The organism is Methylopila capsulata, assembly GCF_016907975.1.
Taxonomy (GTDB): Bacteria; Pseudomonadota; Alphaproteobacteria; order Rhizobiales; family Methylopilaceae; genus Methylopila; species Methylopila capsulata.
Map to the genome: position 1 here is coordinate 395,238 of NZ_JAFBCY010000002.1, position 111,414 is coordinate 506,651.

104 protein-coding genes and 2 tRNA genes (2 of these 106 running past the window's edge) are annotated in these 111,414 nt (G+C 69.0%); 47 read left to right on the plus strand and 59 right to left on the minus strand.

Annotated features, from left to right (window positions below):
- Together JOD31_RS07560 and JOD31_RS07565 are read right to left on the minus strand one after the other, a co-directional pair.
- Positions 1–302, minus strand: partial view of a tyrosine-type recombinase/integrase gene (locus JOD31_RS07560; protein WP_204949686.1) — the 5' portion only. 976 nt of this gene lie to the left of the window's left edge; 302 of the gene's 1,278 nt are visible here — the first part of the coding sequence; it begins with the start codon at positions 300–302; the stop codon falls past the left edge of the window.
- 128 nt (positions 303–430) lie between these two features.
- Positions 431–520: transfer RNA gene (locus tag JOD31_RS07565), tRNA-Ser, on the minus strand.
- Between the two features lie 157 nt (positions 521–677).
- On the opposite strand from JOD31_RS07565, the gene JOD31_RS07570 reads away from it, so the two are divergent.
- Positions 678–995, plus strand: a complete 318-nt coding sequence (locus JOD31_RS07570; RefSeq protein ID WP_204949687.1) for a hypothetical protein — start codon at positions 678–680, stop codon at positions 993–995.
- A gap of 138 nt (positions 996–1,133) precedes the next feature.
- Complete coding sequence (locus JOD31_RS07575) at positions 1,134–1,733, plus strand: TIGR00645 family protein (RefSeq protein ID WP_204949688.1); 600 nt, start codon at positions 1,134–1,136, stop codon at positions 1,731–1,733.
- A gap of 36 nt (positions 1,734–1,769) precedes the next feature.
- Here the strand turns inward: JOD31_RS07575 and JOD31_RS07580 are convergent, their stop codons facing one another.
- Entirely contained in the window at positions 1,770–3,473 is a 1,704-nt protein-coding gene (locus JOD31_RS07580) for an AsmA family protein (RefSeq protein WP_204949689.1), read from the minus strand.
- A gap of 174 nt (positions 3,474–3,647) precedes the next feature.
- On the opposite strand from JOD31_RS07580, the gene JOD31_RS07585 reads away from it, so the two are divergent.
- The 3 genes from JOD31_RS07585 to dapE all read left to right on the plus strand — a co-directional run bounded on the left by JOD31_RS07585 (position 3,648) and on the right by dapE (position 7,980).
- Positions 3,648–5,612, plus strand: a complete 1,965-nt coding sequence (locus tag JOD31_RS07585) for an acetoacetate--CoA ligase (RefSeq protein WP_204949690.1) — start codon at positions 3,648–3,650, stop codon at positions 5,610–5,612.
- A gap of 211 nt (positions 5,613–5,823) precedes the next feature.
- Positions 5,824–6,666: a 2,3,4,5-tetrahydropyridine-2,6-dicarboxylate N-succinyltransferase gene (gene dapD, locus JOD31_RS07590; protein WP_204949691.1), complete on the plus strand. Its 843-nt coding sequence runs from the start codon at positions 5,824–5,826 to the stop codon at positions 6,664–6,666.
- Positions 6,667–6,828: 162 nt separating this feature from the next.
- The gene (dapE, locus tag JOD31_RS07595; protein WP_204950406.1) at positions 6,829–7,980 is read left to right on the plus strand and encodes a succinyl-diaminopimelate desuccinylase; all 1,152 of its coding nucleotides are present in this window, start codon (positions 6,829–6,831) and stop codon (positions 7,978–7,980) included.
- Between the two features lie 12 nt (positions 7,981–7,992).
- Here dapE and JOD31_RS07600 read toward each other — a convergent pair whose 3' ends face one another.
- Together JOD31_RS07600 and mscL are read right to left on the minus strand one after the other, a co-directional pair.
- Complete coding sequence (locus JOD31_RS07600) at positions 7,993–8,610, minus strand: glutathione S-transferase family protein (protein WP_204949692.1); 618 nt, start codon at positions 8,608–8,610, stop codon at positions 7,993–7,995.
- 129 nt (positions 8,611–8,739) lie between these two features.
- Complete coding sequence (gene mscL / locus JOD31_RS07605) at positions 8,740–9,168, minus strand: large conductance mechanosensitive channel protein MscL (protein WP_204950407.1); 429 nt, start codon at positions 9,166–9,168, stop codon at positions 8,740–8,742.
- 171 nt (positions 9,169–9,339) lie between these two features.
- On the opposite strand from mscL, the gene JOD31_RS07610 reads away from it, so the two are divergent.
- The gene (locus JOD31_RS07610) at positions 9,340–12,843 is read left to right on the plus strand and encodes a PAS domain-containing hybrid sensor histidine kinase/response regulator (RefSeq protein WP_204949693.1); all 3,504 of its coding nucleotides are present in this window, start codon (positions 9,340–9,342) and stop codon (positions 12,841–12,843) included.
- A 323-nt stretch (positions 12,844–13,166) separates the two neighbouring features.
- On the opposite strand, the gene JOD31_RS07615 is transcribed toward JOD31_RS07610, so the two are convergent.
- Both JOD31_RS07615 and JOD31_RS07620 read right to left on the minus strand, forming a co-directional pair.
- Positions 13,167–13,841, minus strand: coding sequence for a response regulator (locus tag JOD31_RS07615; RefSeq protein ID WP_428980902.1), 675 nt, complete (start codon positions 13,839–13,841; stop codon positions 13,167–13,169).
- Between the two features lie 137 nt (positions 13,842–13,978).
- A complete protein-coding gene (locus tag JOD31_RS07620; protein ID WP_204949694.1) occupies positions 13,979–14,446 on the minus strand; it encodes a secondary thiamine-phosphate synthase enzyme YjbQ in 468 nt (155 codons plus the stop codon).
- A 95-nt stretch (positions 14,447–14,541) separates the two neighbouring features.
- Between JOD31_RS07620 and JOD31_RS07625 the strand changes: the two genes are divergently transcribed.
- Positions 14,542–15,498: an alpha/beta hydrolase gene (locus JOD31_RS07625; RefSeq protein ID WP_204949695.1), complete on the plus strand. Its 957-nt coding sequence runs from the start codon at positions 14,542–14,544 to the stop codon at positions 15,496–15,498.
- A 72-nt stretch (positions 15,499–15,570) separates the two neighbouring features.
- On the opposite strand, the gene JOD31_RS07630 is transcribed toward JOD31_RS07625, so the two are convergent.
- The 3 genes from JOD31_RS07630 to JOD31_RS07640 all read right to left on the minus strand — a co-directional run bounded on the left by JOD31_RS07630 (position 15,571) and on the right by JOD31_RS07640 (position 17,337).
- Positions 15,571–15,783 (minus strand): hypothetical protein, encoded by a 213-nt coding sequence (locus JOD31_RS07630; RefSeq protein WP_020187760.1) that lies wholly within the window; start codon positions 15,781–15,783, stop codon positions 15,571–15,573.
- Positions 15,784–15,858: 75 nt separating this feature from the next.
- Positions 15,859–16,671 (minus strand): creatininase family protein, encoded by an 813-nt coding sequence (locus tag JOD31_RS07635; RefSeq protein WP_204949696.1) that lies wholly within the window; start codon positions 16,669–16,671, stop codon positions 15,859–15,861.
- Positions 16,672–16,689: 18 nt separating this feature from the next.
- On the minus strand, positions 16,690–17,337 hold the full coding sequence (locus tag JOD31_RS07640; protein ID WP_246482390.1) for a pyroglutamyl-peptidase I: 648 nt from the start codon (positions 17,335–17,337) through the stop codon (positions 16,690–16,692).
- 46 nt (positions 17,338–17,383) lie between these two features.
- On the opposite strand from JOD31_RS07640, the gene JOD31_RS07645 reads away from it, so the two are divergent.
- The 4 genes from JOD31_RS07645 (at position 17,384) to JOD31_RS07660 (ending at position 20,630) form a co-directional block, all read left to right on the plus strand.
- Positions 17,384–18,199, plus strand: a complete 816-nt coding sequence (locus JOD31_RS07645) for an ABC transporter ATP-binding protein (protein ID WP_204949698.1) — start codon at positions 17,384–17,386, stop codon at positions 18,197–18,199.
- Between the two features lie 96 nt (positions 18,200–18,295).
- Complete coding sequence (locus JOD31_RS07650; protein WP_204949699.1) at positions 18,296–18,778, plus strand: MarR family winged helix-turn-helix transcriptional regulator; 483 nt, start codon at positions 18,296–18,298, stop codon at positions 18,776–18,778.
- 149 nt (positions 18,779–18,927) lie between these two features.
- The gene (locus JOD31_RS07655; protein ID WP_204949700.1) at positions 18,928–19,677 is read left to right on the plus strand and encodes an SDR family NAD(P)-dependent oxidoreductase; all 750 of its coding nucleotides are present in this window, start codon (positions 18,928–18,930) and stop codon (positions 19,675–19,677) included.
- Positions 19,677–20,630 (plus strand): DMT family transporter, encoded by a 954-nt coding sequence (locus JOD31_RS07660; protein ID WP_204949701.1) that lies wholly within the window; start codon positions 19,677–19,679, stop codon positions 20,628–20,630. The genes JOD31_RS07655 and JOD31_RS07660 overlap by 1 nt, the downstream gene beginning before the upstream one ends.
- 51 nt (positions 20,631–20,681) lie before the next feature.
- Here the strand turns inward: JOD31_RS07660 and JOD31_RS07665 are convergent, their stop codons facing one another.
- From JOD31_RS07665 to JOD31_RS07685, 5 genes are all read right to left on the minus strand, one after another.
- Positions 20,682–21,569: an NAD(P)-dependent oxidoreductase gene (locus JOD31_RS07665; RefSeq protein WP_204949702.1), complete on the minus strand. Its 888-nt coding sequence runs from the start codon at positions 21,567–21,569 to the stop codon at positions 20,682–20,684.
- A 9-nt stretch (positions 21,570–21,578) separates the two neighbouring features.
- Positions 21,579–22,424, minus strand: a complete 846-nt coding sequence (locus JOD31_RS07670; RefSeq protein WP_204950409.1) for a carbohydrate ABC transporter permease — start codon at positions 22,422–22,424, stop codon at positions 21,579–21,581.
- 211 nt (positions 22,425–22,635) lie between these two features.
- On the minus strand, positions 22,636–23,532 hold the full coding sequence (locus JOD31_RS07675; protein ID WP_204950410.1) for a carbohydrate ABC transporter permease: 897 nt from the start codon (positions 23,530–23,532) through the stop codon (positions 22,636–22,638).
- A 257-nt stretch (positions 23,533–23,789) separates the two neighbouring features.
- A complete protein-coding gene (locus JOD31_RS07680; protein ID WP_204949703.1) occupies positions 23,790–25,097 on the minus strand; it encodes an ABC transporter substrate-binding protein in 1,308 nt (435 codons plus the stop codon).
- Between the two features lie 73 nt (positions 25,098–25,170).
- A complete protein-coding gene (locus JOD31_RS07685) occupies positions 25,171–26,232 on the minus strand; it encodes an ABC transporter ATP-binding protein (RefSeq protein ID WP_204949704.1) in 1,062 nt (353 codons plus the stop codon).
- Between the two features lie 207 nt (positions 26,233–26,439).
- Here JOD31_RS07685 and JOD31_RS07690 point away from each other — a divergent pair, with 207 nt between their 5' ends.
- Positions 26,440–27,411: a 2-hydroxyacid dehydrogenase gene (locus JOD31_RS07690; RefSeq protein ID WP_204949705.1), complete on the plus strand. Its 972-nt coding sequence runs from the start codon at positions 26,440–26,442 to the stop codon at positions 27,409–27,411.
- Here JOD31_RS07690 and JOD31_RS07695 read toward each other — a convergent pair.
- Positions 27,408–28,043, minus strand: a complete 636-nt coding sequence (locus tag JOD31_RS07695) for a queuosine precursor transporter (protein WP_204949706.1) — start codon at positions 28,041–28,043, stop codon at positions 27,408–27,410. The genes JOD31_RS07690 and JOD31_RS07695 overlap by 4 nt on opposite strands.
- Before the next feature lie 28 nt (positions 28,044–28,071).
- Positions 28,072–28,380 (minus strand): 50S ribosomal protein L28, encoded by a 309-nt coding sequence (rpmB, locus tag JOD31_RS07700; protein WP_024816597.1) that lies wholly within the window; start codon positions 28,378–28,380, stop codon positions 28,072–28,074.
- Between the two features lie 325 nt (positions 28,381–28,705).
- On the opposite strand from rpmB, the gene JOD31_RS07705 reads away from it, so the two are divergent.
- The 8 genes from JOD31_RS07705 (at position 28,706) to JOD31_RS07740 (ending at position 38,461) form a co-directional block, all read left to right on the plus strand.
- Complete coding sequence (locus JOD31_RS07705; RefSeq protein ID WP_204949707.1) at positions 28,706–29,560, plus strand: DUF3108 domain-containing protein; 855 nt, start codon at positions 28,706–28,708, stop codon at positions 29,558–29,560.
- 216 nt (positions 29,561–29,776) lie between these two features.
- Positions 29,777–33,250, plus strand: coding sequence for a helicase-related protein (locus JOD31_RS07710; protein WP_204949708.1), 3,474 nt, complete (start codon positions 29,777–29,779; stop codon positions 33,248–33,250).
- A gap of 5 nt (positions 33,251–33,255) precedes the next feature.
- Entirely contained in the window at positions 33,256–33,582 is a 327-nt protein-coding gene (locus JOD31_RS07715; protein ID WP_204949709.1) for an RNA-binding S4 domain-containing protein, read from the plus strand.
- A 202-nt stretch (positions 33,583–33,784) separates the two neighbouring features.
- The gene (locus JOD31_RS07720; RefSeq protein ID WP_204949710.1) at positions 33,785–34,474 is read left to right on the plus strand and encodes a carbonic anhydrase; all 690 of its coding nucleotides are present in this window, start codon (positions 33,785–33,787) and stop codon (positions 34,472–34,474) included.
- Positions 34,475–34,485: 11 nt separating this feature from the next.
- Positions 34,486–36,018, plus strand: a complete 1,533-nt coding sequence (locus JOD31_RS07725) for a SulP family inorganic anion transporter (RefSeq protein WP_204949711.1) — start codon at positions 34,486–34,488, stop codon at positions 36,016–36,018.
- Between the two features lie 86 nt (positions 36,019–36,104).
- A complete protein-coding gene (fdxA, locus tag JOD31_RS07730) occupies positions 36,105–36,443 on the plus strand; it encodes a ferredoxin FdxA (protein ID WP_204949712.1) in 339 nt (112 codons plus the stop codon).
- A 336-nt stretch (positions 36,444–36,779) separates the two neighbouring features.
- The gene (locus JOD31_RS07735; RefSeq protein ID WP_204949713.1) at positions 36,780–37,361 is read left to right on the plus strand and encodes a CarD family transcriptional regulator; all 582 of its coding nucleotides are present in this window, start codon (positions 36,780–36,782) and stop codon (positions 37,359–37,361) included.
- A gap of 230 nt (positions 37,362–37,591) precedes the next feature.
- The gene (locus JOD31_RS07740; RefSeq protein WP_024816596.1) at positions 37,592–38,461 is read left to right on the plus strand and encodes an RNA polymerase factor sigma-32; all 870 of its coding nucleotides are present in this window, start codon (positions 37,592–37,594) and stop codon (positions 38,459–38,461) included.
- A 51-nt stretch (positions 38,462–38,512) separates the two neighbouring features.
- Here the strand turns inward: JOD31_RS07740 and JOD31_RS07745 are convergent, their stop codons facing one another.
- The 4 genes from JOD31_RS07745 to JOD31_RS07760 all read right to left on the minus strand — a co-directional run bounded on the left by JOD31_RS07745 (position 38,513) and on the right by JOD31_RS07760 (position 42,865).
- Positions 38,513–39,295, minus strand: a complete 783-nt coding sequence (locus JOD31_RS07745) for a calcium-binding protein (protein ID WP_204949715.1) — start codon at positions 39,293–39,295, stop codon at positions 38,513–38,515.
- Positions 39,271–39,948 (minus strand): hypothetical protein, encoded by a 678-nt coding sequence (locus tag JOD31_RS07750; protein WP_204949716.1) that lies wholly within the window; start codon positions 39,946–39,948, stop codon positions 39,271–39,273. The genes JOD31_RS07745 and JOD31_RS07750 overlap by 25 nt, the downstream gene beginning before the upstream one ends.
- A gap of 216 nt (positions 39,949–40,164) precedes the next feature.
- Complete coding sequence (locus JOD31_RS07755; RefSeq protein ID WP_204949717.1) at positions 40,165–41,505, minus strand: hypothetical protein; 1,341 nt, start codon at positions 41,503–41,505, stop codon at positions 40,165–40,167.
- 67 nt (positions 41,506–41,572) lie between these two features.
- The gene (locus JOD31_RS07760) at positions 41,573–42,865 is read right to left on the minus strand and encodes an adenylosuccinate synthase (RefSeq protein WP_204949718.1); all 1,293 of its coding nucleotides are present in this window, start codon (positions 42,863–42,865) and stop codon (positions 41,573–41,575) included.
- Positions 42,866–43,132: 267 nt separating this feature from the next.
- Here JOD31_RS07760 and JOD31_RS07765 point away from each other — a divergent pair, with 267 nt between their 5' ends.
- Positions 43,133–44,005 carry a VOC family protein gene (locus JOD31_RS07765; RefSeq protein ID WP_204949719.1) on the plus strand — a complete coding sequence of 291 codons (873 nt, stop codon included), beginning with the start codon at positions 43,133–43,135 and terminating at the stop codon, positions 44,003–44,005.
- Between the two features lie 102 nt (positions 44,006–44,107).
- Here the strand turns inward: JOD31_RS07765 and rpoH are convergent, their stop codons facing one another.
- Together rpoH and JOD31_RS07775 are read right to left on the minus strand one after the other, a co-directional pair.
- Entirely contained in the window at positions 44,108–44,989 is an 882-nt protein-coding gene (gene rpoH / locus JOD31_RS07770) for an RNA polymerase sigma factor RpoH (RefSeq protein WP_020187734.1), read from the minus strand.
- A 165-nt stretch (positions 44,990–45,154) separates the two neighbouring features.
- Positions 45,155–46,171, minus strand: coding sequence for an RluA family pseudouridine synthase (locus tag JOD31_RS07775; RefSeq protein WP_204949720.1), 1,017 nt, complete (start codon positions 46,169–46,171; stop codon positions 45,155–45,157).
- Here JOD31_RS07775 and JOD31_RS07780 point away from each other — a divergent pair.
- The 3 genes from JOD31_RS07780 to JOD31_RS07790 all read left to right on the plus strand — a co-directional run bounded on the left by JOD31_RS07780 (position 46,170) and on the right by JOD31_RS07790 (position 48,247).
- Complete coding sequence (locus JOD31_RS07780; RefSeq protein ID WP_204949721.1) at positions 46,170–46,556, plus strand: DUF6476 family protein; 387 nt, start codon at positions 46,170–46,172, stop codon at positions 46,554–46,556. The two genes, JOD31_RS07775 and JOD31_RS07780, sit on opposite strands and share 2 nt — an antisense overlap.
- Positions 46,557–46,694: 138 nt before the next feature.
- Positions 46,695–46,770: transfer RNA gene (locus JOD31_RS07785), tRNA-Glu, on the plus strand.
- Between the two features lie 256 nt (positions 46,771–47,026).
- Positions 47,027–48,247, plus strand: a complete 1,221-nt coding sequence (locus JOD31_RS07790) for a hypothetical protein (RefSeq protein ID WP_204949722.1) — start codon at positions 47,027–47,029, stop codon at positions 48,245–48,247.
- A 252-nt stretch (positions 48,248–48,499) separates the two neighbouring features.
- Here JOD31_RS07790 and JOD31_RS07795 read toward each other — a convergent pair whose 3' ends face one another.
- From JOD31_RS07795 to JOD31_RS07820, 6 genes are all read right to left on the minus strand, one after another.
- A complete protein-coding gene (locus JOD31_RS07795; RefSeq protein ID WP_204949723.1) occupies positions 48,500–49,594 on the minus strand; it encodes a hypothetical protein in 1,095 nt (364 codons plus the stop codon).
- On the minus strand, positions 49,594–49,854 hold the full coding sequence (locus JOD31_RS07800) for a hypothetical protein (RefSeq protein WP_204949725.1): 261 nt from the start codon (positions 49,852–49,854) through the stop codon (positions 49,594–49,596). Before JOD31_RS07800 ends, JOD31_RS07795 begins: the two co-directional genes overlap by 1 nt.
- A complete protein-coding gene (locus JOD31_RS07805) occupies positions 49,851–51,179 on the minus strand; it encodes a phage portal protein (RefSeq protein WP_246482391.1) in 1,329 nt (442 codons plus the stop codon). Before JOD31_RS07805 ends, JOD31_RS07800 begins: the two co-directional genes overlap by 4 nt.
- A 53-nt stretch (positions 51,180–51,232) precedes the next feature.
- The gene (locus JOD31_RS07810) at positions 51,233–51,862 is read right to left on the minus strand and encodes a hypothetical protein (RefSeq protein ID WP_204949728.1); all 630 of its coding nucleotides are present in this window, start codon (positions 51,860–51,862) and stop codon (positions 51,233–51,235) included.
- 187 nt (positions 51,863–52,049) lie between these two features.
- Positions 52,050–52,724: an Rcat domain-containing protein gene (locus JOD31_RS07815; RefSeq protein WP_204949730.1), complete on the minus strand. Its 675-nt coding sequence runs from the start codon at positions 52,722–52,724 to the stop codon at positions 52,050–52,052.
- Positions 52,725–53,114: 390 nt separating this feature from the next.
- Complete coding sequence (locus tag JOD31_RS07820; protein WP_204949732.1) at positions 53,115–54,887, minus strand: phage terminase large subunit family protein; 1,773 nt, start codon at positions 54,885–54,887, stop codon at positions 53,115–53,117.
- Positions 54,888–54,917: 30 nt separating this feature from the next.
- Here JOD31_RS07820 and JOD31_RS07825 point away from each other — a divergent pair, with 30 nt between their 5' ends.
- A complete protein-coding gene (locus JOD31_RS07825; protein WP_204949734.1) occupies positions 54,918–55,433 on the plus strand; it encodes a hypothetical protein in 516 nt (171 codons plus the stop codon).
- Here JOD31_RS07825 and JOD31_RS07830 read toward each other — a convergent pair.
- The 4 genes from JOD31_RS07830 to JOD31_RS07845 form a co-directional block, all read right to left on the minus strand.
- Positions 55,409–55,915: a DUF1441 family protein gene (locus JOD31_RS07830; RefSeq protein ID WP_204949735.1), complete on the minus strand. Its 507-nt coding sequence runs from the start codon at positions 55,913–55,915 to the stop codon at positions 55,409–55,411. The genes JOD31_RS07825 and JOD31_RS07830 overlap by 25 nt on opposite strands.
- Positions 55,916–56,167: 252 nt before the next feature.
- Positions 56,168–58,462 (minus strand): phage/plasmid primase, P4 family, encoded by a 2,295-nt coding sequence (locus tag JOD31_RS07835; RefSeq protein WP_204949738.1) that lies wholly within the window; start codon positions 58,460–58,462, stop codon positions 56,168–56,170.
- Positions 58,463–58,886: 424 nt separating this feature from the next.
- Entirely contained in the window at positions 58,887–59,441 is a 555-nt protein-coding gene (locus JOD31_RS07840; protein WP_204949740.1) for an SCO family protein, read from the minus strand.
- On the minus strand, positions 59,438–61,360 hold the full coding sequence (locus JOD31_RS07845) for an RICIN domain-containing protein (protein WP_204949741.1): 1,923 nt from the start codon (positions 61,358–61,360) through the stop codon (positions 59,438–59,440). The genes JOD31_RS07840 and JOD31_RS07845 overlap by 4 nt, the downstream gene beginning before the upstream one ends.
- A 282-nt stretch (positions 61,361–61,642) precedes the next feature.
- Between JOD31_RS07845 and JOD31_RS07850 the strand changes: the two genes are divergently transcribed.
- Positions 61,643–61,858, plus strand: coding sequence for a hypothetical protein (locus tag JOD31_RS07850; protein WP_204949743.1), 216 nt, complete (start codon positions 61,643–61,645; stop codon positions 61,856–61,858).
- A 49-nt stretch (positions 61,859–61,907) separates the two neighbouring features.
- Here JOD31_RS07850 and JOD31_RS07855 read toward each other — a convergent pair whose 3' ends face one another.
- Both JOD31_RS07855 and JOD31_RS07860 read right to left on the minus strand, forming a co-directional pair.
- The gene (locus tag JOD31_RS07855; protein ID WP_204949744.1) at positions 61,908–63,365 is read right to left on the minus strand and encodes an NAD-dependent succinate-semialdehyde dehydrogenase; all 1,458 of its coding nucleotides are present in this window, start codon (positions 63,363–63,365) and stop codon (positions 61,908–61,910) included.
- Positions 63,366–63,491: 126 nt separating this feature from the next.
- Entirely contained in the window at positions 63,492–64,763 is a 1,272-nt protein-coding gene (locus JOD31_RS07860) for a D-amino acid dehydrogenase (protein ID WP_204949746.1), read from the minus strand.
- A 187-nt stretch (positions 64,764–64,950) separates the two neighbouring features.
- Between JOD31_RS07860 and JOD31_RS07865 the strand changes: the two genes are divergently transcribed.
- The gene (locus JOD31_RS07865; RefSeq protein ID WP_204949748.1) at positions 64,951–65,466 is read left to right on the plus strand and encodes a methylated-DNA--[protein]-cysteine S-methyltransferase; all 516 of its coding nucleotides are present in this window, start codon (positions 64,951–64,953) and stop codon (positions 65,464–65,466) included.
- A gap of 28 nt (positions 65,467–65,494) precedes the next feature.
- Here JOD31_RS07865 and JOD31_RS07870 read toward each other — a convergent pair whose 3' ends face one another.
- From JOD31_RS07870 to ftsH, 3 genes are all read right to left on the minus strand, one after another.
- On the minus strand, positions 65,495–66,511 hold the full coding sequence (locus tag JOD31_RS07870; protein ID WP_204949749.1) for a DUF808 domain-containing protein: 1,017 nt from the start codon (positions 66,509–66,511) through the stop codon (positions 65,495–65,497).
- Positions 66,512–66,680: 169 nt separating this feature from the next.
- The gene (locus JOD31_RS07875; RefSeq protein WP_204949751.1) at positions 66,681–67,010 is read right to left on the minus strand and encodes a hypothetical protein; all 330 of its coding nucleotides are present in this window, start codon (positions 67,008–67,010) and stop codon (positions 66,681–66,683) included.
- Positions 67,011–67,243: 233 nt separating this feature from the next.
- Positions 67,244–69,157 (minus strand): ATP-dependent zinc metalloprotease FtsH, encoded by a 1,914-nt coding sequence (gene ftsH / locus JOD31_RS07880; RefSeq protein ID WP_020187712.1) that lies wholly within the window; start codon positions 69,155–69,157, stop codon positions 67,244–67,246.
- Positions 69,158–69,409: 252 nt separating this feature from the next.
- Between ftsH and JOD31_RS07885 the strand changes: the two genes are divergently transcribed.
- The 3 genes from JOD31_RS07885 to JOD31_RS07895 all read left to right on the plus strand — a co-directional run bounded on the left by JOD31_RS07885 (position 69,410) and on the right by JOD31_RS07895 (position 71,531).
- Complete coding sequence (locus JOD31_RS07885) at positions 69,410–69,730, plus strand: DUF1476 domain-containing protein (protein WP_204949753.1); 321 nt, start codon at positions 69,410–69,412, stop codon at positions 69,728–69,730.
- Positions 69,731–69,758: 28 nt separating this feature from the next.
- Positions 69,759–70,559, plus strand: coding sequence for an HpcH/HpaI aldolase family protein (locus JOD31_RS07890; RefSeq protein WP_204949755.1), 801 nt, complete (start codon positions 69,759–69,761; stop codon positions 70,557–70,559).
- 168 nt (positions 70,560–70,727) lie between these two features.
- Entirely contained in the window at positions 70,728–71,531 is an 804-nt protein-coding gene (locus JOD31_RS07895) for an SH3 domain-containing protein (RefSeq protein ID WP_204949756.1), read from the plus strand.
- Positions 71,532–71,604: 73 nt separating this feature from the next.
- Here JOD31_RS07895 and JOD31_RS07900 read toward each other — a convergent pair whose 3' ends face one another.
- Positions 71,605–72,816, minus strand: coding sequence for an NADP-dependent isocitrate dehydrogenase (locus JOD31_RS07900; protein WP_204949757.1), 1,212 nt, complete (start codon positions 72,814–72,816; stop codon positions 71,605–71,607).
- A gap of 190 nt (positions 72,817–73,006) precedes the next feature.
- Between JOD31_RS07900 and JOD31_RS07905 the strand changes: the two genes are divergently transcribed.
- From JOD31_RS07905 to purB, 3 genes are all read left to right on the plus strand, one after another.
- Complete coding sequence (locus tag JOD31_RS07905; RefSeq protein ID WP_204949759.1) at positions 73,007–74,200, plus strand: MFS transporter; 1,194 nt, start codon at positions 73,007–73,009, stop codon at positions 74,198–74,200.
- Positions 74,201–74,265: 65 nt separating this feature from the next.
- A complete protein-coding gene (locus tag JOD31_RS07910; RefSeq protein WP_204949761.1) occupies positions 74,266–75,084 on the plus strand; it encodes an RNA methyltransferase in 819 nt (272 codons plus the stop codon).
- 80 nt (positions 75,085–75,164) lie between these two features.
- Complete coding sequence (gene purB / locus JOD31_RS07915) at positions 75,165–76,472, plus strand: adenylosuccinate lyase (protein ID WP_204949762.1); 1,308 nt, start codon at positions 75,165–75,167, stop codon at positions 76,470–76,472.
- A 97-nt stretch (positions 76,473–76,569) separates the two neighbouring features.
- On the opposite strand, the gene JOD31_RS07920 is transcribed toward purB, so the two are convergent.
- The 10 genes from JOD31_RS07920 to JOD31_RS07965 all read right to left on the minus strand — a co-directional run bounded on the left by JOD31_RS07920 (position 76,570) and on the right by JOD31_RS07965 (position 87,061).
- Positions 76,570–77,052, minus strand: a complete 483-nt coding sequence (locus tag JOD31_RS07920) for a GNAT family N-acetyltransferase (protein WP_204949763.1) — start codon at positions 77,050–77,052, stop codon at positions 76,570–76,572.
- Positions 77,049–79,700 (minus strand): alanine--tRNA ligase, encoded by a 2,652-nt coding sequence (gene alaS, locus JOD31_RS07925; protein ID WP_204949765.1) that lies wholly within the window; start codon positions 79,698–79,700, stop codon positions 77,049–77,051. Before alaS ends, JOD31_RS07920 begins: the two co-directional genes overlap by 4 nt.
- 182 nt (positions 79,701–79,882) lie before the next feature.
- Positions 79,883–80,962: a recombinase RecA gene (gene recA / locus JOD31_RS07930; RefSeq protein ID WP_204949767.1), complete on the minus strand. Its 1,080-nt coding sequence runs from the start codon at positions 80,960–80,962 to the stop codon at positions 79,883–79,885.
- A gap of 147 nt (positions 80,963–81,109) precedes the next feature.
- Positions 81,110–83,635: a cell cycle histidine kinase CckA gene (gene cckA, locus JOD31_RS07935; RefSeq protein WP_204949769.1), complete on the minus strand. Its 2,526-nt coding sequence runs from the start codon at positions 83,633–83,635 to the stop codon at positions 81,110–81,112.
- A gap of 124 nt (positions 83,636–83,759) precedes the next feature.
- Complete coding sequence (flhB, locus tag JOD31_RS07940) at positions 83,760–84,821, minus strand: flagellar biosynthesis protein FlhB (RefSeq protein ID WP_204949770.1); 1,062 nt, start codon at positions 84,819–84,821, stop codon at positions 83,760–83,762.
- 10 nt (positions 84,822–84,831) lie between these two features.
- Positions 84,832–85,593: a flagellar biosynthetic protein FliR gene (gene fliR, locus JOD31_RS07945; RefSeq protein WP_204949771.1), complete on the minus strand. Its 762-nt coding sequence runs from the start codon at positions 85,591–85,593 to the stop codon at positions 84,832–84,834.
- Positions 85,594–85,620: 27 nt separating this feature from the next.
- Positions 85,621–85,887: a flagellar biosynthesis protein FliQ gene (gene fliQ / locus JOD31_RS07950; protein WP_204949772.1), complete on the minus strand. Its 267-nt coding sequence runs from the start codon at positions 85,885–85,887 to the stop codon at positions 85,621–85,623.
- A gap of 24 nt (positions 85,888–85,911) precedes the next feature.
- Positions 85,912–86,223 carry a flagellar hook-basal body complex protein FliE gene (gene fliE / locus JOD31_RS07955; RefSeq protein ID WP_204949774.1) on the minus strand — a complete coding sequence of 104 codons (312 nt, stop codon included), beginning with the start codon at positions 86,221–86,223 and terminating at the stop codon, positions 85,912–85,914.
- Positions 86,224–86,243: 20 nt separating this feature from the next.
- Positions 86,244–86,654 carry a flagellar basal body rod protein FlgC gene (gene flgC / locus JOD31_RS07960; protein WP_204949775.1) on the minus strand — a complete coding sequence of 137 codons (411 nt, stop codon included), beginning with the start codon at positions 86,652–86,654 and terminating at the stop codon, positions 86,244–86,246.
- 23 nt (positions 86,655–86,677) lie between these two features.
- Positions 86,678–87,061, minus strand: a complete 384-nt coding sequence (locus tag JOD31_RS07965) for a flagellar basal-body rod protein FlgB (protein WP_309299039.1) — start codon at positions 87,059–87,061, stop codon at positions 86,678–86,680.
- A 249-nt stretch (positions 87,062–87,310) separates the two neighbouring features.
- Between JOD31_RS07965 and JOD31_RS07970 the strand changes: the two genes are divergently transcribed.
- The 6 genes from JOD31_RS07970 to JOD31_RS07995 all read left to right on the plus strand — a co-directional run bounded on the left by JOD31_RS07970 (position 87,311) and on the right by JOD31_RS07995 (position 92,472).
- Complete coding sequence (locus JOD31_RS07970) at positions 87,311–88,669, plus strand: flagellar biosynthetic protein FliO (RefSeq protein WP_204949779.1); 1,359 nt, start codon at positions 87,311–87,313, stop codon at positions 88,667–88,669.
- Between the two features lie 40 nt (positions 88,670–88,709).
- Positions 88,710–89,465: a flagellar type III secretion system pore protein FliP gene (gene fliP / locus JOD31_RS07975; RefSeq protein WP_204949781.1), complete on the plus strand. Its 756-nt coding sequence runs from the start codon at positions 88,710–88,712 to the stop codon at positions 89,463–89,465.
- Between the two features lie 289 nt (positions 89,466–89,754).
- Positions 89,755–90,186 carry a hypothetical protein gene (locus JOD31_RS07980; protein ID WP_204949783.1) on the plus strand — a complete coding sequence of 144 codons (432 nt, stop codon included), beginning with the start codon at positions 89,755–89,757 and terminating at the stop codon, positions 90,184–90,186.
- A gap of 32 nt (positions 90,187–90,218) precedes the next feature.
- On the plus strand, positions 90,219–91,148 hold the full coding sequence (gene exbB, locus JOD31_RS07985) for a tonB-system energizer ExbB (protein ID WP_428980906.1): 930 nt from the start codon (positions 90,219–90,221) through the stop codon (positions 91,146–91,148).
- A 6-nt stretch (positions 91,149–91,154) separates the two neighbouring features.
- The gene (gene exbD / locus JOD31_RS07990) at positions 91,155–91,595 is read left to right on the plus strand and encodes a TonB system transport protein ExbD (RefSeq protein WP_204949787.1); all 441 of its coding nucleotides are present in this window, start codon (positions 91,155–91,157) and stop codon (positions 91,593–91,595) included.
- Positions 91,582–92,472, plus strand: coding sequence for a TonB family protein (locus tag JOD31_RS07995; RefSeq protein WP_204949789.1), 891 nt, complete (start codon positions 91,582–91,584; stop codon positions 92,470–92,472). The genes exbD and JOD31_RS07995 overlap by 14 nt, the downstream gene beginning before the upstream one ends.
- A gap of 4 nt (positions 92,473–92,476) precedes the next feature.
- On the opposite strand, the gene hisE is transcribed toward JOD31_RS07995, so the two are convergent.
- Positions 92,477–92,827: a phosphoribosyl-ATP diphosphatase gene (gene hisE / locus JOD31_RS08000; RefSeq protein ID WP_204949790.1), complete on the minus strand. Its 351-nt coding sequence runs from the start codon at positions 92,825–92,827 to the stop codon at positions 92,477–92,479.
- 166 nt (positions 92,828–92,993) lie between these two features.
- Here hisE and JOD31_RS08005 point away from each other — a divergent pair, with 166 nt between their 5' ends.
- A complete protein-coding gene (locus tag JOD31_RS08005; protein ID WP_204949792.1) occupies positions 92,994–94,325 on the plus strand; it encodes a hemolysin family protein in 1,332 nt (443 codons plus the stop codon).
- 39 nt (positions 94,326–94,364) lie between these two features.
- A complete protein-coding gene (locus JOD31_RS08010) occupies positions 94,365–95,789 on the plus strand; it encodes a pyridoxal phosphate-dependent decarboxylase family protein (RefSeq protein ID WP_204949793.1) in 1,425 nt (474 codons plus the stop codon).
- Between the two features lie 161 nt (positions 95,790–95,950).
- Here the strand turns inward: JOD31_RS08010 and JOD31_RS08015 are convergent, their stop codons facing one another.
- From JOD31_RS08015 to JOD31_RS08045, 7 genes are all read right to left on the minus strand, one after another.
- The gene (locus JOD31_RS08015; RefSeq protein ID WP_204949794.1) at positions 95,951–96,352 is read right to left on the minus strand and encodes a F0F1 ATP synthase subunit epsilon; all 402 of its coding nucleotides are present in this window, start codon (positions 96,350–96,352) and stop codon (positions 95,951–95,953) included.
- A gap of 21 nt (positions 96,353–96,373) precedes the next feature.
- Positions 96,374–96,622, minus strand: a complete 249-nt coding sequence (locus tag JOD31_RS08020; RefSeq protein WP_204949796.1) for a hypothetical protein — start codon at positions 96,620–96,622, stop codon at positions 96,374–96,376.
- A 99-nt stretch (positions 96,623–96,721) separates the two neighbouring features.
- Entirely contained in the window at positions 96,722–98,140 is a 1,419-nt protein-coding gene (atpD, locus tag JOD31_RS08025) for a F0F1 ATP synthase subunit beta (protein WP_204949798.1), read from the minus strand.
- Positions 98,141–98,165: 25 nt separating this feature from the next.
- Positions 98,166–99,050: a F0F1 ATP synthase subunit gamma gene (locus JOD31_RS08030; RefSeq protein ID WP_204949800.1), complete on the minus strand. Its 885-nt coding sequence runs from the start codon at positions 99,048–99,050 to the stop codon at positions 98,166–98,168.
- 30 nt (positions 99,051–99,080) lie between these two features.
- A complete protein-coding gene (gene atpA, locus JOD31_RS08035) occupies positions 99,081–100,610 on the minus strand; it encodes a F0F1 ATP synthase subunit alpha (RefSeq protein ID WP_204949801.1) in 1,530 nt (509 codons plus the stop codon).
- Complete coding sequence (locus JOD31_RS08040) at positions 100,610–101,170, minus strand: F0F1 ATP synthase subunit delta (protein WP_204949802.1); 561 nt, start codon at positions 101,168–101,170, stop codon at positions 100,610–100,612. The genes atpA and JOD31_RS08040 overlap by 1 nt, the downstream gene beginning before the upstream one ends.
- 290 nt (positions 101,171–101,460) lie before the next feature.
- Complete coding sequence (locus tag JOD31_RS08045; protein ID WP_204950411.1) at positions 101,461–103,641, minus strand: primosomal protein N'; 2,181 nt, start codon at positions 103,639–103,641, stop codon at positions 101,461–101,463.
- A 188-nt stretch (positions 103,642–103,829) separates the two neighbouring features.
- Here JOD31_RS08045 and fsa point away from each other — a divergent pair, with 188 nt between their 5' ends.
- The 6 genes from fsa to JOD31_RS08075 all read left to right on the plus strand — a co-directional run bounded on the left by fsa (position 103,830) and on the right by JOD31_RS08075 (position 110,798).
- Entirely contained in the window at positions 103,830–104,486 is a 657-nt protein-coding gene (gene fsa, locus JOD31_RS08050; RefSeq protein WP_204949803.1) for a fructose-6-phosphate aldolase, read from the plus strand.
- 399 nt (positions 104,487–104,885) lie between these two features.
- Entirely contained in the window at positions 104,886–106,376 is a 1,491-nt protein-coding gene (locus tag JOD31_RS08055) for a flagellin N-terminal helical domain-containing protein (protein WP_204949805.1), read from the plus strand.
- A 213-nt stretch (positions 106,377–106,589) separates the two neighbouring features.
- Entirely contained in the window at positions 106,590–108,080 is a 1,491-nt protein-coding gene (locus JOD31_RS08060; RefSeq protein WP_204949807.1) for a flagellin N-terminal helical domain-containing protein, read from the plus strand.
- A 326-nt stretch (positions 108,081–108,406) separates the two neighbouring features.
- Positions 108,407–109,942 carry a flagellin N-terminal helical domain-containing protein gene (locus JOD31_RS08065; RefSeq protein ID WP_204949809.1) on the plus strand — a complete coding sequence of 512 codons (1,536 nt, stop codon included), beginning with the start codon at positions 108,407–108,409 and terminating at the stop codon, positions 109,940–109,942.
- A 120-nt stretch (positions 109,943–110,062) separates the two neighbouring features.
- A complete protein-coding gene (locus tag JOD31_RS08070; RefSeq protein WP_204949810.1) occupies positions 110,063–110,497 on the plus strand; it encodes a flagellar biosynthesis repressor FlbT in 435 nt (144 codons plus the stop codon).
- Entirely contained in the window at positions 110,469–110,798 is a 330-nt protein-coding gene (locus tag JOD31_RS08075; RefSeq protein ID WP_020187673.1) for a flagellar biosynthesis regulator FlaF, read from the plus strand. Before JOD31_RS08070 ends, JOD31_RS08075 begins: the two co-directional genes overlap by 29 nt.
- A gap of 165 nt (positions 110,799–110,963) precedes the next feature.
- Here the strand turns inward: JOD31_RS08075 and JOD31_RS08080 are convergent, their stop codons facing one another.
- The gene (locus tag JOD31_RS08080) at positions 110,964–111,269 is read right to left on the minus strand and encodes a hypothetical protein (protein WP_204949812.1); all 306 of its coding nucleotides are present in this window, start codon (positions 111,267–111,269) and stop codon (positions 110,964–110,966) included.
- A 134-nt stretch (positions 111,270–111,403) separates the two neighbouring features.
- A protein-coding gene (locus JOD31_RS08085; RefSeq protein ID WP_204949813.1) for a hypothetical protein crosses the window boundary here: on the minus strand, positions 111,404–111,414 show its end. Its footprint extends 472 nt past the window's final position; the window shows 11 of its 483 coding nt (coding positions 473–483); the start codon falls outside the window, past its right edge; its stop codon occupies positions 111,404–111,406.

Consider the following 111,414-nt stretch of genomic DNA (forward strand, 5'->3'; position numbering starts at 1 on the left):
TCTTCCAGCGGCAGGGCGGCGACGCGTTCCGCAGGCAGGAAGTTGAAGCCGAGATGCGCCGCGAGGTTATGGGCGGCGGCGAACCGCTTCTCAGCGTCCACGTCCTGTCCCGCAAGTCGGGCCTCCCAGCCCTCCACGAGATTCGCCCAAACAGCCGCCGCCTTACGCTCCGCGACGGATCGGGAATCGGTCTTCAGGCTCTTCAGGACGTGCTTGCGGTCTTCGACGGCAGCGAACCGCGTCGGAACGCGTCGGTAGAGCGACCATCCGCCATTGCGGAAGACGATGATGTCCTGAGCCATTGCGTGCCTCGCGTTTTGTACGACGCAATGTATTGCGAAATGAGCCCTACGGCAAACCCCCAGGCGTTCCCGAGAGCTAATTCGCCAACGATGTCAGCGTTTTATGGGGTTGATGACTTAGGAATATATGGCGGAGGGAGCGGGATTCGAACCCGCGATACGGTTTCCCGTATACACACTTTCCAGGCGTGCGCCTTCAACCACTCGGCCACCCCTCCGGAGCAGCGGGGAGTATCAAGCCGCGGGGGCGGTGACAAGCGGGGATGACCGAAACTTCGGCGATTGCCGCAGACGGCGCGCCGACCCATGTTCACACCGCGGCGGCAGAGGCCGCTTCGCACGCTCGATCCGACAGTCAAAAGGCCGCCGACGCCCATGATCCGCTTTCTGATTCGCCTGCTCGGCTTTCTCGTGCTGGCCGCCGGCTTCGTCGCTTTGGTCGTCGACGGCGCGCGTGCGATCGCGTCCGGCGTGGTGACGCTGACGTCGCTGGAGGCAAGCTGGGCGACGCTCGCTCCGGAGAGCCTCGCCGGCGCCAAGGCGGCCGCCGGCGGGAGCGCCGCGGCCTCGATCGCCGAGCCCGTCGTGACCTTCCTGCTCTCCGCGCCGACCTTCGCGGTGCTGGTCGCGCTGGGCGTGGCGCTGATGCTTCTCGGACGGCGGCCCCGCCGTCTGGTGGGTGTCACCCCGTAACGCCGGATCGACGGTCCGAAATGACGAAAGAGTGGAAGGCCCCGCGCTTGCCCGGTCGTGTCGCGTGTGTCATGCGGGCTCTGGGGCTGCGCGCGCGAACAGGAAGAGCCTGGCGCGCCGACGGGGGCTTGTAGGGTCATGATCGCACGCACGCTGGAGCGCGGGCTGTTCGCCAGCCGTTGGCTGATGGCGCCGTTCTACGTCGGCCTCGTCGTCGGCCTGGCGGTGCTGCTGGTGAAGTTCCTACAGGAGCTCGTGCACTTCGCCGAAGGCGTGTTCGTCGCCACCGAAAGCCAGGTGATCCTGGGCGCGCTGTCGCTGATCGACCTGTCGCTCACCGCGAACCTGATCCTGCTGGTGATCTTCTCCGGCTACGAGAACTTCGTCTCGCGGATGGACCTGCACGACCAGAGCGAGCGGCCCGAGTGGATGGGCAAGGTCGATTTCTCCGGCCTGAAGATGAAGCTGATCGCGTCGATCGTCGCGATCTCCGCGATCCAGCTGCTCAAGTCCTTCATGGATCTCGGGGAGACCAGCGACCGCGACATCTACTGGATGACCATCGTCCACGTGGTGTTCGTGCTGTCGGGCGTGTTCCTCGCGCTGTCGGACTGGCTGACCGACGACGCCCACGGCAAGGCGGGCGACAGCCACGCGCCCAACCCCGAGGGCGAAACCGACAACCAGGCGGCGGCCCGGCACGCGCGCGACGGCGCCGGCGGCGTCAAGCACGGCTGATCAGGCCTGCGGGGCCCCAAAGCGCTACGGGATCGTTCAGCCCGGCGCCAGAGCGCGGCGCTCGGGCGACGGCGGACCGAGCCGGAATCGCGGGTCGGCGATCGGCCCCTCCACCCGGACGGGCGCGCGCAGAGGGGCGCCGCCGAGCGGCGCGAGCTGGCCTGCCAGGGCCAGCCGGCGCGTCTTGAGATCCGCCGCGCCGGCGAGGGCGAGCGAGGCGAGCGGCCCGGACAGTTTCAGATCCTCGCTGCGGGCGACGCCGTTCTCGATCATCGCGGTTCCCTCGGCCGAGGTCACATCCAGCCGGCCGGGCAGACCGAACAGCGCCAGCGCCTTGGCGCGGAATCCGCCGATCGCCTTGTCGCTCGCGAGCCGCGCCGAGGCGCGGCCGTCCAGGCTCGCGACGATCTCCGCGATCGAGCCGCCGGCGCCCTCGAGCGCGAGGTCGCCGTCGACCACGCCCGACAGCCGCGTTCCGCTTGTCGCGGCCTCCAGCGCCCGCTCCGAATCGACGCCGCTCAGCGTGAAACCGATCTTCACCGACACCGCTCGGCCGTCCGGCCGGATCGTGGCGCCGCCGCGGACGACGCCGCCGTAGGCCGCAGCCTCGCCGACGCCGACGTCGAGCACGCCGTCGGCCACGCCCACGGTCGCGGCCGTCGCGCCCAGCCGGAAGCCGCCGACGTTCACCGCGCCGGCCGAGAGCCTGAGATCGAGATCGACGGCGCGAAACGGACGGGCGTCGAGCGGCGCGTCGCTCCACGCGTCCGCGGATCCGAACAGCGGCGCGAAGCCGTCGACGTAGTGCGTGACGTCCAGCGCGCCGGCGTCGAGCGTCGCCTCGATCAGAGGACGGCCGTTCCGGGCGCCGAAACGCGCCGCGCCGACCAGCGTGGCGTCGTCCACCACCAGCTCCGCGCCGGTGACCGAGACGCCGTTGCGGTCCACGGTCGCCCGACCGGAGAGGCTGACCTCGGCGAGCGGGGCGGCCAGCGCCGGCGCGGCGGAGCCGACCCAGGTGATCACGTCGCGCAGGGACGCGAGCCGGACGCCGAGCCCGCCTTCGAGGCGCAGGGATGCGCCGCCCGTCGCGGCGCCCTCGAACGCGAGCCGCGCGCCTGATGCGGTGAGCCGCAGTTTGGCGCCCGATCGGCCCTCGGAGAGAAGCGCGAGCGGATCGCCGATCGAGGCGAGAGCCTCGACCCGCCGGCCGCGGAAGACGGCGGCGCCGGTGACCGACAACGGTCGGCCGGCGCGAGGCCAGACGGCGCCGGCGTCGACGTCGTCGAGCCTCCCGCCCGTCCAGGTGACGACCGCGTCCCGGAGCCGGAGCCGCGGCGGATGGGCGCCGCCGGGGGCCCGCGCCTTCAGGAGGGCGGCGGCGCGCTTGAGGTCGATCGCCTCGGCGTCGATCACGGGCGTCTTCAGTTCGAGCTCGTCCAGCTCGATGCGGCCCATGAGCAGGGCGCCGAGCCGCGGGGTGGCGACCACGGCCCGCACGACGGCGATCGGCGTTCCGCGCGCGTCGGAGATCCGCACGTCCTCGAGCCGCAGCCGGGGCTTGGGAAACAGGACGAAGGAGCTCTCGCCGCGCGCCTCGACCACGAGATCGCCGCCCGCCGCGACGCTCGAGCGCAGCGCCGCCTCGATCGCCCCGGGCGGCGTCCGCACGACGGCCGCGCCGAGGCCGGCGCCGAGCGCGAGCCCCACGGCGGCGAGGCCGAGAACGATGCGACGCATCGGAACGGCTCCCATGATGCGGAGGAGGACCGGAAGGCGGGCGCCGCTTATACCGCCGCCGCGCCGAAGGGCCAACTCGGTCGCGCGCCGCCTCCTCTTCCCCGCAGCGCGGCGGAGCGTGTAGCTTTCGCAGCGATCACGCCCGCCTATCGCCCATCCGGGAGCCGCCCGCCCATGACGACCGACGCTTCCGCCCCGCTCTGGGCGCCCGGCATGCCGCGCATGGCCTCCAGCGCCATGGCGAGCTTCGCCGACAGCGCCGCGGGGCGCGCCCGCCGCAGCCTCAAGACCTTCAAGGAGCTGCACGCCTGGTCGATCGAGGACCGCGCCGGCTTCTGGGACCTCGTCTGGGACTTCTGCCATGTCGTCGGCGACAAGGGCGAACGCGTCCTCGAGAACGGCGACGCCATGCCCGGCGCGCAGTTCTTCCCTGACGCGCGGCTGAATTTCGCCGAGAACCTGCTGCGCCGCGACGGTCCCGGCGACGCCATCGTGTTCCAGGCGGAGGACAAGGCGACCGCGCGCCTGTCGTTCGACGAACTGCGCGCGCTGGTCTCCCGCATCCAGCAGGCGCTGGTCGCCGCTGGTGTCGGTCAAGGCGACCGGGTGGCGGCGATGATGCCGAACCGGCCGGAGACCGTCGCTTTCATGCTGGCGACCGCGTCGATCGGCGCGATCTGGTCGTCCTGCTCGCCCGACTTCGGCGAGCGCGGCGTGCTGGACCGCTTCGGCCAGATCGAGCCCAAGGTCTTCGTGACCGTCGACGGCTACTGGTACGCCGGGAAGCGCATCGAGATCGCAGCAAAGCTGAAGCCCATCGTGGACGGCCTCCCGACCGCCGAGCGCACCGTCGTCGTGCCCTATCTCGGCGTCGCCGACGAGGTGGCTTCGACCTTGCGCGACGCGGTCTCGCTTGACGGCTTCCTCGACGGATTCGAGCCCCGCGAGCTCACCTTCCAGCGCCTGCCCTTTGCGCATCCGCTCTACGTGCTGTTCTCCTCCGGCACCACGGGCGTGCCCAAGTGCATCGTGCATTCGGCCGGCGGCGTGCTGCTGCAACTGGTCAAGGAGCACGTGCTGCACGCCGACGTGCGGCCGGGCGACCGGGTGTTCTACTTCACCACCTGCGGCTGGATGATGTGGAACTGGCTCGTCGCCGGCCTTGCGGCCGAGGCGACGCTGCTGCTCTACGACGGCTCGCCGTTCCACCCGAGCCCCGAGGTGCTGTTCGACTTCGCGGACGCGGAGGAGATGACGTTCTTCGGGACGTCGGCGAAGTGGATCGACGGCGTGAAGAAGCAGGGCCTGCGCCCCCGCGACACCCACGACCTCTCCACCGTGCGCACCATCGCCTCCACCGGTTCCCCACTCGCGGACTCCAGTTTCGACTGGGTCTACGAGGCGGTGAAGACCGACGTCCAGCTCGCCTCGATCTCGGGCGGCACTGACATCGTGTCCTGCTTCGTGCTCGGCAATCCGCTCGATCCGGTGTGGCGGGGCGAGATCCAGGGGCCGGGCCTTGGCCTCGCCATGGCGGTGCTCGACGACGACGGCCGCCCGATGGCGTCCGGCAAGGGCGAGCTCGCCTGCATGAAGGCGTTCCCGGCCATGCCGATCGGCTTCTGGAACGACCCCGACGGCGCGAAGTACCGCGCGGCCTACTTCGAGCGCTTCGACAACGTCTGGGTGCACGGCGACTTCGCCGAGTGGACGTCGCACGGCGGCTTGATCATCCACGGCCGCTCGGACGCGACGCTCAACCCCGGCGGCGTCCGCATCGGCACGGCGGAGATCTACGCCCAGGTCGAGAAGATGCCCGAGATCGTCGAGGCGCTCTGCATCGGGCAGGACTTCGACGACGACGTGCGCGTCGTGCTGTTCGTGCGCCTCGCCGAGGGCGCGACGCTGGACGAGGACCTGACCAAGCGGGTCAAGACGCGCATCCGCGAGGGCGCCTCGCCGCGGCACGTGCCGGCGAAGGTGGTCGCCGTCGCCGACATCCCGCGCACCAAGTCGGGCAAGATCGTCGAGCTCGCCGTGCGCGAGGTGGTGCACGGCCGCCCCGTGAAGAACAAGGACGCGCTGGCGAACCCCGAGGCGCTGGACCTCTACGCCGACCTCGAGGCGCTGAAGAGCTGAGGCCCCTCCCCGTCGTACTCCGGCTTGACCGGAGGACCCATCGTCGGCGTCGAACGCCACGTCGGACATGGATGGTCCGGTCAAGCCGGACCATGACGGCGGGTGGACGCACGTCGCGCGCGCCCTCGGAATCGCCTCCCCGATTGACAGCCCCGGCCGCGCGTCCCAAACGTCCGAACCCGTCTCATTCCCTCTCCGCGGAGCCCGCCCCATGAGCCATGCCGACATCGCCGCCGTGATCGACGACGCCTGGGAGCGCCGGGCGGAGATCGGCGCGACCACCACGGGGCCCGTGCGCGAGGCGGTCGAGCACGCGCTGTCGTCGATGGACAAGGGCCACCTGCGCATCGCGGTGCCGGAAAACGGCCAGTGGACCGTGCACCAGTGGGTCAAGAAGGCCGTCCTGCTGTCGTTTCGCCTGAACGACATGGCGCGCATTCCCGGCGGGCCCGGCCAGTCCGCCTGGTGGGACAAGGTCCCCTCGAAGTTCGAGGGCTGGGGCGACGAGCAGTTCAAGGACGCCGGCTTCCGCGCCGTGCCGGGCGCAATCGTGCGCCGCTCGGCCTATGTGGCGCCGGGCGTGGTGCTGATGCCGTCCTTCGTCAACGTCGGCGCCTATGTGGACAGCGGCACGATGGTCGACACCTGGGTGACGGTCGGCTCCTGCGCCCAGATCGGCAAGAACGTGCATCTCTCCGGCGGCGTCGGCATCGGCGGCGTGCTCGAGCCGCTGCAGGCCGGCCCCGTCATCATCGAGGACGACTGCTTCATCGGCGCCCGCTCCGAGGTCGTGGAAGGCGTGATCGTGCGCAAGGGCGCGGTGCTCTCCATGGGCGTCTTCATCTCGGCGACCACCAAGATCGTCGACCGGACGACCGGCGAGGTCTTCGTGGGCGAGGTGCCGGAGTATTCGGTCGTGGTCCCCGGCGCGCTGCCGGGCAAGCCGCTGCCCGACGGAACGCCAGGCCCCTCGCTCTACTGCGCGGTGATCGTGAAGCGCGTCGACGCCCAGACCCGCTCCAAGACCGCCATCAACGAGCTGCTCAGGGACTGAGGGCGAAAGCCCCCTCACCCGGCCCTGCGGGCCGACCTCTCCCCGCCGGGGAGAGATGAAGAACGGAGCCGCTTCCTTACCTCTCCCCAGCGGGGAGAGGTCGGCATCGCGTCAGCGATGACGGGTGAGGGGGCGCCTCGCGGGAGAACGCGTGCGATGTCCATCGACCCCCGAGATCCCGTCGCGGTCGCGCAGGCGCTGATCGCCTGCCGGAGCGTGACCCCGGACGAGGGCGGGGCCCACGCGCTGCTGGAGCGGCTGCTGGCGCCGCTCGGCTTCGAGATCCACCGCCCGGTGTTCTCCGACGAGGGCACGCCGGACATCGCGAACCTCTACGCCCGGCGCGGCGCGGGCGAGGCCTTCGTGTTCGCAGGCCACACCGACGTGGTGCCGCCCGGCGACGAGGCCCGCTGGAGCCAGGCGCCGTTCTCAGGGACGATCGTCGGCGACGAGCTCTACGGCCGAGGCGCGGTCGACATGAAGGGCGCGGTGGCCTGCATGGTGGCCGCGGTCGCCCGCGCGCTCGACGGCGGCGGGGACCTCGGCGGGCCGGTCGCCTTCCTCATCACCGGCGACGAGGAGGGCCCGGCGATCAACGGCACGGCGAAGCTGCTGGAGTGGGCGCACGCCCGCGGCGAGCGCTTCTCCGGCTGCCTGCTGGGCGAGCCCACCAACCCGCAAGCGCTCGGAGACGTCGCCAAGATCGGCCGCCGCGGCAGCCTGTCCGGCGTGGTGACGCTTCCCGGCCTGCAGGGCCACGTCGCCTACCCCCACCTCGCCCGCAATCCCGTCCGGGAGCTCGGGCCCGCGCTCACCGCGCTGATGGGCGAGCCGCTGGACGAAGGGACGGAGCATTTCGAGCCCTCGAACCTCGAGGTGGTCGGCGTACGCAGCGGGACCGGCGCGTACAACGTCATCCCCGGCGACGCCGCGCTGCAGTTCAACGTGCGCTACAACGACCTCCACACCTCGGCGAGCCTGATGGCGCTGATTGCGGAGCGGCTCGACGACGCCGTCGGCGCGGGCAACTACGCGCTCTTCTTCGAGCGGCCGAACGCCGAGGCCTTCCTGACGCCGCAGGGCCCGCTGGTCGAGACGATCTGCGCCGCCGTGGAGGTCGAGACCGGGCGTCGCCCGGCGCTCACCACCGGCGGCGGCACCTCCGACGCGCGCTTCATCAAGAGCTACTGCCCGGTGGTGGAGTTCGGCCTCGTCGGCCAGACCATGCACCAGATCGACGAGCGGGTGGCGGTGGCCGACCTCGAGACGCTGACGCGGATCTATCAGAGGGCGCTCGCGACCGCGTTCGGCTGAGCGGGCCGAGACTTAGCCGCCGTAGGCCCGCTTGTAGGCCGGCCGCGCGCTGAGCCGCGCGAGGTAGGCGTCGAACCTCTCGGGCTCCGGCAGCCGGCCCCAGCCGCGCGTCCACGCCAGCATCGCGCCCACCATCACGTCGGCGGCGCTGAAGTGGTCGCCCAGAATGTAGGGCGTGTTCGCAAGCTGCGCGGCGAGGCGGGCGACCGTCGCCTCGTAGGGCGGCCAGCCGATGGCGGAGGGCGGCGGCGGCTCGGCGCGCGGGAACGCCGCGTCGGCGAGCGCCGGCTCGAGGGCGGCCGCCATGTAGACGATCCAGTTGAGATAGGCCCCGCGGTCGGGGTGGCTCGGCGCGGGCGCGAGGCCGTCATCGGCCGAAGCGTCCGCCACATGGATCACGATCGCCGCGCTTTCGGTCACGACCGTCTCCCACGCGCCGTCCGGGCCGCGGTCGACGAGGGTCGGAAGCTTGCCGTCGGGGTTTAGCGCCAGGAACTCCGGCGTCTTGTGGGTCCGCGCCGCGAAGTCGTGGGCGACGATCTCGAAGCTCTCGCCGCTCTCCTCGAGCAGCCAGAGGATGCGCTGCGCGCGGGACTGGGGCGTGTGGTGGAGCACGAACCGGGCGGCCATGGCGAACCTTATGGATGACGAGAAAGACCCCGCGCCGCCCGGCGAGGCCGGACGGCGCCAGGCGCTGGCGTATCTGGCGCCGCCGCGGGGGCGATGGGCCTTCCTTGTGGACGCGGCGGCGCGGCCGCCTCAGGCGCGCGTCTGCTGGCCGGCCAGCAGGTCGCGGATTTCGCCGAGCAGCTTCACGTCCTGCGGCGTCTCGGCGACGGCGGCGGGCTTCGCCTCTTCCTTCTTCTTCAGCCGGTTCACCGCCTTGATGATGAGGAACAGGATGAAGGCGATGATCGCGAAGTTGATGGCGATGGTGAGGAAGTTGCCGTAGGCGAGCACAGCGCCCTGCTTCTTGGCCTCGACGAGCGAGGTGGCGGTCACCGCGGAGGACAGGCCAAGGAAGTAGTTCGAGAAATCCAGGCCGCCGACGACCGCGCCGATGATCGGCATGAAGACGTCGCCGACGAGGCTCTCGACGATCTTGCCGAAGGCCGCGCCGATGATGACGCCGACCGCGAGGTCGACGACGTTGCCCTTCATGGCGAATTCTTTGAATTCCTGAAGCATCGACATGTCTGACCCTCAACGCTGCGCCGGCCTTGGCCGAATGATCACTGGACGTTAGCGAAGGTTTGACGGAAGGCAAGGCGACGAAGTTCTTGACCGTCGATCCCGTTCCGGCGACCCCCGCCGGTGTAGGGTCGCCGCGTCGAACGTGAGAAGCCGGGAGACGAACGCGTGCAGGGCTGGATCATCGTCGCGGTCGCCGCCGCCTATCTCGCCCTTCTGCTCGGCGTCGCGGCCTATGGCGAAGCGCGCCGGCCGGCGTGGCTCGCCGGCCGCATACGTCCTCATCTCTACGCGCTCGGCCTCGGCGTCTACTGCACCGCCTGGTCCTTTGCAGGGGCGGTGGGCCTCGCGGCGAGTTCGGGCTGGACCTTCTTCGCCCTGACGCTCGGCGCTGTGGTCGCTATCGGCGCGTTCCGGCCGCTGGTCGCGCGGGTGGTCCGGCTCGCCAAGGCGAACAACATCACCTCGATCGCCGACCTCATCGGCGCCCGCTACGGCAAGAGCCAAAGGGTCGCGGGGCTTGTCGCGGTCGCCGCTGTGATCGGCGCGACGCCCTATCTCGCGCTGCAGCTCAAGGCGATCACCCTCGCGCTCGGAACGGCGCTGGGGCGCGACCTGCCGGTCGATCCCGCGCTCGCCGCCGCGCTCGCGCTCGCGGTCTTCGCCTGCCTGTTCGGCACCCGGCAGGTGGAGGCGACCGAGCGCCACGAGGGTCTGATGCTGGCGATCGCGACCGAATCGGTCGTGAAGCTCGGCGCGTTCCTCGCCGTCGGCGCTTTCGTGGTCTGGAGCCTGTTCGACGGCCCCACGGACCTCTACAGCCGAGCGTCCGCGGCGGGCGTGCTGACGCCCTTCGAACACGCGCCGTCGGCGGCCTCCTTCGCCGCGCTCGCGCTGCTCTCGTTCCTCGGCGCCTTCCTGCTGCCGCGCCAGTTCCATGTGACGGTGGTCGAGGCCCGCAACGCCGACGAGACCGCCACCGCCGCCTGGCTGTTCCCGTTCTACGCCGTGGCCATGAGCCTGTTCGTCGCGCCGATCGCCGCGGCGGGGCTCACGACCTTCGGAGCCGGGCGGGGGGTCGATCCGGACGCCTACGTGCTGGCCCTGCCGCTCGCCGCCGACACGCCCTGGGTCGCGGTGATCGCTCTCACCGGAGTGCTGTCGGCGGCGACCGCGATGGTGCTGGTCGAGAGCGTCGCCCTCGCCATCATGGTGTCGAACGACCTCGTCATTCCCGCCCTGCTGAAGGGCCCCGAGACCTCCCGGCCGGACATGAGCCGCCGGCTGCTGGGCTTCCGGCGGCTCGCGATCGTTGTGATCCTGCTTGGGGCCTACGCGGCGCACCGGCTGGCCGGCGCGGCGCAGCTGGCGAGCCTCGGCCTGCTGTCGCTGGCGGCGATCGCGCAGCTCGCGCCCGCCTTCTTCGGCGGGCTGGCCTGGCGGCGCGCAACCGCGCGCGGCGCGATCGCGGGTCTCTCCGTCGGGCTCGTCACCTGGGCCTGGACGCTGGCCCTTCCCGCTCTCGCCAGCCACTGGCCGGGTTCGACCGCGTTCCTGGACGATGGGCCGTACGGGCTCAGCTGGCTCGCGCCGCGCAGCCTGTTCGGCGCCGGCATGGCCGATCCGCTGGCGCACGGCGTGTTCTGGAGCCTGCTGCTGAACGCGCTCGCCTTCGTGCTCGTTTCCCTGCTCCGCGCGCCGTCCCAGATCGAGAGCCAGCAGGCGGAGGCCTTCTCGGACGGCGGCGCGCCGCCTGCGCCCGCACAGGCCGCCGGCAGCTTCCGCCCCTGGCGCTCGCGCGTGACGACGAGCGACCTCGTCCAGACGGTCGGGCGCTACCTCGGCGCCGACCGGGCCGACCGGGCCTTCGCTGGTTTCGCCCGCGGCCGCGGCGTGCCGCTGGAGCCGAAGGCGGAAGCCGACGTCCAGACGCTGCGCTTCGCCGAACACCTGCTCGCCTCGGCCATCGGCGCGGCCTCGTCCCGCCTCGTGCTGTCGCTTCTGCTCAGCCGCCGCAACGTGACGACCCAGGACGCGCTGCGCCTGCTGGACGACGCCTCCGCCGCCATGCAGTCGAACCGCGACGTGCTGCAGACCGCGCTCGACAACGCCCGCCAGGGCATCACCGCGATCGACGGCGACATGAAGCTGGTCGCCTGGAACCGCGAGTTCCGCGAGCTGTTCGACCTGCCGGAGCAGATGATCCACGCCGGCGTCGGCCTCGACGACATTTTCCGCTTCAACGCCGCTCGCGGTCTCTACGGCCCGGTGCACGAGGAGGAGTTCGTCGCCGACCGCATCCAGCGCTTCGTGGTGCGGCTGGAGACGCTGCGCACCCGCCTGCAGCCCTCGGGCCGCGTGATCGAGATCCGCTCCGCCCGCATGCCGGACGGCGGCGTGGTGACGACCTACACCGACATCACCGAGACCGTGAACGCCCAGCAGGCGCTGGAGCTCGCGAACGAGAACCTCGAGCGCCGGGTGCGCGAGCGCACCCGCGAGCTGACGCGCCTGAACCAGGAGCTCGCCCGCGCCAAGACGGTGGCCGACGAGGCCAACATCTCGAAGACGCGCTTTCTCGCGGCCGCCAGCCACGACATCCTGCAGCCGCTGAACGCCGCGCGGCTGTTCGCGACCAGCCTGGTGGAGCGGACGACGCCCGAGGAGGACTTCGGCCGGCTGTCGCGCAACGTCGACGCCTCGCTGGACGCGGTCGAGGAGATCCTCTCCGCCCTGCTCGACATCTCGCGGCTCGACACCGGCGCGATGAAGCCGGAGCTGTCGGTGTTCCGCCTCGACGAGATCACCGGCCAGCTCGGCCGCGAGTTCGCGCCGGTCGCGGCCGACAAGGGACTGAAGCTCGCGGTGGTGCCGACCAGCCTCGCCGTGCGCTCCGATCGCCGGCTGCTCCGCCGCCTGCTGCAGAACCTCGTCTCCAACGCCATCAAGTACACGCCGGCGGGCCGCGTCATCGTCGGCGTGCGCCGCCTGCCGGACAGCCGGATCCGGGTCGAGGTGTGGGACACCGGCCTCGGCATCGCCTCGGGCCAGCAGCAATTGGTGTTCCGCGAGTTCAAGCGCCTCGAACAGGGCGCTAAGGTCGCGCCGGGGCTCGGCCTCGGCCTGTCGATCGTGGAGCGCATCGCGCGCGTGCTCGACCATCCCCTGACGCTGCGCTCCAAGCCGGGGATGGGCTCCGTGTTCTCGATCGAGCTGCCGACCTCGGTGGCGCTGCCGGCGCCGAAACCGGCCGAGGGTCTCGTCGGCGCGCGCGGCGCCGCGCTCGTCGGCCTCGTGGTGCTGGCGATCGACAACGAGCCGGCGATTCTCGACGGCATGGCGACGCTGCTGAGCGGCTGGGGCTGCACCGCGCTGACCGCCGCCAACCAGCGCGAGGCCGAGGCGCTGATGCGCGCGCGCAAGCTGACGCCCGACGCGCTGCTGGCCGACTACCATCTCGACGAGGCGGACGGCCTGGAGGCGATCGTCAACCTCCGCTGGAAGCTCGGCCAGCCGATCCCAGCGATCCTGATCACCGCCGATCGATCGCCGGGCCTGCGTGAGCAGGCGGCGGAGAAGGACGTCCAGGTGCTGCCGAAGCCGATCCGCCCCGCCGCGCTCCGCGCGCTGCTCGCCCAGCTCCTCGCCCAACGCGCCGCGGCGGCGGAGTGAGCGATCGAACCGCACAGCGGCGTCAAGGCTGAGCGCGGGGATCCCTCCTCAAGCGGAGCTTGGGGAGGGTGGCCTTGGCGAAGCCAAGGTCGGGTGGGGCGTTCGACGTAGGGCGCTGCTGCGGCGGCGAGGCTTTGTCTGAACCCACCCCACCCGGCCGGGCTTCGCCCGTCCACCCTCCCCTTCCGGGGGAGGGACGCCCGCGCCCTAATTCGGAATCCCGCACTGCGCCATGACCCGGACATGCGAACGGCACCGAATCCGATTCGGCGCCGTCGCTTGGTCAGTCGCGTTCGCGGACGGCTGCGCCGCAGCCTAAACCGTCAGCTCGCAGCGCGCTCCGGCCACTGGCCGGCTTCGATCTTGGAGGCGGCGATCACCGCCTGGGTGCGGCTCTCGACGCCGAGCTTGGCGAGGATCGCGGACACGTGCGCCTTCACCGTGGCCTCAGAGACGCTGAGCTCGTAGGCGATCTGCTTGTTGAGCAGGCCCTGGCTGAGCATCATCAGCACGCGCACCTGCTGGGGCGTCAGCGTGCCGAGGCGGGAAACGAGCTTCGCGGTCTGATCGTCGGTCGCGAGCGACAGGTCGAGGTCCGGCGGCGTCCAGTTGTCGCCGGCCAGCACGACGCGCACGGCGACGCGCATCTGGGAGACGTCGAGGGTCTTGGGGATGAAGCCCGAGGCGCCGAAGTCCATGCAGCGGCGAATGGTCGCCGGGTCCTCGTTGGCCGACACCACGACCACCGGGATCGCGGGATACTGCGCGCGAAGGTACATCAGGCCGGAAAAGCCGCTGACGCCCGGCATCGTGAGATCCAGCAGCACCAGATCGAAGGAGGAATCCTCCTCGAGCGCCTTGGTGGCGGCGTCGAAGGATCCAGCTTCGACGATCTCGGCGGCCTCTTCCTTCACCGCTTCTTTGAGTGCGGTGCGGAACAGCGGGTGATCGTCGGCAATGAGCAGGCGGTACGCGGAGGGTTCGGCGATCGTCATCATGAAGTCGTCTTAGCGCCCCCGCCACACGGAAGTCGATGCGTTACGTCGTCCATGATCACATCTTCAACACGTTCGCAGCGAAAGACGCAAGATTTCGTTGCAGCGCGAAGACCTTCCTTCTGGCGATGACAGCGCTGTCATATCGCCGCCCCGATGAAATGCGTCACGATCTCCCGCTCATGCGGCCGATCGCGATGCTCGACGAGGTAGATTCCCTGCCAGGTCCCGAGCGTCGGCGCGCCTGCAATCACCGGAATCGAAAGCGAAACGCCGGTCAGCATGGTCTTCACGTGGGCCGGCATGTCGTCCGGCCCCTCGAGGTCGTGCCGCCAGCCGGCGTCGCGCGGCGCGAGCCTGTCCAGCGCGTCCACGAGGTCGTCGCGCACCTCCGGGCTCGCGTTCTCCTGGATGGTGAGGGAGGCGGAGGTGTGGCGCACGAACAGCGTGAGCAGGCCGTCTCCCGCGCGCCCTTCGCGCAGCGCGTCCGCCACGCGCGCGGTGACGTCGACGAGGCCCGGCCCGCGGGTGCGGACGGTGATTCGCGCGATGGACTGGTGCGGCGCAGCGCCCGACGAGACGCCGGCGACAGTCGATTCCTGGCTCATCGGCTGAATGTCGCGTCCTCCCGGGCTTGCGGAAAGGCCCCCGGCGGCGGTTTCCTCCCACTCCCCGCTGCGCCGCAAGCTTTCCGGACGCCACCATGACGCCCCTTCTGACGATCGACCCCGCCGCCTTCGCGCCCGACGCGGCTCCCGAAGGGACCGTCGCCCTGAACGAGCGCCTGATGGCGCAGGCGTCCGGCGCGCCGGACGCGTGGTCGATCGGTCCCGCCGCGGTGCGCGAGCGGCGCAAGCTGGGGCTGAGCCCGTTCATCGGCGAGCCGAAGTCGGCGCGGGCCGAGACCGTGACGATCCCGGGTCCGGGCGGCCCGCTTCAACTCCGCGTGATCGCGCCCCCGGCGCAGGCGACCGGCGTCTACCTCCACATTCACGGCGGCGGCTGGACCTTCGGCTCCGCGGACCAGGACGACCCGCGGCTCGATCGCTTCGCCGTGAAGCTCGGCCTCGTCTGCGTCTCGGTGGAATACCGGCTCGCGCCCGAGAACCCCTACCCCGCCGCGCCCGACGACTGCGAGGCGGCGGCGCTGTGGCTGATCCGCGAGGCGAAGCAACGGTTCGGGGCGGAGCGGCTGCTGATCGGCGGCGAATCGGCCGGCGCGCATCTCGCGGTCGTCACCCTGCTGCGGCTGCGCGACCGCCACGGACTGACGCCGTTCGCGCGGGCTAACCTCACCGCCGGCTGCTTCGACCTCGGCCTCACGCCGAGCGCCCGCAGCTTCCAGCCGAAGGGTCTCGTGCTCGGCGCGCGCGATCTCAGGATGTTCGTCGCCCAGTACCTGCAGGGGGGCGAGAACCGTCAGGCGCCCGACGTCTCCCCGCTCTACGGCGCCCTCGCCGGTCTGCCGCCTGCGATCTTCACCGTGGGCGGACGCGACCCTCTGGTGGACGACACGCTGTTCATGGCGGCCCGCTGGGCCGCGGCGGGCAACCCGGCGGAACTCGCGGTCTGGCCGGGCTCCCCGCACGTCCACGTGGCGCTGCCCGACCCGCAGGCCGAGCCGGCGTTGGCACGGATCGAGGCATTCTTGAAGGGGTGAGGCGGGACGCAAACGTGGGCTTCCAAAAGCCCGCGGACTCCCGCCCTCGTATCCCGGCCCTTAGAGGCGGATCTACGACGCCTTCGCCACCGTGGTGAGAAGCGTGCGGGCGACGTCGGCCGTGACGCGGCGGCGGTACTTCCGATGAACCAGCTGGCCGTTGTGGTAGACGTCGTGCTCCACATAGAGCATCTCGCCGTCCCAGCGCAGAACGTTGTCGCTCTCCGTGGTCTCGATCACCGCGAGACCCTGGATCAGCTGCCCCTCCTGACGAACGTCCTGCATGGCGGTCGGCCTCCTGTTCTTGAACCTTTTTCGGCGCCCATGGTGGGACGGCGCGCGGCGCTTGTCGAGCCGATCTCAGCGGTCGAGCGGCCCCTTCGCCAGCCGATCGAGCGCGAAACGGCGCACGTCGCGGAGCAACTCCACGAAGGCCGCCGCGCCGTGGTCGAGCGCGGCCTCGCCCGCTTCCGCCGTGGCGGCGGCCGCGTCGCCGACCGCGCCGGAGAGGTGGAGGTCCTGCGTCATCCAGCCGAATCCCGCCGGCGTCGCCGCGCGCAGCTGCGCGAAGTCGCGCTCCATGGCGTAGGTCGCGGAGCGGAAGTGCTCGGCGCGGTCCATCTGGACCAGTTCGGGACGCAGCGCGCGGATGACCGAGGTCTCGATCTCGCCGCCGTGGATGCCGTGCCGAAGCTCGTCGGCGGAGAACAGGCCCGCCGGATAGCCCAGCCGGTGCCAGCTGGTGACCACCGCCAGCATGCCGTGGGCGACCCGCAGGTTGCGCGCCACCACGTCGAGCGCGGACGTGTTGCCGCCGTGGCTGTTGAGCAGGATCAGCTTGCGCACCCCGGCGCGCGCCACCGACGCGCCGATCTCGGTCCACGCGCGGATCGTCGTCTCGGCCGACAGGGTCAGCGTGCCCGGAAACGCGAGATGCTCGGTGGAAGCGCCGATGGTCTGCATCGGCAGGACCGTGACGGGCAGATCCTCCGGGACCAGCGCCAGCGCCCGCTCGAGGTAGCCGTCGCCCAGCATGGCGTCGACGCCGACGGGCAGATGCGGCCCGTGCTGCTCGACGGCCGCCACCGGCAGCACGGCGATCCACGTCGCCACGTCGCCGTTGCGGAACTCCTCCGTGGTCATCTCGGTCCAGCGGCGGTGGGGCAGCGTCATCGTCGATCCTCGGCGGCGTCAGCTCTCCGCGGCTGAGGCCGCCGCGGAACGCCTGCTATGCAACAGAAGCGCGCGGACCGCACGCCTCATATCGTCCAAGGGCAGCGTCGGCCGGCCGCCCTGCGCCGCGGGCAGGCCCTCGGCCGCCTGCTCCGGCAGCAGCGGCAGGTGCAGGAACACGGCGTTCAGCCCTTCGACGCCGAGCGCAAGATAGAGCGTCTGGTTGCAAAGGTGACGGCCGGCGTCATCGGACAGCGCGACCGGCAGCCCTTCGCTCGCGAGTCGAGCGACCGCGCCCGCGAGGTCCGGCCAGGTGGCGACGCGCGTTTCGGGCCCGGCCGGATCGACCGGCCCCAGCGCGCCGCAACGTCCGCAGGCGTCGGGTGCGCGCAGGTCGCGATCGTTGCGGGCGATCCGTTCGAACAACAGGCCGGCGCGGCCGGCGGCCTGTCCCATGAGCAGGAGGTGGGTCGGTCGATGGGCGGCGAGCGCCGCGCGAAGGCGGCCGGCGACCGCCTCGGTGTCGACCGCGAACCGCACGAAGGCGACCGGCCCGCCCCAGAGCGCGGCCAGCGCCTCGCGCTCGTCCTCCAGGGCGTCGAGCAGGCGCTCGGAGCAATTCCAGCCACAGTCGAAGGCGCCGAAGGCCGTGATCAGCAGGCTCATGCCGCCAGCATAGCGAAGCCCGCGCCGCGTCGGCATAGTGCCGCCGATGACGCACAGTCTGCCGCCCACGCCTTTCGTCGCGCTCGAACGGGTCTCCAAGACCTTCGCCTCCACGAACGTGGCGCCGCGGGCCCGCGGGACCCACGCCGTTGGTCGCGAGATCGCGGCGCTCGACGGGTTCGATCTGACGGTCGGCGACGGCGAGGTGGTGGCGCTGCTCGGTCCCTCCGGCTGCGGCAAGTCCACCGCGCTGCGAATGATCGCGGGCCTGACCGCGCCGACCTCGGGCGCCGTCGTCTGGCGCGATCCGGCGGCGGCCGCCGACATCGGCATGGTGCTGCAGGACCCGACGCTCGCGCCCTGGTCGACGGTCGCGGACAATGTGCGCCTGCCGCTCCGGCTGAAGGGAATCAGCCGCACGGCCTCGGCGCCGCGGGTCGCGGAAGCGCTGGCGCGCGTCGGCCTCGCCGACAGGGCGGGGGCCTATCCCGGGGAGCTTTCGGGCGGCATGCGCATGCGGGTCTCGATCGCGCGGGCGCTGGTCGCCCGCCCCCGCCTGCTGCTGCTCGACGAACCCTTCGGCGCGCTCGACGAGATCACCCGCTTCAAGCTCAACGACGAGTTGCTCGCTCTGAAGCGGGAGCATGGATGGACGGTGGTGTTCGTCACCCACTCCGTCTTCGAGTCCGTCTATCTCGCCGATCGGATCGTCGTGATGACGCCGCGGCCCGGCCGCGCGGCGGATGAGATCACGGTGACGGCGGACGAACCGCGCTCCTCAGGCTTTCGGATGAGCCCGGCCTACGCCGCGCTTTGCCGGGGGGTATCGCAGGCGTTAGGGGCCGCAACCGATGCGGGATAAATAAATCGCGCGCCTCCGCCTAAAGAGTGAGACGCCGCAGTCGACTTTAAGAGGTCTCTCACGCATAGCATCGGTCGGGCGGCGAAGGCATATCCAATGAAAAGCCCTTATTCGAAGACCGTCGGTTACGAGCTGGTCCACGCGGCGCGGCTGCACCGGGCGCGCGCCGCGCAGCTTCTCAGCGAACTCGGCCTGTTCCCCGGGCAAGAGCAGGTGCTGACGCTGCTCGCCGACGAAGACCGCACGATGGGCGACCTCGCCATCCATCTCCGCGTCCGACCGCCGACGGCGTCGAAGACCGTCGCCCGCCTCGCCGCGCAATCTCTGGTCGAGCGACGGTCGGCGCCCGGCGGGGACGGCCGCGTGGTGCGGGTCGGGCTCACGGACGAAGGTCGGCGCCGCGCGGCGGCGGTCGAGGAGGTCTGGGCGAGGCTCGAAGGCGAGATGGTCGAGGGGCTCGACGGCAAGGATCGGAAGCGGCTCAAGAAGCTGCTCCGCAAAATGGGTCGGACCCTCGGCGGTCAGCTGGGCGGGGCGCCCGCGCCGGCCGAGGATCACGCCGAAGACGCCGACGAATAACCCTTTCCCGTCACAGGCGGGACGCCGCATGCGTGGGGCTCATGCCCCGACGCCGCCAACTGGACTTGTTCTTTTTTTCATCTCGTGAACATTTTTAGCCTCCGGTCGCGACGACGACAAGATCGGCCGACCCCGTTCGAGGACACGCCTTGGCCAACACCTATGATTTCGCCGACCGCGCCGCGGTCGTCACCGGAGGCGCGCGCGGCATCGGCCGCGCCGTCGCCGAACGTCTGATCGAAGGCGGCGCGCGCGTCGCGCTGTGGGACCGCGACGCGGCGAAGGCCGAAGAGACGGCCCGCGAGCTCGGGCCGGCCGCCATGGCCGTCGCCGTCGACGTGACGGACTACGGCTCGGTGGAACGCGCCCGCGACGCGACGCTCGATCAATTCTCCCGCATCGACGTGCTGGTGAACAACGCCGGGATCGCCGGCCCCAACGCCCCGACCTGGGAGTACGACCTCGACGCCTGGCGCCAGGTGATGGCGATCAACCTCGACGGCCCGTTTCACTGCTGCCGCGCGGTCGCGCCCGTCATGATCGGCCAGGGCTACGGCCGCATCGTCAACGTCGCCTCGATCGCCGGCAAGGAGGGCAACCCGAACGCCCCCGCCTACTCCGCCTCGAAGGCCGGCCTGATCGCGCTGACCAAATCGCTCGGCAAGGAGCTCGCGGCTCACGACATCGCGGTCAACGCCGTGACGCCGGCGGCCGCCAAGACCGAGATCTTCTCGCAGATGACCGAGGAGTTCATTGGCTACATGCTGTCCAAGATCCCGCGCGGACGGTTCGTCGAGGTGGAGGAGGTCGCGAGCCTCATCGTGTTCGCCGCCTCCAAGGAATGCTCCTTCACCACCGGATCCGTGTTCGACGTGTCGGGCGGCCGGGCGACCTACTGATGGCCGACGGCTCTCCGCGCTTCGCGGGCAATCTGGAGGCCACGAGCGAGGCGGCGCGCGCCGCGCGGCTGAAGGGCATCGGCCTGATGCTGGCGGCGCTCGCCTGCTTCGCGTGCCTCGACGCGATCGCGAAAACGCTGAACCACCAGATGCACGCGATCCAGGCGGTCTGGGCGCGCTACGCCTTCCACTTCCTGCTGGCCTTCGTCTTCCTGAACCCCTGGACCACGCCCGGCATCACGCGGACGAAGAAGCTGCCGCTGCAGATCGGGCGGGCGACGCTGCTGGTGCTCTCGACCGCCAGCAACTTCGTCGCCCTGAAGTACCTTCAGCTCGACGAAGCGATGACCATCACCTTCGCGACGCCGTTCGTGGTCGCGATCCTCGCCGGGCCGATGCTCGGCGAATGGGTCGGACCGAAGCGGCTCGCAGCCATTCTGGTCGGCTTCCTCGGCGTTCTGGTGGTGACCCGGCCGGGGCTCGGCGGGATCCATCCCGCCGCGGCGCTGTCGTTCCTCAACTGCCTGTTCTACGCGCTCTACATCATCACGACGCGCATGCTGGCGGGGCACGACGCCACCTCCACCACGCTGTTCTATTCGAGCCTGATCGGGGCCGCGATCGTGACGCCGCTCGCGCCCTTCGTCTGGATCTGGCCGACGTGGCAGGGCTGGATTCTGATGGTCGCGGTCGGCGGCTTCGGCGCGCTCGGCCACTACTTCTTCATCGCCGCGCACAGGCTGGCGCCGGCCGCCGTCCTCTCGCCGTTCATCTACACCCAGCTCATCGCCGCGGCGGCGCTCGGCTTCGTGATCTTCGGGCACGTGCCCGGCCTGTGGACGCTGGCGGGCGCCGGCATCGTCATCGGCTCGGGGCTCTACCTGCTCATGCGCGAGCGACGCGGCCGCGTGGTGAAGACGGCTGACATCGCCCCCGCCGGACCGGAGCGCTGACGCGGGGGGCGCCCGCATCTGTCCGGAGTCCGGCGGGAACGACGCCGTCCCTTACGCCTTCTCGATCGTCACGCCGTTCGCCTTCGCGACCAGCTCGGCGATCACCGGCACGTACTCGTCGCCGCGGCCCTGGCTGACCGCGTGGGCGAACATGTTCTTCACCGCGTTCGACAGCGGGTTCGACATCGCGAGGCCGTTCTCGAGCGACTCGAGGTAGAGGCAATCCTTCAGCGCGTTGCGGGCGGTGAAGCGGAACGCCTCGGTCTCGCCGTCGATCGCCGAGCGCATGAAGGTGTCGTAGTAGCCGTTCATCATGCGCGTCCCGCGCATCCAGGCGTCGAAGGTCTTCGGCGCGATGCCGGACTTGATGGCGACCGCCAGCGCCTCGGAGTAGAGCGCGCCGTAGCCCTGGGCGACGAAGTTGTTCACGAGCTTCAGCGTGTGGCCGGCCCCGAAGGGCCCGACGTGGACCACGTTCGAGGCGTAGGTCGACACGATCGGCTTCACCCGCGCGAAGGTCTCGGGATCGCAGCCGACCATGGTGTCGAGCTTGCCCTCCCACGCCTCGTTCGGCGTGCGAGCGAGCGGCGCGTCGACCAGCGTGACGCCGGTCGCCTTCAGCTCGGCGTGGAGCTTGGCGGTCGAGGTCGGGTCCGCCGTCGAGGCGTCGATCACGAGCGCGCCGGAGGCGAGGCGCCCCTTCAGGCCCGCCACCGCCTCTTCGACCTGCGGCGAACCGGTGACGCAGATGACGACCACGTCGGAGGCCTTGGCGAGCTCCTCCAGGCTCTTCGCCTCGCTCGCCCCGCGGCCGACGAGATCCTCGACGGCCTCGCGCTTGCGGTGGGCGATCACGGTGAGCGGATAGCCCTTCTCGACCAGGTTCTTCGCCATGCCGTGGCCCATGAGGCCAAGGCCGACGAAACCGATGCGTTCCATTCCCAAGGCTTACTCCTTCACGGCGCCGGTCATCGACGAGACGTAGTAGTCCACGAAGAACGAGTAGAGGATGACGACCGGGAGAGATCCGAACAGCGCGCCCGCCATCAGCGAGCCCCACTCGTAGACGTCGGAGCGCACGAGCTCCGTCAGCACGCCGGTGGGGATGGTCTTGCCCTCCGACGACTGGATGAAAGTGAGCGCGTAGATGAACTCGTTCCACGAGAGCGTGAAGGCGAAGATGCCGGCCGAGATCAGGCCCGGGACCGCCAGCGGCAGCATGATCTTGGTGAGGATCTGCCAGCGGCTGGCGCCGTCGATCAGCGCGCACTCCTCCAGCTCGTAGGGGATCGAGCGGAAGTAGCCCATCAGCAGCCAGGTGCAGAACGGCACCAGGAAGGTCGGGTAGGTCAGGATCAGCGCGAACTTGGTGTCGTAGAGCCCGAGCTTGAACACCATCAGCGCGAGCGGGATGAACAGGATCGACGGCGGCACGAGATAGGCGAGGAAAATGCCGAGACCGACGATCTTGGAGCCGCGGAAGCGCAGGCGCTCGATGGCGTAGGCCGCGAACACCGAGGCGACCAGCGACAGCGCCGTGGCGCAGACCGAGATGACGACGGTGTTCCAGAGCCAGTTCGGATAGGAGGTCTCGAACAGCAGGTACTTGATGTGGTCGAGAGTCGGCTTCACCACCCAGAACGGGCTGTAGTTGGCGTAGTCGGTGAGCTGCTCGTTCGGTTTGATGGCGGTGATCGCCATCCAGTAGAACGGGAACAGCAGGACGAACACGAACACGGCGAGCGGAATGTAGATCGTGACGATCTTCCGCGGCAGCTTGTCGTGAAATCCCATGCCGCCTTCGTCGGCGGCCTTGGCTTTCTTCGCCCGAGGCGCGTCGGCTGTGTGGGCGGCGGTCATGAAAGCCTCGAAGCTGGCTGCGTCAGCCCGGCCGCAGCGAAGCGCAGAGCTGGGATCGTGCGTCGCGAGGGGCGCTTAAATCTGAGGACGATCCCGGCTCTGCGCAGCTGCGCCGCTTCGGCCGGGATGACGAAGATCGGGGCCATCAGTCCGCCCCCCCCTGCTGCCACTTGCGGCGCTGCAGGCCGAAGTAGCTGAACAGGATCGCGCCCAGCAGGAACGGGATCATGGCGACCGCGATCGCGGCGCCTTCGCCCAGGTTGCCGCCGGGGATGGCGCGCTGGAACGACAGCGTCGCCATCAGGTGGGTGGCGTTCACCGGCCCGCCGCGGGTCAGCACGTAGATCAGCTGGAAATCGGTGAAGGTGAAGAGCACCGAGAAGGTCATCACCACCGCGATGATCGGGGTGAGCATCGGCAGCGTGACGTGGCGGAAGCGCTGCCACGAGGTGGCACCGTCCAGCGTCGCCGCCTCGTGCAGCGAGGGCGAGATGGTCTGCAGGCCGGCGAGCAGCGTGATCGCCACGAAGGGAATGCCGCGCCAGACGTTGGCCGCGATCACCGAGGCGCGCGCGGCCCAGGGATCGCCGAGGAAGTTGATGTTGTGGTCGATGATCCCGAGCTGGATCAGCGCCCAGGACAGCACCGAGAACTGCGCGTCGAAGATCCACCAGAAGGCGATCGCCGACAGCACGGTGGGCACCACCCACGGCAGCAGCACGATGGCGCGGAAGAACGCCTTGAACGGCAGATGCTCGTTCAGGATCAGCGCGAGCCAGAGGCCGAGCGCGAACTTCAGGATCGACGCCACGAGCGTGTAGAAGATCGTGTTGAAGACCGACAGCAGGAAGACGCTGTCCTCCATCAAGAGCTCGTAGTTCTCGAGCCCGATCCAGATGCCGTCGCGGCCGATGGTGGTGTCGGTGAAGCCGAGATAGACGCCGAGGCCGAGCGGATAGGTCAGGAACACGAGCAGCAGGATCGCCGCCGGCAGCATGAAGACGAGGCCGAGCAGGTGCCGGCTGTGCGCGATCCGCGACATCAGCGAGCGCTTTGCGGCGGGATGGGTCAGGTGATCTGCGGCGGCGGTCATGCGTGTCGCCTTGCCTTCAAGCGGGAAGAAGAAGCTCCGTCATGGTCCGGCTTGACCGGACCATCCATCTCGGGCGTCGCGCTCTGCGCCTGAGATGGATCCTCAGGTCAAGCCGGAGGATGACGGCGCGTTTGATGGTCTGGGCGATCCCGGATCGGCCCGATGGGCCGTCCGGGATGATGTTCGTCGTCAGGCGCGAACCTAGATCACGTCCGGTAGTAGCGCTCGGCGCGCTTGGCGGCGCGCTTGACCGCCTCTTCCGGGCTCCGCTGGCCGGTAACGGCTTCGGCGAACATGTCGACGAGCACGTAATCCGCCATGAACCCGGCCGAGGCGGTGCCGAGCGGGCCGGCGTAGCCGTTCGGACGGAGCGTCTCCGAGGCGACGGCGTAGGGAGCGGCGAGCGGATCGGCGGTCCACACCGGGTTGTTGGCGTAGCCTTTCAGCGTCTGGCAGCAATAGCCGCTCGACTGCGTGACCCACTCGGCCATCTGCGCCTCGTCGTACATGAACTGCATGTACGCCTTCACCGCGTTCGGGAACTTGGTGTACTTGAACGCAATCAGCGTCGTGACCTGGAACAGCTCGACCTTCTTGCCGACCGGACCAACGGGGAAGTTGGTGGTCTTCAGATCCGCCGCCATCTCGGCGAGCTTCGGATCCTTCTTGGTGGCGTAGGCGAGCGAGATGCCGTTCGCCGTCATCGACACTTCGCCCGCGAGGAACGCGCGGTTGTTGTTGACGTCGAGCCAGCTCTCGGTGCCCGGAATGAAGGTCTTGTAGAGCTCGGAGGCGTACTTCACCGCCGCGATCGTCTCGGGGCTGTCGAGCACGACCTTGCTGTTCTCATCGACCACCTGGCCGCCGTGGCTCCAGAGCAGCCAGTGCGCGTAGTTGTTGCCGTCGCCGACGCCATGGCCATGGGTGAAGCCGGCCGGATGGTTGATGCCCTTCAGCGCCTTGCAGAGCTCGAGGAAGCCCGCGGTGTCCTTCGGGAACTCCGAAAAGCCCGCCTGCTTCGCCCAGCTGTCGCGGTAGCACACCGCATTGCCGATGACCGCGAGCGGCAGACCGACGAACTTGCCGCCGCTCTGGGCGTAGGACGCCGGCCCCTCGTACCAGCCGCCATGGGCCGAGCCGATCTGGCCGGCGATGTCGCTGACGTCCAGCAGCTTGTCGGGATACTGCTGCGGGTCGTCGAACCAGACGAACATGATGTCCGGGCCCGAGCCGACGTTGGCGGCGACCGCCGCCTTGGGACGGATGTCCTCCCAGCTTTCCTTGTCGATCCGGACTTCGACGCCGGTCGCTTCCGTGAACTTCTTGGTGTTGGCGATCCAGGCGTCCTCGTCGCCCTTCACGAAGGGAGACCATCGCAGGACGCGCAGGCTGGCGCCCTTCTCCGGCTCGATCTTGGCCGTCGCGCTTTGCGCGAAGGCGGGCATGCCGCCGATCAGAGAGGCAGCGCCCAGGCCGGCGCCGGTCGCGAGCACGTCGCGTCGGGTAAACTTCATCGGTTCCTCCTTGGGACGTCCGCCGATCGTTCTTGAGCGCCGGCGGTGCGTCGGAAAAAGACGTCGGGACAAATCAGATTCGGACGCCGGTCTCCGCATCGAACAGATGGACGAGGCCGGGATTGGGCGCGAGCATGATGCGGTCGCCGGGCGCTATGGAGATGCGCTCGCGGAAGATGCCGACGACCTCCTTCTGCCCGAGCTTCGCGAAGACCTGGGTCTCGGAGCCGGTGGGCTCCACCACCACCACTTCGGCGGGAAGGCCGCTGTCGGACACCGTGAAGTGCTCGGGCCGCACGCCGTAGATCGCCGGGCGCCCGTCGGAGGCCGCCGGCGCGCGCGTGAGCGGCAGGTCGACGCCGTCGTCGGTGCGGAACGTGGCGGAGCCGTTGGTCGCCACCTTGCCCTTGATGAAGTTCATGGATGGCGAGCCGATGAAGCCCGCGACGAAGGTGTTCGCGGGGTTGTCGTAGAGCTCCAGCGGCGCGCCGATCTGCTCGACGATGCCGTCGTGCATCACCACGATCTTGTCGGCCATGGTCATGGCTTCGATCTGGTCGTGGGTGACGTAGACCGTCGTGGTCTTGAGCCGCTGGTGCAGCTCCTTGATCTCGGTGCGGACCTCGACGCGCAGCTTGGCGTCGAGGTTCGACAGCGGCTCGTCGAACAGGAACACCTGCGGATCGCGCACGATCGCGCGCCCCATGGCGACGCGCTGGCGCTGGCCGCCGGAAAGCTGGCGCGGGTAGCGGTCGAGCAGCTTTTCGAGGCCGAGAATGCCGGCCGCCGTCTTCACGCGGGCGTCGATCTCGGACTGCGGCGCCTTCCTGAGCTTCATGGAGAAGCTCATGTTGTCGGCCACCGTCATGTGCGGGTACAGCGCGTAGTTCTGGAACACCATGGCGATGTCCCGCTCTTTCGGCGGCACGTCGTTCACGACCCGCCCGCCGATCAGGATGTCGCCGCCGGTGATGCTCTCGAGGCCCGCGATCATCCGCAGCAGCGTCGACTTTCCGCAGCCGGACGGCCCAACCAGGATGACGAACTCGCCGTCCTGGATGTCGACGCTGACGCCGTGGATGACGGCGGTCGAGCCATAGGCTTTGCGGACGTCGCGGATCTCGACGGATGCCATTCAGTGTCCTCCCTGCGCCGGCCGCGCTCTCGAGGGCGCCGCTCGGCAGAGCCGTCATACGCGATCCGCGCATCAGGCCTGCGCATATTGCACAGATGTTCGGGACGCGCACAAGAAATTCAAAAGACCCCTTTCACGTTTGATGATGGCCCTCGTGAGCGGCTAAAGTCCGCGCGCTCCTCGCCAATCAACCAACAGGATCGCCTCATGACGCGCCCCGTTTTGCTCCTGACCGGCCGTCCGCCGGAGGCGACGCTCGCTTCCTTGGAGGAGACCTTCGAGACCCATCGGCTGTGGGAAGCGAACCCCGAGGACGCCCTGCTGTCGGAGATCGCCGAACGGGTCCAGGCGATCGGCGTGTTTGGCAAGCGCCCGGTCAACGAGGCCCTGCTCTCGCGCTTTCCGAAGCTCGCGATCGTGTCGAACTTCGGCGTCGGCTACGACCTCGTGGACGCCGGCTGGGCCTCGAAGAATGGGGTCGTCGTCACCAACACGCCCGACGTGCTGAACGACGAGGTGGCGGACACCGCGGTCGGCCTGCTGATCGCCGCGGTGCGCGAGTTCGGGCCAGCGGAGGCCCATGTGCGCGAAGGGCGCTGGGCGAAAGAGGGCCCGTACCGGCTAACCTCGAGCCTGCGTGGGCGCACGGTCGGCGTCGTCGGCATGGGGCGCATCGGACAGGTGATCGCGAAGCGGCTCCAGGCCTTCGATCTGCCGATCGTCTACCACTCGCGCAAAGCCAATCCCGAGGTGAGCTTTCGGCACTACCCCAACCTCGTCGCCATGGCGCGCGACGTGGACACGCTGATCGTCATCATCCCCGGGGGGCCGTCGACCGCCAAGCTCATCAATGCGGAGGTTCTCGCGGCGCTGGGCTCGAACGGCGTGGTGGTGAACGTCGCGCGCGGCACCGTGATCGACGAGCAGGCGCTGATCGCCGCGCTGCGCGACGGCGTGATCCTGTCGGCCGGGCTCGACGTGTTCGAGAAGGAGCCGCAGGTTCCGGCCGAACTGATCGCGCTTCCGAACGCCGTGCTGCTGCCCCACGTGGGGTCGGCCTCGACCGCGACCCGGGCGGCGATGGCTCAGCTGGTGGTCGACAACCTCACCGCCTTCGCCTCAGGCGAACCGCCGCTGACGCCGGTTGCGGAGACGCCGTTTGGGAGGTGGCGGGGTTAGGGACGCGCTCGAGACTCGAGGGGATGCAGCGCCGTCGCGGCCTCGAACGGGCGGATCGCGCGCATCAGCGCGCCGTAGGGCGCGAGCAGGACGAGCGCGCCGAGAACCTTCACGAGGAAATCGAAGCCGGCGAGGCTGATCCATAGCGGAACGGCGACAGCGCCGCCGAACGGCGTCACGGGGGCGGACATCGCGGCGTCGCCAGCGAAGGCGAGCGTGAAGAAGACAGCGGTGTCGACGGCCGAGCCGAGGAGGCTCGCGGCCAGCGGAGCCCGCCACCACGCAAGCCGGCGCAGCTTTGAGAAGACGGCCACGTCGAGCAACTGGCCGAACAGGAACGCGGCCCCCGACGCGATCGCAATGCGTAGCGTCGCGAGCCCCAGGGACAGCAGCACGGCCACTGCGAAGCCGACATAGACCACCCGGCGCGCGACGGCGGACCCGAAACGTCGGTTGGTCAGGTCCGTGACGAGAAAGGCGAGCGGATAGGTGAACGCGCCCCAGGTCAGCTTGTCCCCAAGACCGAAAGCCTCGACAGGATGCTGGACCAGAACGTTCGACGCCGCGACGACCAGGGCCATCGCGGCGGCGGGAAAGATCAGGCTGACAGGATCGACGGCGGGACGCGCCATGAGGTGCGTCCTCCGTGAGACCGCTAGATCAGGAGGCGACGGCCTCGGCGGCCGGAGCGTCGCCGGACTTGGCGATCTTGCGCTTCAGCTCGCGGGCGCCCTGGCTGAGGTCGAGCTCGGACGCCTTCGTGAGGAAGGCGTCGAGGCCGCCGCGGTGCTCCACCGAACGCAGGGCGTGGGCAGAGACCCGCAGGCGGACCGAACGGCCGAGCGCCTCGGAGATCAGCGAGACCTGCACCAGGTTCGGGCGGAACTTGCGCTTGGTCTTGTGGTTCGAGTGGCTGACCTTGTGGCCGCTCAGCACGGCCTTGCCGGTCAATTCGCAACGCCGGGACATGGGTGACTCCTGAGATGTCGTGCCGGCCCGAACGAACGATCTCGTCGCGGACCTGATCGGTCCGCGCTTTTCGCGTCGGAGCCTCAAAAAGAAGGCCGTGCTATAGACGCCGCCGTCGCGGGCGTCAACAATTCGGCGACGTCCCGCGTCGAAAGATTCGGGATTTGCACCTAGCGCGCCACGGGTTTCAGGCGATGGCGGGCGGCCGGACGGCCTCACAAGGGGCACGATCCGGCTCTACATGCGACGGAAGCCTGGTCTTTTACGCCCAACGGCCGACGCGGTCCCGACTGGCCCGCAGGCCTCATCGAGTAGCCGATCGCAGATGCCCGTTCCGCACAAAGCCGCCGCCCTGCTGCTCGCCGCAACCATCGGGCTCGCAGCCGCCCCCGCCGCCGACGCCGCCGAAACCCGCGTGCGCGCCCGCTACGACCTGACGCTCGCCGGGTTCGGCATCGGTGCGGCCTCGATGCAGGCGGGGTTCAAGGACTCATCCTACGACATGAACGTGAGCGCCCGCATGACCGGCCTCGCGAAGTTCCTGACCGGGGGCCGCGGCGCCGCGACCTCGCGCGGAGCGTTCCGCGCCGACCACGTGACGCCGACCGCCTACGCCATCAACACCAAGTCCGGCGAAAAGGGCCAGGTCATCCGTTTCGCGCTGGTGTCCGGCGCCGTGCGGAACATGTCGGTCGAGCCCCCGCCGCGGACGGAGGGCATCGTGCCGATCTCCGACGCCGACAAGCGCGGCGTGGTCGATCCGGTCAGCGCGCTGATGATGCCCGTGGCGAGCGGCGGCGATCCGCTGGCGCCCGCGACCTGCGACCGCACGCTTCCCGTGTTCGACGGCCGCCAGCGCTTCAACGTGGGGCTGAGGTTCGACCGCTTCGAGACGGTGAAGCCCTCCACCCCCGGCCCCGGCCAGTACGAAGGCAAGGTCGTCGTCTGCAAGGCGGCGTATAAGGCGATCTCCGGCCACCGGCCCGGCCGCAAGCAGGTGGAGTTCATGGAGAGCAACAAGGACATGGAGATCTGGCTTGCGCCGGTCGCCGGCGCGCCCGTGCTGCTGCCGTGGAAGATCGCGGTGCGCACGGAAATCGGCATGGCGGTGATCGCCGCCAGCTCGTTCACGGTCGGCGGGCCCGCGCAGCGGGCGTCGATCGAGGGCAAGGATCTCTGATCCCGCCGTCGAGGCCTGAGGCTTTCGGCCGCACAGCGCGGTCTTCGGGGCTTCATCCGAAATCGCGAGTCGATTCAAGCCTTTGGAACGAATCGCGAATTTTCGTCAGGTCGCCGATTCGCCCCCCGTTCGTTCCAGACTCGTTCCGGTCGAAGACCGCCTCCCCGGACTCGCAGCGCGTGCATCCCGTCGCGCCGAGATGCTAAGGAGGGGTGAATGACCGATGTCGCAGATCTTGCGCCGGCCGCCGCCTCGGACCTCGCCGCGCCCTTTCGCGGCCGCGGCGTCACGGCGGTGCTCGGACCCACCAACACCGGCAAGACCCACCTCGCCATCGAACGCATGGCGGCGCACGGCTCCGGGCTGATCGGCCTGCCGCTGCGCCTGCTCGCGCGCGAGGTCTACGGCCGGCTGGTCGAGAAGGTCGGAGTCGAGAAGGTCGCCCTCGTCACGGGCGAGGAGAAGATCAAGCCGCTCGGCGCGCGCTACTGGGTCTCTACGGTCGAGGCCATGCCGCGCGATCTCGACGTCGATTTCGTCGCGATCGACGAGATCCAGCTCTGCGCCGACCTCGACCGTGGCCACGTATTCACCGACCGCCTGCTGAACCGTCGCGGCCGCTACGAGACGCTGGTGCTGGGCGCGGCCACCATGCGGCCGCTGGTGGAGCGGCTGCTTCCCGGCGCGAACATCGTGACCCGGCCGCGCCTGTCGCAGCTTCTGTTCGCGGGCGAACGCAAGATCACCCGCCTCCCCCCGCGCACCGCCATCGTCGCCTTCTCGGCCGAGGAGGTCTACGCCATCGCCGAGCTCATCCGCCGGCAGCGCGGCGGCGCGGCGGTGGTGCTCGGCAAGCTCAGCCCCCGCACCCGCAACGCCCAGGTCGCGATGTACCAGGCGGGCGACGTCGACTACCTCGTCGCGACCGACGCGATCGGCATGGGGCTGAACCTCGACGTCGATCATGTCGCCTTCGCCGGCGACCGAAAGTTCGACGGCCACCAGCACCGCCGGCTGAACCCGGCCGAGATGGCCCAGATCGCGGGCCGCGCCGGCCGCCACCTCAAGGACGGAACCTTCGGCACCACCGGCCGCTGCGCGCCGTTCGAGCTGGAGCTGGCCGAGCGCATCGAGGCCCACAGCTTCGACAGCGTCCGGGTGCTGCAGTGGCGGAACGGCAAGCTCGACTTCGGCTCGCCTGGCGCTCTGATCGACAGCCTGTCCCGGCCGCCGGCGGAGCAAGGCCTCACGCGCGCGCCCGACGCCGACGACGTCCGCGCCCTCATGACGCTCGCGCGCGATCCGGCCGTCAGGGACGCCGCGCGCGGCCGCGCGCGGACCGAACTGCTGTGGGACGTCTGCCAGGTGCCGGACTACCGCAAAATCGCACCCGCCCAGCACGTCGAACTTCTCGCGGAGCTCTATGGTTTTCTGAGCTCTGCGGGTAAGGTCCCGACCGACTGGTTCGCGCGGCAGGTCGCAATGACAGACCGCGCCGACGGGGATATCGACACGCTTTCCGCGCGCATCGCGCATATCAGGACCTGGACGTTCGTCGCCAATCGCACGGATTGGCTGAGCGCCCCGGACCACTGGCAAGGAGTGACGCGCGGCGTCGAGGACAAGCTTTCGGATGCGCTGCATGAGCGGCTCGCCCAACGCTTCGTCGATCGCCGCACCAGCGTTCTCATGCGCCGCCTCAGGGAAAAGGACATGCTGGAGGCCGAAATCAACAAGGACGGCGACGTGGTCGTCGAGGGCCACCACGTCGGACGGCTCGCGGGCTTCCAGTTCGCCCCGGACTCGTCAGCCGACACCGTCGAGGGCAAGGCGCTGCGCGCGGCGGCCTCGAAGGCGCTCGCCGGCGAGATCGAGGCCAGGGCCAACCGCTTCTCCAATGCGGGCGACGGCGACGTGGTGCTCGCCTCCGACGGCGCGGTGCGCTGGCAGGGGGAGCTCGTCGGCAAGCTGTCGAAGGGCGACAAGACCCTCAGCCCCCGCATCCGCATCCTCGCCGACGACCAGCTGACGGGCGCGGCCCGCGAGCAGGTCGAAAAGCGGCTCGACCAGTGGATCCGCGCGCATGTGCAGAAGCTGCTGGGGCCGCTCGGCGCGCTGGAGCAGGCCGAGGACGTCACCGGCGTCGCCCGAGGCGTGGCGTTCCAGCTCGTGGAGGAGCTAGGGGTGCTCGACCGGGCGCAGGTGGCGGAGGAGGTCAAGGGCCTCGACCAGCCGTCGCGCGCGGCGCTGCGCAAGTACGGCGTGCGCTTCGGCGCGCACCATCTCTATCTGCCGGTCCTGATGAAGCCGGCGCCCCGGGCGCTCGCCGCCCAGCTCTGGGCGCTGGCCCACGGCAAGGATTCCGACGGCAAGGTCGACGACATCGCGCACCTCGCGGCCTCCGGCCGCACCTCGATCCCGGTCGACGCCGAGATCGACAAGGGCGTGTACCGGGCGCTCGGCTACCGCGTCTGCGGCGAGCGGGCGATCCGGGTCGACATCCTCGAGCGGCTGGCCGACCTGATCCGGCCCGCGATCGCCTGGAAGCCCGGCCAGTCGGGCGCGGTCCCGGCCGGCGCCTTCGGCGGCAACGCCTTCACCGTGACGGTGGCGATGACCTCCCTCGCCGGTTGTTCCGGCGACGATTTCGCGACCATCCTGAAGTCGCTGGGTTACCGCATGGAGCGGCGGCCCAAGGCCCAGGCCCCCGTGTCGCCGCCCGTCGCCGCCGCGCTGGCGGCGCCTGAGACGGACGCCGCCGAGACCGCCGCGCCGGTCGACGACGTCGCCGAAACCGTCGAAACCGCCGCGCCCGACGTGGCGGAGCCCGACCTGTCTGTCGAGGGCGCAGCTCCCGACGTGAGCGACGAGGAGGTCGCGGCGACCTCCGAGGAGGCGAGCGCCGAGGACGTCGCGGACGCCGCGGCCGACGACGAGGCGGTCGTCGTCGAGGACACGCCGGTGTTCGACGCCGGCGATCAGGCGCCGGCGCTGATCGACCCGATCGACGCCGACGAGCCGGAGCCGGAAACGGTCGAGGCGGCGCTGGAAGACGAGGGCGTCGAGACGTCTGAACTCACGGCGGAGACCGCAGAAGCTGCGGCCGAAAGCGCCGCCGATACCGCGCTGGACGCGGCGCCCGACGCGGTGGCGACCGAGCCCGAGATGATCGAGGTGTGGCGTCCCGCGGGCTTCGGCCGGCGCGACAACCAGCGCCCGCGCGGCCGCGAGCAGAGCCGCGCAGGGGAGCCGCGCGGCGAACGCCCGCATCAGGCGCGCGGACCCCGTCGTGAGGGCGGCGGCGGCGGCGCCGAGCAACCGCGCCGCGAAGGCGGAGAGGCGGCCCGTCGCGACGGACCCGGCCGCCCGGCGGGAGAGCGTCCCCGCTTCGGGAGCGACCGCAACCGCGGCGAAAACCGGCCGGGCGGCGGCGAGCCGTTCCGCGGCCGCCGCGACGGCGGCCGTCCCGGACAGGATCGCCCGCGTCCCGACCGTGAAGACCGCGGAGCGCGGCACGCCGCTCCGCCCCCAGCGAAACGCGCCGATCGCGCGCCGGACCCGGACTCGCCCTTCGCGAAGCTTGCGGCCCTCAAGGCCCAGCTTGAGCAGGGTGGAAAGGCAAGCGCCCGCAAGGGCGGCGGCGGCGCGTCGGGCAAGGGCGTCGGCAAGAACGGCGACGCGGACGCCTGAACCGAATGGCGGGACCGGACGACGTCGCCCCGGTCCGCCTGCGCATCGACGTCTGGCTGTGGCGAGCGCGCGTGGCGAAGACCCGCGCGCTCGCGGCCGAGCTCGCGCAATCCGGCCATGTCCGGGTCAACGGCCAGCGGATCTCCGCGGCCGGCCGCGGCGTGAAGGTCGGCGACGTCCTCACCATCGCCCTCGAGCGGACCGTCCGGGTCCTGCGCGTCGTCGGCTTCGGCGACCGCCGCGGGCCTGCGACGGAAGCGCGCGCCTTGTTCGACGACCTGATGCCGGCGCCTAGGGAAGATGCTGCGTCGCGACACGACGAACTGGAATAACGCAACGATCCTGCGTTCCGGACCTCTCCTCGGCACGCATCGTTCGAAAGCTCATTTTTCAGGCGATTCTCAACGAATTCTAACCAAGCTGACGTTTCCGTGAGGAAGGTTGTCGGCCGACCGCATCGCCATTGTTATCGATGGAGGAGCGCAGTTTTGCACTGCAGCATACTTTCGTCGAACCCTTTGCGAGGAGCCGGACATGGCCGACATTTTCGACGCCGCCCTGCGTTTCCAGGGCGAAGTCTTCTCCAAGGACAAAGCGCTTTACCAGCGCCTCGCCCGGGACGGGCAGAGCCCGAAAGCGCTGGTGATCTCCTGCGCGGACAGCCGCGTCGCGCCCGAGCACATCACGCAGGCGGGCCCCGGCGAGATCTTCGTCTGCCGCAACGCGGGCAACATCGTCCCGCCCTTCGCGCAGATGAACGGCGGCGTGTCCTCGGCGATCGAATACGCCGTGGTGGCGCTGGGCGTCGCGGACATCGTGGTGTGCGGGCATTCGGAGTGCGGGGCGATGAAGGCCCTGCGCCATCCCGCGAGCCTCGAGCCGATGCCGAACGTGAAGGCCTGGCTCAAGCACGCCTCCGCCGCCCAGAGCATCGTCTGCGAGGCCTACCCGCCGGACATCGACGAGGCCGAGGCCTGCCGCGCGCTGTCGATGGAGAACGTGGTCGTCCAGATCAATCATCTGCGCACCCACCCCTCGGTCGCCGCCAAGCTCGCCCGCGGCGAGGTCCGCCTGCACGGCTGGTACTTCGAGATCGAGACCGGGACGATCTTCGCCTACGACGGCGAGGCCGGCCGTTTCGAGCCGATCCAGGGCGACCGGCCTGCGCCCGTCGCGGTCGGCCCCGCGCGTCCCGCGGCCCCGCTGTCCATCGCGGCGGAATGAGGAACGCGCCCATGAACCTCTCCGCTCTGAAACCATCCCTCCCCGCTTCGCTCGGCCGGGACCTCCCCGCGTCGATCGTGGTTTTCATGGTCGCTCTGCCGCTGTGCATGGGCATCGCCGTGGCCTCCGGCGTGCCGGCCGAGTTGGGTCTCGTCACCGGCGTCGTCGGCGGCGTGATCGTGGGGCTGATTGGCGGCTCACCGCTCCAGGTCAGCGGTCCGGCCGCCGGCCTCGCGGTCGTCGTGTTCGAGATCGTCCGCGAGCATGGCCTCGAGATGCTGGGGCCGATCCTGCTGCTCGCCGGCGCGCTGCAGATCGCCGCCGGCCTCCTCGGCCTCGGGAAGTGGTTCAAGGCGATCTCGCCGGCCGTGGTTCACGGCATGCTCGCGGGCATCGGCGTGCTGATCGTGGTCGTCCAGCTTCACGTGCTGATCGACGGCGCGCCGTTGCCGAACGCGCTCGAAAGCCTGATCGCCATTCCCGCCGCCTTCGGCGACGTGATGCGGCTCACCACGGTGAAGGGGCCGGCGGCGCTGGCGGTCGGCCTCACGACCATTCTCGCGATGATCGGCTGGGAAAAGCTCCGCCCCGCGAACCTCAGGCTCATCCCCGGCGCGCTCGTGGGCGTGGCGGCGGGCACGGCGCTCGCCGCGGCTTTCGCATTGCCGATCAAGCGGGTCGAGATTCCGGACTCGATCCTCGGCGGCCTCAAGCTCACGGACGCCGCGGGTCTTGCGGGGCTGATGGCGCCCGGCCCGCTGCTCGCGGCCGTCATCATCGCCGTGATCGCCAGCGCCGAAACGATGCTGTCCGCAGCGGCCGTCGACAAGATGCACACCGGCCCGCGCACCGCCTACGACCGCGAGCTCTCCGCGCAGGGCGTCGGCAACGCGATCTGCGGCGCGCTGGGCGCCCTGCCGATGACCGGCGTGATCGTGCGCTCCTCCGCCAATGTGCAGGCCGGCGCCATCTCGCGCTGGTCCGCGATCCTGCACGGCCTGTGGATCCTGGCCTTCGTCGCGGCGATCCCGTGGGCGCTGGAGGTGGTGCCGACCGCGGCCCTCGCCGGCATCCTGATCGTCACCGGCTGGCGTCTCGTCAGCGTGGAGCATGCCCGCGGCCTGTTCCGACGCCACGGCGCGCTGCCCGCCGCGGTGTGGGCCGCGACGCTGATCGTCGTGGTCGCCGTGGACCTGCTCACCGGCGTGCTGGTGGGCCTCGCGCTCGCGGGGATCGAGATCCTGCCGCACCTCAAGCGCCGCTACCTCGTCGTGCGCCGCCACGACACCGCGGACGGCGGCGTCGACATGCGGCTCGCGGGGGCCGCGACCTTCCTCCAGCTCCCCCAGCTCGAGAAGGAGCTCGCCGCCGTGCCAGAGGGCGCGACCGTCACGCTGCGGACCAGCCGCCTCTCCTACATCGACCACACCACATCGGAGATGATCGCGGATTGGGCCGAGCGCCGCAAAGGCGGAACGCGGATGCCGGTCGACCATTCGGCCCCCAGCCACGAGCGGAGGCTGGCGAACGCCCTCCCAGCCTGAGCCGCGACAGGCGGACGCGCCCCTCGCCCGCCCTTGCGAAGCGCGGGCGCGTCCGCTACGTCACGCGAGCGAACCGGGAGACTGGCATGACCTACGTGGTCACCGACAACTGCATCCGCTGCAAATACACGGACTGCGTGGAGGTGTGCCCCGTCGACTGCTTCTATGAAGGCGAGAACATGCTCGTCATTCATCCCGACGAGTGCATCGACTGCGGCGTCTGCGAGCCCGAATGTCCGGCCGAGGCCATCAAGCCGGACACCGAGCCGGGGCTGGAAAGCTGGATCAAGCTGAACGGCGAGTACGCCAAGAGCTGGCCGAACATCACCGTCAAGCGCGACCCGCCGGACGACGCCAAGGAGTTCGACGGCAAGACGAACAAGCTCGAGGAATATTTCTCTCCCGAGCCGGGCCAAGGCGACTGACGCTTCCCCCACGCGCTGCAGGGCTGTTGCGCGCGTGCATCTCTTCGTTGATTTTCGCGCCCGTTCGTGCTATCCCTGCACAACGGTCAAAAACGACGTGCGCCGCCTCGCCGCCATCCCGACGGCTTCAGATTTCGGCACAAAACCGAACAGGCTGAATCCTTCAGAGTCGCCTTCGGCGTCTGGAGCGCGGTCGTTTTTCTCTGACGAAACGGGGCTCCGGACGGCCGAGCTGGCTCTCGGACGTGCGGGTCTCGGCGCGATCGCCCCGGCGGTTTCCGGGAACGAGGGATGTCCTGGCCCGCGCGGCCACGACGAGACGGAGTTCAGAGCAGCATGAGCACCAAGAAGATCTCCCCGAGCCGGCATGGCTTCAAGCCGCTCGAGCACGTCGTCTATCCGTCGCACGGCGTCGGCCAGATCGTCGCGATCGAGGAGCAGGAGATCGCCGGCCACACGTTGGAGCTCTTCGTCATCAGCTTCGAGAAGGACAAGATGACCCTGCGCGTTCCCGTCGCGAAGATCACCAGCGCCGGCATGCGCAAGCTCTCGGAGCCGACTGTGGTCACCAAGGCGCTCGAGACGCTCACCGGCCGCGCCCGCGTGAAGAAGACCATGTGGAGCCGTCGCGCTCAGGAATACGAAGCGAAGATCAACTCGGGCGACATGATCGCGATCGCCGAGGTTGTCCGCGACCTGTACCGCGCCGACACCCAGCCGGAGCAGTCCTACTCCGAGCGCCAGCTTTATGAATCGGCTCTCGACCGCATGATGCGCGAAGTGGCCGCCGCCGAGCGGCTGAGCGACATCGAGGCGCAGAAGCTGATCGAGGCGCAGCTCGCCAAGGGGCCGCGCCGAGGCGGCAAGGCCGAGGAGGTCGAAGCCGAGGCCGAGGCCGAGCAGGACGAGGCCGCCTGATCGCGGACCGCCACCTTTTCGAAGAACTGCGAAAGCCCGGCTCCGCCGGGCTTTTTCTTTGTCCAACGCGTGCGCGCTAGCGCGTATTGCAGACCTTCAAGGCCTTGGAGCCCACCGATCACGAAACCGTGATCGCGAATCTCCAGTGGGGCCATGTCCTTTTTTGGGTCCCGCGCGTTTGCCCTCACGTGAACGCCGTCGCGACGACGGCGCCAACGGGGAGTGCCGAGATGTCGCAGATGGCTGGAGTTCGCCGCCGCTTCGTTCGGGCCGCCATGGAGGCGCCCTTCCTTGAGCGGCAGGAAGAACATGATCTGGCCGTCCAATGGAAAGACCAGAAGGACGAGCAGGCGCTGCACCGTCTCGCCGCCGCCCACATGCGCCTGGTCATCGCCATAGCGGCCCGCTTCCGCCACTACGGCCTTCCGATGCCCGACCTGATCCAGGAAGGCCACGTCGGCCTTCTGGAAGCCGCCGCCCGGTTCGAGCCGGAGCGTGAGGTGCGATTCTCCACCTACGCGACGTGGTGGATCCGCGCTGCGATCCAGGACCACATCCTCCGCAACTGGTCGATCGTCCGCGGCGGCACCAGCTCCGCCCAGAAGGCGCTGTTCTTCAACCTTCGCCGCCTGCGGGCCCGCCTCAGCCGCACCGGCGAGGCGATGATGCCGGGCGCGCTGCACACCAAGATCGCGGAAGCGGTCGGCGTCTCGGTCAAGGACGTCGCGGTGATGGACTCGCGGCTGTCCGGCCCCGACATGTCGCTGAACGCGCCGATGGTCGACAGCGATCCGAACTCGTCGTCCGAGCGGATGGACTTCCTGGTCGACACGCAGCCGCTGCCGGACGAGACGGTGGGCGACTCGATCGACGGCGAGCGCCGCGTGCGCTGGCTGCGGTCCGCCCTCACCGTGCTCAACGAGCGCGAGCTGAAGATCGTCCGCGCCCGCCGGCTGGCCGAGAACGCCGTGACGCTGGAAGCGCTGGGCGAGCGCCTCGGGATTTCGAAGGAGCGCGTCCGCCAGATCGAGAACCGCGCGCTCGAGAAGCTTCGTCGCGCGCTTGTCGAGCAGCAGCCCCAGGCGACCGCCGCGATGTGAGACGGCGCCTGCGGCGAGGTATGATCTCGCCGCGCCCGCCAGTCTCACGCCTCAGACGATGACGACGTTCGTCGCGTCGAGGACGCCGGTCAGGTTCTCGATCCGGGCGAACGCCACCCAGCCGCCGTCGCCCTCGGCGTCGTAGGCGATCTCGCCCGTCCGCGCGTCGAACAGCAGGTGTTCGTAGATGTCGGCGGCGGTCATCGCACCCTTGGTGAAGGCGGCGAACGCCAAGTCGTCCAGCAGGAACCGGTCTTCGGCCGCGTCGAACGCGCGGATGACGTCCACTTCGCCGTTCGGCGCCTCTGCGAAGCGGAACGAGTCCCCCCCGGCGCCGCCGTCGAGCGTGTCCGCTCCCAGACCGCCCATCAGCGTGTCGTTTCCGTTGCCGCCTTTCAGCCAGTCCGCGCCGCTGTAGCCGCGCAGGAGATCGTCGCCGTTCGCGCCGATGATCGTGTTGGCGAAGGCGTTGCCTCGCAGTTGCAGGCCGGCTTCGCCCAACCCGCGCAGAACCTCGATCTCCTGGCCGGAGCCGAGGGCGAAATCCGCCGTCGTCCGCACCGTATCGACCCCGCCCTTCTTCGCTTCCTCCACCACGTCATCGGAGGAGTCCACAGTGTAGACATCATCTCCCACCCCGCCGCGCATGGTGTCGGCGCCGCCGCGGCCGATGAGAATGTTGGCGTTGGAATTGCCGGCCAAGTCGTTGTCGAGGGCGTTGCCGATCGCCTTGATCGCGGCGCCTTCGTCCAACCAAAGCCCTTCAATGTGCGCCCCGAGCCGCCAGTCGACGTCGGCGATCACGCTGTCTAGGCCGCCGTCGGCCCGCTCCACGATGGCGTCGTTCGAGCCGACGTCGCGGTAAACGTCGTTTCCTGAACCGCGATCAACCGATCTCCCCCTCCTCCGCCGAGAATGACGTCGGTGTAATCAGATCCGACGATACGATCGGCGCTCCCCTCCCGGCCGACCAGCACCGTCTGAAAGATGCCGCCGTGACCTTCGAAGCTTAGGGACGAGGCGTCTAGCGATGAGCGATCAGGATCGACGACCAACCACAACTGGCCGTAGCCGCCCCGAGCGCCGACAAAAACAACATTGAGGGCGTCGAGCTGGCTCCCCAGAAGGTAGACATTTCCCGACGACGAGAATTCGATCCGCTCGATGTTCGATATCTGCGAGTTCAGGTAATAGCCAGTATCGCCGGCGAGGAGCGTGTCCAGGCCGTCGCCGCCGTCGATGGTGACCCGGTCGCCGGACCACACCTCCGCCAAGATTGTGTCGTCGCCAGCGCCGCCGTCCAAGACGAACCGGTCGAGATCATCAGCGACCAGCAGGTCCGCGCCGTCGCCGCCGCGCAGCGTGTCGCCGTCGAAGGCCGCCCAGAGGGTGTCGGCCCCGCCGAGGCCCAGAAGCTCGTTCGGCCCAGGCGCCGCGCCGCCGCTGTCTAGCGTGTCTTTGTCGCCCGTCCCTCGGATCACAGCCATCGCGCATGCCCCCATCGCTCTCGAGCTTTCGCGAGGCATGGCCGACGCCGTCCGGAGCGCTCCGGATGGTCGAGCCGCGTTTGAAGCGTTGGAGACCCCGCGTTGCTGGGATTATACCTCGGTCGACCTCACGACACGCCCAAAAGACGCGCCGCAAGCGACGGTCGAGCGCCACTATCTCGGATTAAGCTTAATCTGTAGCGGCCCGCGCGCGGACTACTGCTGCGCGCCGGAGGTCGAGCCGCCCCAGGCGCCGAAGGCGTCGGCGAAAGCCTGGGTCCCCGGGGTGCCCTTCTCGAGGGTCAGCACCGCGCGGCGACCGTTGTCGTAGAGGATCGGGATGTCGAGCCAGCCGCGATCGCGCAGCAGCTGCTCGTTCAGCGTGCGCTCGTTCTCGATGTTCGACAGGCCGATCAGGAAGAAGCCGTTGGTGACGCGCACCGACAGACCCTGCACCGGCGCGCCGCGGGTGGCTTCGTCGGCCTTCATCAGGATGCCCGGCACGTTGGCGACGCCGGCGTTGGCGAAGTTCTCCGGCAGCCGGAACTGCACCTCGATCGTGTGGCTGGCCGGCAGGGTGGCGTCGGCGTTGCGGCGGATCGTGATCGTCGCCTGGATCTTGCGGGCCGGGATGTCGATGTCGCCGCGGATCGCGGTCTCGAGCGGCTGATTCTGGCCCGCGTTCACGGACTCGGTCCGCCACAGCACCGTGCCCTCAGTCTGCTCGCCGGACTGCTGGTCGGAGCCCTCTTCGTAGAGGATCGCGCGCTGGGCCACGAGCGGACCCTGCTGCGGCCGCGCTTCGGCGGGGGGAGCCGCGGGGGCGGCCGTCGGCGCGGCGGCGGGAGCCGGCGGGGCGGGCGCCGGCTCCGTCTGAGGAGCGGGCGCGGTGGGTTCAGGCGCTCGGGCGACGTCCGTCGACGGGGCCTGCGGCGCGGGCGCCGGGGCCGGCTCGTCGAGTAGGCGGTCGCTGTCCTTGCCGCCGTCGGCCTTGGGGGCGTTCTGCGGCGTGGAGGCCGGAGCGTCGGTCTTCTCGGGCTCGACCGACGCCGTCTGGGAGGATCCGCCGTTGAACAGCGCGGCGATCTGCTGACGACCTGCGACGGCGCCGGCGACCACTGCGATCACGACGAGCGCCGCCAGCGCGACCAGCAGTCCGGAACGCCGGGCCTTCGGCGCATCGGCGCGCTCGCCCGCGGCGCGGACGATGGGGCGACCGTCGGCGCGGGCCGCAGGGCGGTTCGCCGGACGATCCTCGGCCTTCGGCGCAGCAGGAGACGGCGCAGCCGTCTTCGCCGCGACAGGAGGCTCCGGCGCACGCGGCGGCTCGGGCGCGGCCGCCGGAGCGGGCGCGTGGGCGGCCTCGACCTTGCGGATCGCCTCTTCGAGCTGCATCCGCTCGCGGGCGATGTCCTCCTCGGCGATCGGAGGGTCGATGCTGCGCAACTGCCGGATGATCGCGGCGCGCGCGCGTTCATAGACCGCGCGCCGGTTCTCGCCCGTGTTGGTCTCAAGCCCCGCGACGGCGCGCGAGAGAACTGGGAAATAATCCGCCATGAATCAGGACATACGGCAGCGCCCGGCCCTCGTCGAGAGCCGGGAAGACACGGAGTCGCGCGGTTTCTCAGTCTTCGAAGGGGTCAGCCACAAGAATCGTGTCGGCGCGCTCCGGGGAGGTCGACACGAGCGCCACCGGGCACTCGATCAGCTCCTCGATTCGGCGCACGTACTTGATCGCCTGCGCCGGCAGGTCGGCCCAGGAGCGCGCGCCGGCGGTGGTGCCGGACCAGCCCTCGATGGTCTCGTAGATCGGCTTCACGCGGGCCTGAGACCCCTGGCTCGCCGGCAGGCGGTTGATCTGGCCGCCGTCGAGCTCGTAGCCGACGCAGACCTTGATCTCGTCGAAGCCGTCCAGCACGTCGAGCTTGGTCAGCGCGATGCCGTCGATCCCCGACACGCTCGCGGTCTGGCGCAGCGCCACCGCGTCGAACCAGCCGCAGCGGCGCGGACGCCCGGTGACGGTGCCGAACTCGTGACCGCGCTCGCCGAGACGGCGGCCGATCTCGTCGGTCAGCTCGGTCGGGAACGGACCTTCGCCCACGCGGGTGGTGTAGGCTTTCGCGATCCCGAGCACATAGCCGATGGCGCGCGGCCCGAGGCCCGAGCCGGTCGCGGCCTGGCCGGCGCAGGTGTTGGACGAGGTCACGAACGGATAGGTGCCGTGGTCGACGTCGAGCAGCGCGCCCTGCGCGCCCTCGAACAGGATGCGGTCGCCGGCGCGGCGGCGCTCCTCCAGCAGTTCCCAGGTCGCGGCGACGTAGGGCAGCACCTTCGGAGCCGCCGAGGCCAGCTCGTCGTAGATCGCGTCGACGGTGAGCTCGGGCAGGTTGAAGCCCCGGCGCAGCGCGTTGTGGTGGCTGAGCAGGCGCTCGATCTTGGGCTTCAGCGTCGGCAGGTTGGCGAGGTCGCGCACGCGGATGGCGCGGCGGCCGACCTTGTCCTCGTAAGCCGGGCCGATGCCCCGCTTGGTGGTGCCGATGCGGGTGCCTTCGCTGGAGTCCTCGCGCAGGGCGTCGAGCTCGCGGTGCACCGAGAGGATCAGCGTGGCGTTGTCCGCGACCTTGAGGTTGTCGGGCGTCAGCTCCACGCCCTGCCCCTGCAGGCGGCTGATCTCGTCGGCCAGCGCGTGCGGGTCGACCACCACGCCGTTGCCGATGATCGAGAGCTTGTTCTTCCGCACCACGCCGGAGGGCAGCAGGCTGAGCTTGTAGGTCACGCCGTCGATGACGAGGGTATGGCCCGCGTTGTGGCCGCCCTGGAAGCGGACCACGACGTCCGCCTTCTCCGACAGCCAATCGACGATCTTGCCCTTGCCTTCGTCGCCCCACTGGGCGCCGACCACGACGACGTTCGCCATCTTGCAAATCCTTCCGCCTGACCGGCCGAGGGCAAAAAAAAGACCCCGGCTCGGGAGAGCCGGGGTTCTCCCGCGGCTTGCTATCGGATCGGAACCGGCGTGGCAAGGCGGAGGGGCCGGAGAGGCCCGGCGCGCGCCCTGCGGACGTGCGCTGTTGCGACGAAATTGGCTTAAACTCCCGGGCGGAATTGCGTTGACGCAACGTCAATCGGGTGGCGAGGTTCGGAGAGCGAGCCGATATGTCGGCAAGCAACAGGATCACCCGCCATGGCCGACGCCGCCTTCGCTCCATCTGCCCTCCCCGACGCTCTGCGCCTCGGCCTCGCCGAACTCGCCGTGTCCGACATCGAGCGCTCCATCGCCTTCTATGAGGCCGTGGTCGGCCTCCGGACGCTCGACCGCGCAAGCGGCGTCGCGACGCTGGGCGGGACCGGCGGCTCGGCGGTGCTGCGGCTTGTGGAAACGCCGGGCGCCCGTCCAAAGCCGAAGGAGGCGCCCGGCCTGTTCCACGTCGCGATCCTGCTGCCGGAGCGGCGCGACCTCGCGGTCGTTCTCGCCCGGCTCGTCCGCAACCGCGTCCGCATCGGCGCGTCGGACCATCTCGTGAGCGAGGCGCTCTACCTCGACGACCCCGACGGCAACGGCCTCGAGATCTACCGCGACCGTCCCAAGGCCGAATGGCCCTACCGCGACGGCGCGCTCAGGATGGCGACCGAGCCGATGGCCGCGCAGGAGGTGCTCGCGGAGCTTTCGCCCGGCGCCGATCTGGACGCCGCGATGCCGGCGGGAACCGTCGTCGGGCACGTCCATCTCCAGGTCGGGGATCTCGCGGCCGCGCGCAGCTTCTGGATCGACGCCGTCGGCTTCGCCCTCACCACCACCTACCCCGGCGCGCTGTTCATGAGCGCGGGCGGCTACCACCACCATGTGGCCGCCAACGTCTGGTCGTCGCGCGGGCGCGGTCCGGCGCCCGAGGGCTCCGTCGGACTGCGATCGTTCGAGGCGATCCTTCCGGACGCGAACGCGCTGGACGCCGTCGCCGCCCGTCTGGGAGCGCGCGGCGTTCCCAGCCTCCGCGCCGAGCGCGGCCTGACCGCGACCGACCCCTGGGGCTCGACGATCGTCTTCGTCGCGCCGTGAACGCTTATCCAGACGCCTCGACGGACCAGCGAGAACGAAAAAGGCCGCCACGGCGTACCGCGGCGGCCCTCTCGATGTGACAGCGCGTGAAGCGGGGGCGGGTTAAGCCCGCGCCTCGATCTCCGCGACGTTCTTGCGGACGGCGTCCTGCACCTTTTCGAAGGCGCGCACCTCGATCTGGCGCACGCGTTCGCGCGACACGCCGAACTCGCTCGACAGCTCTTCCAGCGTCAGCGGATCGTCCGCCAGGCGCCGCGCCTCGAAGATGCGGCGCTCGCGGTCGTTCAGCACCGTCAGCGCGCCCGAGAGCGCCTGGCGACGGTTGTCGAGCTCCTCGTTCTCCACGAGGCGGCTCTCCTGGCTGTCGCTGTCGTCGACCAGCCAGTCCTGCCACTCCGAGGAGCCTTCGTCTTCGCGTAACGGCGCGTTGAGCGAGGCGTCGCCGCCGAGACGGCGGTTCATGTCCACCACGTCCTGCTCGTTCACGCCGAGCTTGACCGCGATCTGCTTGACCTGGTCCGGCCGGAGGTCGCCCTCGTCCAGCGCCGAGATCTGGCTCTTCGCCTTGCGCAGGTTGAAGAACAGCTTCTTCTGGTTCGCGGTGGTGCCCATCTTCACCAGCGACCACGAGCGCAGGATGTACTCCTGGATCGAGGCGCGGATCCACCACATCGCGTAGGTCGCGAGCCGGAAGCCCTTCTCGGGCTCGAAGCGCTTCACCGCCTGCATCAGGCCGACGTTGCCCTCGGACACGACCTCGCCGATCGGCAGGCCGTAGCCGCGGTAGCCCATCGCGATCTTGGCGACGAGGCGGAGGTGGCTGGTGACGAGCTTGTGGGCCGCGTCGCGGTCGCCATGCTCGCGCCAGCGTTTGGCGAGCATGTACTCCTGCTGCGGCTCCAGCATGGGAAACTTGCGGATCTCGTCGAGGTACTTCGAGAGACCGTTGTCGCTTACAAGAATTGGGAGTGCGGCCGAGGCCATATGCGTCTCCTTCGTCTAAGGCCCCCGCCCTTGCGGCAGGCCCGGTCGCGACCGCGGATACGCCGGTCGCTCTGTTGATCGTCAGTATAACGCGACGCGTGGCCGAAAGGTGTCAAAACCGCTTCACGGCGCCGTGCGTTTGCGCATGGCCGATCTTTGATCTTCTCAGGGATCCCGCCGTGCCCGCAGAGCCGCCGCCAGCGCCGCGAGGTCGCCGGGAAGCGCGCTCTCGAACAGCAGGGTCTCGCCGGTCGCGGGGTGCGCGAAGCCGAGCACGGCGGCGTGCAGCGCCTGCCGATCGAGACTCTCCAGCGCGGCGCGGGCGCCGTCGTCGAGCTTCGAGGCCTTGGTGCGGTGGCTCGCGCCATAGACGGCGTCGCCCATCAGCGGGTGGCCGAGCGAGGCCATGTGCACGCGGATCTGGTGCGTGCGCCCGGTCTCGAGCCGGCACTCGACCAGGCTGGCGTCGGAGGCTTCGAAGCGTTCGAGCGTCTCCCAATGGGTGACGGCGAACCGCCCGTCGCTGCGGATCGCGATCTTCTCGCGGTTGCGCTCGCTGCGGCCGAGCGGGGCGTCCACCACGCCGCGGGGATGCCGGGGGAGGCCCCAGACGAAGGCGCGGTAGGACCGCACCAACGGGCCGGTGCGGCCGTGGTCGGCGAACTGCGCGCTCAGCGCCCTATGGGCGAGATCGTGCTTCGCGACCACCATCAGCCCGCTGGTGTCCTTGTCGAGCCGGTGCACGATGCCGGGGCGCGCCACGCCGCCGACGCCGGACAGGCTCGTCCCGCAGTGCGCGAGCAGCGCGTTGACCAGCGTGCCGTCGGCGTGGCCGGCGGCGGGGTGCACCACGAGGCCGGCGGGCTTGTCGATGACGATGAGGTGATCGTCCTCGAGCACGACATCGAGCGCGATCGCCTGCGCCTGCGGCGCGGCGGGCGCGGGCGGCGGCGCCGCCACCACATAGGTTTCGCCCGCGTTGACCCGTGCGGAGGGGTCCTCTAGCGTCCGCGCGCCCGCCGACACGGCCCCCTGGCGCATCAGCGCCTGAAGGCGCGCGCGGGACAGGTCCGGCAGCCGGGCGGCGAGAAACCGGTCGATCCGCTCGCCGGCGTCGTCCGGGCCGGCGACGACCGACAGCACGCCGGGGGCCGGCGACCCTTCAGGAACGGATTGAGACATGACGGCGCACGGCGGCTCGAACGGAGCCCCTCTCGGTGATGGCGCGGACGACGAGGATCCCCGCGTCCAACGGGTCTACGCCCGCCTCCGCAGACTGACGATGGTCGGCGGCCTGACGATGGGCGTGGGCTTTCTCGCGCTGATCTCGGTGATCGTCTACCGCGTCGTCAAGTCGACGCCTGCGCCGACAACGTTCGTCGAGCGCGCGCTGGCGCTTCCCGAAGGCGCCCGCGTGGTCTCCACCGCCGCCGACGCCGGCCGCATCCTGGTGACGATCGAGCGCGACGGCCGCGTCAGCGTCCACGTGGTCGACGCCGCGACGCTTGCCGAGACCGGCCGCCTCGACCTCGCCCCCGGCGTCCCCTCCGCGCCCCCGCTGCGCTGACGCGCCTTTCGCGCCGCCTTTGTCACAAGGTCGGCGCGGGGCCCGCGGCGACCTTGTGGAGCCCCGCCGTCTTCGAATTGTCGCCGCCGAGGCTTGCCGCCGTCGCCGATCGCGGCTATAGGGTGCGCCGCGCGAAACGCTCCCATCGTCTAGCGGTCTAGGACGTCGCCCTCTCACGGCGAAAACAGGGGTTCGAGTCCCCTTGGGAGCGCCACTATACGCAAGTTATATTCCGACGTTTTTGTCTAATTGTAGTTAGCGCCAATCGGTCTTCACGATCTTGGTGAAGGACTCAAGCGTGCCAGAGCTGTTCAAAGTAGCGACGTAAGCATTCGACATCCGGCCAGACCGGACAGGTAAAATATCAGTCGGGCGTTGATTTGAAGATCTTTTGGTCTTGGCAGAGTGACAGGGTCTCGAAAACCCATCACTACTTCGTGCGGGATGCCTTGCGGGACGCTTGCGCCCAGATGGCCGAAGACGGGGAGTTCCAGGAGAGCGACCGGCCAGAGGTGGATCACGACACGCGGGGCTTGGGCGGAACTCCCGATATCGCGGCCGGAATCATGACGAAGATTGAGGCCGCAGCGGTGTTCGTCGCGGACGTGACGCCAGTCGCTGCGACAGATCCAGCGGCCCTGCGGCCCGATCTGGAAGAGGCTGTACGTCCCGCTCCGAAATATGTTCAGAACCCTAACGTGATGTCCGAGCTGGGATACGCTGACCGCGCGATCGGAGCGTCTCGGATCGTGCTGGTAGCGAACGCCTTCCACTACCCTGGCCCGGACGCGTTGCCGTTCGATTGGCGCCATCGGCGGGGCCCGATCACCTACAATCTCGCCGACAATGCCTCGACCTCCGACATCCGGGCGGCACGTGCGGTACTGAGCCGGTCCCTTAAGGCGGCGATTGAACCGCTGTTGAGGGAGATCGCTGTGACTACCGCTGCACCCGCACCACTCTTGAGGGTCGCGCCGGAGAACGCGGACTCTGCGGTGTGGCAGGGGGCACGCGACATTGTTCGATTCGTTCAAAACGGTGGGGACGCGTTCGCGAAGCTTGCCGAAGGCCCCAAACTTTACACGCGAGTTGCTCCGGGGGGGCAGTGGACGCCACCGAGCCGAAACGAGCTAACGAGCCAAATGCAGCGAGAAAATGCCTACCTGAGTTCGGGAGGTGGGTCGACTTCGGGCAGCAACGATAAGGGAGCGTTTGCGGCGACTGGCCTTTCCACTCCAGTGGATGGCATCTATCCCGCCCGCGGCATAACCCAATGGTTTCGCGACAATGGCGAATTCTGGGGAGTCGACACAACACCCTTTTCCTCAGATGGGGGGGTGGCGTACTTTGCATACCGGGCGACATTCCCGTGGATCGCGAGATTTTTGCAGGCGGCCATCGACGGAATTCGCCACTTCGCGCCCGAAGGTCCGATTGAAATCGAACTCGGTGCCAGTGGGCTGCTCGAGACTTACTTTCCAGGCGAGCTTCGCTTTCAGCGGATGCGGAGTGTTGGGGAAACTGCGGTCGTCAAGGCACGTCACACTGAGTGGTCAGCCCAGCAGCGCGCGACTCTGCTCTTCAAGTTCTGGAACGAAATCAAGGATGCGTATGGGCTCGCGCCATGCCCGGGGCGCACAGAGTACGAAGCCGAAACCCAGCACACTCTTCCTGCCGACCCAGACCTTTAGGTCTAAAGCGTAGCCAACCCTTGCCAACGCACAGTGCCGGTCCGGGCTACTGTGTTACTTGGGCACGCCGTACCGGCCCTCTGCACAGCCACTATCAGCGCTTTACGACAAGGTGTCGTAGGGTGTTCTATGGTCAGGTCCGGGTGCAAGAGAACGTCGCCCTCTCACGGCGAAAACAGGGGTTCGAGTCCCCTTGGGAGCGCCACCTTCAATTCATTCTCCTGATTTGTCCGAGCGTTACGCGGCGTTTTGTCAAACCGCGTCGGCGCGTTTGACAATCTTTGTTCCTGCTACGGTCTTGATCGCATTCATCGCGGCCGCTGCGAGCCCGCGCTTGTTCGCCTCTCGCACATACTTCTCAGCCTCAGCCAACGTGATGTGGCCGCTGATCGACATGATCTGACTGGCGGAACAGCCCGCGTTCGCGAGGGCGGCTTCCGCCCGCGTAGCGTCTTCCGGCGCCGCGCCGCCGTGGCGCATGTAGAGCCCGTCTTCGGCCGCCTGGGCGCGCGTCACAGTGTCTTCGTGCGGCGCTGCCGTGCGGATATGGCGGGGCCGGCGCTCCTGCATTGCGCGGAAGGCGGCCGACTCGGCTTCGGCGACGGTCGACTCTGCGTCGATCTGTTCATCCGCCCAGGTGATCGGCAGGCCGGCCGCTTTGGCGACGCTGCGGATTGCGGCGCGGGTTTCCGTCACGGTCGGCTCTTCGGCCTCCGGGCGCTCGATGGTGTCGGTCTCGTTCTCTTCCGCCATGGGTTTGCTCCTGATCTTGGCGTGAGGGTCCGCGCCGATCGCCACGATCGAGACTTCGCGGATAAGAGGGTGAATGGTGACGACGCGCTGGCCCTCGATGATCGCTTCGGCGCGGCTCGCGACGCCGTAGCCGATGCTCACGGCCCGGATGACGCCTTCGATGATCTTCGTGCGCTGGCTTGCGACGTCGTCGGCCTGGGACAGCCGGATCACGGCCACGATCGCGTCGCCCTCCCGGCGGGCTGACACGACGATGCCGACCACATGGCGGCTCGCGCTGTTCTGATGGCCGTCCAGGACCGGGATGCCCTCCAGGGCGTCCAGATCGACCCGAGTCAGGTTAAGGCGTTCGACGAACCGGCCGCGGGCGTCCAACCGCATCACGCCGGTCCCGCGGCTGATCTCGGCCTCGACGGTTCCGGCCTTCTCGTCATACGAAGCCGGCTTGATCGCCATGACGGCGCGCCGCGTAACCAGCTCTTCGGTCATGCCGTGCCGCACGGCGCCGGCTTGAACCTCGACGTCGTCTTTCGCGGGTCGCTCCCAGGTCGGGAGCTTCCGGCGGCGCTCGTGCCTGCCCCGAAGGTCGACCATCACGCCGACCCCGCAGCGTTCTGGCGATCGTCCGCGAACCGCACGACCTCGCCGTTGACCTCGAAATCGAAGTACAGCCGGCCGTTGCCGGCCGCGTCGAACATGAAGGCGAGAAACTCGTCGAGCGGCACGGTCTGAAGCCACTCGCCCATGCGCTTCCGGAATTTCCGAGGCCCGCCCCTGAAATACTTGTCGGCGCTCGCGATGAAGGCCTTGCGGACGGCGTCTTCGCCGATCTCGTCGATCGTCACCACTCTCACGGCGTGGACTCCTTCTGATCACTCTGGGCGGGCTTGTCCGCCTGGGCGGCCGGCTGGACGCCGAAGACGAGCCCGAGCGATTCCTCTCGCTTCCGATCGGCTGCGATGTCCGCGTCCAGTTCTTCGACAGCCCAGCCCCGCGCGGCGACCTTCTGGCGGCGCGACGCGAGACCCGCGTTGATCTCCGAGACGTCGGCCTCGACGTCCTTCTGAGGGTCGACCTGGAGGGGCTTTGGCATGATCCAGTCGACGCGCGCGCCGACGTTGCCGCCGAAGAGCTGGACGCGCTCCCAGGTCGGCCGAAGCAACTGCGGAACGAGGACGCCGTACTGGACCTGCTCGACGCGAGCGCGGAACGGGATCAGCCCGGCGCGGAGGCTCGAATAGTTCGCTCCCGTCAGATCGCCGTCCAGGAGATGCGAGGGGACGCCCAGGCCAGCCGCGAGTCCGCGGAGCGAGTGCTTCACGAATTCAGCGGTCTGCTGAGCCTGCTGCGGGCTGTTGAATTTGACGTCGAAGCCGGTCGGGAGACGCTTCAGCGTTCCGGGCTCCAGGCCGGTTTCTAGGATGCCGCCGGTCTCGGTTCCGTCGAACGGCTCCCCTGCCCCGTTCTGATCGACCAGGAAGCCCGCATGCATCGCGGCGATCTTCGCCCCGACCAGAAGCGCGTCCGTGAGCTGATCCAGCTCGCTCGCGGGCAGGATGATGGGAGCAAGCCAGCTCACGCCACGGACTTGGCCGGGAGCGATCGGGGCCATGATGTGCAGGACGTCGGCCGCGTCGATCCGCACGGGCGGCGCGTAGCTCTCGAAAGCCTGCGTCGGATTGTTCGGGAGGACGTGATAGGCGACGCGGCGGCCCGAGGCGTCCAATTCGACCCCCTGGACGATGTACCAGCCGCCGCCCAGGTCGCGCGTCAGCCCCTCGTCGACATGCTCCGCGGGGATCACCTGCGGCTTGAGCCCGTCTTCGTCGGCCCGCAGGATCACGAAGGACTCGCCGTCTTCGACGAGCGCCCGCGCGATGACGGCATGCAGGCCGAAGAAGTCCGTCCGGCCGTCCGCGTCGCCGTCCAGCGCCCAGGCGTCGAAGGCCGCGACGGCTTCGGCGTTCGTGCTCGTCGGCCGGATGCCGCTCCCGACGAGCGCGGCCGTCCAGTTGGCGACGGCGTTGCCGATCCACTGATTGTTGCGCGCCAAATACCGAGCCCGGCCGCGGACGGTCGCCGCGGCGCCGCTGACTTCGGGATTGATCGGCCCGAACGTGCCGAAGCCCGCGACGCGCCGCCCGCCTGCCGCGCCGTCGAAGCGACGGACGTGCGTCAACGGCGGCGCCGGCCGGATCAATTCAGCAAGTGCTTGGCGAGCGCGCGCGAACATCAGTCGCCGTCCGGGAGCAAGACGAACGGGCGCACCAACGCGCTTGCGGGAAGCACGACGCGCGCGATGGTGAGCCGCGGCGCATAGCGAGCCATGCGCTCACCGCCTTCGTCGATCGCCCAGGCCTCGACGCCGTCCGCATCGGGGCCGCTCAAGCTCTGGAGATCGCCTTCGCCATATCCGTGCTTGCCGTCCCGTTCGAAGCGCCCAACAACAAAGCGCTCGCCAGTCTCGACATCGCGACGGACGTACAAGGCGAAGTCGAGATCGGACTGACCTTCCTCAACCGCGTGGATCAGCGCGTCGAGCCCGACAGGCGGCCACGTTCCATTCAAGGCGGGAAATCCGAGGCCGTCGCCGATCGCGCGATCGAGCCAATGCTCTGCTTCAGCGAGCGTTTTGGCGTCGAAACCCGCTTCCAAAAGAGCGAGAAGGATGATCGCTCGAACGACTTCGCGGAGATCGAAGAGAGCTGTCTTACGGCCGCCTTGGATGGCCGCCACCGCAATGCGCTTCTGAGCGTGAAGGTCTCGGACGCGTCGATGCAGGACCGCCAGCGCGGCGCCGGTGACGCCCCAAGCTTCCGCGACTTGCTCGGTGATGTCGGTGATGGAGTGCAGTTGGGGCATGCCTGGACCTCCGGGTTGCCCCAAAGATCACAGACCTGACATTGTCCGTCAAATCTATTTGACGACAAATGTCAGATTATTGAAAAGGCCTTGCCCTCGATTGGCTCTCCAGAGCGTCGCCAGCCTGTTCTTCGGCGGGCTGGGAAGGGCCGCCCCGTCACTCGTAAGTCCGCGGGGCGGCCCTAAGTTAATCAAGCTCAATCTCAACTTTAGACAGTAACCATCGCAGTGGAAATTGATGCTCATGCCCACATTCAGAGCACTTCGCAACCTCGTTGATAAAAAATCGAGCTGATTCGGCCTTCTTTAATTTAAATTTACATTTGCATCTCGGGCACTCAAGAAATTCCTTCATTGATTCGTTGACGAAAGACACCATCTCGGATTTGCCGTTGAGAAATAAACCCGAATAAGCACCCAGGTTCGTAATCATCAATGAGCTAATGTAATTCTGATCCATTTCTGCCATTTCGGAATAGAGACTTATTTGCACGTAACATGCATACATCATCAGCAATGAAAGATTATTGTACATAAATTCATAAACATAGTTATCCATTGGATCCTTGAATACGAAGTTTATATTCATGTCCTCAGTTAAAATATGCTTATTTGTTGTGACAAGATGAGTTGCCTTGTCAAAGATAGGCGCAAATCCGCTTTCATTTGCTCGGTCGTATATAAGTTTATATATCATATCTGCATTTATGAAATTGATATGCTTTGATTTTGCAATTGACTTAGCAAATATTTCCTTCTTCTTTTCCGGAGATAAACGATCTGGTGCAATATTATTGGCAGCATCAGCTCTAAAATTATCGAAGAATTCTTTTTCATCGGCCCTAATCCAGGCCATGAGCATGAGATTTTCTTTAAATGGTTTTCGTAGAAGATTTAATGCTACGGTAAATTTTCGCTTCTCAAGCGCTTTAAGTCCTTCGTACAAAAAATGAAGCAAATCAGAGACAAGGGCAAGGTTGAGCTGGTTACAGATAGTCTGAGCGCCAAATCATTTCTATTGGTTTTGTCAAAATAATCAAATATACTTATTCCAGACTCAATTAGTTCGGCATCCTCCTGATTGTCTACGTTGAATGAAATAACTTCAGCATTGATCTCTACGGCATCCTTCAGAATTGTTGCCATCACATCATGCAAATAAAAGCAAAACTCATGCTCTGCATGAAACTTTGCGGGTATGTTTATTAAGCGCTTTTTTGGGATTAGGTCTAAGGATCGCATGAGGGTCCTGTCAGCGTTCTAGCCATGCAGATCGAATAATCGCGGGCCGCTTTTCTGGCGCGCGCGAGCTTGAAACTTCGCGTTCCCGGCGCTCCAGGTCGACCCCGACCAACGCCCGAACGGCGATGCCATAGATCGTCGCGTCCAGGCACTCCGCGCGCCGCCCAGGGATGCGCTCCCAGAGGCGCACGGGCGCGCCGCGGACATAGCGGACCATCAGCCGCTCGCTCGCCAGCTCTTCGTAATAGCGGGGCTCCAGGCGGTTGCTGAAGCGCATGGACCGACCGCGGCTCAGTCGGGTCGCGAGGCCGCTCTTAAGGCCGTCTACGCCCACGATGAAGAGCTTGGCGCCCTTTGTGGCGCTCGCCTTGATCCCCGGCCGGTTGCCCTGGGCGCCCTTGATCGCCACGACGCGCCTCGCGAGCCGTCCGCGGCAAAAGCCCAGGACCCGATCCATGGTTTCGCCGTCAGAGGCGTCGATCGCCGCCGCGTCGACCCGCAGCACGCCGCCGCAGGGATGCGGCCACACGGTCCTCAGCGCATCGTCCAGCTCGCTCCAGACGTCATCGCCGGCCGGGTCCCCCCAGATGACGGAATTGGCCAGCACGAAGATTTCGTCCCGGCTCCAGCCCAGGAAGACAAGCTCCAGACGGTCGCGCTGGACGTCCACGCCGCAGGTCACGACCAAGACCTCGGGCGGGATGGCGTCGGGGAGCCCGAATGGCTCGGCTCGGGCCGCGAGAGCCGCTTCGTCGATCTCTTCGGCCGCCTCGCGCCAGCCCTGCGCAAGGATCGTATTCACGAAGGTCTGGAGCTGATCGGGATGGCGCTTCGCGGCGACGAATTCGGCCGCGAGCTTGCCCCATGAGGCGTTCGCCAGCGTCGAGACGAGCGCGTTGAGGCGGAAGCCGGCATGGCCTTCGACTTGCGGCGCGGTCGCGCGCCACCCGCCGGCCTCGACCATCTCCGCCTTGAAGCGCTCTTCGACGAGCGCCTCGCAATGGGGGCAGCGGAACGCGGCCGTCTCGGGCCGATCCGGCTCCCATTCGATCATCGCCCAGAGGATTTCCGTCAGCGCCCCGCAGTCGGGGCACGGTACCTCGTAAATCCGCATGTCCGACCGCGCGTAAGCCCGCAAGACGTTGCTGGTCTCTTCGATTGTCGGCGTCGAGCCCAGGATAATCTTTCGGTTCGCGAAGCTGAGCGTGCGCCGCTCCGCGAGCGTGATCGGGGAGCCCTCGATACCAGGCTCCATGGCATCGACTTCGTCCATCAACAGGACGCGGACGTTGTGCCGCCGCAGGTTCCTCGGGCTCTTCGCCGCCACGATCTTAAGAGAGCCGCCGGCGAAGCGGCGGGACAGGAGCGTGTTGCGGCCTGTCTCGTCGGCTTCGGCCGACAGCATGCCCCGCAAGGCCGGCGTGGCGTCAAAGATCGGCTCCAGGTCGCTCACGACGTAATCGCGGCAGTCCGCTTCAGTCGGGAGAAGCGCGAGGATCGGGCTCGGCTCGTTGGCGACGTAGCTGGCGAGCGCGCCCGTGAGCAGCGTCGTAAACCCGACACGGACGGGCTTCACGAGCGTGACGCGCTCCAGTTCGGGGTCCGAGATCGCATCGGCGATGTCGCGTTGGTACGGCCAGAGAGAGACGCGACCCGGCAGCGCCGACACGCCTTCGGGAAGCCGCATCTCACGCTCAATCCATTCACTCAGCCGAAGTCGAGGCGGAGGGCGCAAAGCCTCCATAGCGTTTTTTCGAATCGCAGCTAAGGTGTCCACTCTCATCACTTCAATCTCAAAGTGCAGGGCTTCGCCGTGGAAGGCTTCATCTACTTTGCCCTAGGTTTGATATTTTCGGTTCCAGCGGGGCTTCTAGTTTACAGATTAGGCCCAAAATTAGATCGCTATATACAAAGTCGAGACCTTTCTAAAAATAACAAATTAATTAAGTCCCGCAAGAAAGAGATTGAGTCGCGATGGCAAGCGGCCAACAAGCTAAATCAATTGAGCATTGAGCGCCGAGTTATTGTGATGATGTCGTATTACTTCACGTCGCTCTTTTTAATAGCTCTATCCGCTGCATTTTTCGCGGTCGTCGCCGTTCTTAATCAGTATTTTCCTATATCGATAGACGCATTCTTGCGACCAAGCTCGGCGGGAGGATTCTCGCTTATTGCTGCCGGCACCCTTTTTATTGGCGCTTTTGCATTGTTTTTGGGTTTTGCCACAGCCGTAAAGTCAACGAGCATGGCAAGAGACTATATATCGTTCGACAACATTACTGCCGAACGAGATAAACTTATTGCTCAAGACTTGGAATCTGTCAGTTGATTTAGGGCGTCGTGGACTTCTCTGCCCAGTGTCGAGATGTCATGCGCAGACAGGTGCCCGAGCCGCTGATGCACGCGCGTCGGCAGCGCCAGCATAGCGGCGCGGACGTCGCGAAGGATCGCGGTCCACTCCCGTTCGACCTCAGCCGCCGGTAGCAGCTCGCGTCGCGCCAGTGCGTTGGCCGTTTCGATCTTTTCCGCCTGGGCGACCGCGGCGCGCGTCTTCGCGTCGACATAGCCCGGATTATGCATCGCCCGGCCGGACGCCTTGGCCCGCAGGTCGGCGCAATAGGCGCGGACGGCCGCCCGCTCGTCGAAGCGGCTTCGGCCAATTCGCGGGATCACGCCTTCGACCGCGAGCTGAGAGACCCGCGCGGCCGTGATCCCGAGCAAGTCGGCAAGCCGGTCGGACGTGATCGTGTCGTCGGGCGGCGCCACGCCCAAAATGCGATCGATGTCGGGATCGGAGGGTCGTGTTTTCATTTGCACGCCCCGTAAAGTGAGGCTTGTCCGTTTTTCATTTCAAAGAATGACGAGTCGCGGCTCAGCGAGACCCGCGAGGCAGCGCCAGGGGGAAGGACCCGCTCGGTCAACCCGTGATTCATGGATGCTAGGCGTGTGGGACAGGCGGGACAGGCTTTCCGCATCCCCCTCTGTATGTGTGTGCGCGCACGTGTGTAGGCCGTCATAGGGTAGACCTGTCCCACCTGTCCCAGATCATTGGATATCAATGACTTAGCGGTCACGGCCTGTCCCATAGTGATTGTCATCACGTAAGCGCAAGCCCTTGTAGCCGCGGCCTCTGGACCGTCCGACCTTGCTTGCCGCCGTGAACCCGCGTTGGGAAAGCGTCTCGGGAAAGGTCGCCGTCTTACTTCCCGGCTCGACTCCCTCGTCGTGCGCGTACCGAGCCCACGAGTCCCAGAGAACTGCCGTCGTTTCAGCGAAGCCGCGATCGATCTCGCAACAGTCTTCGAGCCAACGGCCGAACACGTCTTGCGCGGCGAAATACTCGTCGGTCGCTTTGTCGACGATCGCCGGACGTACGAGCCCATGGTGCTGCCAGTCGAGACATCCGCGGATCAGCCAAGCCAGGATGCCGGGCCACTCCGCCTTCAGCTTGTCCTTCAGCGCGGCGTCTTTTCGCGCCGGTGGATGGTCGAACGGGATGACGAGCAAGCGGCGCGTCATGGCCGTGTCGACATCCTTCAACGTCGGCCGGTTGTTCCCGACAACGGAAAGTTTGAATTCCGGCACGAAGGTGAATTCGTCCTGCCGCATAAAGCGGGCCTTCAGCGTGTCGCCGCCCGTCCACTGCTTGATACGGTTTTCAGCCCACTGCTGGCCCTTCTCGGTCTCGCTGGCCCAGACCATTCGCGCGCCACGAAGGGCGGCGATCTCGGTCGGGTGCCGGTCAAACTTCGTCGCCTTGAAAGCCTCGGTCGCGATGGTCGTGGCGTAGTCGCCCATCAGCTTGCCGATCGTCTCGACGGTCGTGCTCTTTCCCGACCCGCCCGGCCCGTAGACGAAAACGAGCTTCTCTTCGCGCGTGTCGCCGGTGAGGCAGTAGCCGCCCCACTGCTGGATCAGGCGGATCGCGTCGGCGTCGCCGTCTAGGGCCTCGTTGAGGAATCCCAGCCAGAGCGGGCAATCCCGCTCCGGATCGAAGACGTCGAGCGGGATCGGCGCCGCGGCCGTCGAGCGGCTGATCATGTCTTCCGAGAGGCCCGGCCGCAGCTTGCCCGTCTGTAGGTCCACGACGCCCCCAGGCGTCCCAAGCAACAAGGGATCGCGGTTCCAGTCGCCCGACGTAGCTTTGAATTCCCGCACGCTGCGGGCGCCGCGTTCGACGGCTTCCCAGCTCGACACCTTGTTGAGGGCCTTCACCTTGGCGTCGCGTTTCGCCAGCTCCGTCGAGAGATTGCGAGCATAGGCGAGCGCGAGTTTGGTCCGCTCTTCGCGCCATAGCCCGTTGACGAACACGAACCAGCGGCCGGCGTCGTGGTCAAACTTCAGCTCTCCCGCGTGGCGATCCGTGAAGGCGTTAATGACGCCGTTCTCGTCGAGCGCGTAGGCGCCGAGCGGCTTCAAATTGAGGATCGCCGGGTCCGTGATGTCCGGCATCAACGCGAGCATGCGGGCTAGCTCTGACGCTCGCGCTGGGTCTTCCCAGCCGTGCTTTTTGGCGCGGAAGACGATCGTTCGTCCGGTCACGACGTTGCCGGAATAGCGTCCGAAGGAGTCCCAGCGGCGATCCAGGTCGCCAGGCTCGTATTTTCCCGAGCGCTCCGACCAGCGGTGGAACAATTCCAGGGCTTCGGGCGCGTCGTCGCCCTGATGATGGATCGCCATCCCCGTGGCGAGCCAGTCTTCGAACGAAGCGTCATCGTTCGGGATATGCATGACGGCCGCTTCAAAGTCCGACCACTCCAGGTCCGCTTTCGAGCCGTCGCTCACACGGGGATGATCAAACTCGTCGCCGCCTGCCAGTTCGTCGGCTTCGTCCAGCGAACGCCCATCAATTTGGGCCGTCCAGATTTTGCCGACGTGGCCGAAGTAAAAGCTCTGAGAGAGCCCCTTCGCGCCTTTGTCGAGCCCACCGCGGAACAGACGGTTCGCCATGCTCCACAACGCGGCGTGCTCCGCGGGACTGCGGCGGCTGGAGAGGGGAAAGATCGCACGCCAGCAATTCCCCTTCTCGGGCGTGCCGTGCGACGGCGTCGTGGCGATCAAGACCGCCACGTCCGCATCTTCACAGAGATCAGCCGCGCGGTCGGGCGTGATCACCACGCCGCCAGCTTTGTTCTCGTCGTAGTCGACGACGAGCGCGTCCAGACCTTCCACGTTGGCGTTATGACGAAGGATACCTTTTGAGCTTCGTCGATCGCCGAAGACGGCCCCCGTGAACAGCGCCAGGTCTATCTTGGATTTCGCCTTGGTCGCCTTCAACTCACGCCGAAGCTCGCTGAGCGTCCGCCTGCGCTCTTGCCTGCTCATCGGTTCGAGGCCAGGGAAGAACGTGAAGGTCATCTCCCGCGCACGCCGCTTAGCTCCGTAGAGCAGACGGTCGACAGAAGGTGCCCCGTTTGTTGAATTATGAGGGTTTTCGGAATAGCTTTCTGACATCTTCGGGCGTCCTTCCCGAGGGTGATCGCGCGGGGTGGTAGCCGCGCGGCGAACGTCGATCGCGGCCGTCCCGAGGGGGCACTCGGGACGGCCGTTTTCGCTTCTAGGAAGAGCTGATGGTGTTTGACGCTCGCGCTGGAACGCCGTGCAAAACAATGCTCGCGTTTCGAGCCGTTTGACAGCCTAAACGCTTGAGCTTTCTAAGGGTCTCTGGTCCCCTTGGGAGCGCCACGTTCGCAAAACCTACCACAGCATCCGCATCTTAGCGCGAAGTGCCGCGCCTGGTTCTCCAGGTGTGACAGCGTTCTTCCGCGCCCCGTCTTCGCCCTCAGCCTCCTTCGATCGCGCGGCGCAGGCGGGCGGCGATGGCTTCGGGTGGGTCGTTCGGGGCGATGCGGTCGACCACGAGGCCGTTCCCGTCGATCACGAACAGGCCGGCGCTGTGCTCCATGGTGTAGCCGCCGTCCGGCAGCGCCGCCTTGCGGGCGGCTGCGCCGAAGGCCTGCACCGCGACGGCGACCTCGGCCGGGGAGCCGGTCAGGCCGACGATCCTCGGGTCGAAGGACGCGAGGAAGGGCTTGAGCGCGGCCGCGCCGTCGCGCTCCGGATCGATGTCGATGAAGAACGCCCGGAGGCCCTCGCCCGGGCGACCGAGCAGCCTCAAGGCGAGCGTGAGGTCGTTGAGGGTCGTCGGACAGATGTCGGGGCACCGCATGAAGCCGAACACGACGACATAGGGCGCCCCGTCGAGCTCAAGAGGATCGAAACGGCCGCCGTCGGTCCGGTCGAGCGCGAACGGGCCGACCTGCGTCACAGCCGCGGCGGGACCGCCCAGAGAGGCGAGCGCGATCGCAGCCGCGGCCAGGAGACGCCGGCCCCTCATTGGATCCTCACGATCTTCGCCACGCTCGGCACGCCGGCGGCGGTCATGGCGAACAGCATCCAATCCCCCTTCACGAGCGCGCTCGTCTGCGGCAACCGGATCTGGTGGGTCAGGCCGTCGGTCGACGTGGAGTCAACGGCCAGCCGGCGCTGGTCGTTGTTCACCGAGTGCGTGACCGCGCCGAGCCGCACGATCGCGAAGGTGCGAACGGGTACGTTGGTCTTCACGGTGAAGGCGCCTGTCGGCGAGGCCGTGGCCGGAGCGCTCTGGATCGTCGGGCGCGACGCCCGCGCGCCGCTGGCGGTCAGCAGATAGGGCGGCGTCAGGATCTCGGCGTCCGGATGGTTCGCCGGGCAGTTCGTTCCGCACAATCCGCCCCCGCCGACGAACACGCGTCCGTCGAGCATGAGCACCGCGACGCTGTGGTAGTTGCGCGGCACGGTCATCACGGCGAGCCGCGTGAAGGAACCGTCTTCCGGGGTCCACAGCTCCGGGATCATGGCCGACTTATTGTCTGTGAAGGGAACAGGCACGTTCTGGCCGCCGACCACGACGACCTGTCCGTTGGGCAGGGGGACCGCATTCGCGAAGGCGCGGGGAAACTGCATCGGCTTCTGCTTGGTGACCGACGCGGGAGCGCCGGGCCCGCGGCTGAAGTCGATGACGTAGGCGGCGTCCGAGGCCTGCACGTTCTCATAGGCCGGCGCGCCGCCGAGCTTGAGCAGCTTGTCGCTGGCGTACATCACGACGTTGCCGTTCTGCGCATAGACGTCGTCGCCGCGGGCGCCGGCCGAGGCGATCGCTCCATCGCCGCGCACGTCGATCCAGTGCATCTCCGCGCTCGGCCCCGCCTTGAGGACGTGGTCGTTGCTCCAGGCGAACAGCCACATGTGATTGTCGGAGCGGTAAAGGCCCTTGGGGTCGTTACCGGCCAGATCGTCGCCGTTCACCTTCGGCAGTTTGCGCCAGCCCCGGGCCGCGTTCCACACCTCGCCGGTCTTGTTGCCGGTGCCGCCGCTCCATGAGCCGCCGACGGTGAAGACGTCGCCGTTCGGAAGAACGGTGTCGCCCTGGTAGCCACGGGGGACGTTCATGGCGTCGCCCGTCGTCCAGGTGTTGGCCTCCGGATCGTAGATGCTGGTCTTGGCGCTGCTCGATCCGCCGTTGACGAGTATCCGCCCGTCCGTCAGCACGGCCGTGCCCGGGCAGAACATATCGTGGGCGGTGTTCGAGATCATCATGGACGACGACGTTCCCGTCTGCGGATCGAAGATCGTCGTGAAGGTCTTTCCGCGGTCTCCGCCAAAACTGAACTTGTCGTAGGCCGACCACAGCAGGATCTTGCCATTTCGCAGGGTGGACGCGGCGGCCGGCACCAGCGGGAGCGAAATGCGGTTGGACCAGATCGACACATTAAGCTTCGGTGACAGGGTCCATTTCTGACTGTTCTTCTGTCCGTTGCAGGAGGCGCGCGTCACGGAGGCGGCGCCGTCGATCGAGCCGCCCGTGACGTCGAGGCACTCCCCGGACGCGACCGACACGATCTCGGCCCAGGCGCCGCTGGCGCGCAGGGTCCAGGACTGGCTGGTCTCGCCATTGCACGGGACCTGCGTGACGGCCGGACCGTCGACTGTCCGCGCCGCGAGGCACATGCCGCTCGCCGCATTGACGATCCTGTAAGCTGAGCCGACCGCATTGAAGCGCCACTGCTGGAGGCTCATGTCGCGACATGTGTTTTGCGCCGTAGCGGCGCCGACGCCAGCGTTGGCGGCGGCGATCTGGACGCACATGCCGCTGTTGCGGTTGATGACCAGCGCCGAGCCCCCCGGCGGATTCAGCGGCGCCTGAGCGTAGGCCGGCGACGTCGCCGCAGCGAGCGCCGCAGCGACGACGCAGCTCGAGACAAATGTTCGTGTCATGGGTTTCCGCCGGCTGGGGGGTATGGGCATGCAGCCTTCCACCTGGCGCGACGGGCGGCAATATAAACTATAGAATCGTTCGCATCTTTGATGTCCCGATGTGGGACATAAGGACTATGTATTTGACATAGAACCTGAAAACCTCCTTGGTCGTCGGGTTTTGGGCGTGCGTGACGCGCGTTCCCATCGCTCCTCCGCGTCGATATAAGCAAGCGACAAAGTGTCTCGCCCTTCGCCGTCTCAGGCGTCGGAAGCGGGCCACGCGCATGGGAGAACGACGCCATGGAAGTGCGCAGCGCGCTGGAAGCCGTGTGCTCCAACCCGATGACCTGGCCGAAGCCGCAGCGGCTGGCGTTTCTGATCGGTCTGCCGGTCACCCTGCCGCTTTGGCTGGTCGCCGCAGCCCTCAGCCTCTTGGCCCTTGTCGTCACCACCGTGTTCGTCACGGCGACGAGCTTCGTCCAGGAGGCCTGGGCCGACATTCGCGGCGGCGACTGACGAAACGCGCTTCGACGCCGGAGGTGTTACGCCGGCTAACGGCCCTGCGTCACAGCCCGCCGATGCTGAGGTATTTCATGTCGAGATAGTCGTCCAAGCCGTAGTGCGAGCCTTCTCGCCCCATGCCGCTTTCCTTCACGCCGCCGAAGGGCGCGACCTCTGTGGTGATGACGCCGTCATTGACGCCCACCATGCCGTACTTCAAGGCGCCGGAGACCCGGAAGGCCCGGGCGAGGTCGCGGGTGTAGACGTAGGCCGCGAGCCCGTACTCGGTCGCGTTGGCGGCGGAGACGGCCTCGGCCTCCGTGTCGAACGGGATCAGCACCGCGAGCGGGCCGAAGGTCTCGTCGCGCGCCACCGTCATGCCGGCGTGGCCGCCCGCGATCACGGTCGGCTCGTAGAACGTTCCGCCGAGCGCATGGCGGCGGCCGCCCGTGAGCAGCCGGCCGCCCTTCTCCAGCGCATCCGCCACATGGGCCTCCACCTTGGCGAGCGCGGCCTCGTTGATCAGCGGGCCCTGCAGCGCGCCCTCGGTGAAGCCGGAGCCAACGACGAGGCTCTTGGCCCGCGCCGCCAGCCGCTCGGCGAAGGCGTCGTGGATCGAGGCCTCCACGTAGAAGCGATTGGTGCAGACGCAGGTCTGGCCGCTGTTGCGGTACTTGGCGGCGACGGCGCCCTCCACCGCCTTGTCGAGGTCGGCGTCGGCGAACACCAGGAACGGCGCGTTGCCGCCGAGCTCCATGGAGACGCGCTTGACGCCCTTCGCGGCCTGCTCGCTCAAGAGCTTTCCGACGCGGGTCGAGCCGGTGAATGTGATCTTGCGCACGTCGGGATGGTCCGTGAGGGCCTTCCCGATCGCCGGCGCGTCGCCGGTGACGAGGTTGACCACGCCGGCGGGGATCCCGGCGCGTTCGGCGAGCACGCCCCAGGCGAGGCCGCTGTAGGGCGTGAATTCGGAGGGCTTCGCCACCACCGTGCAGCCGGCGGCAAGCGCCGCGCCGAGCTTGCGGGCGAGCATCGAGAACGGGAAGTTCCACGGCGTGATCGCCCCGACGACGCCCACAGGCTCCCGCGTCACGAACAGCTTGCGGTCGGCCCAGGGCGACGGGATGACGTCGCCGCGCACGCGCCGCGCCTCCTCCGCGAACCACTGGACGTAGGCCGCGCCGATCATGATCTCGCCCTTCGCCTCGGCGAGCGGCTTGCCCTGCTCCAGCGTCAGCATGGCGGCGAGGGCGTCGGCGTTGGCGCGGATGTCGGCCGCGAGCGCCTGCAGCAGCGCGGCGCGGTCGGCCGCCGTGCGCGCGGCCCAGGCGGGAAAGGCGCGCTGGGCGGCCTCTATCGCCCGCGTGGTCTCAGGCCCCCCGGCGTGGGGAGAGGTCCCGATCTCCTCGCCGGTCGCCGGGTCGTGCACGGGCAGCGTCGCGCCGCTGTCGGCCGGGGTCCAGGCGCCGTCGATCAGGAGGGCTTCGCGGAAGAAGGGGCTGGTGCGGATCTGGTCGCGCATGGTGTGCGTCCTTGCGTCGGAGTTTTTGGTGTCGGCGTTCCCGCCCGATCAGGCACGCCTCGGCAAGCGAGGAACCTGTCGCGGTGCGGCGCGTCCGCCAAGGGGCGGACGTCAGGGGGGCGGACGTCAGGCGGGAATGGCCTGCAGGTAACGGCTCGCGGCGAGGTCGTCGCTGGCGATCTCCGGCGTACGGCCGGAGATCAGGTCCGCAAGCACGCGGCCGGAGCCGCAGGCCATGGTCCAGCCGAGCGTGCCGTGGCCGGTGTTGGTGAAGAGGTTACCGAGCCGCGTGGCGCCGACGATCGGCGTCCCGTCCGGCGTCATGGGCCGCAGCCCGGTCCAGAAGCTCGCGGCGGTCAGGTCGCCGCCGGTCGGGAACAGGTCGCTCACCGAGCGCGCCAGCGTCGCGCGCCGCGGAGCGCGCAGCGCGCCGCTGAAGCCTGCGAGCTCCGCCGTGCCGCCGACGCGGATGCGGTCGCCGAGCCGGGTGATCGCGACCTTGAAGGTCTCGTCCATCACGGTCGACTGCGGGGCGCCGTCCGGGTTGGTCACCGGCAGCGTCAGCGAGTATCCCTTCACGGGATAGACCGGCAGGGCGATGCGATGCGGGCGCAGCAGCGCCGGGGTGTAGCTGCCAAGCGCCGCCACGTAGGCGTCCGCGCGCAGGACCTCGCCGGAGGCGGTCCGGACGCCGGTGACCCGGCTCCCATCCGCCTCGACGCCCGCGATCGCCACGCCATAGCGGAAGCTTACGCCGAGGCCCTCGCAGATCGCGGCCAGGCGCTGGGTGAACAGGTGCGCGTCGCCGGTCTCGTCGCCCGGCAGCCGCAGGCCGCCGACGAAGATCCCCGCGACATGCGCGAGCGCCGGCTCCGCCGCGACGCAGCCTGCGGGATCGAGCACCTCGTAGGGCACGCCGTAGACGTCGAGCACGCGGGTGTCGTCGCGGACATGGTCGAGCTGCTTCTGCGTGCGGAACAGCTGCAGCGTGCCCTGCTCCCGGTGGTCGTAGACGATCCCGGTTTCGGCCCGCAGCGCGCGCAGGGCGTCGCGGCTGTACTCGGCGATCCGGACCATGCGGCCCTTGTTGCGCTCGTAGGCGGCCTCGGTGCAGTTCGCGAGCATGCGGGCGAGCCAGCCGTAGAGCTCGGGCGACAGCTGCGGCCTGACCACCAGCGGCCGGTGGCGCATCATCAGCCACTTCAGCGCCTTCACCGGAATGCCCGGCGCGGCCCAGGGCGAGGAATAGCCGGGCGACACCTGCCCGGCGTTGGCGAAGCTGGTCTCGAGGCCGGCGCCGGGCTGGCGGTCGACCACCGTCACCGCATGCCCGGCCCTCGCCAGGTAATAGGCCGTCGTCACGCCCACGACGCCGCCGCCGAGCACCAGAACCCGCATGAACGCCCCCTTGCCGTCGAGACGCCGTCGGCGGCCCGCCGAGACCTTCATAGCCCAAGAAGCCCAGCGGCGTCCGCCGGATTGCGGTCGCGCAGGACAGATCGGACGTGAGCGCAGAGCCGCTGGACCTCGGGGCCGATTCGCGGCGAACCTCAAGCGACGTCGACGCGGTCGGGGAGCCGAGCCCATGGATTACGCGCGCAGGGAGACGCCGTCGCCGGTCGGACGCCTCACGCTGGTCGCAAGCGGCCGCGGGCTGGCGGCGGTGCTGTGGGAGAACGACGATCCCGGCCGGGTGCGGCTCGGGCCTGCGGCGGAGGGCGACGCGGAGGCGACGCTCGACCGGGCGGAGGCGCAGCTCGTCGAGTACTTCCAGGGCGAACGGCGGACCTTCGACCTCCGCCTCGACATGCAGGGCACGCCGTTCCAGACGGCGGTGTGGCGGGCGCTGCTCGCGATCCCGTTCGGCGAGACCCGCAGCTACGGAGCGCTCGCGGCTGCGATCGGCTGCCCCGGCGCGTCCCGGGCGGTCGGCGCCGCGAACGGGCGCAATCCGCTCTCGATCGTCGCGCCGTGCCATCGGGTGGTGGGGTCGACCGGCAAGCTCACCGGGTTCGCCGGCGGGCTCGCCGCCAAGGCCTACCTGTTGGCGCTCGAGCGGGGCCCCGCCGCCCAGAGCGAACTGTTCGCCCCGGCGGCGTGACGCCCTCGCGCAGAGTCCCCGCCGACCGTCAGACGCTTTTGGTCGTCGTCGCCGTCGGCGCGGGTTTGGCCTTCGCCGGCATGACGGCGCGCGCGATCGGCGCCAGGACGTAGCTCACAAGCGGCACCAAAGCCGCGCCGACGATCAGCCCGACGACGCCCGCGCCGGCGGCCGCCACGATCCAGTGAACGGCGCCGGCCGCAAACGGCAGGGCGTGCGCCGCAGCCTCGGCCACGCCTTCGATCCCGTGGGCGAGCGCCGGCAGCAGGCCTTCGAGCCCGTGCACGATGATGCCGCCGCCGACCCAGACCATGGCGGCTGTGCCGACCACGGCGAGCACCTTGAGAAGCACCGGCATGCCGAGGACGAGACCGCGACCGAAGGCCTGACGCGCGCCCGCGAGGGCCGACGTGTCGGGCGTCTTCGCCATCGCGACGCCGACGTCGTCCGCCTTCACGATCAAGGCGACGACGCCATAGACCGCGGCCGTGATCGCGAGGCCGACCGCGGCGAGCACTGCGGCTTTCATCCACACGCTGTCATCGGCCGGAATGCCCGAGAGCGTGATCGCCATGATCTCGGCGGAGAGGATGAAATCCGTCTTGATCGCGCCGGCGATCTTGGTCTCTTCGAGCCCGGCCGCGGCGGCCTGGTCCTTGGGAGCCTCTTCCGCGGCATGATCGCCGTGGTGGAACAGGGCCTCCACGATCTTCTCGACGCCCTCATAGCAGAGGTAGGCGCCGCCCAGCATCAGCAACGGCATGATCAGCCAGGGCGCGAAGGCGCTGAGCAGGAGGCAGGCGGGCAGCAGGATCAGCAGCTTGTTACGGATCGATCCGAGGGCGATCCGCCACACGATCGGCAGTTCGCGATCGGGCTTGAACCCTACGACGTAGCGTGGCGTCACCGCGGCGTCGTCGATCACGACGCCAGCCGCCTTGGCGCCGGCCTTGGCGGTCTGCGCCGCGATGTCGTCGAGCGACGCCGCCGCCACCTTGGCGATGGCCGCGACATCATCCAGCAACGCGATCAAACCGACGCTCATCGACCCTCCAGAACCATTTCCGTCGCGCCCTCAAGAGACGCAGCACCGATATGTGGGCGGCGCTCCGCCAAAGTCACGCGCTGCGGCCCTGCGACACAGCAACGGCCGCCCGGCGGGACCGGGCGGCCGTCTCGAATCCAAGTCTCGAATCCAAGCCTGAGGGCGACGCTTACTTCGGCTGCTGGCCGGGCGTCGCGCCCACGGTGCCGGGGGAGTGCTTGGACGGATCGGCGCCCGTCGCGCCCGGACGCTTCTCGCCGCCCTGGGCCGCGGTGTCCTTGCCCTCCTGCTGGCGCTGCACGTCCTGCGGGCTGGTGGCCACGCCGCCGGTCGTGTTGTTCATCGCCCCGGTGGTGCCGGGCGAGGTCGTCTTCGCGGGATCGTTCGGGGCCGACGTCGAACCCTTGTCCATGGTCGAGGGCGTCGTCGGCTTGTCCTGCGCCTGCGCAGCTCCGAGAGCGAGAGCGCTGAACGCGGCGGCGAGAATGAGATGTCGCATGGGTTTCCCTATCGAGTTTGTTATTCGATGTTCGAATGACAACTCGTCGGGACCGGAGATGTTCCCTTATGTGACGTGAACTTTTGACTTCACGCGTCCGTTACTTCGCGCGCCAGCGACGGAAACGCAGGCGTCGGCCTCGACCGCCACTCGGTCCGAAACGCGCGCTCATAAACGACAAAGGCCGGCCCCGAGGGGTCGGCCTTTGGTGCGTTCGGGACGACGCTGAAGCCTCAGGCCTGAGGCTGCGGCTCCAGCCCGGCGTCGGGCCGCGGGCGCGGCTTGCCGGCGGTGGGCACCGCCGAACCGCGAGGCGCGGGCGGCTCGTCCGAGGCGTCGCGCACGGGAGGCTTGCCGGCCAGGATGTCCTTGATCTCCTGGCCGGTCAGCGTCTCGTACTCGAGCAGCGCCTTGGCCACGAGGTCCATGGCGTCCTTGTTCTCGGTGATGATGCGCCGGGCCGTCTCATAGCCTTCGTCGATGAAGCGTTTGATCTCGTTGTCGATCTTCAGCATCGTCGTGCCCGAGACGTTCTGCTGGCGCGCCACCGACATGCCGAGGAACACCTCATCCTGGTTCTCGCCGTAGGCGACGGTGCCGAGCTCCTTGGAGAAGCCCCACCGCGTCACCATCCCGCGGGCGATGTTGGTCGCCATCTGGATGTCGGACTGCGCGCCGGCCGTCACCTTCTCGTCGCCGAAGAACACCTCCTCCGCCACGCGGCCGCCCATCGCCATCGCAAGGCGCGAGGTGAGCTGCTCGTAGGAGATCGAGATCTGGTCCTTCTCCGGCAGGTACTGGACCATGCCGAGCGCCCGCCCCCGGGGAATGATCGTCGCCTTGTGGATCGGATCGTTCGCCGGCGTGAAGAGCGCGACCACGGCGTGGCCGGCCTCGTGATAGGCGGTGACCTTCTTCTCCTCGTCCGTCATCACCATGCGGCGCTCGGCGCCCATCATGATCTTGTCCTTCGCCGAGTCGAACTCGGCGGCGGTGACCATGCGCTTGGAGCGGCGGGCGGCGAGCAGGGCCGCCTCGTTGACGAGGTTCATCAGGTCGGCGCCGGAGAAGCCCGGCGTGCCGCGCGCGACGGTCTTGAGGTCGACGTCCGGCGCCAGCGGCACCTTGCGGACATGGACCTTCAGGATCTTCTCGCGGCCGATGATGTCGGGGTTCGAGACCACGACCTGGCGATCGAAACGGCCCGGACGCAGCAGCGCGGGATCGAGCACGTCCGGACGGTTGGTCGCGGCGATGAGGATGATGCCCTCGTTCGCCTCGAACCCGTCCATCTCGACCAGCAGCTGGTTGAGGGTCTGCTCGCGCTCGTCGTTGCCGCCGCCGAGGCCGGCGCCGCGATGGCGGCCGACCGCGTCGATCTCATCGATGAAGATGATGCAGGGCGCGTTCTTCTTCGCCTGCTCGAACATGTCGCGCACCCGGCTCGCGCCGACGCCCACGAACATCTCGACGAAGTCGGAGCCCGAGATCGTGAAAAACGGCACGTTGGCTTCGCCGGCGACCGCGCGGGCGATCAGCGTCTTGCCGGTGCCGGGGGGGCCGACGAGCAGCACGCCGCGCGGGATCTTTCCGCCGAGGCGCTGGAACTTCTGGGGATCGCGCAAGAACTCGACGATCTCCTCGAGGTCGCTCTTGGCCTCGTCGACGCCTGCGACGTCCTCGAAGGTCACGCGGCCGTGCGCCTCGGTGAGAAGCTTGGCCTTGGACTTGCCGAAGCCCATGGCCTTACCGGCTCCGCCCTGCATCTGCCGCGACAGGAACACCCACACGCCGATCAGCGCGATGAAGGGCAGCCACTGCAGCAGCAGAGCGACGAACCACGGCATGTTCTCGCCCGGCGGACGCGCCGAGATCGCAACGCCCTTGCCGTAGAGCCGCTGCACCAGCGACGGATCGTCGGGCGCGTAGGTCTGGAACTGGGTGCCGTCGGTGTACTGGCCCGAGATGTTCTGGCCCTCGATCGTCACGTTGCGCACGCGGCCGTTGTCGACCTCGGTGAGCAGGGTGCTGAACGAGATGTCGTTGGTCGCCGCGCGCTGTCCCGGGTTCTGGAACAGCGTGAAGAGAGCGAGCAGCAGCAGAACGATGATCACCCAGAGGGCGAAGTTCCGGAAATTCGGGTTCATTGCGGGCCTTTCGCAACCGGCGCGGCGGCCGGGAGGCCGGGCGAGACGCCCAGGGCCTTAAGCCGCCGAGCGCAATGTAAGACCGCGCTTGTCGAATGCCAAGGCGATCGGAGGCGGCGATCGCCGCGCCGTTCCGGGCCGGGGACGATAGTCTAAGGATTAGACGCGAAAGGCGCGTGGCTTTGCCATAATTGACGGATGTAGTGACGTCGGGCGGAACCGCGCGACCGACGGGACGGCATGGACACGACGATGACAACCTTCGATCAACGCGAGCAGGCTTTCGAGGCCTTGTTCGTGCACGACGAGACGATGAAGTTCAGCGCCTACGCCCGGCGAAACCGGCTGCTGGGGCTGTGGGCCGCCGAGGCGCTCGGCAAGCAGGGCGAGGAGGCGCAGGCCTACGCCAAGGCGGTGCTGCTCGCGGACTTCGAGGAGCCCGGCGACGACGACGTGTTTCGCAAGGTGCGCCGCGACTTCGATCATCGGGGCGTCGAGATCGCCGACGTCGAGCTCCGCAGGAAGATGGCGGAGCTTCTGGTGCTCGCCGTCGCGCAGTTGAAAAACGAATGACGTCCTTTCCCTTCTCCGGAGCGCGTGCATGACCTCGACCGCGGTCGGTCCGGGCGCGCTCGGCGCGGCGGCGCTCGTCAATGGAGCGCCGCATTTCAACGGCTGGGTCCAGGCGCCTTCGGCGCTGGTGGTGGAGACGATCGCCCGCGCCGGCTTCGCGTCCGTCACCCTCGACGCCCAGCATGGCTTCGCGACCTTCGACCGCATCGTCGAAGGGATCGCGGCGGCGGCCCTCGCCGGACGGCCGGCGCTGGTGCGCCTGCCGCTCGACGGCTTCTCCCTCGCGGCGCAGGCGCTCGACGCCGGCGCGGCCGGGGTGATCGCCCCGATGATCGACGACGCCGCCATGGCGCGGGCCTTCGTGGCGGCGGTGAAGTTCCCGCCGATCGGCCGGCGGAGCTGGGGTCCGAACCGCGGGCTGTCGTTCTCCGGCCTGTCGCGCGACGGCTACCTCGCCGAAGCGAACCGCCGGACGCTCGCGCTCGCCATGATCGAAACCGTCGAGGCGCTGGCCGCGCTCGACGACATTCTCGCGGTCGAGGGCCTCGACGGGGTGCTGATCGGACCGAACGACCTGTCCGTCGCCCTCAGCGGCGGCGCGGCCGTCGACCCCGCCCTCCCCGCCGTCGTCAAGGCGCTCGACGCCATCGTCGCCGCAGCCCGCCGCGCGAAGAAACCCGCGGCGATCTTCGCCAACACGCCGACGCTCGCCGCAGATTACGCAGCCCGAGGCTTCTCGCTTGTCTGCCTCGGACCGGACCTCGCCTTTCTGCAGCAGGGCGCGGCGCGCGCGCTGGCGGACGTGGGAGAAGCGTCCGCGCGGCCCTGATGCCGCCGCACCGCCGCCATGATTCCCACGTTTGACATGTGAAACCTTCGGTCGGCTCGCGCGTTCTTGATCCACGCGCGAGCGCGTGACTGGCTCGCGCGGGTTCGAGGAGCCGGGCGGGAATCCCGCGAACGACATCAACGAGAGCATCCAGGGAGTTTCGACGTCATGCTCACCACAGCCAAGTCGCTGCTGGCCGCCGCGGGAGTGTTCGCGCTGACCGCCGGCGCCGCGATGGCCGCCCCGGCCATCGCCACCACGAGCCTCAATGTCCGGTCGGGGCCCGGAACCGGCTACTCGATCATCGACGCGCTGCCCGAAGGTGAGCGGGTCAACGTCATCGGCTGCACGGCCGGCTGGTGCGAGATCAGCATGGGCGGGAGCGGGTCGGGCTTCGCAAGCGCGAGCTATCTCGACATCGGCGGTTCGGCGCCGTCCCGCGTGGTGGTCGAGGAGGACGAGTATCTGGTCCCCGGCTACGAGATCAGCGGCTATTACGAAAGCCGGCCGTATTATTACTCAGATGGCCTCTATTTTTACGGCGGCCGTTGGTACAATGACCGTCCCGGCTACGGCGGCTGGCGGCGGGACTCGTGGCGGCGCGACGTCAACTGGAACATCCGCGACCGCCGCCACCGCGAACGTTGGGAAGCGCGCCGCGACGATCGCAGGGACCGGATCGAGGATCGGCGGCGCGACGAACGCCGCGAGCGCATCGACGACCGTCGTGAGCGCATCCGCGACCGCGGCGACGATCGGCGCGTCGAGCGCATGGAACGCGGCGGCGGCCGGCCTGACAACGTGCGCGCCTTCGGAGGCGATCGCGGCGGAGACCGGGGTCGCGGCGAGCGCGGCGGCTTCGAGCGCGGCGGCGGCGGCGATCGCGGCGGGTTCGATCGTGGCGGCCGCGGAGGCGGCGGCGAACGTGGCGGCGGTGAGCGCGGCGGCGGTCGGGAGCGCGGCGACCGCTAGGTCGACCCTGCGTCGGAACAGAAACGGGCGGCCCTTGGGCCGCCCGTTTTGTTTTGCGCGGAGCGCCTGACGTTCAGGCCATCGCCTTCTGCAGATTGGCGTCGATCTTGTCGAGGAAGCCCGTCGTCGTGAGCCATTTCTGCTGGTCGCCCACGAGCAGGGCCAGGTCCTTCGTCATGAAGCCGCTCTCGACGGTGTCGACGCAGACCTTCTCCAGCGTCTCGGCGAAGCGCTTCAGCTCGGCGTTGTCGTCGAGCTTGGCGCGATGGCCGAGGCCGCGGGTCCAGGCGAAGATCGAGGCGATCGAATTCGTGGACGTCGCCTTGCCCTTCTGATGCTCGCGGTAATGGCGGGTGACGGTGCCGTGGGCGGCTTCCGCCTCCATGACCCGGCCGTCGGGCGTCGTGAGCACCGAGGTCATCAGGCCGAGCGAGCCGAAGCCCTGCGCCACCGTGTCGGACTGCACGTCGCCGTCGTAGTTCTTGCAGGCCCAGACATAGCCGCCGGACCACTTCAGCGCCGAGGCCACCATGTCGTCGATCAGGCGGTGCTCGTACCAGATCTTCTTGGCGGCGAACTGGTCCTTGAACTCGGCCTCGTAGATCTCCTGGAAGATGTCCTTGAAACGCCCGTCGTAGGCCTTGAGGATCGTGTTCTTGGTGGAGAGGTACACGGGGAAGCCGCGGTTGAGGCCGTAGTTCAGCGAGGCGCGGGCGAAGTCGCGGATCGAGTCGTCGAGGTTGTACATCGCCATCGCGACGCCGGCGCCCGGCGCGTCGAACACCTCGTGCTCGATGGTCTGGCCGTCCTCGCCGACGAACTTGATCGTCAGCTTGCCCTTGCCCGGGAACTTGAAATCGGTCGCGCGGTACTGGTCGCCGAAGGCGTGGCGGCCGACGACGATCGGCTGCGTCCAGCCCGGCACCAGCCGCGGCACGTTCTTGCAGATGATCGGCTCGCGGAAGATCACGCCGCCCAGGATGTTGCGGATCGTGCCGTTCGGCGAGCGCCACATCTTCTTGAGCTTGAACTCCTCGACGCGCTGCTCGTCGGGGGTGATCGTGGCGCACTTCACGCCGACGCCGTGCTTCTTGATCGCCTCGGCGGCGTCGACCGTCACCTTGTCCTCGGTGGCGTCGCGGTGCTCCACGCCGAGGTCGTAGTAGTGCAGGTCGAGGTCGAGGTAGGGGTGGATCAGCTTGTCCTTGATGTACTGCCAAATGATCCGCGTCATCTCATCGCCGTCGAGCTCGACGACGGGGTTGGCGACCTTGATCTTCGACATGGGCGGACAGCCTTTCGCAGTGAGGCGCGGCGCTTTGGCGCAGCGGCGGGTCGCCGGACATCTACCATCGCCGGCCGCGCTGCGGAAGGCGGCGACGCCGCTGAAACGCAAGGGAGCCTCACGGGAAACGCGCATGGCTTTCGCACCTGCGAACGCTAGAACTGCGCGCCTGCCCCCTGAGGAGAGCGTCATGACGAACGTCGCCGAAACGGCCGACGGCGCCGCGCCTGCGGTCGACCAGAAGCTCGTGCTGTTCGCGGCCGTCGCCTGCGGCGCGATCGTCGCCAATCTCTACTACGCGCAGCCGCTGGTGGACCTGATCGCCCGCGACCTCGCGCTGGCGCCCTCCGCTGCGAGCGGCGTGGTGTCGCTCACCCAGATCGGCTACGGCGTGGGGCTCATCCTGCTCGCGCCGCTGGTCGACCTCACTGAGACCCGCCGGCTGCTCACGCTGACGCTCGGCGCCGCCGCGCTCGCGCTCGCCGCGACCGCCCTCGCCCCTTCCGGCGCGGCGTTTTTCGCCGCCTCCTTCGCCATCGGCGTCGCCTCCACCGCAGCGCAGATGCTGCTGCCGATCGTGGCGAACGCGGCCCCTGCGGAAACCCGGGGCCAGACGGTCGGAACGGTGATGAGCGGCCTGCTGCTCGGCATCCTGCTTGCCCGTCCCGTCGCGAGCGTGCTGGCGGATGTCGCGGGCTGGCGCGCGGTGTTTGGGATCTCCGCGGGGTTGATGGTGGTGATCGCCGTCACGCTGCGCGCCTATGTGCCGTCGCGCGCGCCGCAGGGAGGCATGTCCTACGGCGCCTTTCTCGGCTCCATGCTGACGCTGCTGAAGCGCCACCGCGTGCTGCGCCGGCGCGCCGCCTACCAAGCCGCGATGTTCGCCGTGTTCAGCCTGTTCTGGACCGCGGTCCCCATGCGCCTTTCCGAGACCTATGGCTGGTCGCACAGCTGGATCGGCCTGTTCGCTCTGGCGGGCGCGGCCGGCGCGCTGGTCGCGCCCTGGGCCGGCAGGCTCGCCGACGCCGGCCTGACGCGGCCCGGCACCCTCGCCGCGCTCGTCATCGCCGCCATCGGCTTCGCGGTCGCCGGCCTCGACGGCTGGGGCGGCGTCGCGGCCCTGCTGTTCGGCGCCGTCGTCGTGGACGTCGGCGTTCAGATCAACATGCTGCTCGGCCAGCGCGCCATCTACGGCCTGGACGAGACCGCGCGCGGCCGGCTGAACGGACTCTACGTCGCCATGCTGTTCCTGGGCGGCGCCGCCGGCTCGGCCCTCGTCAGTCCCCTGATGACGACATGGGGCTGGCCGGCCGTCGCGATCGCCGGCGCGCTGATCCCGCTGGCGGCGCTCGCCTTCGCCGCGTTCGACGACGGGCGGGATTGAGTTCGCGCGCAAACCCGGCGCCGTCGTGCTAAGGCGACGCCCTCGCCTGAACCGCATGTGACGCCATGGCCGGAACCGACCACACCAAATCAGCCCTCGCCGCAGCGCTGCCCTCGGGGCCGGCGATTATCCTCGTGGCTCCGCAGCTCGCCCAGAACGTGGGCTCGGTCGCGCGCGCCATGGCGAACTTCGGACTGGCGGAGCTTCGGATCGTCGACGCGCCGGGGACCACCGACGACCCCTCCGCGCGCGCGTTTGCGGCCGGCGCGGACTACCTGCTGGACGCCGCCGTCCATTTCGAGCGGCTGGAGGACGCCCTCGCCGACCTCGACCTCGTGATCGCGACCACCGCGCGCGAACGCGGCCAGGCGAAGCCGGTCGACACCCCGCCGGAGGCCGCGGCCCGGCTCGCGGCCCATGTCGGCGGCGGCGGCCGCGCCGGCGTGATGTTCGGACGCGAGCGCAACGGGCTCGAGAACGAGGAGGTCGCGCTCGCGGCCCGCGTGATGACCTTCCCGGTGAACCCTGCCTACGCCAGCCTCAACCTCTCCCAGGCCGTGCTGCTTGTCGGCTACGAGTGGTTCAAGGCCGCGACCGGCGGCGCCGCGCCGTTCGAGATGCCCACCAGGTCGCCACCCGGCAGCCACGCCGAACTGGTGGCGCTGTTCGCGCACATCGAAGGCGAGCTGCGCGAGGCCGGCTTCTTCCGCTCGCCATCCAAGACCGCCTCGATGGTGATCAACCTCCGCAACATGATCCAGCGCATGGAGCCGACCAAGCAGGACCTCCAGACCCTGCACGGAGTCGTCTCGGCGCTGGTCGAAGGGCGGCCGGGGCCGGAGGGCCGCAAGCGGACGGTGTTGAAACCTCTCGCCGAGGACTGAGCGCGACAGCGGGAAACGCGTGACGCGCGGCCGGGATGTGCTAAGGCAGCGCCGTCCGACGCCCGGAGGCCTGAACGCCCATGATCCCCCGCTACTCCCGCCCCCAGATGGCCGACATCTGGTCGCCCGAGACCCGGTTCCGCATCTGGTTCGAGATCGAGGCGCACGCCTGCGACGCGCTGGCGGAGCTCGGCGTGATCCCGAAGGAGGCGGCGAAGACCATCTGGGAGAAGGGCGGCGCGGCCGTCTTCGACGTGGCCCGCATCGACGAGATCGAGCGCGAGACCAAGCACGACGTCATCGCCTTCCTGACCCACCTCGCCGAGTTCGTCGGCCCCGACGCGCGCTTCGTGCACCAGGGCATGACCTCGTCGGACGTGCTCGACACCTGCCTCAGCGTGCAGCTGGCGCGCGCCAGCGACCTGCTGATCGCCGACGTCGACCGCCTGCTGGCGGCGCTTAAAGTCCGCGCCTTTGAGCACAAGCACACGCCGACCATCGGCCGCAGCCACGGCATCCACGCCGAGCCGACCACCTTCGGGCTGAAGCTCGCTGGCTTCTACGTGGAGTTCGAACGCGCCCGCGAGCGCCTTGTCGCCGCCCGCAAGGAGATCGCGACCTGCGCCATCTCCGGCGCCGTCGGCACCTTCGCGAACATCGACCCGGCGGTCGAAGCCCACGTCGCGGAGAAGCTCGGCCTCGCCGTGGAGCCGGTCTCGACCCAGGTCATCCCGCGCGACCGGCACGCCATGTTCTTCGCGGTGCTCGGCGTCGTCGCCTCCTCCATGGAGCGGCTCGCGATCGAGGTGCGCCACCTGCAGCGGACGGAGGTGCTGGAGGCCGAGGAGTTCTTCTCGCCCGGCCAGAAGGGCTCCTCCGCCATGCCGCACAAGCGCAACCCGGTGCTGACCGAGAACATCACCGGCCTCGCCCGCATGGTGCGCGCCTACGCCCTGCCCGCCATGGAGAACGTCGCGCTCTGGCACGAGCGCGACATCTCGCACTCCTCGGTCGAGCGCATGATCGGCCCGGACGCGACGGTGACACTGGACTTCGCGCTCAACCGCATGGCCGGCGTGATCGAGAACCTCCTGGTCTACCCCGAGCGCATGCAGGGCAACCTCGACCGTCTCGGCGGCCTGGTGCACTCCCAGCGCGTGCTGCTGGCGCTGACGCAGAAGGGAGCGAGCCGCGAGGACGCCTATCGCCTGGTCCAGCGCAACGCCATGCCGGTGTGGCGCGGCGAGGGCGACTTCCTCACGCTGCTGAAGGCCGACGCGGACGTGCGCGGTTACCTCGGCGACGCCGAACTCGAGGACGCCTTCGACCTCGGCTACCACTTCAAGGCGGTGGACCAGACCTTCGCCCGCGTCTTCGGCGAAGGCTGAGGCTCTCGGCTGGCGCGGGTCCGGGCTCCACGCCGGGATCCGCGCGCTGTTCTGGCGTGGTCGACGCGCTGAGCCACGCCGACCTCGTCGCCGCCGCTCAGCCCAGCGGCTTCTCCAGCACATAGTAGGTCGTGCGGTCGTAGCCCTCGTGCCGGGCCTCCGCCGTGATGGCGAAGCCGAGACGCCGGAACACGTCGATGTTCTGCGGCATGGAGGCCCGCACCTTCAGGGTCAGCCGGACGCGCGCGAACTCGCGCGCCAAAGCTTCCGCCTCGCCGACCAGCGCGCGGCACACGCCGCGGCCGCGCGCCGAGGCGTCGACCGCCACCCGTCCGAGATAGACAGCGTCGTCCTGGGGCGCGCAGAAGGCGCAGCCGACCACCGCGCCGTCCGCCTCCGCGATCAGCAGGAACTCCTCATCCTCGAGCCGCGCCGCGAGGGTGTCGACGGTTTCCCGCAACGCCGAGAGCGGCGGCTCCACAGGCCCCACCTCGCCGAACGCGCCGCTCACCAGCGCGTGGACCGTGGCGACGTCCTCAAGTCCGCCGCGGCGGACCGAGACCCCGCCGGCGGGGCTCACGCCGCAGCGAGCCGCGCGGCGACGGCGTCGAGCGCCTCGCCGGCCTTCGCGCCGTCCGGACCGCCGGCCTGCGCCATGTCCGGCCGCCCGCCGCCGCCGGAGCCGCCAAGCGCCGCCGACGCGACGCGGACGAGGTCGACCGCGCTGAACCGCGGCACCAGATCCGGAGTGACGCCGACGACCACGCCGGCCTTGCCCTCCGAGGTGACGCCGACGATGGCCGCGACGCCCGAGCCGATCGACTTCTTGGCCTCGTCGACGAGACCCTTGAGGTCCTTCATCTCGATGCCCTCGACCGTGCGGGCGAACAGCTTGACGCCGGCGACCTCGCGGACCGCGTCGCCCGCCCCTGCGCCGCCGCCGCCCATGGCGAGCTTCTTGCGCGCGTCGACGAGCTCGCGCTCCAGGCGCTTGCGCTCCTCGATGAGCGCCTCGACCCGGGTGACCACCTCGGCCTCGGGCGCCTTCAGCAGCGCCGCGAGATCAGCGACCCGGCCGTTCTGCGCCTCGAAATGCAGCCGCGCGGCCTCGCCGGTCAGCGCTTCGAGGCGGCGGACTCCGGCCGCAACGCCGCTTTCGCCGACGATGGTGATCGCGCCGATCTCGCCGGTGGCGCCGACATGGGTGCCGCCGCAGAGCTCGATCGAATAGGGCTTGCCGTCGTCCGCGCGCCCCATGGAGACGACGCGGACCTCGTCGCCGTACTTCTCGCCGAACAGCGCGCGGGCGCCGGAGGCGCGCGCCTCCTCGATCCCCATCACGCGGGTGACGACCGGGTCGTTCTGCAGCGCGATCGCGTTCGCGATCGCCTCGATGCGCTCAAGCTCGGCGTCGCCGATCGGCTTGGTGTGGCTGAAGTCGAAGCGCAGGCGGTCCGGCGCGACGAGCGAGCCCTTCTGCGCGACGTGGTCGCCGAGCGTGAGACGCAGCGCCTCGTGCAGCAGATGGGTGGCCGAGTGGTTGCCGCGGATGCGCCGGCGGCGGGCGTGGTCGACCGTGAAGGTCAGCGCGTCGCCGATCGCGACCGCGCCGGACTCGACCTCGACCGCGTGCACGAACAGGTCGCCTAGCTTCTTCTGGACGTCGGACACCACGACCTCGACCCCGGTCGCCGTCAGGACGCCAGCGTCGCCGACCTGGCCGCCGCTCTCGCCGTAGAACGGCGTCTGGTTCGCGATCAGGAAACCGCTCTCGCCCGCGGCGAGGCGCTCGACCTCCCGGCCGTCCCTGAGCAGGGCGACCACGGAGCCTTCGGCCTGCTCGGCGCCGTAGCCGAGGAACTCGGTCGCGCCGACGCGGTCGCGGATCCCGAACCAGATGGTCTCGGTCGCAGCCTCCCCGGACCCCGACCAGGCCGCGCGGGCCTCGGCCTTCTGGCGCGCCATGGCGGCGTTGAAGCCGTCGACGTCGACGGAGACGCCGCGGGCGCGCAGCGCGTCCTGGGTGAGATCGAGCGGGAAGCCGTAGGTGTCGTAAAGCTTGAACGCGGTCTCGCCGGCGAGGCTGTCGCCGGAGGCGAGGTCGGCCGCGGCCTCATCGAGCAGGCCCAGGCCGCGCGCCAGCGTGGTGCGGAAGCGCACCTCCTCGAGCTGCAGCGTCTCCGTGATCAGGCTTTCCGCGCGCACCAGCTCCGGATAGGCGGCGCCCATCTCGCGGGTCAGCGTCGGCACCAGCCGCCACAGCAGCGGCTGCTCGGCGCCGAGCAGCTGCGCGTGGCGCATGGCGCGGCGCATGATGCGGCGGAGCACGTAGCCGCGCCCCTCGTTCGAGGGCAGCACGCCCTCCGCGACCAGGAAGCTCGCGGCGCGCAGGTGGTCGGAGATGACGCGATGGCTCGCCCGCGCCTCGCCCTCGGCGGCGACCCCGGTCGCCTCGACGGAGGCGTCGATCAGCGCGCGGAAGAGGTCGATCTCGTAGTTCGACGGCACGCCCTGGAGGATCGCGGAGATGCGCTCGAGGCCCATGCCGGTGTCGATCGACGGCCGCGGCAGCGGGCGGCGCTCGCCCGGCGCGACCTGGTCGTACTGCATGAACACCAGGTTCCAGAACTCCAGGAACCGGTCGCCGTCCTCGTCCGCGCTGCCGGGAGGGCCGCCGAACAGTTTGTCGCCCTGATCGAAGAAGATCTCCGAGCACGGACCGCAGGGCCCGGTGTCGCCGGCCGCCCAGAAGTTGTCGGACGAGGCGATGCGGATGATGCGGTCGTCGGAGAAGCCGGCGATCTTCTTCCAGAGCCCGTGCGCCTCGTCGTCGTCGATGTAGACGGTGACCAGCAGCCGGTCCTTCGGCAGGTCGAAGGTCTTGGTGACGAGGTTCCAGGCGAGCTCGATCGCGCGCTCCTTGAAATAGTCGCCGAACGAGAAGTTCCCGAGCATTTCGAAGAAGGTGTGGTGGCGCGCGGTGTAGCCGACGTTGTCGAGGTCGTTGTGCTTGCCGCCGGCGCGCAGGCATTTCTGCGCCGTGGTGGCGCGGGCGTAGTCCCGGCGCTCGAGGCCGGTGAACAGGTTCTTGAACTGAACCATGCCGGCGCTCGTGAACATGAGCGTCGGGTCGTTCCGCGGCACCAGCGGCCCGGAGGCGACGGCCGCGTGGCCTTCCCCCGCGAAATAGTCGAGGAAGGTCTTCCGGATCTCGTTGACGCCGCTCATGGGATTTCGGAGGTGCTCGCCGTTCGCGTTCGGGACAGGCGGCCGGAAAACGGCCGGCGCCCCGTCATGCGGCGAGGTCGCGGGACCATCGGGCTGCGGGGCGCGGCGGCACATTAAGCGCGGCGTCGCGCGCCTGTCCAGAAAGGCCGCGCCGCGGCGTCGCCCGGGCGCGGCCGCCGCTCTCAGTCAGCGTCAAGCTCGGGGTCGTTGGGATCGACCTGGTCCAGGATCTTCTCGGCGAGCACGCCCGCGCTCTGGCGCACGGCGGACTCGATCCGCCCCGCGATCTCGACGTTTTCCTTGAGGAAGGACTTCGCGTTCTCGCGGCCCTGGCCGAGGCGCTGGCTGTCGAACGAGTACCAGGCGCCCGACTTCTCGACGATCCCGGCCTTGACGCCGAGGTCGATCAGCTCGCCGACCTTGGAGACGCCCTCGCCGTACATGATGTCGAACTCGACCTGCTTGAACGGCGGCGCGACCTTGTTCTTCACGACCTTGACGCGGGTCTGGTTGCCGACGACCTCGTCGCGCTCCTTGATCGCGCCGATGCGGCGGATGTCGAGGCGGACGGAGGCGTAGAACTTGAGCGCGTTGCCGCCCGTGGTGGTCTCCGGGCTACCGTACATCACGCCGATCTTCATCCGGATCTGGTTGATGAAGATCACCATGGTCTTGGACTTGGAGATCGAGCCGGTGAGCTTGCGCAGCGCCTGGCTCATCAGGCGGGCCTGGAGGCCGGGCTGCACGTCGCCCATCTCGCCCTCGAGCTCGGCGCGCGGCGTCAGCGCCGCGACCGAGTCGACCACCAGCACGTCGACCGCGCCGGAGCGCACCAGCGTGTCGGCGATCTCGAGCGCCTGCTCGCCGGTGTCCGGCTGGGAGATCAGCAGGTCCTGCAGGTTCACGCCGAGCTTGCGGGCGTAGACTGGATCGAGCGCGTGCTCGGCGTCCACGAAGGCGCAGACGCCGCCGGACTTCTGGGATTCCGCGATGGTGTGGAGCGCGAGCGTGGTCTTGCCGGAGCTTTCCGGCCCGAAGATCTCGATCACCCGGCCGCGCGGCAGGCCGCCGACGCCGAGCGCGATGTCGAGCCCGAGCGAACCGGTCGAAACCACCTCGATCTCGGCGATCGCCTGGCCCGCCCCAAGGCGCATGATCGACCCCTTGCCGAACGCGCGGTCGATCTGCGCGAGAGCGGCGTCGAGCGCCTTTGTCCTGTCCATGGAGCTTCCTTCGACGAGGCGGAGTGCGGATTGCGACATCGCTCTGGCTCCTTATGGCACGGCCCGCGGCGGGCCTTCAACGAAGCCTTTCGTACTTTCTTTGTTCTCAGAACGCAATAGGAACATCTTGTGCCGCGGCCGGCCGGAACCCCATGATCTTGAGCGCGGGCGGCCGATGAAGCGCCCTCAGGCGCCCATCGTGTCCTTCACGGCCTGCACGAGCTGCTTCAGCGTGAACGGCTTCGGCAGGAAGGCGAACGATTCGCCGTCGGGCAGGTTCTTCTTGAAGGCGTCCTCGGCGTAGCCGGAGACGAAGATGATCTTCAGGTCCGGCTGCTTCTTGCGCAGCTCGCGCAGCAGCGAGGGCCCGTCCATCTCCGGCATGACGACGTCGGAGACCACGAGCTCGACCGCGCTGCCGTGCTTCTCCATCTGCTCCAGCGCCTCGACGCCGGAGCGCGCCTCGATGACGTCGTAGCCGCGCGAGGCCAGCGCGCGGGCGCCGAAGGCGCGCACCGCGTCCTCGTCCTCCACCAGCAGCACGGTTCCGCGGCCCGTCATGTCCTGCGGCGCCGCGGCGATCGCGGCGGGCTTGGCCTCCTCCACCTCGGTCGCGACGTGCCGCGGCAGGAAGATGCGGAAGGTCGCGCCCTCGCCGGGCTCCGACAGCGCGAAGACGTAGCCGTCGGTCTGCTTGACGATGCCGTAGACGGTGGAGAGCCCGAGCCCCGTGCCCTTGCCGACCTCCTTGGTCGAGAAGAACGGCTCGAAGATCTTGTCGAGGATCTCTTCCGGGATGCCCGAGCCGGTGTCGTCCACGTCGATCATCACGTAGTCCGCCGGCGGCAGCCCGCGGTGCCCGAAGGCCGAGACCTCGGCCGCGGTGACGTTGCGGGTGCGGATCGTCACGGTGCCGCCGTCCACCATCGCGTCGCGGGCGTTGACCACGAGGTTGATGATCACCTGCTCGAACTGGTTCAGGTCCGCCTTCACCGGCCACAGGTCGCGGCCGTGCACGAGCTCGAGCTTCACCTTCTCGCCCACCAGCCGGCCGAGCAGCATGCGCAGCTCCGCCAGCACGTCGCCCAGAACGATCACCTGCGGCCGCAGGGTCTGGCGGCGGGAGAAGGCCAGCAGCTGGCGGACGAGGCTCGCGGCCCGGTTCGCGTTCTGCTTGATCTGCATGATGTCCTGGAAGGACGGGTCGGTCGGCCGGTGGTTCGCGAGCAGCAGGTCGGAGTAGCCGATGATCGCGGTCAGCACGTTATTGAAGTCGTGCGCCACGCCGCCGGCGAGCTGGCCGACCGCCTGCATCTTCTGGCTCTGGGCGAACTGGGCCTCCAGCGCGCGCTGGTCCGTGGTGTCGAGCGCGTAGACCACGGCGGCCTCGCCGCCCTCGGCGTCGTCCACCCGCGTCACGAACAGGCGGGCGGAGCGGCCGCCGTCGCCCGGCAGGGTCACGTCGACGGGGGCGACGTCGCCCGCGCCGCCGGCCGCGGCCGCGATCGCCGCCTCGAGCGCCGCGCGGTCGCGCTCGCCGGCGAGGCCGGCGTAGATCGAGCGGTCGCCGGAGGCGTCCTTCAGGCGCTCGCCGAAGAGTTTGGCGAAGGGGGCGTTGGTGCGCTCCACGCCGCCGCGCGCGTCGACCGTGGCGATGGCGAGCGGCGTGTTGTTGAAGAACCGCGCGAACCGCACCTCGGCCGCGCGCAGCGGCTCCGAGACGTCGGCGCCGGGCCCCCTGTCGAGCACCAGCGTGCGCGAGGCGCCGGGCGTGCCGTCGACGGCCCAGGCGACCGCGTGCAGCAGCCGGGCCGGCAGCGAGCGCCCGCCGCGGGTCTTGAGATCGACGTCGATGATTTCGGTCGCGATCGCGCCGGGTTTCGGCGGCACGGCGGCGACCAGCGCCGCGCCGTCGCCGGCCAGCACGTCGCCCAGCGTCAGGGCGCCGGCGCCGACCTGCGTCAGGTCCTGGTCGAGCCAGCCCGCGAGCGTCGCGTTCATGTAGACGATCGCTCCGTCGCCGCGGGCGGCGAAGAAGCCGGCCGGCGCGTGGTCGAGGAAGTCGACCGCGTGCTGCAGCTCCTGGAACACGTTCTCGTGGCGCTCACGCTCGCGCGTCACGTCGTCGAGCGTCCAGATCGTCTCGACGCCGCGGCCGCCCTTGCGCTCCACCGGCCGCACGCCGATGCGGAACCACGCGCCGCGCCCGTCCGGCAGGGTGACGCGGGCCTCCTCGGAGGCGCGCTTGCCGCCGCGGGCGGCCTGCGACAGCCGGTAGATCGCCTCCGCCACGTCGGCGTTGCCGGCGAACACGCGCTCCACGGTGCGCGCCCCCGCGGGGCCGTCGGCGCGGGTGAGGTCGAGATAGGCCTCGTTCGCGAACACGATGCGGCCGCCGCTGTCGGTCACCAGCACGCCTTCGTCGCTGGTCGCGGCGATGGCGCCGCCGAGGTCGTCGCGGCCGCCGCGGCTCGCGAACTGGATCAGGCCGACGGCGCCCGCGAACAGCGCGAACACGCCGATGACCGAGAGCCCAGCGAGCAGCGCGAGGATCCAGGGCTGCGCGGCCTCGCCGTTGAGGAACGACAGCGCGAGCGCCGCGCCCACGAGCGCCGCGGCGAGCAGCACCACGAGCCCGACGGAGCCCGAGCGGCCGCTGCGGTCGATCGGGGGTTCGGCGGACATCGGGCTTCCTTCGGCGAGACTGCTCATGGAACCTCGCGCGGACGGGACTGGGCGACCGGCGCGCCGTCGATTCGCACGGCGTCCGACGTTCGCGCGACGATGACGGCGGCGGGCGTCGGTTGCAAGACGAGCCGAAGTCTGGCGTCAGGCCTCACCGCCGCCCCCGCTTGCGCAGGACGAAGCCGATGACCTCGGCGACGGCCTTGTAGTGCTCGGAGGGAATCTCCTTGTCGACCTCGATCGCGGCGTGCAGCGAGCGCGCGAGCGGCGGGTTCTCCACAACCTCGACGCCGGCCTCCTCGGCGATCTTGCGGATGCGCCGCGCGAGCGCGTCGACGCCCTTCGCCACGCAGAGCGGCGCGGCCATGCCGGTCTCGTACCGGAGCGCCACCGCGTAGTGGGTCGGGTTGGCGATCACCACGGTGGCCGTCGGCACCTGCGCGATCATGCGCTTGCGGGAGCGCTGCATGCGGAGCTGGCGGATCCGCGCCTTGATGTGCGGGTCGCCCTCCTGCTGCTTGTGCTCGTCGCGGACCTCCTGCTTCGTCATCATCAGGCGCTCGCGCCAGCGCCAGCGCTGCCACATGTAGTCGCCGAGCGCGATCAGCGCGAAGACCGCGACGGCCGACACCAGCACGTTGAGCGACAGACTCTTCAGCACGACGAGCAGGCCCGCGGGATCGCCCGCGATCAGCGCCGAGACCTTGGCGCGCTCGGGCCAGATCACCGACCAGATCACCGCGCCGACGATCGCGAGCTTCAGCAGGCCCTTCACGAAGTTGACGAGGCTTTCGGCCGAGAACAGCCGCTTCGCGCCGGCCATCGGCGAGATCTTCGAGAACTTCGGGACCAGCGTCTCGGCGGTGAACACCAGGCTGTGCTGCACCATGTTGCCGGCGATCGCGGCGAGCATCAGGCACAGCATGGGCAGCGCGAGCGCCGCGGCGACGGCGAGGCCCAGGCCGCCGGCCATGGTCGTCAGCGAGACGCCGTCGACCGCGTAGCGGTGCGGCTCGGAGATGAAGTGCGTGAGCGTGCCCGTCAGGCTGGCCGCCGCGCCGTCGCCGAAGATCGAGATCGCGAGCGTCGCCGCGGCGAGGCTGAACCAGACGTTGATCTCCTGGCTCTTGGCGACGTCGCCGCGCTTCAGCGCGTCCTCGAGCTTCTTGCGCGTCGGCTCTTCGGTGCGTTCGCCGCCCTCGCTCTCCGCCATCGCCCGGCCCTCAGCCGCCCGACAGCCGGCGCAGCGTCTCGCCGACGTCGCCGAGGAACACGCTCATCAGCACGCCCACCACGAGCGCGAGCAGCGCGAAGCCCGCGATCAGCGTCAGCGGCGTCGCGATGAAGAACACCTGCAGCTGCGGCATCAGACGCGACAGCACGCCGAGCCCGAGGTTGAACACCAGGCCGAAGACGAGGAAGGGCGCCGAGAGCTGCACGCCGATCCTGAAGGCGCCGGCGGCGGCGTCGATCGCGAGCTTCGCCGCGTCGCCGGTCTGGGGCAGCACGCCCGGCCGGAACGCGTCGTAGCTGCCGGCGATGGCGCCGATCGCGAGATGGTGCAGGTCGGTGGCGAAGATCAGCGCGACGCCGACCAGCGTCAGGAAGGTGCCGACCACCACGCCCTGCTGGCCCTGCGTCGGATCGACGGTGGTCACGAAGCCCAGGCCGAGCTGGTTCGCAATGATGAAGCCGGCGGTCGACAGCGACGACATCACGAAGCGCGCGGTGACGCCGAGCACCAGGCCGACCGCGATCTCGGAGGCGAGCAGCAGCAGCAGGTTCAACGGGTCGTCGGGCCGGATGTCGTAGAGCGGCCGCGCGAAAGGCCAGAACACGAAGGCGAGCAGCGCCGCGATGGTGAGCCGAAACCGGGCCGAGACGTTCTCCTCGCCGAGCGCCGGCATAAGCATCACCAGCGCGCCGACCCGGGCGAGGATCAGGATGAAGGCCGCGACGTTCGCCGGCAGGAGCTCGATCGTCATGGTCTCAAGGTCTCGGGGCCGGCGTCGTCAACCGCCGGAGGCGATGCGTCCCGCGAGCCGCGCCATGTGCCCGGCGAGGGCGTCGCCCATGAAGGGCAGCGCCAGAATCATCGCGCCGAACAGCGCCAGTATCTTCGGCACGAAGACCAGCGTCATCTCCTGAATCTGGGTCAGCGCCTGCACCAGCGACACCGCGACGCCGACGATGAGCGTCACGGCCATCAGCGGGCCGCCGACCTTCAGGATGGTCCAGAGGGCGTCGCGGGCGACGTCGAGCACTTCGGCGCTGGTCATGGGATTGATGTCCTGCCGCGGCCGTCAGATCGGCATGCGCATGACTTCGTCGTAGGCCGCGATCACCTTGTCGCGGACGCTGACGAGAGTCTGGAGGGCGAGTTCGCTCTCGGCGACGGCGGTCACCACGTCGACCACGTCGCCGCGGCCCTGCACCGCCTGCATCGCCTTGGCGTCGGTTTCCCGGCCCTGCTGGGCGAAGCCGCTAAGGGACTTCTCCAGCAGGTCGCCGAAGGCGTTGGCGTCCGCTCCCGCGCCGGGGCGGACCGGCGCCCCTCCGGCGATGATCCCGGACAGGCTGGAGTAGGCGTTGGCGGCGGCGAGGGGCGAGGTCATGGGCGTCTAGGCTCCGGGCGTCAGGCGCGCAGGATGTCGAGGGTGCGGGCGATCATGCGGCGGGCGGAGCCCACCATGTTGAGGTTCGCCTCGTAGTTCCGCTGGGCTTCCCGCATGTCCATCTGCTCGATCAGCGGATCGACGTTGGGCAGGCGCACGTTGCCGGCGGCGTCGGCCAGCGGGTTGCCCGGCTCGTGCCGAACCTTGAACTCCGAGCGGTCGCGCTCCACCCGGCCGAGCGCCACGACCTGGGCGTCGAGCTCGCGGTCGAACTCCGGCCGCATGGTCGGGAGCTTGCGGCGGTAGGGCTCGGTCCCGGTCGTCGAGGCGACAGAGTCCGCGTTGGCGAGGTTTTCGGCGATGATCCGCATGCGGCCGGCCTGGGCCTTGAGGCCGGAGGCGGCGACGCCGATCGCGCGGTTGAGGTCCATCCGGCGGCTTCCCTGAAAGGCGCTCAGCCCCTGCCGAGCGCGGTGCGCAGCAGGCCGAGGCTCTTGGCGTAGAGGGTCGCCGCCATCTGGTGGTCCATCTGGTTCTGGGCGGCCTTGATCATCTGCTCTTCGAGCACGACGGAGTTGCCGTCCGGCGTGCGCTCGAAGGTCGAGCGGCTCTCGTCGCGGTCGACGCCGGCGCTGGAGGCCAGCGTCATGTGCCCCTGCGCGGTGCGGGCGAGGCCGACGCCGCCCTCCTCGGCTTCGACCGGGCGGAGGTCGTGGGCCTGATATCCCACGGTCGAGGCGTTTGTGACGTTTTCCGCAAGCACGGCCTGGCGCGCCTCGTGCCACCGCATCTTGGTCTTCAGCGCCGCCATCAGCGGCGGCTCGACGCTCGTCGTCACGGTCCGTTTCCCGCTCGCGGCGGCGGCCTGGGCCATCCCAGGGTCGCGAAATGCGCGTCCGCCCGGCAAAAAATGCCGCTTGCATGGTTAATGGACTGTTAACGGCGTTAAGTTTCCATTCACCTTCAGCGTGACTTTGTCTATGAGGGGTGCGTTCGTCGCGGGCTTGTGTTCCAGTCTGGCCGCCGTTGCGCGCGAACTCACGGGCGCGCCGCCCCGACTGGCTTACTGAGACCGAGGTAGACCCGCGTGTTCGATCAGCTTTTCGGCTTCGACGTTCCGACGCCCATCAAATTTGTCCTGTTCTTTGCGGGCTTCATCCTGCTGCTCCTGATCGTGACCTGGCTGATCCGCCGCCTGGGCGGAAAACGGCTCAGCGGCATGTCGGCGAGCGGTCGCTCGCGCCAGCCGCGCCTCGGCGTCCTGGACGTGCTGGCGGTCGACGGCCGTCGCCGCCTGGTGATCGTGCGCCGCGACAACGTCGAGCATCTCGTCCTCATCGGCGGTCCGAACGACGTCGTGGTCGAGAGCGGCATCCTGCGCTCGCCCGGCGGCCCGAACGCCCAGCGCGAGCCGTCGTTCGACGCGCCCCCGACCCGAACGACCCCGCCCCAGCCGACGCCCGCCCAGGGCCAGCCGGTTCCGCCGCGTCCCGCCCCCGTCGTGGCCGCCGAGCGCCCGCAGACCCAGCCCGTGCGGGGCCCCGAGCCCACGCGCCCCGAGCCGCCCCGCGTCGAGGCGCCCGCGATTCAGCCCGTTCGCGACGCCGCTCCCGCCGTGCGGCCGGCGGCCGGCCCCGCCGCCGTCGTTCAGCCGATCGGGCGTCCCGCGTCCGAAACGCCGCGGACCGACGCGGCGAAGGCCGAGGCTCCGAAGCCCGAGCCGGTCGCGCCCGCAAGGCCCGTCGCGCCCGAGCCGGCCCGGCCTCAGCCGGTTCCGACGCCCGTAGCCGTCAGGCCCGCAGCGCCCCAGCCCGCCGCACCCCAGCCCGCCTCGGCGGCGCCCGCGGGTCCCCAGCCCGTGGTCCCCGGCCCGGTTCGCCCGGCGCCCCAGCCGATCGCGTCCGGACCGGCCCCGCGCGAAGCCCGCTCCAGCGAGCTGGCGGACCGGCTCGCCGCAGCGCTGAAGCGCCCCGTCACGCCGGTCGCCGCGCCGGCTGCGCCGGCCTCCGCTCCTACTCCGGCCCCTGCCCCCGCCCCTGCTGCTCCGGCCTCCCCGCCGGCCGAGCCGAACGGCGCCGAAGAGCTTTCCGGCCGGGAGGCGCGGATCGCCGCCCGGCTCGCCGCCCGCGCCTCCAAGGACGAGCCTTCGGGCGGCTCCGCGCCGGAACCGAAGATCGAGCGGCCTCGCACCGGCGCCGCGCCGGAGGTGACGCTGGCGCCTGCGCCGAAGCCCGCGGCGAACGTCTCGGTCGAGGCTCCTAAGCCCGCTCCGGCGAAGCCGTTCCCGGGCGCCATGGGCCAGGCGCCGACGCTGAACGTGAAGCCGGAGACGCCCGCGGCTCCGGCGGCGCCGAAGCCCGCCAAGGACGAAGACCCGCTTGCCGCGCTCGAGGCGGAGATGGCGAGCCTGCTCGGCCGCGACCTCGGCGCGAAGCCCAAGTCCTGACGCCGGCGGCGACGCCCGTGCCGCGTCCCGGCCGACGCCGGTGATCCCGCCCGCCAGGGCGCGGCGCCTTCGCCGCGCGGCGGGGATCGCCGCAGCGCTGACGGCGCTCGCCGCAGGGCCCGCCGCGGCGCAGGCGATCACGCTCGACCTCGGCCAGGGCGGCGGCGTCAGCGAGCGCGCGCTGCAACTCGTCGCCCTCATCACGGTCCTCAGCCTCGCGCCGTCGATCCTGGTGATGGTGACCTGCTTCACCCGGATCGTCGTCGTGCTGTCGCTGCTGCGCACCGCAATCGGCACGCAGACCGCGCCGCCCAACACGGTGGTGACCGCGCTGGCGCTGTTCCTCACCGCCTTCGTCATGGCGCCGACCTTCCAGACGGCCTACGATCAGGCGGTCGTGCCCCGCCTCGCCGGCCAGATCGACGACGCCACGGCCTTCCAGCGCGGCGTCGCGCCGTTCCGGACCTTCATGCTGGCCCACGTGCGCGAGAAGGACCTGCGGCTGTTCCAGGACCTCTCGCGCGAGCCTGCGCCGGAGGGGCCGGAGGCGGTCTCCCTTCGGGTGTTGATCCCGTCCTTCATGATCTCGGAGCTGCGGCGGGCCTTCGAAATCGGCTTCCTGCTGTTCGTCCCCTTCCTGGTGATCGACCTCGTCGTCGCCTCGGTGCTCATGTCCATGGGCATGATGATGCTGCCGCCGGCCATCGTCTCGCTGCCGTTCAAGCTGATCTTCTTCGTGCTGGTCGATGGCTGGAGCCTGGTCGCGGGCAGCCTGGTGCAGAGCTACGGCGGCTAGAGTCGCTCCGCTCGACATGAGCGACGTCCGCGCAACGCTCCCCTGCGGCGCGGACGATCCGGTCCGAACGACCGCTTGATTCATCGCCCGAGCGTGATCCGATCCGGCGCGCGGTATTCCGATCAGCCTCCTCTCCGGAGCCGCGATCGCCGACAACATAAGTCGAATGGTCGGCCTTTCCCTGAAATTGGAACAGTTATCAATTGATGCGGCCTGTCTTGAAGTGGCCGCACGCTCGGCTTATTCCGCCAGACGTCGCATTCATTAAGCAGTGTTGGGAGGTCAGACGTTGTCGCTGATCGGTTTTGGGCGCGCCGCGTCCCTACGGACGATTTTCGTCGCCGCGGCGACCCTCGGCGTCGCGCAAGCGGCCTCCGCCGCGCCGACGGTGTCGGTCGAGCTCAACCGGCTCGAGCCGCGCGACAACGCCTGTCGGGTCTCCATGGTCATCAAGAACGAGGCCGAGAAGGCGCTGGACAGCCTCAAACTCGATCTCGTGTTCTTCGACAAGCAGGGCGTGATCGCCCGCCGGCTCGCGGTGGAAGCGGGTCCGCTGCGCGCGTCCAAGACCAGCGTGAAGCTGTTCGAGGCGACAGACCTGGGCTGCGACGCCGTCGGCCGCGTGCTGCTGAACGACGTCACCGCCTGCAGCGGCGAGGCGGACTGCCTCGGCCTGATCGCTACCTCCTCCAAGGTCAAGGACGTGGAGTTCGGCAAGTGAGGGGCCTGACAGCGCTCGTCGCGGCGATCGCCCTGACCGTCGCGCTCGCCCCGGCCGCAGCCCTTGCGCAGCAGCCGCAGCAGCAGCCGGCCGCCCCCGCCGCGCCCCAGACGCTGCCGCCCGCCGACGAGGTTCAGGCGGTCGATCCCGGCCAGCCCATGCCCGCGCCGCAGCCCGCCGCGCCCGACGCCGCCGCCCCTGCGACGGAGGCCGCTGCCCCCGGTCCGGGCGTCCCCCCCGGCACGCCGGCGGTGAACCCCTCGACCATTCCGCACGACCTGTCGCCGGTCGGCATGTTCCTCGCCGCCGACTGGGTGGTGAAGGGCGTCATGATCGGCCTCGCCTTCGCTTCGGTGGTGACCTGGACGGTGTGGCTCGCGAAGTCGCTCGAGGTCTTCGCCGCCGGCCGCCGCGTGAAGAGCGGCCTCAAGGCGCTGGCGAACGCCCGCTCGCTGGAGGACGCCCGCCGCGCGCTCGACAACCGGCGGGGTTCGGTCGCGTCGTTCGTGGCGGCCGCCGACGCCGAACTCGCCCATTCCGCCGACGCCCTCACGCCGGACGGCGTCAAGGAGCGCGTCGCGTCGCATCTCTCGCGGCTCGAGGCCCAGGCCGGCCGCAGGCTGGCGATCGGCACCGGCGTGCTTGCGACCATCGGCTCCACGGCGCCCTTCGTCGGCCTGTTCGGCACGGTGTGGGGCATCATGAACTCGTTCATCGGCATCTCGAACGCGCAGACCACGAACCTCGCGGTCGTCGCGCCCGGCATCGCCGAGGCGCTGCTCGCCACCGCGATCGGCCTCGTGGCCGCGATCCCGGCCGTGATGATCTACAACGTCTTCGCCCGCGCGATTTCCGCCCACCGCGCGCTGCTGGCCGACGCCTCCGCCGCCGTGATGCGGCTCTTAAGCCGCGATCTCGACCGCGCGGCGATCCACTCCCGCCTGCGGGCGGCGGCGGAGTAACCCCCCATGGCCGCGAAGCTCGACCACGGGTCGTCCGGCGACGATCTCGCCGAGAACAGCGAGATCAACGTCACGCCGTTCATCGACGTGATGCTGGTGCTGCTGATCATCTTCATGGTGGCGGCGCCGCTCGCGACCGTCGACGTCGGCGTCGACCTTCCGGCCTCGACGGCCAAGCCGCAGCCCCGGCCGGACAAGCCGGTCTATCTCACCGTGAAGTCGGACCTCAGCCTCGCCATCGGCAACGAGACCGTGCCGGCGGGCGCCCTCGGCGACGCGCTCGCGCGCGCCACCAACGGCGACCACGAGCAGCGCGTGTTCCTGCGCGCCGACAAGACCGTGCCTTACGGCGAACTGACCAACGTCATGAACGACATGCGCAAGGCGGGCTATCTCAAGATCGCCCTGGTCGCGCTGGAAAGCGTCGGGGGCGATGGCGGGCGCTGAGGCGCTGACGCTCACGGCCGCGCAGGACCGGCCGGGCGTCGCACGCTGGGCGCTCGCGGGCGTCGCCGTGCTCGCGGTCCACGCCGCGGCGGGCCTGCTGCTGCGCGACGCCGAGCCGCCGGCCGGCTTTCAGGCCCCGCCCGCGATCGAGATGGATCTGGTGCCGCCGCCCGCCGGCGCGACCAATCCCGAGGTCGCCGCGCAGATGACCGACGCCGAGACCCCGGAGACGGTCAACGAGGAGCAGGAGACCGAAGAGCTTCCGGAGATGACCGCGGAGGAGACCCCCACGCCTCCCGATCCCGAGGCGGTGACGGCCGAGGACGAACCCGAGACCGTCCAGGAGCTGACCGAGCCGCAGGAGCTCGCCGAGACGCGGCCGGACGTGACGCCGACGGTGGCGCTGCCGCCCGAGGAGACGGTGACCGCCCGGGAGGAGACGCCCGAGTCCAAGGTCGTCCGCAAGCCGGCCCCCGCGAAGAAGAAGCCCGAGCCCGCGCGGCCGGCGCGCAAGCCGCCGGCCGCGCCGCCGCCCCAGACCGCCGGCGGCGCGCGCGGCGTGTCCAGCACCAGCGGCGCCGCCGCAAGCGCGGCGGCCTCCACCTACGCCAAGCAGGTGGCCGCGCTGCTCGCGGCCTCGAAACGCTACCCGCCCAGCCTGATCTCGCAGAAGGTTTCGGGCCGCGGGCAGGTGACCTTCACGCTGAACCGCAGCGGATCGGTGGTGAGCGCCTCGGTGACCTCGAGCGCCGGGCACCAGCTGCTGGACGCGGAGCTTCAGGCGATGGTGCGACGCGCCAACTTCCCGCCGATGCCGGCCGACATGCCCGGCGCGTCGAAGCGCTTCACGATCCCGGTCTCGTTCTCGGTCCGCTGAACGGTCAGCCGCGGACGGCGCGTTTCGGGCGCGCGCGAAGCGCGCCCTTCGGCAGCTTCTGGGCGATGCCGTAGAGCCGTTCGCGGCGGTCCATCTCGGCGTAGACGTCGTCCGGGTCGACGCCGACCGCCGTCCAGAGCACCACGAGGTTGTAGAGCAGGTCGGCGCTTTCGCGCACCACGGCCTCGCGCTGGCCCGCCGCCGCCTCGATCGCGACCTCGGCCGCCTCCTCGACGACCTTCTTCGCCATCTTCGGGACGCCTTCGCGGTAGAGCTTTCCCGTGCGCGATCCGGCGTTGCGGCCGTCGCGGACGGCGCAGACTGCGGCGTGCAGGCGTGCGATCGAATCAGGCATGCCAGAATCATCGCCGGAACCCTTGCGGCTGTGAAGTGGTCACGATCGCGTCGGCGGACCGGGCGCGACGACGACGCGGCCTCCATGCCCATGACGGCGGGCCCCCGGCGCTCTATACTCCGCAGCGACAGACGGACGTCTCGTCCGCCAAGCGCCCGGACCCTTCATGCCAATCCTCGAAATCGTCGTTCTCGTGGGCCTCGTCCTCCTGAACGGCTTCTTCGCCATGTCGGAACTCGCGGTCGTGTCCGCCCGGCGCCCCCGTCTCAAGATGATGGCCGACCAGGGAAGCGCCGGCGCGGCGCGCGCGCTGATCCTTTCGGAGGATCCCGGCAGCTTCCTTTCCTCCGTCCAGATCGGCATCACGCTGATCGCGATCCTCACCGGCGTGGTCGGCGAGGCCGCGCTCGCCGACCCGCTCGCCGTCTTCCTGGAGGCTTCGACCCCGCTCGACACCTACGCGCGGCCGATCTCGACCGGCCTCGTCGTGTTCGGCATCGGCTACTGCTCGCTGATCTTCGGCGAGCTGGTGCCGAAACGCATCGCGCTCGCCGACCCGGAATCCATCGCCGCGATCTGCTCGGGACCGCTGCGGCTTCTCGCGCTGGTCGGCAAGCCTTTCGTGCTGGCGCTGGGCGCGAGCTCGAGCCTCGTGCTCAGGCTTCTCGGCGTGAAGGAGCAGGACGGCAGCAACGTCACCGAGGAGGAGGTCCGCAGCGTGATCGCCGAGGGCGTCGCCGCGGGCTCGATCGAGCCGGTGGAGAAGCGCATGATCGAGGGCGTGCTCGGGCTCGCCGACCGGCCCGTGCGCTCCATCATGACGCCGCGCCGCGACGTGTTCTGGGTCGACCTGACCGACGACCTCGAGACCATCAAGACCGAGCTGTCGGAAAGCCCGTTCTCGCGGCTCGTCGTGGGCAAGGACGGCTCGATCGACGACCCCGTCGGCATCCTGCACAAGAAGGACGTGCTGTCGAAGCTGCTCGCGGGCGGCGCCTTCGAGGTCGCCTCCGAGGTGCGCAATCCGCTCTACGTGCCGGAGGGCGCCTCCGCGCTCAGCCTGCTCGAGCTGTTCAAGACCCAGCCCTCCTCCACCGCCTTCGTGGTGGACGAGTTCGGCGGCTTCGAGGGCATCGTCACCTCGCACGACGTGCTGGGCGCGATCGCGGGCGCCCTCCCCGAGGAGCACGAGACCGCCGAGGACAAGGACATCCGCCGCCGCGAGGACGGCACCTACATGGTGGACGGCCGCGCCTCGCTCGATTCGGTGACGGACACCTTCGCCTTCAACATCCCGGCCGACAGCCAGGGCGAGTTCCACACCGCCGCCGGCCTTGTGATCGCCGAGCTCGGCCGCATCCCGGTCGAGGGCGACACCATCGACATCGGCGGCTGGACGATCGAGGTGATCGACATGGACGGGCCGCGGGTCGACAAGCTGATGTTCCGCACCCGCCAGAGCGAAGCCGGAACCACGCCCGCCGGCGCCGGGATCTGACCCTCCGCTCGCCCACGAGGCCCTGAAGGGGCCGACCCGATGTTCGACCGCCCCACCCCGTTCCGTCTCGACCCCCGGGCGCTGTCGGAGGCCTTCGACGGCGTCGCAGCCGACGTTCTCGCCCGCGCCGCAGGCCGCGCGTCGGAGCCCGTCGCGGGCGCCGGCTCCCCGGACGCGCTGGCGCGGCTCGTCGCGGGCGGCGTCCCCGCCGCCGGCCGGCCGCTCGGCGAGGTCGCCGACGAGCTGCGCGACGTCGTGCTCGCCGCCCGCGCCCGCACCGACCACCCCCGCTTCTTCGCCTTCGTGCCGAGCCCCGTCTCGCCCGTCGCCTGGCTCGCCGACGCGCTGACCTCGGTGCACAATCCGCATCTCGGCGCCCGCCGGCAGGCCGAAGGGCCCGCCGCGGTGGAACGCGCGCTGATCCGGTGGCTCGCCCAGGCGCTGGGCCTCCCCGAAGGCGCCGGCGGGCTGTTCGTCTCCGGCGGCTCCATGGCGAACCTCGCCGCCGTCGTCGCCGCCCGCGACGCCAAGCTCACCCCTGCGACGCGCGGCGACGGCGTGGCCTATGTCTCCGCGGAATCCCACGTCTCGGTCGCGCGCGCGCTTCGGATCGCCGGCCTGCTCGACCGCCAGATCCGCGTGACGCCGGTCGACGCGGCGCTCCGGATGGACGCGCGAGCGCTCGCGGCCCAAATCGCCGCCGATCGCGCCGCGGACCTCACGCCCTTCCTGCTGGTCGCGACCGCGGGGTCCACCAACGTCGGGGCGGTCGACCCCCTGCCCCAACTCGCGGAGATCGCCGCGCGCGAGAACCTCTGGCTCCATGTCGACGGGGCCTACGGCGCCTCGATCGCGCTCAGCCCCGCGAAGCGCGGCCTGCTGGCCGGGATCGAGCACGCGGACAGCGTCGCCTGGGACGCGCACAAGTGGCTGTTCCAGACCTATGGGACGGGCATGCTGCTGGCGCGCGATCCGGCGCGGCTCTCCGCCAGCTTCGGGATAGAGGCGGCCTACCTCGACGACGCCGGATCGGACGGACCCGACTTCTGGGACCTTGGTCCGGAGCTCACCCGTCCCGCGCGGGCGCTGAAGCTCTGGCTGACGCTGCAGGTGATGGGGCTCGACGCGGTCGGCGCCGCGATCGAGCATGGGTTCCGGCTGGCCGAGGCTGCCGAGCGCGCGGTGCGCGCCACGCCCGGCTGGGAGGTCGCGACCCCGGCGCAGCTTGGCGTCGTCACCTTTCGCTACGCGCCTGAGGCGCTGCCGCAGAAGGCCGCCGAGGGCGCCATGCGGCGAGCCGCCGCCCGTCTGTTCGACGAGGGCTTCGCCGCGGTGGGCGCCACGCGCGTCGCGGGCCGACCGGCGCTCCGGATCTGCGCGCTCCACCCCGAGGCGACGGAGGCCGATATGGCCGAGACGATCCGGCGGCTCGACGCCCATGCGCAGGAGATTTCAGGGCTGTGACGCCCGGAGCCAGACGCGGGAAGGACCGCGCGGCCTGAGGGCCGCTCATGTCCCGGCTCGAGGCTGGGACGCGGCGCGCTTGCGGCCGGCGTCGCGGCCCCAATAACGAAAACGGCCGGGACTGAGCCCGGCCGTTCATAAGCGTCGGAAGCGTCGCGCTCTCAGAAGTAGACCGCCTTGGTCTCCCTGAGGCGCACGAGCCGCAGCTCGGCCTTCAGCTTGTCGTCGTCGGTCGAGGCGTCCTCGAGGTCTTCCTCGGCGTCCTTGATCAGTTCGTCGATGCGATCGACGCCCATCTCGGCCAGCGGCGTGGCCTCGTCCGCGAGGATCGTCAGGCCCTTGGCGTTGACGTCGGCGAAGCCGCCCTTGACGAACAGCTTCTCCGGCTCGCCGCCCTCGGTCTTGTAGACCTTCACGACGCCCGGCTTCAGCGTGGTCATGAACGGCGCGTGGTGCGCCATCACGCCGAACTCGCCCTCGGAGCCCGGCACGACCACATGCTGGACCTCTTCCGAGACCAGCAGCTTCTCAGGCGACACGAGCTCGAAGGGGAAGCTGTCCATTGTAACGTTCTCTCTCGTCCGTCACGCCCGGCGACGGTCGGCCATGAAGCCGACGCCGAACCCGAGAAGCGCGCCGATCAGGGCGCACACGCCAACATGCTGCGCCTGGCCGGTGGTGAGCGTCTTGTCGCCCGGCGCGGCGGCCTGATCGCCCTGCACCTCGACCTTGAGGCCGAGGAAGCTGACCTCGGCCGCCTCGGGCCGGGTCAACCAGCCGGCGAGACCGCCGACCACGAGACCGATCAGAAGGAATAGGACTTTGCTGTTCATCGAACTCTACCCTGGAAGCGTCGCGCCACGCGCGCGTCGCCTCTATTATAGCGCTCGATCGGGCGCCGGGCAGAGACCGGCGCCCTCGACCTTCGGCGATTACGCGCCTTCGGCCAGCTTCTTGGCCTTCTCGATCGCCTCCTCGATGGTGCCGACCATGTAGAAGGCGGCCTCCGGGAGGTTGTCGTGCTTGCCCTCGACGAGCTCCTTAAAGCCCTTGATGGTGTCCTTCAGGTCCACGAACTTGCCGGGGAAGCCGGTGAACACCTCGGCGACGTGGAACGGCTGGGACAGGAAGCGCTCGATCTTGCGGGCGCGCGAGACCGTCAGCTTGTCCTCTTCCGACAGCTCGTCCATGCCCAGGATCGCGATGATGTCCTGGAGCGACTTGTAGCGCTGCAGCGTCTCCTGGACGCGGCGGGCGGTGGTGTAGTGCTCCTCGCCGATGACCTGCGCGGAGAGAATGCGCGAGGTCGAGTCGAGCGGGTCGACCGCCGGGTAGATGCCCTTTTCGGCGATCGAGCGGTTCAGAACCGTCGTGGCGTCGAGATGGGCGAAGGAGGCGGCGGGCGCCGGGTCGGTCAGGTCGTCGGCGGGCACGTAGATCGCCTGCACCGAGGTGATCGAACCCTTGGTGGTGGTGGTGATGCGCTCCTGCAACGCGCCCATGTCGGTCGCGAGCGTCGGCTGATAGCCCACCGCCGAGGGGATGCGGCCGAGCAGCGCCGACACTTCCGAGCCCGCCTGCGTGAAGCGGAAGATGTTGTCGACGAAGAACAGCACGTCCTGGCCCTGGTCGCGGAAGTGCTCGGCGATGGTCAGGCCCGAGAGCGCGACGCGGGCGCGGGCGCCGGGCGGCTCGTTCATCTGGCCGAACACGAGGGCGCACTTGGAGCCTTCGCCGCCGCCCTGCTTGTTCACGCCGGACTCGATGAACTCGTGGTAGAGGTCGTTGCCCTCGCGGGTGCGCTCGCCGACGCCGGCGAACACCGAGTAGCCGCCGTGCGCCTTCGCGACGTTGTTGATCAGTTCCTGGATCAGCACGGTCTTGCCGACGCCCGCGCCGCCGAACAGGCCGACCTTGCCGCCCTTGGCGTAAGGGGCGAGCAGGTCGACGACCTTGATGCCGGTGACCAGCACTTCCGTCTCCGTCGCCTGCTCGGCGTAGGAGGGGGCCGGGGCGTGGATCGGACGGGTGCCTTCGGCGTCGACCGGGCCCGCTTCGTCGATCGGCTCGCCGATGACGTTCAGGATGCGGCCGAGCGTGCCGGCGCCGACCGGCACCGCGATCGGCGATCCGGTGTCGGACACGTCCTGACCGCGGACCAGACCTTCGGTCGAGTCCATCGCGATCGTGCGGACCGTGGACTCGCCGAGGTGCTGAGCGACCTCAAGCACCAGGCGGGCGCCGTTGTTGTTCGTCTCGAGAGCGTTCAGGATCTCCGGCAGGTGCCCGTCGAACTTGACGTCGACGACGGCGCCGATGACCTGGGTGATGCGGCCGACTTGTGCGGTCATAGGGATGGTCCTCGTCGGATAATCGTCAAAGCGCTTCGGCGCCGGAGATGATCTCGATCAGCTCCTTGGTGATCTGCGCCTGGCGGGTCCGGTTGTAGGTCAGCGTCAGCTTCTTGATCATCTCGCCGGCGTTGCGGGTCGCGTTGTCCATCGCGGACATGCGCGCGCCCTGCTCCGAGGCGGCGTTCTCGAGAAGCCCCTTGAAGATCTGGATCGCCACGTTCTTCGGCAGGAGCTCGTCGAGGATCTCCTCCTCGGACGGCTCGTACTCGTAGAGCGCGCCGTCCGGCGCGTCCGCGCCTTCGACCGGCTCCGGCACTTCGGCCGGCACGATCTGCTGGGCGGTCGGGGTCTGGGAGATCACCGACCGGAAGCGCGAGAAGAACAGGGTGGCGACGTCGAACTCGCCGGCCTTGTAGAGCTCGAGCACCTTCGTGGCGACCCCGTCCGCCGAGGCGAAGGACGGCGTCTGGTTGGCCGGGAACTCGATCTTCTCGCGGATCAGGCCGCCGTAGTTCCGGCGCAGCAGCTCCGCGCCCTTCTTGCCGACGCAGAGGAACTGGACCTCCTTGCCCTCGGCGATCAGCTTATCGGCGTGAAGGCGCGCGAGGCGCACGATCGAGCCGTTGAAGCCGCCGCAGAGGCCGCGCTCGGCGGTCGCCACGACCAGAAGATGACGCTTGTCGGACCCGGTGCCGGTGAGCAACAGCGGAGCGTCCGGCGAATTCTTCAGGTTCGCGCCGAGATTGGCGAGCACGCGCTCCATGCGCTCGGCGTAGGGGCGCGCCGCCTCGGCCGCCAGCTGGGCGCGACGGAGCTTCGCCGCCGCGACCATCTGCATGGCCTTGGTGATCTTCTGCGTCGCCTTAACGGAGGCGATGCGGTTTCTTAGATCCTTGAGGCTCGCCATGACGTGGCCCGGACTCCCTTGACCGAGCTCTTACGAGAACGAGGCCGTGAACGCGTCGATCGCGTTCTTGACCTTCTCGAGCGTCTCCTTGGACATTTCCTTGGAGGTGCGGATCGTCTCGAGAATGTCCTTGTGCTTGCCCTCGAAGAGGTCGAGCAGCTTGGTCTCGTAGCTGCGCACCTTGTCGAGCGGCAGCTTGTCCAGGTAGCCGTTGGTGCCGGCGTAGATCACGATCACCTGCTGCTCCACGCGCAGCGGCGAGAACTGCGGCTGCTTGAGGAGCTCGGTGAGGCGCGCGCCGCGGTTCAGCAGGCGCTGGGTCGAGGCGTCGAGGTCGGAGCCGAACTGCGCGAAGGCGGCCATCTCGCGGTACTGCGCGAGCTCGCCCTTGATCTTGCCGGCCACCTGCTTCATGGCCTTGATCTGGGCCGAGGAGCCGACGCGCGACACCGAGATGCCGACGTTCACCGCCGGGCGGATGCCCTGGTAGAACAGGTCGGACTCCAGGAAGATCTGGCCGTCGGTGATCGAGATCACGTTGGTCGGGATGTAGGCCGACACGTCGTTCGCCTGCGTCTCGATGACGGGCAGCGCGGTCAGCGAACCGGCGCCGTTGTCGTCGTTGAGCTTCGCGGCGCGCTCGAGCAGGCGCGAGTGGAGATAGAACACGTCGCCCGGGTAGGCCTCGCGGCCGGGCGGACGGCGCAGCAGAAGCGACATCTGGCGGTAGGCCACGGCCTGCTTCGACAGATCGTCGTACACGATCAGCGCGTGCATGCCGTTGTCGCGGAAATATTCGCCCATGGCGCAGCCGGCGAAGGGCGCCAGGAACTGCATCGGGGCCGGGTCGGACGCGGTCGCCGCGACGATGATCGAATACTCGAGAGCGCCCTGCTCCTCGAGCACCTTCACGAACTGCGCGACGGTGGAGCGCTTCTGGCCGATCGCGACGTAGACGCAGTAGAGCTTCTGCTTCTCGTCGCCCGAGGCGTTGATCGACTTCTGGTTCAGGATGGCGTCGAGCGCGACGGCGGTCTTGCCGGTCTGGCGGTCGCCGATGATCAGCTCGCGCTGGCCGCGGCCGACCGGGATGAGCGCGTCGATCGACTTGATGCCGGTCTGCATCGGCTCGTGCACGGACTTGCGCGGGATGATGCCCGGCGCCTTCACGTCCACGCGGGAGCGCTTCTCGGCGACGATCGGGCCCTTGCCGTCGATCGGGTTGCCCAGCGCGTCGACGACGCGGCCGAGCAGGCCCTTGCCGACCGGCACGTCCACAATGGCGCCGGTGCGCTTGACGGTGTCGCCCTCGGAGATGCCGCGGTCGGCGCCGAACACGACGACGCCGACGTTGTCCTCTTCAAGGTTGAGCGCCATGCCGCGCACGCCGCCCGGGAACTCGACCATCTCGCCGTACTGGACGTTGTCGAGGCCGTAGACGCGGGCGATGCCGTCGCCGATGGAGAGAACCTGTCCGACTTCCGAGACCTCGGCCTCCTGGCCGAAGTTCTTGATCTGATCCTTCAGGATCGCGGAAATCTCGGCGGCGCGAATGTCCATCAGCCGACCTCTTTCATCGCAAGTTTAATGGCGTTGAGCTTGGTTCTAAGCGACGCGTCGACCATGCGGCTGCCGAGCCGCACGATGATGCCGCCGAGGATCTTGGGATCGATCTTGACTTCGTAGTCCACCGTCTTGCCGGTCACGTCGGCCAGCGCCTTGGTGAGCGCGGCGCGGTGGCCGTCCGACAGCGGCTCGGCGACCGTGACCTCGGCGCTGACCGCGCCCTTCGAGGTCGCGACGAGCGCCTTGTAACCGCGGATCATGCTCTCGATCGCGAACAGGCGGCGGTTGCGGGCCACGAGCTTCACGAAATTGTAGGTGAGGCTGGCGACGCCGACCTTGTCGAGCACCGCCGCGATCGCCTTCTCCTGCTCGTCGGCCGAGAAGGCCGGGCTCTTGATCAGGCGACGCAGGTCGTCGCTTTCGGCGATCAGAGCCGACAGATTCTCGAGGTCCGCCGCGATGGCGTCGACCTGTCCCGCCTCGACGGCGAGATCGAACAGGGCGGACGCGTAGCGTCCCGCCATTCCGGACACGATGGTGTCTTTACCTGCCACCGAGCGCACTCTCGCTGGTTGGAGCCTAGGGCTGAAACCGGAGCGAGCGCTCCGTAACCTCCCGGAAATGCCGACCTTGACGGTCAGACTTGAACCATGTCGCGGGACCGAGGGCCTCGCGAGACGGCGGTTGACTAACATGCCTCCTCCGAGCGCGCAACATCGTGGCGCACTTGTGGCGAAGCTCACAAAAACTCTATCGCGCCAAGAACATAGCGATCGGGCTCGAGCCCGTCCCCGCGCGCGGCCGCGATCGACACAATGTCACACCATCGAAGCGGTCGCGGGCGTCACACGAAGCTCTGGGGATCGACGTCGACCGCGACCCGCACCCCGCCCCGCGGCGCGGCCGCGGCGGCGAGCCAGGCGCGGAGATAGGCCGGCACGTCGACCTCCCGGCCGGCCTGCACCAGCAGACGAATGCGGTGCCGGCCGCGGACCATCGCGAGCGGCGCCTCGGCCGGCCCGAGCACCCGGACTCCCTCCGCTTTCGGGGCCGCGCGGGCGAGGACGCGGGCGTGCGCCTCGGCCGTCTCGCGGGTCGTCCCGGAGACGATGAGGGCGGCGAGCCGGCCGAACGGCGGCATGCCGGCCGCCTGGCGCGCGGCGGTCTCGACACGGTAGAACCCCTCCCGGTCGGCGGCCACCAGCGCCTTGATCACGGGGTGCTCCGGCTCGTGGGTCTGCAGCAGCGCGCGGCCCGGCCGGTCGCCGCGGCCGGCGCGGCCGGCGACCTGCTCGAGAATCTGGAAGGTGCGCTCACCCGCCCGCGGGTCGGCCGCGCCCAGCGCGAAATCGGCGTCGACGGCGCCGACGAGGGTGAGATTCGGAAAATTGTGGCCCTTGGTCACCATCTGCGTGCCGACCACGATGTCCACGTCGCCCCGGGCGATGGCGTCCAGTTCCGCGCGCAGCGCCTCGCCGCCCGCGATCAGGTCGCTCGACAGGATCGCGATCCGGGCCTCGGGAAAGCGCGCCTGCGCCTCGTCACGGATGCGCTCGACGCCGGGCCCGCAGGCGACCAGCGCGTCGGCGGTCCCGCAGGACGGGCAGGACCGGGGCGTCGGGCCGGTGTGGCCGCAGTGGTGGCAGACCAGCCGCGCCTGGAACCGGTGCTCGACGAGCCAGGCCGAGCAGTTCGGGCACTTCATGCGGTGGCCGCAGGCGCGGCAGAGCGTCAGCGGCGCATAGCCCCGGCGATTGAGGAACAGCAGGGTCTGCTCGCCGGCCGCGAGCGTCTGGATCATCGCGGAGACCAGCTTCGGCGCGAGCCACTGCCCACGCGGCGGGCCGGCGGTCCGCATGTCGATCGCCTCGATCCGCGGCAGGGCGCGGCCGCCGAAGCGGTCGGGGAGCGCGAGCTTGGCGTAGCGCCCGCGTTCGGCGTTGACGCGGCTCTCGAGCGACGGCGTCGCCGAGGCGAGCACCACGGCCGCCTGCTCGAAGCGCCCGCGCAGCACCGCCATGTCGCGCGCATTGTAGAAGACGCCCTCCTCCTGCTTGTAGGAGGCGTCGTGCTCTTCATCCACGACGATGAGGCCAAGGTCGGCGAAGGGCAGGAAGAGGCCCGAGCGGGCCGCCACCACCACGCGGATCTCGCCGGAGGCGACGCCCCGGCGCACGGCGGACCGCCGCTTGTCGCCCACGCTCGCGTGCCAGACGGCGGGGCGCGCGCCGAAGCGGTCGGCGAAGCGGTCGAGCAGCGCGCCGGTCAGCGCGATCTCGGGCGCCATCACCAGCGCCTGCCGGCCGGCCTTGAGGGCGGCCGCGACGGCTTCGAGGTAGACCTCCGTCTTCCCCGAGCCGGTCACCCCGTCGACCAGCGCGACATGGAACCGGCGGGCGCCGGCGAGCGCGGCAAGGGCGTTGGCGGCGGACGCCTGCGCGTCGGAGAGCGGCGGACCAGGGCGGTGGGGGTCGGGCTGCGGCGGACGCGGGGGCGGCGGCAGCGTCGCCGCCTGCAGCGCGCCGTCGGCGAGCAGCCCGTCGACGACCGAGGTCGAGACGCCCGCGGCCTCCGCGAGTTCGGCCTTCGCGCGGACGCGGCCGTCGGAGGCTGCGGCGAGCGCCTTGTCGCGGGCCGGCGTGCGGCGGGAGGGGGCCTGCCCCGTGGCCCGCACCCCGATCTTCGGCTTCGGCTCGGCTGCGCCGAGATCAAGCCCGCGCAGCGCCATGCGCAGCACCTGGCCGCGCGGCGCGAGCGTGTACTCCGCGATCCAGTCGACGAAGCGCCGCATCGCCTCCGACAGCGGAGGAGCGTCGACGACGCCCTCCAGCGTCTTCAGGCGGGAGGCGTCGACCTGCGGCGGCGCGCCGTCCCAGACGACGCCGAGCTCCAGCCGGCGTCCGAGCGGCGCGATCACCAGCGCCCCCGGACCGACCGCGACGCCCTCCGGCACCGCGTAGGTCAGCGCGCGGTCGAGCCCGACCGGCAGCAGAACCTCGACGGTGGGGGGCGCGAAGGTGGAGATGAGCGGGGCCTCGGCCGGAGCTTGGGGACGCCCTCTTCTCCCCCCGGCGCGCACGCCGTCAAGCGGCGCGGCCCGTGCCCGGCGGGCGGGAGGGTCCCGCCGGCTCGCCTTGCAACTCCCCGGAACGGACCCACTTCCAGACAAACAGCGCATGCGCGCCGAAGCCATTTTGAAAGAGGTCCTCTTCAATGAAATTTTTCGTCGACACCGCGGACGTGAACGAGATCCGCGAACTCGCCGCGACCGGTCTTCTGGACGGCGTGACGACGAACCCGTCTCTGATGCTCAAGGCCAATCGCCCGATGAAGGAGGTGATCGCCGAGATCTGCGAGATCGTCGAAGGTCCGGTGTCGGCCGAAGTCGCCGCCCTGGACTACGACGGCATGCTGCGCGAAGGGCGCATTCTCGCGAAGATCGCCGACAACGTCACCGTCAAGGTGCCGCTGACCTGGGACGGACTGAAGGTCTGCCGCACGCTCGCGGACGAGGGCACGATGGTCAACGTCACGCTGTGCTTCAGCGCCGTGCAGGCCCTTCTCGCCGCAAAGGCTGGCGCGACGTTCATTTCCCCCTTCGTCGGACGGCTCGACGACACCGGGATCGACGGCATGGAGCTGATCCAGGACATCCGCACGATCTTCGACAACTATCCGGAGCTCGGCACGGAGATTCTGGCGGCCTCGCTGCGCAACAGCAACCACGTGAAGTTCGCCGCGCTGGCGGGAGCCGACGTGGCGACGATCCCGCCGGCCGTCATCAAGGGGCTCGTGAAGCACCCGCTGACCGACAAGGGGCTCGACCAGTTCGTCGCGGACTGGTCCCAGACCGGCCAGACCATCGAGTAAGAGCCTCCGCTCTCTCCGTAACGCGCAAGACGTCACGAGGCCCGCCTTCCCGGCGGGCCTTTTTGCGCCGCGAGGCGCTCGGGGGCCGCGCGTCCCTTCAAACTCAGGGCGCCCCTCGACGGCGACGCGCGTTCGCACCCCGTTAAGGCTACCTCCGCGTTAACCATAGGTCTTGGGCCGCGCCGTGGTTAACATCCGTACATCATGAATCCACGGAAACCATCTTAGGTAATTATCTTCGATGGATTCGCATATTCTCGTAACCATCCATCTTGATTCATCGCGTTGCTTCGGCAGGTCTCGGCTCGAATTAACTTCCGATTAGGCCGCCGAGCCCGAGGGTCCCGATGCGCTTCAGGACGAGGCGTATCCCGCAGTCTCCTAGGACAGGAGCCTTACATGTCTGACGTCACGCTCAATTCGGCCGTCCGGTCGAACCTCCGCACCCTCCAGTCCACCACGGACCTGATGGCCCAGACGGAGGAGCGCCTCTCGACCGGCAAGAAGGTCAACTCGGCCCTCGACAACCCGACGAGCTTCTTCACCGCCCAGTCGCTCGACCGCCGCGCCGGCGACCTCGGCACTCTGCTCGACAACGTGTCGTCGTCGGTCCAGACCATCGAAGCCGCGGACAACGGCATCTCGGCGATCTCCGACCTCGTCAACCAGATGAAGTCCACCGCCCGCTCGGCCCAGCAGTCGGACTCGGCGATCGCCGCCAAGGCGAGCTTCACCTCGGGCGCCATCACCGGCGCGAGCTCCGCGAACCTGCTCGGCGACGGCGCCGAAGTGGCCGGCACGGCCGACCTCTCGGCCTTCACCGCCGCCGCCGGCGACGCCGGCAACCTGGTGATCAACGGCGAGACCATCGCGATCGCCGCCGCCGACGAAGGCACGGACGTCGTCGACAAGATCAACGCCAAGACCGCCGACACCGGCGTCACCGCCAAGCTCGGCGACGACGGCAAGCTGCAGCTCTCGGCCAAGGCCGGCGAGACGCTCGAGGTCGGCTCCGGCTCGACCGCCGCGACCCTGACCGCGCTCGGCCTCACCGCCGGCACGACCAACTCGGAGTCCGGCCTCACCGGCAAGACGCTGGAAGTCACCGTCGGCGACGGCTCGAAGAAGACGATCACCTTCGGCAACGGCGACGGCGAGGTCAGCTCGCTCGACGAGCTGAACAAGTCGCTCGCCGACTCCAACGCCAAGGCCTCGCTCACCAGCGACGGCAAGCTGACGATCGAGACCACCAACGCCTACGCCTCGGCGGACCTGACGATCGGCGGCACGGCGGTCAGCACCGACGGCTCGGCCGCGACCGGCGAAGTCTTCGACCTGGCCTCCTCCGCCGCCGCCACCGCTTCGGCGGTGATCGACGACGACGGCAAGTCGGTGCGCCAGGACTACGTCAACGACTACAACGACCTGAAGTCCCAGATCGCGGAGCTCGCCAAGGACGCCAGCTACAACGGCGTCAACCTGCTCAGCGGCGACGACCTGTCGGTCACCTTCAACGAGGACGGCTCGTCCAAGCTGGAGATCGGCGGCGTCGACATCATGGAGAAGATCGGCCTGAGCGACATCTCGATCGACGACTTCCTGGACTCGTCCAAGATCGACGACGTGATCGACACTCTCGGCTCGGCTCTCGACAACCTCGACAGCCTGTCCTCGCGCCTCGGCTCGCAGCTCTCGGTGGTCGAGACCCGCGAGTCCTTCACCAAGGACATGATCGGCACCCTCGAGGACGGCTCCTACGCCCTCACCGGCGCCGACACCAACGAGGAAGCCGCCAACCTGGCGACCCTCCAGACCCGCCAGTCGCTGATCACCTCCTCGCTTTCGATCTCCACCAGCCAGGAACAGAACGTCCTCCAGCTGCTGCGCTGATCGACGCATCCCAACCGACCGACCAGCGGCGGGAGCTCCGGCTCCCGCCGCTTTCGGCGTTGCCTAAACCATTCCGTAACCATGACTTTTGAAATCCGGCGGGGGCCGGAGGAGGCCAGTTAACTTTAACCCCCGCTTAAGCGCCGACGGCCGATTTTCCGGGTGCGCCTCAGGACGAGGCCAATCGAAGTCTCCCAGAACAGGAGCCCTTACATGTCTGACGTCACGCTCAATTCGGCCGTCCGGTCGAACCTCCGCACCCTCCAGTCCACCACGGACCTGATGGCCCGGACCGAGGAGCGCCTCTCGACCGGCAAGAAGGTCAACTCGGCCCTCGACAACCCCTCGAGCTTCTTCACCGCCCAGTCGCTCGACCGCCGCGCCGGCGACCTTTCCAACCTGCTCGACAGCGTGTCGTCGTCGGTCCAGACCATCGAAGCCGCAGACAACGGCATCTCGGCGATCTCCGACCTCGTCACCCAGATGAAGTCGACCGCCCGCTCGGCCCAGCAGTCGGACTCGGCGATCGCCGCCAAGGCGAGCTTCACCTCGGGCGCCATCACCGGCGCGAGCTCGTCGAACCTGCTCGGCGCCGGCGCCGAGGTTGACGGCACGGCCGACCTCTCCGCCTTCACCGCCGCCGCCGGCGACGCCGGCAACCTGGTGATCAACGGCGAGACCATCGCGATCGCCGCCGCCGACGAAGGCACGGACGTCGTCGACAAGATCAACGCCAAGACCGCCGACACCGGGGTCACCGCCACGCTCGGCGACGACGGCAAGCTGCAGCTCTCGGCCAAGGCCGGCGAGACGCTCGAGGTCGGCTCCGGCTCGACCGCCGCGACCCTGACCGCGCTCGGCCTCACCGCCGGCACGACCAACTCGGAGTCCGGCCTCACCGGCAAGACGCTGGAAGTCACCGTCGGCGACGGCTCGAAGAAGACGATCACCTTCGGCAACGGCGACGGCGAGGTCAGCTCGCTCGACGAACTGAACAAGGCGCTCGCCGACTCCAACGCCAAGGCCTCGCTCACCAGCGACGGCAAGCTGACGATCGAGACCACCAACGCCTACGGGTCGTCCGACCTGACGATCGGCGGCACTGCGGTGAGCACCGACGGCACCGCGGCCGCCGGCGAAGTGTTCGACCTCGCCTCCAGCGCCTCGACGACCGCCGAAGCGGTTCTCGACGACGACGGCAAGTCGACCCGCCAGGACTACGTCAACGACTACAACGACCTGAAGTCCCAGATCTCCGAGCTCGCCAAGGACGCCAGCTACAACGGCGTCAACCTGCTCAACGGCGACGACCTGTCGGTCACCTTCAACGAGGACGGCTCGTCCAAGCTGGAGATCGGCGGCGTCGATATCATGGACGTGCTCTCGCTCGACGACATCGACATCGAGAGCTTCCTCGACTCCTCGAAGATCGAAAAGGTCGTCGGCAAACTGAACGACGCGCTCAACTCGCTCGACAGCCTGTCCTCGCGCCTCGGTTCGCAGCTCTCGGTGGTCGAGACCCGCGAGTCCTTCACCAAGGACATGATCGGCACCCTCGAGGACGGCTCCTACGCCCTCACCGGCGCCGACACCAACGAGGAAGCCGCCAACCTGGCGACCCTCCAGACCCGCCAGTCGCTGATCACCTCCTCGCTTTCGATCTCCACCAGCCAGGAACAGAACGTCCTCCAGCTGATCCAGTAATCGCGGCCCGCCTTTCGCGGACAGCCCCGCGGCGGGAGCTTCGGCTCCCGCCGTTTTCGGCGTTTCCGACCGCTGATTCGGGCGACGTCTTCGCCGGTGTGCGACCGTCGCAAGTCGCTGACGACGTTCGAACGTCGCGGCGGGTCGCCCGATCCGCGATCCAACCCCAACACATTGATATATATTATATTTTCGGACCGGCGCTGGCGGGCGCCGGATCGACGCGGCGCGCTTAGCAAGCCGTTAACCTTAACTCCTGATTAAGGTTAACGGACTATGTTCACCGTCAAACGCCTTGTGCGACGCGTCGTTCCTGGAGCCTCCCGATGGCCGACATCGCTCTGAACTCTGCAGTCCGGTCCAACCTGCGCACGATGCAGTCGACCACCGAGCTGCTGAACCGTACCGAAGAACGTCTCTCGACGGGCAAGAAGGTCAATTCGGCCCTCGACAACCCCTCGAGCTTCTTCACCGCGAAGTCGCTGGAGAGACGCTCCGGCGATCTCGGCACCCTGCTCGACAACGTGTCGAACTCGGTCCAGACGCTCGAAGCCGCGGACAACGGCATCAAGGGCATCAGCGACATCCTCGAGTCGCTGAAGTCCACGGCGCGCTCCGCCCAGCAGTCCGAACTCGCGGTCGACACCAAGGCTCAGCTGAAGTCGGTGGTGATGAGCGGCCTGCAGGGCGACAACCTGCTGTCGAACGACACGACGACCGCAGCGGTCGCCACGACCTTCGCCGGCGTGGAAGCGACGGACGCCACCCATTCCGGCGGCGCGCTCACGGTCAACGGCGCGACGGTCAACATCTCGGCCAACGACACTGCGGCCCAGGTCAAGACTAAGATCGACTCGCTCAACATCACCGGGCTCAGCGTCACCGACAACGCGGGCGTCCTGGAGTTCGAGCTCGAGAGCGGCGACGACATCAACATCGGCGGCGACTCGACGCTGCTCGACTCGCTCGGCCTCATCGCCGACGGCGCGACGGCCACCTCGGTCTCCTCGACCAACGGCACGCTCGCGACCACGACCTCCGGCGCCAGCGCGCTCAAGGACACCACGCTCACCTTCTCCGACAAGTACGGGGCGCTGAAGACCGTCACCTTCGCCTCGTCGAAGGGCGCGAACAACGTCGACACCATCGACGAACTCAACAGCTGGCTGAAGACCAACGACATCCAGCTTCAGGCGTCGGTCGACAACGAGGGCGAAGAGAACGCCCAGCTGGTGTTCGAGACCACCAACGCGATCGCGAACGACGTGCCGAAGGTTGCGACCGGCTCCGCCGTCGGCGCCGCCGCGGCCTTCGCCTCGGGCGCCTTCTCGGCCCCGGTGCTGGACCAGAGCGCCGCCGAAGTGCGCTCGAACTACGCCGACGACTACAATTCCGCGCTGGAGGAGATCCTCAAGCTCGCCCAGGACTCGGACTACAACGGCGTCAACCTGCTCAACGGCGACGACCTCGACATCGTCTTCAACGAGAACGGATCCTCGACGCTCGAAGTCAAGGGCGTGGAGTTCAGCGCCGCGGGGCTCGGCCTCGACAGCATCAGCGCCGAGGACTTCTACGACTCGGACTCGATCAACAAGGTCATCGACCGGATCGAGGCCGCAATGCAGACGGTCGAGGACCAGTCCGCCAAGTTCGGCTCGCAGCTGCAGATCGTGCAGACCCGCGAGGACTTCACCAAGAGCATGATCGGCACCCTCGAAGACGGCGCGCTGGCGCTGACGGGCGCCGACACCAACGAGGAAGCGGCGAACCTGGCGACCCTGCAGACCCGCCAGTCGCTCATCGTCTCCTCGCTGTCGATTTCGACCCAGCAGGAATCCGCGGTTCTCCAGCTGCTGCAGTAAGCGCGGCGCAGGCTCGGAGACGAAGCGGCGGGACCTCTGGTTCCGCCGCTCGTCGTTTGGGGCCTCGTCGCTTGGACGAAAATCGGCTTGGACGAAAATCGGCTTGGACGAGAGGTTGCCATGACCCTGAAAGTCGAACTGAAGCCCGGCGAGCGGATCGTTATCGGCCGTTCCGTCGTCACCAACGGCGCGGCGCGCACCCAGCTCCTGATCGACGGCTCCGATCCCGTGCTGCGGGAGCGCGACATCCTCAAGGAAAAGGACGCCGATACGCCGGCCAAGCGCATCTACTACGCGGTCCAGATGATGTATCTGTCCGGGTCGATCGACAAAGTCGCGAAGATCTACACGACGCTTACGCGCGACGCGGTGCGCGCGGCGCCGAGCATGCTTCCCATCGTCGACCGGATCAATAACCACGTTTTAACGGGATCGCTTTACAAAGCTTTCCGTGAGGCGCGGACCTTGGTCGCGCATGAAAAGGGAATTTTCGAGCATGCAGAACGGCGCGCAGGCGTACGCTCGGATGGCGCAGAGGACGGCGAACCCGCGTGAGCGCGACGCGCAGCTTCTTCTCAGGGCCGCCGCCCGTTTCACCGCCATCCAGAACACCGAACCGTTCGACCGCAAGGCGGCGCGTGAGGCGGCGACCTTCAACCGGAAACTCTGGACGATCTTTCTGAGCAGCGTGATGCGGGCGGAAAATCCGCTCGACGCCGAGACCAAGGCCAACCTGCGGCGCATCGCGCTGTTCTCGCTGAACCGCTCTTCGCGGATCGAGATCAACCCGGAGGCCGCGGGGATGACCGCCCTGATCTCGATCAACCGCAACGTCGCCGAAGGCCTCAAGAACTGAGATCCGCGGGCGTTTGGAGCGCGTGACTTCCTGCCCCGACAGCCCTGAGCTCCGCACGCGCGGCGCTCGCCTCACGACGGCTCCTGACGCCAGGGCGTGACGCCTGGATCAACCTGGAGAACGGAAACAGCCGTCAGCACGACGGAAGCGTCGGCCGGCTCGGCCTCAGGCGAGGCGCTGGACGTGCGGATCGGACCGCGGCGCGTCGATCCCGTCGATGTAGGCGCGCAGCTTGAGCCGCGCCTCGTCGGGCGTCTGGCGCACGGTCGCGCCGCTCGTCACGTCGATCATGCGGTAGATCAGGCTGCCCGTCTCGTAGTCGAGCTCGATGCGTCGCTCGCTCGCGGGTTCCGGGGAGGCCGCGGCCGGCGTCGGAGAGGGGCTTTGCTGCGCGCCGCGCTGGGCCGTCTCCATGACGGGGGCCGCGCGGGTCACGGCGGACGAGTTCAGCGTACCGATTGCGGCATCCATCGCGTCCTCCCTGCTCCGAATGCGCGGACGAAATGACCGCGTGTCCAGAGTCATAGCGGGGGGCGTGTTAAGGCCGCGTTAGGAGGTTGGGTTAACGCGGGAGCCTGCGAGCCGTTAAAACTTCGCTTAAAAACTCAGCTTCGAC

Bases quoted from the DNA above. Each gene is read 5' to 3' on its own strand.
- JOD31_RS07695 (WP_204949706.1), bottom strand. From the start codon at position 28,043: ATGGCGCGTCCCGCCGTCGATCCTGTCAGCCTGATCTTTCCCGCCGCC.
- fliR (WP_204949771.1), bottom strand. From the start codon at position 85,593: ATGACGATCGAGCTCCTGCCGGCGAACGTCGCGGCCTTCATCCTGATC.
- JOD31_RS07860 (WP_204949746.1), bottom strand. From the start codon at position 64,763: ATGCGGGTTCTGGTGCTCGGCGGCGGCGTCGTGGGCGTGACGACGGCC.
- JOD31_RS07850 (WP_204949743.1), top strand. From the start codon at position 61,643: ATGGAAGTGCGCAGCGCGCTGGAAGCCGTGTGCTCCAACCCGATGACC.
- dapD (WP_204949691.1), top strand. From the start codon at position 5,824: ATGAGCCATGCCGACATCGCCGCCGTGATCGACGACGCCTGGGAGCGC.
- JOD31_RS07660 (WP_204949701.1), top strand. From the start codon at position 19,677: ATGGCCGACGGCTCTCCGCGCTTCGCGGGCAATCTGGAGGCCACGAGC.
- JOD31_RS07890 (WP_204949755.1), top strand. From the start codon at position 69,759: ATGACCTCGACCGCGGTCGGTCCGGGCGCGCTCGGCGCGGCGGCGCTC.
- JOD31_RS07630 (WP_020187760.1), bottom strand. From the start codon at position 15,783: ATGCAGGACGTTCGTCAGGAGGGGCAGCTGATCCAGGGTCTCGCGGTG.
- JOD31_RS07845 (WP_204949741.1), bottom strand. From the start codon at position 61,360: ATGACACGAACATTTGTCTCGAGCTGCGTCGTCGCTGCGGCGCTCGCT.
- JOD31_RS07570 (WP_204949687.1), top strand. From the start codon at position 678: ATGATCCGCTTTCTGATTCGCCTGCTCGGCTTTCTCGTGCTGGCCGCC.
- JOD31_RS07780 (WP_204949721.1), top strand. From the start codon at position 46,170: ATGACGGCGCACGGCGGCTCGAACGGAGCCCCTCTCGGTGATGGCGCG.
- mscL (WP_204950407.1), bottom strand. From the start codon at position 9,168: ATGCTTCAGGAATTCAAAGAATTCGCCATGAAGGGCAACGTCGTCGAC.
- JOD31_RS07705 (WP_204949707.1), top strand. From the start codon at position 28,706: ATGCCCGTTCCGCACAAAGCCGCCGCCCTGCTGCTCGCCGCAACCATC.
- JOD31_RS08070 (WP_204949810.1), top strand. From the start codon at position 110,063: ATGACCCTGAAAGTCGAACTGAAGCCCGGCGAGCGGATCGTTATCGGC.
- alaS (WP_204949765.1), bottom strand. From the start codon at position 79,700: ATGAGCGGCGTCAACGAGATCCGGAAGACCTTCCTCGACTATTTCGCG.
- recA (WP_204949767.1), bottom strand. From the start codon at position 80,962: ATGTCGCAATCCGCACTCCGCCTCGTCGAAGGAAGCTCCATGGACAGG.
- JOD31_RS07775 (WP_204949720.1), bottom strand. From the start codon at position 46,171: ATGTCTCAATCCGTTCCTGAAGGGTCGCCGGCCCCCGGCGTGCTGTCG.
- atpA (WP_204949801.1), bottom strand. From the start codon at position 100,610: ATGGACATTCGCGCCGCCGAGATTTCCGCGATCCTGAAGGATCAGATC.
- JOD31_RS07885 (WP_204949753.1), top strand. From the start codon at position 69,410: ATGACAACCTTCGATCAACGCGAGCAGGCTTTCGAGGCCTTGTTCGTG.
- JOD31_RS07875 (WP_204949751.1), bottom strand. From the start codon at position 67,010: ATGCGACATCTCATTCTCGCCGCCGCGTTCAGCGCTCTCGCTCTCGGA.
- JOD31_RS08055 (WP_204949805.1), top strand. From the start codon at position 104,886: ATGTCTGACGTCACGCTCAATTCGGCCGTCCGGTCGAACCTCCGCACC.
- JOD31_RS07665 (WP_204949702.1), bottom strand. From the start codon at position 21,569: ATGGAACGCATCGGTTTCGTCGGCCTTGGCCTCATGGGCCACGGCATG.
- JOD31_RS07615 (WP_428980902.1), bottom strand. From the start codon at position 13,841: ATGATGACGATCGCCGAACCCTCCGCGTACCGCCTGCTCATTGCCGAC.
- JOD31_RS07790 (WP_204949722.1), top strand. From the start codon at position 47,027: ATGGCCGAAGACGGGGAGTTCCAGGAGAGCGACCGGCCAGAGGTGGAT.
- JOD31_RS07995 (WP_204949789.1), top strand. From the start codon at position 91,582: ATGGCGGGCGCTGAGGCGCTGACGCTCACGGCCGCGCAGGACCGGCCG.
- JOD31_RS07820 (WP_204949732.1), bottom strand. From the start codon at position 54,887: ATGAGAGTGGACACCTTAGCTGCGATTCGAAAAAACGCTATGGAGGCT.
- JOD31_RS08005 (WP_204949792.1), top strand. From the start codon at position 92,994: ATGCCAATCCTCGAAATCGTCGTTCTCGTGGGCCTCGTCCTCCTGAAC.
- JOD31_RS07795 (WP_204949723.1), bottom strand. From the start codon at position 49,594: ATGGTCGACCTTCGGGGCAGGCACGAGCGCCGCCGGAAGCTCCCGACC.
- JOD31_RS07760 (WP_204949718.1), bottom strand. From the start codon at position 42,865: ATGGCGAACGTCGTCGTGGTCGGCGCCCAGTGGGGCGACGAAGGCAAG.
- JOD31_RS07680 (WP_204949703.1), bottom strand. From the start codon at position 25,097: ATGAAGTTTACCCGACGCGACGTGCTCGCGACCGGCGCCGGCCTGGGC.
- fliE (WP_204949774.1), bottom strand. From the start codon at position 86,223: ATGACCTCGCCCCTCGCCGCCGCCAACGCCTACTCCAGCCTGTCCGGG.
- purB (WP_204949762.1), top strand. From the start codon at position 75,165: ATGATCCCCCGCTACTCCCGCCCCCAGATGGCCGACATCTGGTCGCCC.
- hisE (WP_204949790.1), bottom strand. From the start codon at position 92,827: ATGCCTGATTCGATCGCACGCCTGCACGCCGCAGTCTGCGCCGTCCGC.
- ftsH (WP_020187712.1), bottom strand. From the start codon at position 69,157: ATGAACCCGAATTTCCGGAACTTCGCCCTCTGGGTGATCATCGTTCTG.
- JOD31_RS08030 (WP_204949800.1), bottom strand. From the start codon at position 99,050: ATGGCGAGCCTCAAGGATCTAAGAAACCGCATCGCCTCCGTTAAGGCG.
- JOD31_RS07715 (WP_204949709.1), top strand. From the start codon at position 33,256: ATGGCGGGACCGGACGACGTCGCCCCGGTCCGCCTGCGCATCGACGTC.
- JOD31_RS07625 (WP_204949695.1), top strand. From the start codon at position 14,542: ATGACGCCCCTTCTGACGATCGACCCCGCCGCCTTCGCGCCCGACGCG.
- JOD31_RS07620 (WP_204949694.1), bottom strand. From the start codon at position 14,446: ATGAGCCAGGAATCGACTGTCGCCGGCGTCTCGTCGGGCGCTGCGCCG.
- JOD31_RS08080 (WP_204949812.1), bottom strand. From the start codon at position 111,269: ATGGATGCCGCAATCGGTACGCTGAACTCGTCCGCCGTGACCCGCGCG.
- JOD31_RS07725 (WP_204949711.1), top strand. From the start codon at position 34,486: ATGAACCTCTCCGCTCTGAAACCATCCCTCCCCGCTTCGCTCGGCCGG.
- fdxA (WP_204949712.1), top strand. From the start codon at position 36,105: ATGACCTACGTGGTCACCGACAACTGCATCCGCTGCAAATACACGGAC.
- JOD31_RS07685 (WP_204949704.1), bottom strand. From the start codon at position 26,232: ATGGCATCCGTCGAGATCCGCGACGTCCGCAAAGCCTATGGCTCGACC.
- JOD31_RS07710 (WP_204949708.1), top strand. From the start codon at position 29,777: ATGACCGATGTCGCAGATCTTGCGCCGGCCGCCGCCTCGGACCTCGCC.
- JOD31_RS07750 (WP_204949716.1), bottom strand. From the start codon at position 39,948: ATGGCTGTGATCCGAGGGACGGGCGACAAAGACACGCTAGACAGCGGC.
- JOD31_RS07670 (WP_204950409.1), bottom strand. From the start codon at position 22,424: ATGGGATTTCACGACAAGCTGCCGCGGAAGATCGTCACGATCTACATT.
- flgC (WP_204949775.1), bottom strand. From the start codon at position 86,654: ATGGACCTCAACCGCGCGATCGGCGTCGCCGCCTCCGGCCTCAAGGCC.
- JOD31_RS08075 (WP_020187673.1), top strand. From the start codon at position 110,469: ATGGCGCAGAGGACGGCGAACCCGCGTGAGCGCGACGCGCAGCTTCTT.
- rpoH (WP_020187734.1), bottom strand. From the start codon at position 44,989: ATGGCCTCGGCCGCACTCCCAATTCTTGTAAGCGACAACGGTCTCTCG.
- flhB (WP_204949770.1), bottom strand. From the start codon at position 84,821: ATGGCGGAGAGCGAGGGCGGCGAACGCACCGAAGAGCCGACGCGCAAG.
- JOD31_RS07840 (WP_204949740.1), bottom strand. From the start codon at position 59,441: ATGAGGGGCCGGCGTCTCCTGGCCGCGGCTGCGATCGCGCTCGCCTCT.
- JOD31_RS07650 (WP_204949699.1), top strand. From the start codon at position 18,296: ATGAAAAGCCCTTATTCGAAGACCGTCGGTTACGAGCTGGTCCACGCG.
- JOD31_RS07865 (WP_204949748.1), top strand. From the start codon at position 64,951: ATGGATTACGCGCGCAGGGAGACGCCGTCGCCGGTCGGACGCCTCACG.
- rpmB (WP_024816597.1), bottom strand. From the start codon at position 28,380: ATGTCCCGGCGTTGCGAATTGACCGGCAAGGCCGTGCTGAGCGGCCAC.
- JOD31_RS07640 (WP_246482390.1), bottom strand. From the start codon at position 17,337: ATGAGCCTGCTGATCACGGCCTTCGGCGCCTTCGACTGTGGCTGGAAT.
- JOD31_RS07905 (WP_204949759.1), top strand. From the start codon at position 73,007: ATGACGAACGTCGCCGAAACGGCCGACGGCGCCGCGCCTGCGGTCGAC.
- JOD31_RS07735 (WP_204949713.1), top strand. From the start codon at position 36,780: ATGAGCACCAAGAAGATCTCCCCGAGCCGGCATGGCTTCAAGCCGCTC.
- JOD31_RS08015 (WP_204949794.1), bottom strand. From the start codon at position 96,352: ATGGACAGCTTCCCCTTCGAGCTCGTGTCGCCTGAGAAGCTGCTGGTC.
- JOD31_RS08060 (WP_204949807.1), top strand. From the start codon at position 106,590: ATGTCTGACGTCACGCTCAATTCGGCCGTCCGGTCGAACCTCCGCACC.
- JOD31_RS07585 (WP_204949690.1), top strand. From the start codon at position 3,648: ATGACGACCGACGCTTCCGCCCCGCTCTGGGCGCCCGGCATGCCGCGC.
- JOD31_RS07740 (WP_024816596.1), top strand. From the start codon at position 37,592: ATGTCGCAGATGGCTGGAGTTCGCCGCCGCTTCGTTCGGGCCGCCATG.
- JOD31_RS07755 (WP_204949717.1), bottom strand. From the start codon at position 41,505: ATGGCGGATTATTTCCCAGTTCTCTCGCGCGCCGTCGCGGGGCTTGAG.
- JOD31_RS07855 (WP_204949744.1), bottom strand. From the start codon at position 63,365: ATGCGCGACCAGATCCGCACCAGCCCCTTCTTCCGCGAAGCCCTCCTG.
- JOD31_RS07870 (WP_204949749.1), bottom strand. From the start codon at position 66,511: ATGAGCGTCGGTTTGATCGCGTTGCTGGATGATGTCGCGGCCATCGCC.
- fliQ (WP_204949772.1), bottom strand. From the start codon at position 85,887: ATGACCAGCGCCGAAGTGCTCGACGTCGCCCGCGACGCCCTCTGGACC.
- JOD31_RS07910 (WP_204949761.1), top strand. From the start codon at position 74,266: ATGGCCGGAACCGACCACACCAAATCAGCCCTCGCCGCAGCGCTGCCC.
- exbD (WP_204949787.1), top strand. From the start codon at position 91,155: ATGGCCGCGAAGCTCGACCACGGGTCGTCCGGCGACGATCTCGCCGAG.
- JOD31_RS07810 (WP_204949728.1), bottom strand. From the start codon at position 51,862: ATGCCCCAACTGCACTCCATCACCGACATCACCGAGCAAGTCGCGGAA.
- JOD31_RS07690 (WP_204949705.1), top strand. From the start codon at position 26,440: ATGACGCGCCCCGTTTTGCTCCTGACCGGCCGTCCGCCGGAGGCGACG.
- JOD31_RS07580 (WP_204949689.1), bottom strand. From the start codon at position 3,473: ATGCGTCGCATCGTTCTCGGCCTCGCCGCCGTGGGGCTCGCGCTCGGC.
- JOD31_RS07765 (WP_204949719.1), top strand. From the start codon at position 43,133: ATGGCCGACGCCGCCTTCGCTCCATCTGCCCTCCCCGACGCTCTGCGC.
- fsa (WP_204949803.1), top strand. From the start codon at position 103,830: ATGAAATTTTTCGTCGACACCGCGGACGTGAACGAGATCCGCGAACTC.
- JOD31_RS07645 (WP_204949698.1), top strand. From the start codon at position 17,384: ATGACGCACAGTCTGCCGCCCACGCCTTTCGTCGCGCTCGAACGGGTC.
- JOD31_RS07675 (WP_204950410.1), bottom strand. From the start codon at position 23,532: ATGTCGCGGATCGCGCACAGCCGGCACCTGCTCGGCCTCGTCTTCATG.
- JOD31_RS07900 (WP_204949757.1), bottom strand. From the start codon at position 72,816: ATGTCGAAGATCAAGGTCGCCAACCCCGTCGTCGAGCTCGACGGCGAT.
- JOD31_RS07600 (WP_204949692.1), bottom strand. From the start codon at position 8,610: ATGGCCGCCCGGTTCGTGCTCCACCACACGCCCCAGTCCCGCGCGCAG.
- JOD31_RS07835 (WP_204949738.1), bottom strand. From the start codon at position 58,462: ATGACCTTCACGTTCTTCCCTGGCCTCGAACCGATGAGCAGGCAAGAG.
- JOD31_RS08010 (WP_204949793.1), top strand. From the start codon at position 94,365: ATGTTCGACCGCCCCACCCCGTTCCGTCTCGACCCCCGGGCGCTGTCG.
- JOD31_RS08065 (WP_204949809.1), top strand. From the start codon at position 108,407: ATGGCCGACATCGCTCTGAACTCTGCAGTCCGGTCCAACCTGCGCACG.
- JOD31_RS07720 (WP_204949710.1), top strand. From the start codon at position 33,785: ATGGCCGACATTTTCGACGCCGCCCTGCGTTTCCAGGGCGAAGTCTTC.
- atpD (WP_204949798.1), bottom strand. From the start codon at position 98,140: ATGACCGCACAAGTCGGCCGCATCACCCAGGTCATCGGCGCCGTCGTC.
- JOD31_RS07575 (WP_204949688.1), top strand. From the start codon at position 1,134: ATGATCGCACGCACGCTGGAGCGCGGGCTGTTCGCCAGCCGTTGGCTG.
- JOD31_RS07635 (WP_204949696.1), bottom strand. From the start codon at position 16,671: ATGACGCTGCCCCACCGCCGCTGGACCGAGATGACCACGGAGGAGTTC.
- cckA (WP_204949769.1), bottom strand. From the start codon at position 83,635: ATGAGCAGTCTCGCCGAAGGAAGCCCGATGTCCGCCGAACCCCCGATC.
- JOD31_RS07830 (WP_204949735.1), bottom strand. From the start codon at position 55,915: ATGAAAACACGACCCTCCGATCCCGACATCGATCGCATTTTGGGCGTG.
- JOD31_RS07815 (WP_204949730.1), bottom strand. From the start codon at position 52,724: ATGCTCATGGCCTGGATTAGGGCCGATGAAAAAGAATTCTTCGATAAT.
- JOD31_RS07895 (WP_204949756.1), top strand. From the start codon at position 70,728: ATGCTCACCACAGCCAAGTCGCTGCTGGCCGCCGCGGGAGTGTTCGCG.
- JOD31_RS08020 (WP_204949796.1), bottom strand. From the start codon at position 96,622: ATGAACAGCAAAGTCCTATTCCTTCTGATCGGTCTCGTGGTCGGCGGT.